The organism is Spongiibacter sp. (assembly GCF_984394615.1).
In genome coordinates, this window is record NZ_CFHTQA010000010.1 from 1 (window position 1) to 89,912 (window position 89,912).

An 89,912-nucleotide genomic window follows, 5' to 3' on the forward strand; every position below is an offset into this window, starting at 1 on the left:
CGGTGGCTGAAGGCCTGTCTCTGCAAGAGAGGAGGCGCATTATAGAGACCCAACATAGAGAGTCAACAGTGTTTTTACAGTTTTTTGAATTTTTCTTTAAACGCCTGAAAAACATACAAAAACTGATCAAACACCGCGCAATCTGCTCAGACAATCACCAGAAGCTGATACCTCTTCTTACCCAGCCGGACAACATAGTACTTACCAGCCATCGCAAACGCTTTAGAGAACACCTCCGGCGCACTCATATTCTGATCAATTCCCACCGCCTGTGCATTTACCCATACGGCGTTTCGGCCCAACGCATCTTTAACCTGCTTGCCCGCACCCATTCCCACATCTGCAAGCAACTGGGTAACCGGCTTCTCCGCCAACTCTTCTCGCGCCAACTCGGCCGATGGCAGGCCATCCAAACGCAATTGTTCCAAATCATCGACGGACAGCTCACTCAACTCCCCCGAGAACAGCGCATCCGTAATTCGCTTCGCAGCCGCCAAACCGTCGTCACCATGAATCAACGCTGTCATTTCTTCAGCCAGCACCTGCTGCGCCTGCGGCCGCCCCTGCGCCGCCTCATCTTCCGCTTCTATCTCAGCAATACGATCGAGACCAAGGAAGGTGAAGTAACGCAGGAATTTGTAAACATCGGCGTCTGCCGTGCTCAACCAGAACTGATAAAAGGCATAAGGAGAGGTTTTGGCCGCATCCAGCCAAATGGTTCCTGATTCCGTTTTGCCGAACTTCGTGCCATCCGCCTTGGTCACCAATGGCATGGTGAGACCGTGCACTGCCGATCCGTTCATACGGCGGGCCAAATCGATACCCGCCGTAATATTGCCCCACTGGTCAGAACCACCCAGTTGCAGGGTACAGCCGTGACGTTTATTCAACTCCGCGAAATCCAGCGCCTGAAGCAGGGAGTAGCTGAACTCTGTAAATGAAATCCCTGAGCCTTCGCGATCAATCCGCTGCTTCACCGACTCCTTGGCGATCATACTATTCACGGAGAAGTGCTTACCCACGTCGCGCAGAAACTCCAGCGCAGTCATCGGGCCAAACCAATCCAGATTATTGGCCATCTCGGCGGCGTTATCACCCGATTCAAAATCGACGAAACGGGAGATTTGCGACTTGAGACGCTCCACCCAGCCTGCAACCACATCAGGCGTATTCAACTGACGCTCCTGCGCTTTGAAGCTGGGATCACCAATCAATCCTGTCGCGCCGCCCACCAAGGCAATCGGCTTGTGGCCCGCCTCCTGAAAACGCTTGAGGGCCAGCAACGGCACCAAATGACCGATGTGCAAACTGTCTGCGGTGGGATCGAATCCACAATACAGAGTACGCGGCGCCTCGGAGAGGTAGTCTGACAGGCCGTTTTCGCCTGTCATTTGCGCAACGAGTCCGCGCGCCTCCAGTTCGGCCAGTAACCCGGTATTGAGCCTCGTCATTTCAGAACCTTCTATATATACAGTTGTCTTTAGATCGCCGACGGACATTCAGCTCGGCGCGCATGGCAGGGACCGCCAAGGGCTGAGCAAGATACAACAAGCCCCATCAAAAGGAAACGCGACGCGGCTGACAGACCGGGCGCTAAAAGCTAGAATCTACATGAAGTTTCGGCAAATACGACTTTTGCCACTTTGCGCCTTTGTTATAATGCACAAAATTTCGCCAGCGTCACATTAACCGGATTCAAGATGTTCAACCGCAGTCTAAAACGTCATGCCGAGCCGAAGGACAGCGTCCGCTTTCCGCGTCGACATCTCGCTATTGCCGCTTCAACACTGATTGCGCTGGGCGTTTCATTGCTAATGCTTCCCGGGGAAAATGCCGAAGCCAAGCGCACTGCCATCCCGCTCAATCTGGACCTGACACCGCGCGCGCCTATCGAGTCCCCCGCAGAAGAGACCTACGCGTTCACAGAGCCTGAACAGGAATGGCTGGAAATGGAAGTTCGCCCCGGCGATTCACTATCCAGCATTTTCAGCCGGGCCAAGCTGACACCTCAGGACCTGCATGAGCTGATCAGCACCGCGAAAAAAACAAAGGCGCTTAACACCATACGCCCCGGCCAAAAGCTAGGCTTCCAGGTTGACGACAACGGCAAGCTCAGCGCCATGAGCTTGCAGATCGACAAGCTGAACAGCTTGGTTTATGAACGCGGCGTGACGGGCTTTACGACTACCGAAGTCAGCGAGACTCCGGAAGTGCGCCAGCGCGTCGCCAGCGCTACCATCACCAGCTCACTGTACAAAGCGGCGCAAGATGCCGGGGTCAACCAGAGCATCATTATGGAGCTGGCCAACATCTTCGGCGGGGTACTGGACTTCGTCTACGATGTGCGCAAGAACGATTATTTTATCGTGATCTACGAAGAGCTCTACCTTAATGGCGAGCACCTCGGCAGCGGCCAGATACTTGCGGCACAGTACTTTAACCAGGGCGATTCGTTTGAGGCCTATCGCTACATCAATAAAGAGGGCGATGTGGATTACTTCTCCGAACGTGGAGAAAGCATGCGCAAGGCGTTCCTGAGAGCACCACTGGATTTCACCCGCATCAGCTCACGCTTTGACCCCAAACGCCTGCACCCGGTTTTCAAAACTGTCCGCCCACATCGAGGCATTGATTACGCAGCCTCCCGCGGGACACCGGTCTATGCCGCCGGTGACGGCCGCGTACAGGAAGCCGGCTATTCAAAGGCCAACGGCAACTACGTGTTTATCAAGCATGGCGAAGCTTACGTAACCAAGTACCTCCACCTGCACAAACGCGCGGTGTCCAAAGGCGAGCGTGTTCGACAGCGGGAAACGATTGGCTGGGTCGGCTCAACCGGCTACGCAACGGGACCACACTTGCATTACGAGTTTCTGATGAACGGCGTTCACAGGAACCCGGCAACGATTGTCGACAAGCTCCCGCCGCCCACCAAAGTGAGCCAGGCAGCGATGCCAGACTTCTTGAGCCAGATCAGCGGCCTGCAATTACAACTGCGCACCTACGCAGCACAACGTAACTACGGCAGCGAAGGCTAGTGCCCTCCTCTCAGTATATTGGCCTGATGTGTGGCACCAGCCTCGACGCTATTGATGTCGCACTGATAGAAACCACTCCCGAGATTACACTGCTGGCAGCACAGGATTACCCCTTTCCTCCAGCATTGCGCAGCGATCTGTTAGCGCTGTGCCAGCCCGGCAACGACGAAATAGAAAGGATGGGGCGAGCTGACCGCCAACTCGGCCAGACACTTGCCAAAGCGGTTATCCAGTTCCTTAACGAGCAGTCTATCGAGACCTCTGCGATTGCCGCCATTGGCAGCCATGGCCAGACGATTCGCCACCGGCCAGGCAACGCAAAGCAAGCGTTCGACGACGCCTTCACACTTCAGATTGGCGACCCGAATACCCTCGCGGAAATAACCGGCATCAATGTCGTTGCCGATTTCAGGCGGCGCGATATCTCGGCCGGCGGCCAAGGCGCCCCCCTGGTCCCGGCTTTCCACAAGGCGGCGTTTGGCGACGCATCGCGCGACCGGGTGATCGCCAACATTGGCGGCATGGCTAATATCAGCGTACTGCGTAAAAGCGGTGACGTCAGCGGCTTTGACACTGGTCCGGGAAATATTCTGCTGGACAGCTGGATACAACACTGTAAAAACCGGCACTACGATCGCGATGGCGAATGGGCCTCAACAGGACGTGTTAACAACGCCTTGCTGAAAGGCCTTCTCGACACCCCCTATTACCAACTAGCAGGACCGAAAAGCACGGGCAGAGAAGACTACAACCTTGCAATGATCCAAGCGCAATTATCAGCGCTGGAGGAAATACCCCAAGAAGATGTTCAAGCCACACTGCTTGAACTGACAGCAGTAACTCTCGTTGATGCTATCAGTAAAGAGCATTTATCCGAGCCTGAACTGTATCTATGCGGTGGCGGCGCCCACAATACGGCATTGAGACAGCGAATCGCCGAACTTATGCCGGGAAGCCGAGTTGAAGACACCTCAACGCTGGATATACATCCCAATTGGGTTGAGGCCGCTGCCTTCGCATGGCTCGCCCACGCAACGATGAATGGCATTCACGGAAATGTCCCATGCGTAACGGGCGCCAGGGGCGCCCGTCTATTGGGGGCAATCTACCCCGCCTAAGCACTTTGCATAGCTTAGAATTTATAGCCTACGCTCAGGGTGTACACCATGGGATCTACCTCAATATCCGTAGTCAGCTTATCGCCACTAGAGAACTGAATTTTGGCTTCGGTATCGATATCGATCCAACGTACGGATGCATTGACTAACCAGTGTTCATCAACGTGGTAGTCCACCCCCGCCTGAAGGGCAACACCAATCGAGTCATCCAGTTTCATTTTGCCGTTATTCAGCCCAAGGCTGGCAAATGTCGCTTCCGCCTCGGGGGTCAACTCTTCATCGTAAATGAAGGTGTAGTTAATCCCCGCGCCAACATATGGCTGAAGAGCGCCCAATGGCGAGAAGTGATAGACCGCGCTCAGCGTGGGAGGAAGGTGTTTGAAGTCGGCAACATCCAAGCCTTGGATGTAACCTTTGCCCGATGCGGTATGCTCGAAGGGCTTAGCAGCCAACAGCTCCACACCCCAGTTTTCAGTGAGCATATACTCAACCGTTAAGCCGAGCTGAGTATCGCTATTAATACCAACGGACGAACTTTGCCCTGGCGTCAACAAACCGCCCCCCAGCATCAGCACACTGCCATTCAGCTTAATATCATCACTGTCTTCGCGCGGCTCGACCTGTGTCGCACCAGCACGCACCACCCATTGTCCAGGCTTATAACCCAAGCTATCTGCGAATACCGAGGGGGCAGCAACGGCTGCCGCTAGTGACATCGCTACACTGAGTTTTTTCATTTTGACGTCTCCACGCATGAAATTGTGTGGAAACCATTACAGCGGACGGGAAGTGCAGGGAGATTGATTTAAGTCAGGAAATCGCAGCACGCGCCGAACCAATAGAGAAAATACTGATCCAGCGCAATTTTTTGACGTTTACACAGCGAAAGACGAACCGCAGCCACAGGTGGTTGTCGCATTGGGATTGCTGACAACAAAGCGCGAACCTTCCAGCCCCTCGGTATAGTCAAGCTGGGCGCCCTCAATATACTGATAGCTGAGCGGGTCAACCAGCACAACGACACCGTCTTTTTCTACCAGCGTATCGTCTTCATCAGCCAACTCGTCAAAGGTGAAGCCATACTGAAAGCCGGAGCAGCCACCACCGGTGACAAACACGCGAAGCTTCAGCTCGTCATTGGCTTCGTCTTCCATCAGGTGCCGGACTTTGGCCACGGCCCTGTCGGTTAACTGCAGTACCGACGGCGTAAATTCTTCAACTGCTGACATGTTTCACCTCTTACCTTCGCACGATGCGTGCCCGACAATTATCCTCTTATCCTAGTAAAACAGTCAAGAATTGTCAGGCAGCCCTCACCTCAGGGCAGGAGCGAAATACTGCCCAGCCCCGCTGTCTCTGGCAGACCGAACATCAAATTCATGCACTGAATAGCCTGACCGGAAGCGCCTTTCACCAGATTATCAATCACCGACAGCACCACGACTGTGTTGCGGTTCTGCGGGCGGTGCAGTGCAATACGACAGGTGTTACCGCCGCGCACCGTGCGCGTTTGTGGCAGGCTTCCCAGCGGCATGACATCGACAAAAGGCGCGTCGGCGTAGCGTTTTTCAAACAGGAATTGCAATTCATCCAGACCGACATTCGGGTCGAGCTGTTCGGAGAACAGCGTCGCGTGGATGCCGCGGACCTGCGGCAGCAGGTGGGGAGTAAATGTCAGGTTTACCGCCTCATTCGCCGCAATCGACAGCTCCTGCTCAATCTCGGGTAAATGGCGATGACCGGAAACACCGTAGGCTTTAAAGCTGCCATCCATTTCAGCGAAGAGGTTATCGACCTTGGCCTGACGGCCCGCCCCACTCACACCGGACGCAGCACTCGCGATCAGCCGCTGACTGTCCACCAGCTTCTGCTCCAGCAGCGGAAGAAAACCCAGCTCTACCGCTGTCGGATAGCAGCCAGGGCAGGCGATAAGGCGCGCCGATTTGATCGCCTCGGCATTGGTTTCTGGCAGTCCGTAAACGGCTTCGTCCAGCAATTCCGGGCAAAGATGCTCTTCGTTGTACCACTTGGACCACAGCGCCGCGTCGCGAATTCGAAAATCGGCAGACAGGTCTATCACCCGCGTGCCGGCCGCCAGCAACTCGGGCACCAGCTTCATAGCAACATTGTGGGGCGTGGCGAAGAACACCACATCACAACTGGAGAGAGCCGTCACATCAGGCACGGAAAAACGCAGGTCGCACACACCACGCAGGCTGGGAAACAGTTCATCGACCGCGACACCATCCTCGGCACGGGAGGTGATCATCGCCACTTCCGCATCGGGGTGCCCTGCGATCAAGCGAAGCAACTCAGCGCCTGTGTAGCCTGTTCCGCCTACAATTCCTACCTTTACCACGCGACCTCCTATGACTTGTTTGTGGGCAATGAGTCAGCGTCCTCGCTGTCATTGCGCTTCTCTTTCAACAGATGTTCCCAGCTTCGCACCAGGTCTTTCGCCAGCACATGATAGACCGGCTCGGGCATCACCAATTTGGAAACCACTGTCGCCGCCAACGCACTCACCATCAGTACCGGTAGTATATCGTGATTGTTCCCGGTTAACTCCAGCACGATAACAAATGCGGTGATAGGCCGCTGTACCACACCGGCAAAATAACTGGCCATCCCCACCAGAATTAGAGATACCGGCGGCACAGAGGGAAACAGCGAACTCATCGACGCCCCAAACTCGGCGCCTGCCGCCAGGCTTGGCGAAAAAATACCACCGGGAATACCACTGAAATACGTGATCATGGTGGCAATAACGCGACCGAATGCGGTCCACCAACTGCCTTCTGCCTCCATCGCCAGCAGGGCTTTTGCCTCGACATAACCGCTGCCCATGGTCGCGCCATCTGAGAGCAGCCCCATCACCGCCAGCAACAAGCCAATCACCATGGCGACGACCAGAGGCTGCTTCAGCACCAGCGGCCCGACAGCCCGACTGCCCTCCACTAGGAAGAAACTGAACAAGCCACCCAACAAACCGCAGATCAGACTGGCCACGATAATAAACGGATAATCCTGAAGCGGCAGCGCCGTAATATCGGGTACGCCAAAGTAGCTGTAGTGGCCAGCAAACATCAGCACCACGATCCCCGACAGGATAATTGCCATAATCAGCGTGCCTGTGGTCCGCGCCTCCATGGACTGTTGCAGCTCTTCAATGGCAAAGACGATCCCGGCCAACGGCGCATTAAAAGCTGCCGACACCCCCGCCGCCCCTCCCGCAACAATCAAGCTGCTTTCAATTTGCTTTTGCTTGAGTCGCGCCCAGCACCCAAAGCGGTACATCAACGCCGCTCCGACATGAACACTCGGCCCCTCCCGCCCCACCGTCGCGCCAACAAGCAGCGCTGCGCAAGTAAGCAGCACCTTCAATGTGGCTACCGGCAACGACAAAAATGGACCGCGCAACCAGTGATAACTCTGCTTGTGGACCAACAGCACCTGCGGAATACCGCTGCCCCTAGATGCCTTGCCCATGCGATTCATCAACCAGACAATGGCCATCATGCCGAGCGGGGTAATCACCAAAAAGGCATAGGGATATTGCTGATGTGCGTGCTCAAATAGACTGAAACTCTCTTCCGACAGCCAGGCAAAACCCTGAATAACCAGACCGACCGTCAGCGCACCCAACCAAAATACCGCTCGGGTTTTCCAATCCTCCAGGGTCCCCAATTGGCGGCGGGTATGTCGGCGATTCAACAGCCACCACAGGCGCAAGCGGCGGCGCATTGATCCAGTGTGGCGGTATTTCATAACGGCAAAGCCCGAGAAGAATCGAGGAGTCTGAAGACGGTGGCCCGACGTACATGATGTACTGGGCCATCCCAGTTAGATGCCAACTATTGTATGCTAAACCCTCGCATCTACCCAATACACCTGGCTTAACGGAAGTACCTCACCCATGCTCTGGCTCAAGGCTTTTCACATCATTGCCGTCGTTTGCTGGTTTGCCGCCCTGTTCTATCTTCCTCGACTGTTCGTCTATCACGCGATGTCTGAAGACACCGCAAGCAGAGAACGCTTCAAAATCATGGAGCGTAAACTCGCCAGAGGTATCGCAACGCCCTCCGCTATTGCCACCGTTCTGCTCGGCGGCTGGCTGTTTACATTGAATCCCGACTATTACCTATCCGCCGGTTGGTTCCATGCCAAGATGAGCCTTATCGCAGCGCTGATTGTGTACCACGTGATATGCCTTCGCATGGTCAAGCAATTTGCCAACGACGCAAACACCCGGGGGCACGTCTTCTATCGCTGGTTTAACGAAGCTCCCGTGCTCGTTCTGGTAGGCGTCGTTATCCTGGCAGTCGTCAAACCTTTCTGAACTCTTACACCCAACCAAAACCACAAAGAGGCAAGCCCTATCGTTAATCACGCTCCCCATTCTGCGGTCAAAGGCATTTACCATGACGGCCATTGAGAACCTGGCGAATCAATTTGCCAACACAATGTGGGGAACACCGATGCTGCTCTTGCTGGTGGGCGGCGGACTGTTTCTGACCCTTTACTCACGGCTGCAATGTTTCCGGTTTTTACCGCATGCCATCGCGATTCTTCGCGGCAGGTATGACGACCCTCAAGCACCCGGCCAAATCAACCACGCGCAAGCGCTATCGACCGCCTTATCCGGCACACTGGGCCTTGGCAATATCGCCGGCGTTGCGATTGCTATCAGCACCGGTGGCCCCGGCGCCATTTTCTGGATGTGGGTGACGGCAATTGTCGGCGTCTCAACCAAATTCTACACTGCATCATTGGCCGTGATGTTCCGAGGCCAAGACGACAATGGCTTGCAGCGGGGCGGTCCCATGTACGTTATCCGCGAGGGCCTTGGGAGAAAGTGGCAACCGCTGGCAGTGATATTTGCGATAGCCGGCATGCTGGGAACACTGCCGCTATTTCAAGCCAACCAGCTACTCAGCCTGCTGGAAACAGCTATCACCGCAGGCAATCCCCTCAGCGATCAACAGTCCACATTCCTGCGGCTCACCAGCAGCATCGTGCTCGCTGTGCTGGTTGCACTCGTCGTCGCGGGCAAAATAACCCGCATAGGCGCACTCACCGTTCGTCTTGTTCCCAGCATGGTCGCTCTCTACTTGGGGGTCACGGTTATCGCCATTGCTGAACACGCTGACCGACTGCCCGGAATATTCGCACTGATTTTATCCGATGCGTTTTCCGGCAACGCTATCGCCGGAGGCACACTCGGAAGCATGATCATGATCGGCGTCAGGCGCGGCGCCTTCTCCAACGAGGCGGGCATCGGCACAGAATCGATGGCACATGGCGAAGCGAAAACCCATGAACCTGTTCGGGAGGGGCTCGTTGCGATGGTTGGCCCGCTCATTGACACCTTACTGGTCTGCACCTGCACGGCACTGCTGATTCTATTGACCGGGGTATGGCAGCAGGCAGAGGGCATTACCGGGGTCAATATGACCGCTGCCGCGATGGCGACGCTCTTCCCAAGTACCGGTCAAGGGCTGCTGCTTATAATGGTGGCATTACTGAGTTTCAGTACGATGGTATCGTTCTGGTTCTACGGCGCCAAATGTGCAGATTTTCTATTCGGCAGTGACAAGCAGCGCTACTACACGATCTTTTATATCAGCCTTATCGTGGTTGGCAGCCTGGCGTCGCTGAACGTAATCAATGCTTTTTTAATCGGCGTATATGCCGTCATGGCCTTTCCAACCATGATCTCTACGCTTGCGCTCGCGCCACGGGTCAACGCGGCAGCCAGAGACTATTTTAAGCGCCTGCGCCAAAACCGCTGACAACGGGATGGCCTGTCGGCGCCAATGCCGAGATAATAGGCGACAGACAGATTTAGGAGTTCTCATGTCAACGACTCAAACCTCGTTAAACGACACGCTTTTCCAGGCGGCCCAGCAGCACATTCCAGGCGGGGTAAACAGCCCGGTTCGCGCCTTCAAAGCCGTCGGCGGTACCCCCCGGTTTATTGATCGCGCGGAAGGCGCCTATATTTTCGATGTCGACGGCAAGCGCTACATCGACTATGTGCTGTCCTGGGGCCCTATGCTGCTGGGACACGCCTATGCTCCAGTGGTGAACGCAGTAACCGAGCAGATTAAGAAAGGGCTGAGTTTTGGCGCTCCGACGGAGATCGAAACCCGGCTAGCCGACAAACTCTGCGATATCGTGCCCGGTATGGACATGGTACGCATGGTCAACTCCGGTACCGAAGCCACGATGAGTGCGATTCGCCTCGCCCGGGGCGCGACAGGTCGAGACAAAATCATCAAGTTCGAGGGCTGCTACCACGGCCACTCAGACTCCCTGCTAATCAAAGCTGGCTCCGGTGCTCTGACTTTCGGCGTGCCCAGCTCCCCCGGCGTGCCTGCCGCACTGGCGGAACATACCGTCACACTCAGCTATAACGACATTGACGGTGTAAAAGCGGCCTTCGAACAGTTCGGTAACGAGGTGGCCTGTGTCATTGTTGAGCCCGTCGCGGGCAACATGAACTGCGTCCCGCCGCTCCCAGGCTTCCTCGAATGCCTGCGCCAGTGCTGCGACGACTACCAAAGTGTCCTGATTATTGACGAGGTCATGACCGGCTTCCGCCTCGGCCTGACCGGAGCACAAGGCCACTATGGCGTGACTGCCGACATTACCTGTCTGGGCAAAGTCATTGGCGGAGGCATGCCGGTCGCCGCCTTTGGCGGTCGCCGGGATATTATGGAACAGCTGGCGCCCAGCGGTCCGGTCTATCAAGCCGGCACACTGTCGGGAAACCCGGCGGCGATGGCAGCGGGCCTGGCAATGATCGACGCAATTTCTCAACCCGGCTTTTACGAGCAACCCTTTGCCCGCACTCAACAACTGATTGACGGTCTGCACGAGCGGGCTGCCGCCGCCAATATTCCGCTCAGCAGCAATCATGTGGGCACCATGTTCGGCATCTTCTTTACGGACGAAGCGAAAATCACCAATTATCAACAGGTAATGGCCTGCAATACCGAGCGCTTCAATCGCTTCTTCCACGGTATGCTCGATGGCGGCGTGTATCTTGCCCCGGCCTCTTACGAAGCCGGCTTCCTGTCAGCCGCGCACACGGAAGCCGATATCCAGCAGACCCTGGATGTAGCCGAGCAGGTTTTCGCCAACCTCGACTGATCAGACATTCGCACAGGATTCAAAAGCATGAGCATTTCACTTCACCGCGGCCCCTTCCCCGGCACACGCATGCGGCGCCTGCGCGCCAACGACTTCAGTCGCCGCCTCAGCCGCGAGAACAGCCTCAGCGTCAATGACCTGATCTATCCGATGTTTGTTCATGAAGGACAGAACACCAGGGAAAAGGTTGCCTCCATGCCCGGCGTCGAGCGTCTGAGCATCGACCTGCTGGCGAAAGAAGCGAAAGAACTCGCCGAGCTTGGCATCCCCGCCATCGCCCTGTTCCCCGTTGTCGGCGACAACGGGAAATCGCTGATGGCAGAAGAAGCCTACAACCCAGACGGTCTGGCCCAGCGCGCGATCAAGGCCATTAAAGATGCCGCCCCGGAGATTGGCGTTATTACCGATGTGGCTCTCGATCCCTACACCACCCACGGGCAGGACGGCATCATCGATGACAAGGGCTATGTACTGAACGACGTCACCAAAGACGTGCTCTGCCAGCAGGCCCTCGCACAGGCCGATGCGGGCGCCGATGTTGTCGCCCCGTCCGACATGATGGATGGTCGTATTGGCGCGATTCGCGAGGTGCTGGAACAGGCCGGCCATGTGAATACCTGCATCCTCAGCTATGCGGCCAAATATGCATCGAGCTATTACGGCCCGTTCCGCGACGCAGTGGGTTCTTCAGGCAATCTCGGCAGTGGTAACAAATACAGCTACCAGATGGACCCCGGTAACAGCGACGAAGCCTTACATGAATGCGCCTTAGATCTCGCCGAGGGCGCCGACATGATCATGGTCAAACCCGGCATGCCCTATCTCGACGTGGTCCGCCGCGTAAAAGATGAACTGGCTGTGCCGACCTATGCGTATCAAGTCAGCGGCGAATACGCCATGCACTGCGCCGCCTTTGAAAATGGCTGGCTGAGCCGCGAAGCGGTGATCCTGGAGTCTCTGCTGTCGTTCAAGCGTGCGGGCGCCGATGGCATTTTGACCTATTTTGCGAAAGAAGCGGCAATATTACTCAAGCGATGACCTTTACCCTGTCACAGTGAAGACTTATTGTTCAGACAGAATCACGACAAAATGACTTCACGGGGGAGAACAACATGAAAAAACAACTTCTGGCGATGGCCGTATTGGCTGGCGCGGCCAGCGTCACCCAGGCTGATATCATCGGCGCTTCAGCAGGCGCCTACTACTGGAAGCAAAGCTGGGACGGCGATGTACAATCCGGCCCCGACTCCATCGACACCAAGAAAGACCTGGGCTACGACGAAGACAACGGCAACAGCATTTACGTTGCGCTCGAGCACCCGGTCCCGGTGCTGCCAAATATCCGCCTGCAGCGTACCGACATCGAGATTTCCGAGAGCAATCAGCTGTCACGCAACTTCACCTTCGAAGGTGACACTTACACCGTAGCCGACACCGTCGATTCAACTACCGACCTGACCCACACCGACGCCACCTTCTACTACGAGCTGCTCGACAACTGGGTCAACCTGGACCTCGGCCTGACCGTGCGTATGTTTGACGGCGAAGTTCGACTGGCGACCACTGGCCGCGAAGGCAGTATCGAGCTGGATGCGCCTGTTCCCATGCTCTACGCCAACGCGCGCTTTAACCTGCCGCTGACCGGCCTGTACGCTCAAGCAGTGGGCAACGTCATCAGCGTCAGCGATAACAGCGTGACCGATCTGGCCGTCGGCATCGGCTACGAAGTGGCCGTTGTATCACTGGAAGCCGGTTATCGCAGCTTCGACGTGTCACTGGAAGACGACGATGAAGAAGCTGGCATCACCGTTGACGGCGTCTATTTCGGCATTAACATCGATATTTAATCGATGTCCGGGCGGCCCGAGCCAGAGGCTCGGCGCTGCCCAAGAACTTGAATCCCCACCCCGCGCACCGTACATTGACATCACCGTTTTCGCCTAGATGTCACCATGCGCCTACTCGCTTTTCTCTCGTTTTTCAGTCTCAGTCTTCCCGCTGCAGCGGCCTGTAGCTGTCTCTGGCAGGGCCCCTTTGCCGAGGTGTATGCCGACAGCGACCTGCTCGCGCAAGTCAGCGTGGTCAGCCAGCAGGGAAATAGCGCAGACTTACAGATCGACACACTGATCGCGGGCAAGGAGTACCAGCCCCAGATCCGACTGTGGGGGGACACTGGTGAACTCTGCCGCCCGGAAATCAGCGACTTCCCCGTTGGCAGCCAGTGGATTGTCGCCTTGCAGCGCATTGATGAGGTTCCCGACGACGGCTTCAATCCCTTCAAGCCAAATATCAGTTATGGAAGAAAGGGAGACTACTCACTGTCGAGCTGCGGGGTCTATTGGCTACCGGTCAAAGGCGGGCGGGTATCCGGCAATATTCTCAGCGCAACGCGCTGGCAGTACCTCGACCCCAAAAAAACGCCCGTTATTCTGTCGCTCTTCATGGACTGGCTGAACGGTGAAGCAGACGATCAAACGCTGGCGGAAGCGGTGCGCCCACAGTCACAATCACGACAACTGCTGAACAACACCAAAATGTTTTTATGGCAGCTTGAGCGGGACGAGGCCCAATAACTCATCAAGCATCGCCAGCGACATGCCCCAAATACGTCGCCCACCATAGAAATAGCAAGGCAAATCCAACGCCAAACGCCCGCGCCGCCACTCCATACGCTCTCGGTTTGAGTGGTCAGCAATAAAACTCAGCGGCACCCACAGGGCTTCCGCCACTTCATCATGCTTTGGCTCGGGCGTTACCGGCGTGTGCAAATGGAAAACATAGGGCGAGACCACCATTGGGCGCTTTCCGGAATGAGGCCGACTGACCAGGTCGGAAAGACGACCAATACAGTGCCCGGCCTTCTCGACATCAATGTTCAATTCTTCCAGAGTCTCGCGGTAGGCGGTGCGAATGCCGGTAAGATCGTCGGCATCCATACGCCCTCCGGGGAAAGCCATATGCCCTGACCAAGGATCACCGTCCCTCTCGGCTCGCTTGATCATCAGCACCTCGAGCTGGTCATCGCGCTCACGCAGCACCAGCGCCACCGCTGAGCGCTTGACCCAACGTCGCCACCACCGGCGCTTCATCCGCGAGGACTTCAGCGCATCAACAAGTTCACCAAGCGTTATACGCGGCGCTGTATCGCTCAACTTACTTCCCACGTGCCCTAACCATATAATACCCGCAGACGCTCAACAGCCTTCTCCAACTGGGCCATACCGGTTGTATAGGCAAATCGCACATGCTGCTCTGCGCGATGGCGCCCGAAATCCGCCCCCGGTGTGATGGCAATGCCATGTTCCTCCAGCAACTCCAGGCAAAATTGCTGACTGTTGTTGGAGAACCTGTCGATCCCCGCATATAAATAGAACGCCCCGGCCGGGCAGTGCGGAATGGAGAAGCCCAGCTCACAGAGCGCGGGATAGAGGAAATCCCGGCGACGGGCAAACTCGTCCCGCCGCGCATTCAAAATAGCCCGGCACTCCGGCGTAAACGCTGCCAACGCGCCGTACTGAGACATGGTGGACATGGAAATAAAGAGGTTTTGCGCCAATTTCTCCAGATGCGGCACCGCCCACTCGGGCGCCACCAGCCAACCCAGCCGCCAGCCCGTCATACCGAAATATTTAGAGAAGCTGTTGATCACAAACGCCTCATCCGTCAGCGACAGAATACTCGGCGCGTCTTCACCAAAACTGAGACCGTGGTAAATTTCGTCGACAATCAGGTGGCCCTGCCGCTGCTGGCATAAGTCAAACAATCCCTGCAACTGCGCGCGGCTGAGAATTTCGCCGCTGGGGTTGGCGGGCGACGCCACCATTACGCCCTTGGTATTCGACTGCCAATGCGCCGCAGCAAGCTCGGCATCCAACTGATAGCGCTGCTCTGGCCCCACTGGCACCAACTGCCCCTCGCCTTCTACCAAGCGCAAGAAATGCCGATTACAGGGGTAACCGGGATCGGTCATCAACATGCCGTCACCGGGGTTAATCAGCAGGCCAGCCAGCAACAGCAGTGCGCCGCTGGCACCAGGGGTGATCATGATTTGCGAGGGCGAGATATCCAGACCGTAATCACTGCGGTAGTAATCAGATAACGCCTGCCGCAGCTGGGGAATTCCCGCTGCCGGGCTGTACTGGGTTTCACCGCGCTCAAGCGCCTGCTGAGCCGCGCGAATAATGGGCTCTGCGGTGCTGAAGTCCGGCTCACCCGCCGCCATATGAATAATGTCTCGTCCCTGCTGCTCAAGCTGCTTGGCGCGGGTCAGCACCTCAACAACCCTGAAGGGCTCAATATCGGCAAGGCGCTCGGCAATGACTGGTGCCACTCTATGCATCCTCCAAACTGGCAAGCTGGCTAGTGTACCAGCGCCACTGCGGTACAGGCAGTCGTCCAAACACGTTTTTCTGTAGCGTCTACACTACTTATCTGGTAGTTTTGCCGGTTTCGCGGCACGCGGTTGGTGTCGCGCGCATCCGCAGTCTGCGGTAAACGGCTTGTTAATAAATGAGGGCCAAGCATGCCTGCAAAGGACACAGCACAAGAAAGCCTTAAAACCTTTACTCCCTACGTCCCCAAAAAGGGCGAGGAGTATATGAATGAGGCGCAAAAAGACCACTTCCGCAAGATTCTGTACAACTGGAAGTCCGAGTTGATGGAAGAGGTTGACCGCACCGTAACCCATATGAAGGACGAGGCTGCCAACTTTCCTGACCCGGCGGACCGCGCCACACAGGAAGAAGAGTTCAGCCTGGAGCTGCGCACCCGCGACCGCGAGCGCAAACTGATCAAGAAGATTGACGCCACGCTCGACCTGATCGACGAAGACGACTACGGCTTCTGCGAAACTTGCGGCGTTGAAATCGGCATTAAACGACTGGAAGCGCGCCCTACAGCGACCTTGTGCATCGACTGCAAAACACTGGACGAAATCAAAGAGCGCCAAGAGCGCGGTTGATTCACGGGCGGCGAAAGCCGCCCGCCTTCGTTACATGTCAGTCATTCCCAAGACCGACTATATTGGTCGCTTTGCTCCCTCTCCCACCGGCCCGTTGCATTTGGGCTCTTTGTGCACCGCGCTCGCCAGCTACCTCGACGCCCGCGCCCATCGCGGCCAATGGTTGCTGCGCATTGAAAACCTTGACCCCCCGCGGGAACAGGAAGGCGCCGACAAACTCATCATCGACGCCCTTCAGGCCCACGGCCTCCACTGGGACGGCGGCATTCTCTGGCAAAGCAATCGGCACGCTGCGTACGCCGATGCTCTGGAGCAGCTGCTGGACCAGGGAGATGCCTTTTATTGCAGTTGCTCCCGCGCACAACTGGCTGAACATGACGGCATTCACCGCGGAGATTGTATTGCCGAACTGAACCCCAATGATGCCGCCGTGCGGTTACGGGCCAACAGCCGCCGCTACGACATACCCGACCGCCACCTGGGAGCCCAGCACTGCTGCCCAGCCGATGGTGGTGATGTTGTCCTGCGGCGCCGGGATGGCTTGTTCGCCTATCAACTCGCTGTTGTGGTCGATGACGCCTTCAGCGGCATTACCGACATCGTACGCGGCAGCGACCTGCTGGATTCAACCGCCTGGCAATGGCAACTGCAATCCTGCCTAGACTTTCCTCACCCACGCTATCTGCACTTGCCACTGCTGGTTGACGCTCAGGGCGACAAGCTCAGCAAGCGCAGCTATGCCCCCGCTCTGGACAACGATCAGGCAGAACAAAACCTGCGGCTCGCGCTCCGCTACCTCGGCCAGCCGGCTCCGCCCGACCAAACCTCGCTGGACGCCCTGCTGCGCTGGAGTACAGAGCACTGGCAAGTCGAGCAACTCCCCAAGGCGGCGATTATCGCCGACTGACGCAGCAGCCTTTGCAGTTTGGGCAGGCCGCAGTGATAATTCCCTCACCGATTACCGCAAAGCCCTGATCATGCGCCTGCTATCACCACCACTATTACTGCTGCTCTGCTTCTTACTCGTCTTTATGCCAACGCTGAACCATTGGCTGTACGAAAGTGGCAACGCCTGGTACCGCCTGCACCTGCTATGGCTGGCGGTAATCGTATTCGTATTCATTAACCAGCACCGGAGTCGCAAGCGGGATGTTTGATGTCAATGTGCTGCTGCTCGCGGCCCTGGCTTACCTGCTGGCGCTATTTGCCATCGCTTACGCCGGAGAGCGCGGCCTGCTGCCACGCAGCCTGACGCAACACCCCATAGTCTATGTGCTCTCCCTGGGCGTGTACGCCAGCGCTTTCGCCTTCTATGGCGTTACCGGTCTTGCCCAAAGCTATGGACTGGGCTATCTCAATTACTATCTCGGCCTGTCGGCAGCCCTGTTCTTGCTGCCAGTCATCATTGCGCCGCTGCACCACATCTGCAAAACCTATCAACTCAACTCCCTGGCCGACCTGCTGAGCTTCCGCTTTCGCAGCCAGTGGGTCGGCTCACTCACAACCGCCTTCTGCAGTATTGCGATGTGGCCACTGCTCGCGATGCAGATCCAAACGGTGTCAGATGCCATCGCCATGCTTACCCCTGAAAACGGGCAGAACAGCATGCGCCCTGTTTCTGCGCTGCTTTTCTGCCTCATTATCAGCCTGTTCACCATTCTGTTTGGCTCCCGCAACCTGTCGTCGCGAGATACCCACCGCGGCCTCGTTACAGCATTGGCCTTTGAGTCACTGATCAAGCTGATTGCTTTTCTGGTATTGGGGGCGGCTGCCGTACTGGGCATTTTCGGCGGATGGGATGATATGCAGAACTGGCTGAACACGCAGGGCGGCGTCATTCAGCAGCTACAACAAAGCAGCAAAGACGACTATTCCCGCATGATGCTGGTACTGTTCTTTGCCGCCGCACTGTGCATGCCGCACGTGTTCCATATGCTGTTTGCTGAAAACCCCAGCCGCAAGAAACTGTTTACCGCGAGCTGGGGGCTGCCGCTGTACCTGCTGCTGCTCAGTCTGCCGGTATTACCAATGTTGTGGGCCAGCCAGGCGATCGGCAACGACGGCAGTGGCGACTACGCCGCCCTCGCGCTGCTTCAGTATTTCAATGACCCAGCCCTGTCATTACTGGTATTTATCGGCGGGATTTCAGCCGCCAGCGGCGCCATCATTGTGGCCACACTGGCCATTGCCTCCATGAGTCTCAACCATATCATCCTGCCGCTTCACAGCCCCCGCCGCAAAGACATCGACATCTATAGCTGGCTACTCTGGACCCGCAAGATCCTGATTTTCGCGACCATTTTATTGGGCTACCTGCTTTATATCCTGATCCCCGAGCGTCACACCCTCAGCGCACTGGCGGTCATTGCGGTTGCCGGCTGCGCGCAGTTCCTGCCGGGGCTATTGGCCGTCATGTACTGGCCCGATGCCAATCGCAAAGGCTTCATCGGCGGATTGCTGGCTGGCTTTGCGCTGTGGGTATGCGGGCTGCTCGCTCCCGCACTGGGCATTGATACCCCGGCATTCATCCTTGCGCTACCGGGCGTGGAAGGCTCTCAAAGTGAGCGCTGGCTCGCGATCTCTACACTGTCCCTCGGTGCCAATATGCTGGTGCTGATCGTCGTATCACTGCTCACCGAAACCTCGAAAGAAGAAAGGAGCACCGCCGAAGCCTGTGCACTGGACGACCTGAACCGTCCGGGACGACAAGCACTCAACTTAAGTAGCGCGCGAGAAATGCGCAGCCGTTTGGCGGAAATATTGGGCCGCGCGGCCGCCGATAAAGAGTTCAACCGCGCACTGACCGAACTGCAGCTGGATGACAATGAAACCCGCCCCTATGCACTGCGACGCATCCGCGATCGCATTGAGGTCAACCTGTCCGCCCTGCTCGGCCCGTCGATTGCACGCCGGGTAATCGACCGCAGCCTGCCCTACGCGGCCAGCCTGATGGGCGAGGGCGAAGATATTAACTACATCGAAGACCGACTGGAGCACTATCAGACTCACCTGACTGGTCTGGCCGCCGACCTTGACGGCCTGCGCCGCTATCACCGCCAGACCCTGGAGAATCTTCCTACCGGCGTCTGCGCATTGGCCAGCGACCGGGAAATTCTGCTATGGAATAAAAGCATGACGGCCATTACCGGCATTCCCGGCAGCGCCATCATCGGCTCAAGTACAGACGGCCTCCCCCCGATGTGGCGCCGCCTTCTCGATGACTTTATCCGCAGCGAGGATGAGCACTGGAGCAAAGCGGGCATTGAATTGGAAGCCCAGCATCATTGGCTCAACCTGCACAAAACCGCCTCCCAGATGCCCGGCCGCGATGAGCTGATTATCGTCGTGGAAGACATTACCGAAACCCAACTACTGGAGAAGGAACTGGCACACCAGGAACGCTTGGCCTCAATTGGCCGCCTAGCTGCCGGCGTAGCCCACGAAATCGGCAATCCAGTTACCGGCATTGCCAGCCTTGCACAAAACCTGCGCTACGAGACTGACGACCCGTTCCTGCTGGAGAGTGCCGAGCAGATTGTTAAACAGACTCAGCGCATTACCAGCATTGTGCAAAGCTTGGTCAACTTCGCACATAGCGGGCGGGAAGAACCAACACGCGCCAAAGAGGCCGTTTGCATAAAACAGTGTATTGATGAAGCCATTGCCCTGTTGCAGCTAGACCGCGAAGCCGACCAAGTGATCTTCCTCAACCACAGTCCCGCCGAGCTATTCGTCGCGGGCGACCAGCAGCGACTGATGCAGGTATTTATCAACCTACTGACCAACGCCCGCGACGCCAGCCCACCGGGCGCCAGCATTCGCATCGAAGGTGCGCCAATCGATGAGCAACGCGCTCACATTCGGGTAATAGACCAGGGCAGCGGCATTGACCAAAACCTGATTGAACAAATCTTCGAGCCGTTTTTTACCACCAAGGAACCCGGCAAGGGAACCGGCCTGGGATTGGCGCTGGTCTACCGTATTATCGACGACCTGGGTGGTGATATCAGCGTTGAAAGCCCGGTCGACGTAGGCCCACACCCCGGCAGCTGTTTCCATATCCACCTGCCGCTCGCCTGCCAGATCGGCACCGGGCAGCAGCACTGAGTCCCCACACGCTGTATGGAATTATCGCGCCGGACGCGTTATGTTGTTCGGCTGTATAGCTGGCCTGAAACTGAGGGAGTTCCCAATGCCCCGCATTCTGATCGTTGAAGATGAAGACGTTATCCGTATGGCGCTGCGGCGCCTGCTGGAGCGCAACGATTACGAAGTGGATGAAGCGGGCTCCGTGCAGGAAGCGGTTGAGCAGTTCGATCTTGACAGCTACCAGCTGCTAATCAGCGACCTGAGACTCCCCGGCGCGCCTGGCACAGAGCTTATCAGCCAAACGGAGAGCCCTGTACTGATTATGACCAGCTACGCCAGTCTGAAGTCAGCGGTTGACTCGATGAAAAAAGGCGCGATTGACTACATCGCGAAACCTTTCGACCACGATGAGATGATTGATACCGTCGCGAGAATTATCAGCGACACCGAAAGTGGACCGGCCACAAGCACGGCAAAGCGCGCTGGCAATAACGCCAGCAGCATGGGCATGATCGGCAACTGCAAACCTATGCAGAAGCTCTATGAGCACATTCGCCGTGTCGCCCCGACCGACACCACCGTGCTGGTTCACGGCGAAACCGGCACCGGTAAAGAACTGGTCGCCCGCGCCATCCACAGTCAGAGCAAGCGCGCCAGTAAAGCGATTGTTTGCGTGAACTGCGCAGCGATCCCAGAGACCCTGATCGAATCCGAGTTGTTCGGCTACGAGAAAGGCGCCTTCACCGGCGCTAACGCCAACCGCATTGGCCTGATAGAAGCCGCCGATGGCGGAACACTGTTTCTGGACGAAATCGGCGAATTGCCCCTGGAAGCCCAGGCCCGCCTGCTGCGCTTTATTCAAGAAGACGAAATCCGCCGTATCGGCGCGGTGGAATCGAGCAAGGTGGATGTACGACTGATCTGCGCCACCCACCGTGACCTTAAAGAGATGGCCCACAACGGCCGCTTTCGGGAAGACCTCTACTACCGCATCAACGTCATGAAACTCGAGCTGCCCCCGCTTCGCGAGCGCGGCAAGGACATTCTTGAGATTGCAGAGACCCTGCTGAAGCAACGCTGCGAGGCCCTCGGTCGCCCGTTGCTTAAGTTCAGTCCCAAGGCGATCCAAGCGATTACCACCTATGTGTGGCCGGGCAACATCCGCGAGCTGGAAAACGCCGTCGAGCGCGCCGTTATCCTCTGCGAAGGTGAGGAGATCGATAATGAGCTGCTGGATATCGACCTCGAGCTGGTCGATATCAGCCAGATTCGCGGCCGCAAACCGGAGCGAAGCCGCAGCAGCGCCGTCGAGCGAAAAGAGAACCGCGCCAGCCGTGTGCGCAGCTCCGACCCGATTGAAGATCTCTCACTGGAGGACTATTTCCAGCGCTTTGTACTTGAGCACCAGGACAGCATGAGCGAAACAGAACTGGCCCAGAAACTTGGGGTCAGCCGCAAGTGCCTGTGGGAACGCCGTCAGCGACTGGGCATCCCCCGGAAAAAAAGCGCACGCTCAGGAAACAACTGACACAGCCGTTACCGGGACCCAGCCAACGTAACAACTTGCGTTTAGTACGGTAACAAAGCCCTATAAAAGCACCAACACACAGAACCCCAAAAAACAGCTAAGCTACTGAAAAATAAAGAAATACCAAAGTTGGCACGCAGAATGCTTATATAGCGATCAAAGAAGAATAAAAACCAAAAATAAAAATAACAAAACGCGAACAATAACAATAATAGACGAAGCAAAGAGACCTGGGTGGGGAAGACATTGTTTTCCCCTTCTTCATTTTAGGACTCTGAAAAAACCCCACCTCCTCCACCCCCAGCAGCTTGTGCTAGAATGCCCGCTTTGCCGATCAGGCCAAATCAGGACCAACGAGCGCAATACCGTGTCAGGACTCTGGAAAAAACTCACCAGCAAGTTAGGTCGCTCCAATCAGGCTCCTCACGGACCCACGGTGATTCCCCGCGATGAGCACTGTGTTTCCCGCCGCCTGATCAGCGACAGTGCCCTTAAAGTCATTCACCGCCTCAACCAGGCCGACCATGAAGCCTATCTCGTCGGCGGCGGAGTCAGAGACCTGTTACTGGGCGGCGAGCCCAAGGACTTCGACGTTGCGACCGACGCCACCCCCGAGGAAGTTCGAGCGCTGTTCCGCAACAGCCGCATTATCGGTCGGCGTTTCCGTATTGTTCACGTGCGCTTCGGACGCGAAGTCATCGAAGTGACGACTTTCCGAGGCAATCACGACGCCCCCCAGACAAACAGCAAGGCCAAAGCCAAGCACTCTGCACGCAACGAGTCCGGCATGCTGCTGCGCGACAACGTGTACGGCAGCATGGATGAAGACGCACTGCGGCGCGACCTCAGTATCAATGCGCTGTACTACTCGAGTCGGGATTTTGCCGTCTATGATTTTGTCGGCGGGCTGGACGATCTGAACAATCGGCTGGTTCGCATTATTGGCGACCCGGAAACCCGCTATCGAGAAGATCCCGTGCGCATGCTGCGCGTGGTGAGATTTGCCGCCAAGCTGGACTTCGATATCGAGGCAAACACCGAGGCACCGCTCACCAAACTCGCTCCTCTCCTCGAAGACATTGCGGCGGCGCGGATGTTCGATGAAGTGCTGAAGCTGTTTATGAATGGTCGCGCACTGCAAACCTATGCATTAATGCAGCGCTATGGGCTCTTTGCGCCACTGTTTCCGGCAACCCAGCGACTGCTGGACACGCAGTCGCCGGCGACGACAGAACTGATTCATCAGGGGCTGGCCAATACCGACGCCCGCATTCAGGAAGGCAAACCCGTCACCCCCGCCTTCCTGTACGCCATCCTGCTGTGGCCGGTTGTGAAACAATTGCATCAAGAGCTACTGGATGACGGCGTGCCCCCCATTCCTGCTCTGCATCAGGCGGCAGAGCGCTGCCTTCACAAACAACAGCAACGCGTTGCAATTCCCAAGCGCTTCTCACTCCCGATGCGCGACATCTGGGAGCTCCAGCTGCGCTTCGAAAAGCAGTCAGGCAAACGTGCAGCCCAGCTGGTTGAGAATCGCTATTTCCGAGCCGGTTATGACTTTCTACTACTTCGGGAACAGGCCGGCGAAGTGGAAGGCCAGCTAAGTCAATGGTGGCAGGCGTTTTATGAGGCCCAACCCGACACCCGGCAAGGCATGCAGCAGCATGCGCAGGACGACAGTGATCGCGAGCGTCGTCCGCGTCCACGCCGCCGTCGACGCAGACCCCGTAAAGACACATGATACGCAGTTATATTGCCTTAGGCAGTAATCAGGGAGCCCCTCTGGCGCAGATTTACGGCGCACTGAATGCCCTGAAGCGCCTGCCGGGGAGTCGGCTGACCGCATACTCCCGCCTCTATGGCAGCCGGGCCATCGGCCCTGGGCAGCAAGATTCCTACATCAATGCTGTGGCAGCGATCGACACAGCACTGAGCCCCGATGAACTGCTTACCGCACTTCAAGCGATCGAGGCCCAGCACGGGCGACAGCGGGACATACGCTGGGGACCGCGAACTCTGGACCTGGACATACTCAGCTACGGCGACCGGGAGATTAACAACGAACGCCTGAATATCCCGCACCCGCGCGCAGGGGAGCGGCGCTTCGTCCTGCTGCCGCTGGCAGAGCTGGACACGGCGTTGGCCGCAACGCTGTGCCAGAGCGCGGAACACCTGCTCCCACCCGGCGATGACGATCTTTGGCTAATAGAAGATAGCGAGCAGAACCGACATGCTGAATGAGCCGCTATTCAAATCGGCGAACCCGCCGCGCTATATTGCGATAGAGGGGCCGATCGGGGTTGGCAAGACAACCCTGATGCAGCGCCTGTCGGCATCACTGGAATACTCTCCAGTACCGGAGGGCGCTGAAGAAAATCCTTTCCTCGAACGGTTTTACGACAACCGTCGTCACGGCGCGCTGGCCGCGCAGCTGTTTTTCCTGTTCCAACGCAGCCAGCAGCTTGGCGAACTGCATCAGAACGAACTATTCGGGCAGGGATACATCGCTGACTATCTGTTCCAGAAGGACCCGCTGTTCGCCCGCCTGACGCTGGACAACAATGAGCTGGAACTGTATCAGAAGGTCTATCAGCAGATCGCTGTGGACGTTCCGACCCCGGATCTGGTGATATACCTGCAAGCACCAGCCAAGGTATTGAAGGAGCGAGTCCAGCAACGAGGCATTGCCTTTGAGCGCAACATCGACCTTCGCTATCTGGAACAGGTTAACGAAGCCTACAGCGAGTTCTTTTTCGACTACCAGGCGTCTCCACTGCTGATCGTTAACGCTGAAGAGATCGATTTCGCCCACAATGACCGCGACTATCAGCAATTACTCGACTACTTGCTGGAAATTCGCAGCGGACGCCATTATTTTAACCCGACTTTTTTCTGAGTCTCCGCGAGGCCAAGCATGAGCAAGACCAGTATCCCAAGCCTGATACAGAAAAAGCAGCAGGGCGAGAAATTCGCCGTTGTCACCTGCTATGACGCCAGTTTTGCGCAACTGGTCGAGAACGCGGGCATCGAAGCCATTCTGGTTGGCGATTCGCTGGGCATGGTACTTCAGGGGCACGACTCTACTCTGCCGGTCAGCGTTGACGACATGGTCTATCATACCGCGAGCGTAGCCAGGGGTTGCCGCGCGCCACTGATCATCAGCGATCTGCCGTTTGGGAGTTACCACAGCCAGCAGCAATGCCTGGACAACGCCAGCACGCTGATGCGCGCCGGTGCACAGCTCGTGAAACTGGAAGGCGGCGCCTGGCTTACCGACAGCATCGAGCTGCTTAGCCGGGCCGGCATCCCTGTCTGTGGCCATCTCGGCTTAACGCCCCAGTCGGTCAATGTGCTCGGCGGCTACCGCGTGCAAGGCCGAAACGACGACCAGGCCAAGCACATTCTCGATGACGCCCTGGCACTGGAAGCCGCAGGCGCCGCTATGCTGGTACTCGAATGCGTCCCGCAGACACTGGCGGCCGAGATCACCCAGGCACTCCGTATTCCGGTTATCGGCATTGGCGCCGGACCGCAGACAGACGCTCAAGTACTGGTACTCCACGACCTGCTTGGCATCACAGCCAAGACCGCCCGCTTTGTACGCAACTTCGCCGATGGCAGCAGCAGCATTGAAGATGCCCTGTGCCGCTACCGCAACGCCGTCCTCGATGGCAGCTTCCCAGCAGCTGAGCACTGCTTTGACTAAGGCACAAAATCGTCGGAAACTGTTACTCTGAGAAACAAAAATTCGGGGTAACAAATCCATGAATTTTTTGTTACCAAGGCATTGAACGGCCATAATGATTGGGGCATACTTGCCCGCCACCGTGAAACTGGTCAGTTTATAACCAGTGTAATCAGCGAAAACACGCGCTCGGTGGAACAGGTCGCCAGCCCGCGGAATGCGCGGACTGACTTCACAGCAAACTGCCTCTGCCTACATTGCAGAGATCGAGATTGGGAAGTTAGGTGGTATGAAAACATACAGCTCAGCCGCAGCGCTCCGAACCGCCATTCACAGCGCGCGCCGCGCCGGTAAAACTGTTGCCTTCGTTCCCACTATGGGGAATCTGCACGAGGGTCATATCTCTTTGGTTCGCAGGGCCTCCCGCGAAGCCGATATTGTGGTGGTCAGCATTTTTGTGAATCCACTGCAATTTTCCGCCAGCGAGGACCTCAGCACATACCCGCGCACCTTGGCGGCCGACAAGGAAAAGCTGTTCGCCGAAGGCGTCCAGTTTTTGTTCCTGCCCACGGTAGAAGAGATCTATCCCGAGGGCATGGACCAGCACAGCAAGGTTTCAGTTCCCGTCGTATCAGAAGGACACTGCGGAGCCAATCGACCCGGGCATTTCACCGGCGTATCAACGATTGTGACCAAGCTGTTCAATATTGTGCAGCCCGACACTGCCGTATTTGGAGAGAAAGACTTTCAACAACTCAGCGTCATCCGCAAGATGGTCAGCGACCTGTGCATGCCCATCAATATTATTGGTGTGGCAACGGCGCGCGCTGAAGATGGCCTGGCGCTGAGCTCACGCAACGGTTACCTCAGCGACATACAACGCCAGCAGGCGCCGGAACTCCACCGGGTATTGCAGGAACTGCGCGAAGCCATTGCTTGTGGCTACGACAGCTATGTTGAGCTGGAGAGTCATGCTCGCCTTGCACTGCTTGAAGCGGGCTTTGAACCGGATTACGTGAATATTTGCGACGCTCGCAGCCTCGCTGAAGTTCGCCCCGAAACGGAAGAAGTTGTTATACTAGCCGCCGCCAAGTTGGGCTCGACTCGGCTTATCGACAACGTCACCCTGACCCTGAATCCCAGTACTGACTGGGGCATGCTGGCCGCCAACTAAACTAGCCGCCAGTCAGACTGAAGAGAAAGGAACAGCGTTATGCAGTCCGTTATGCTGAAAGCCAAACTCCACAAAGCGCGCGTGACCCACGCCGTCTTGGATTATGAGGGTTCCTGCGCCATCGATGGCAAACTGCTCGACATGGCAGGCATCCGCGAGTTTGAGCAAATCCAGATATACAATGTCACCAATGGCAATCGCTTCACCACTTACGCGATTCGCGGTGAGGAAAACACAGGCATCATTTCTATCAATGGTGCTGCCGCGCACAAAGCCGGTGTTCATGACACAATCATCATTTGCGCTTATGCCAGCTACACTGAAGCGGAGCTGATTAATTTCAAGCCCCGCCTGATTTACATGAATCCAGACAATAGCGTCAGCCACTCAAGCAACGCGATTCCCATTCAGGTCGCCTGATTCCCATAAAGCCGCCCATCCGAGGCGGCTTTTTTATTTCCCCTCTACCCCTTCCGCAGCGCTTCGACTTTAGTCTAGTTGGGCTTCAATGCCCCTGCAGCAGGGAGTATCCTCTGTTACATACCCGCGCCGCCTCGACGCGCTGCCGCCATAATAATTGTAACGAAGGATGCATCATGACGACGTTTACCCCGCACCCCGTACCGGAAGAATTCGCGCGCAATGCCCACATCAACCGCGAGCGCTACGATGAAATGTATGAGCGTTCCATCAATGACGCCGATGCATTCTGGTCAGAACAGGCTGAAGAGTTTCTCACCTGGGACGCCCCCTGGAACAGCGTCTGCGAGTACGACTTCCCCAAGGGCGAAGCCCGTTGGTTTGATGGCGGCAAACTCAATGTCAGCGCCAACTGCATAGATCGACATCTCGCTACCCGCGCAGACCAGACGGCAATCATCTGGGAGGGCGACGACCCTGCCGACAGCCGCCACATCACATACGCCGAACTGCACAGCGAAGTCTGCAAACTGGCGAATGTGCTGAAAGACCGCGGCGTATCCGCGGGTGACCGAGTTTGCATTTACATGCCGATGATCCCGGAAGCGGCGTATGCCATGCTCGCCTGCACCCGCATCGGGGCCGTTCACTCCATCGTGTTCGGTGGCTTCTCGCCCGAGGCGCTGAAAGACCGCATTCAAAATGCCAAGTGCAAAGCACTGATTACCGCCGACGAGGGCGTGCGCGGCGGCCGCAAGGTTCCGCTGAAAGAAAATGCGGACAAAGCACTTAAAGACTGCCCCAGCGTCGATACTTGTATTGTCGTCAAACGCACTGGCGGCAAGGTAAACTGGGAAGAAGGCCGCGACGTCTGTTACACAGAAGCCACTGCCGCCGCCAGCGCTGACTGCCCGGCGGTTCCCATGGATAGTGAAGCCCCCCTGTTTATTCTTTATACCTCTGGCTCCACCGGCAAACCCAAAGGCGTACTCCACACAACAGCGGGCTACCTGCTGCAATCGGCAATGACCTTCAAGTATGTCTTCGACTATAAAGATGGTGAGATTTACTGGTGTACCGCTGACATTGGCTGGGTAACCGGTCACAGCTACATGGTCTACGGACCGCTCGCAAACGGCGCCACCACTTTGCTGTTTGAAGGCGTTCCCACCTACCCCGACGCTTCACGCGCTTGGCAGGTGGTCGATAAGCACGACGTGAATATTTTCTATACCGCGCCGACGGCCATTCGCGCCCTGATGGGTGAGGGTGATGAATATGTCGACCGCTGTTCGCGCAGCAGTCTTCGCCTGTTAGGTACAGTAGGTGAACCCATCAACCCGGAAGCCTGGGAGTGGTACTACCGAGTAGTCGGCGACAAACGCTGCCCCATTGTCGACACCTGGTGGCAAACCGAAACCGGCGCCCATATGCTCACGCCCCTGCCGGGCGCGATCCCGATGAAGCCCGGCTCGGCTACCAAACCCTTCTTTGGCGTTGAACCCGCTCTACTCGATAACGACGGTCACGAAATTGAGGGGCCCGGTGAAGGCCTGCTGGTTATCAAGCGCTCCTGGCCCAGCCAGATTCGAAGCGTATACGGCGATCACCAACGCATGATCGACACCTATTTCAGCACGCATCCCGGCTACTACTTCACGGGGGATGGCGCGCGCCGCGATGCTGACGGCGATTACTGGATTACCGGTCGCGTCGACGACGTACTGAATATTTCCGGCCACCGCATGGGCACCGCTGAAGTGGAAAGTGCACTGGTATTACACGAGAAGGTTGCTGAAGCGGCGGTGGTTGGCTACCCCCACGACGTTAAAGGGCAGGGCATCTACGCCTATGTCACATTGATGCACGACGAAGTCGGCGACGAATCGCTGATCAAGGAGTTGACCGCACTCTGTGTTCAGGAAATTGGCCCTATCGCCAAACCCGATGTCATTCAGTGGGCCCCTGGCCTGCCGAAAACCCGCTCCGGCAAAATCATGCGTCGCATCCTGCGCAAGATCGCCTCGAATGAGCTGGAGAACCTCGGCGACACCTCAACACTGGCAGATCCAGCGGTCGTCGACGAACTGATTGAACACCGGCACAACAAATAGTCACTCATAAAAAACGGAGCCAAAAGGCTCCGTTTTTGCTCACGAACATTCCGCGACTAGGTTCAGTACGTCAGCTCGTCCTCAGCAACATCCATCAAAGCGTCTGCACCGGCCAGCATTGCCTGCTTGTGACTGGCGGTTCTCGGCAGCAGCCGCTGGAAGTAGAAGCGTGCCGTTTTGATTTTCCCTCTGTAGAGCGGGTCGTCGTTACCATCGGCCAACTGACGCTGGGCAACTTCCGCCATCTGGGCCCAGATGTAAGCAAAAGCGATATAGCCGGAGTACATCAGATAATCCACCGATGCCGCGCCAACCTCATCGGCGTTATTCATGGCTTTTTCACCCACAGCCATTGTCACTTCGCCCCACTCTTTGTTCAGCACAGCCAGCGGCTCAACAAACTCCGCCATCGCGGCATTCTCTTTGTGGGCCTCACAGTATTTGTGAATCAGCTTGGTAAAGTTGCGCAGCACCGCGCCGCCGCTTCCCATCACTTTCCGGCCCAACAGGTCCAGCGATTGAATTCCGGTCGTCCCTTCATATACTGTGGAAATACGGTTATCGCGGGCAATCCGCTCCATACCGTGCTCCCAGATATAGCCGTGGCCACCGAACACCTGCATTCCGAGATACGTCACTTCCTGAGCCGTTTCCGTGCAGAAGGCCTTGGCGATTGGCGTCAGCAGCTCAAGCAACTGCGTTGCGCTTTCCTGCTGCTCTTCACTTCCGTGGCGAGTCAAGTCCACTTGCTGCGCCAGCCAGTAAATAAACGCCCTCTGGCCTTCAATAAAGGCTTTTTGAGTCAGTAGCATACGGCGAACATCCGGATGCACCAGAATCGGATCGGCGGGGCCATCCGAGTTCTTCGGACCGGTGAGAGAACGCATTTGCAGGCGCTCACGGGCATAGTCCATCGCCCCCTGATAGGCGACCTCCCCCATCGCCAGCCCCTGCAAAGCGGTACCCAGTCGTGCAGCGTTCATCAACTTGAACATGATTTCCAGGCCGCGATTCTCCTCACCGAGCAGTACCGCACGCGCGCCATCGTAATTCATCACACAGGTTGCAGAAGCCTTGAGCCCCATCTTCTTCTCGATAGCGCCACAACTGATATTGTTGAAATCCCCCATCGAACCGTCTTCATTCACCCAGTATTTGGGTGCGATAAACAGCGAGATACCCTTAGTCCCCTCCGGCGCTCCGTCCACTCTCGCCAGAATGGCGTGAATGATATTGTCGGTCATGTCCTGCTCACCGCCGGAGATAAATATCTTGGTGCCCTGCAAGGTGTAGGTGCCATCGTCGTTGCGGGTCGCTTTCGTGCGCAGCAGACCAACATCCGAACCACAGTGGGCCTCGGTCAGGCACATGGTGCCCGCCCATTCTCCACTGAGCAGCTTGGGCAAATAACGCTGTTTCTGCTCCTCTGTACCGCCATTCAGCAAGCACGTCACCGGCGCCAGCGCCAAACCGCCATACATGCTGAATGCCCAGCTCGGCGAACCGACCATTTCGCCGATCACCGTACCAATTGACGACGGCAAGCCCTGACCGCCTTCTTCCACTGGAATACTCAGCGACTGCCAGCCACCCTCACCCCACTGACGGAAGGCTTCCTTAAAGCCGTCCGGTGTAGTGACCTTGCCGCCGTCAAACTTACAACCCTGTTCATCGCCATTGGCCGCTATCGGGCCGACGACGTTCTCGGCAAACTTGGCGCCTTCACCAATCACCGCATCGACGACGTCCATATCCGGCCGCTCACAACCTTGCAGCGAAGCATAGTGTTGTTCGCTGTTCAGAAACTCTTTCAGAACGAAATTAATATCGCGCAGGGGCGCTTTATAGTCGGCCATGGCAAACCTCAACTTGCTGTATCAGATACGGGAAACCGCCGCAGCTTAGCAGATATGCATCGAGGGATAAGTAACATTGGAGGTCAACAGGCGAACAGATCGTGCGCCTGCGGGTGGCAACGGCTAGCAGGCAAGCCAGCAATAACCGTAAGCAGGTAGCAGCAGACTTCCCTGTTCGGCAACGATCTCGGCACCGCTTAACAGCTCGAACCAGCGCCTGTCGGTATCGAGGTTCAGCTCAGCCAGTGGCAGTGTTTGCTTCTCTGCGCTGAAGTTGTAAATCGCCAACAGGGTTTGCGGCGCTCCCTCGCTGCGACTTTCCCGCCTCAAGCCAAACAGCTTGTCCCCGAGATGGAGCGGGAACTGGGCAGCGTTGGGATGAAACGCGGGCTGTTCAGCCCGCTTGCTGATCATCGTTTTCAGCGCATCAAAGACACGGCGATGGTGGCTGTTGCTACCATGTTCCAGTGCGGCCTCCAGCTCGTCAGCTTGCCATTGGTGGCGATTGATCGAGCGGTTGTGATTGCTGTGAGCCACGCGGTTCAAATCATTTCCCGTCGCCAACAGACTGTGAATATAGAATGCGGGAATACCCTGCAAAGACAGCATTACAGCATGGGCACACAGGAAACGTGCTTCCTGATAACCATCTTCACCGGCGCCGTGACGGCGACGCATGGCATCAAACAGACTGATATTAATTTCATAGGGGCGATTCTCGCCATTACCCAGCGCCCGCCACGACACAAGCCCCCCACTCTCCTCCATCAACCCCACCAGCCGATTAATCTCATCGTCATCCAGCAAGCCCTCTGCAGGCCGCAGGCCGATACCATCATGCGAGGCGATAAAGTTGAAGTACGTCGTGCCATCCTGTGCCGCAGGCATCCCCATCATCCAGCGATTGAGCGCCGAACTGTCGCCACTGACCAGAGCGCTCAGCAGCAGCGGCGGCAAAGAGAAGTTGTAAACCAGATGCGCTTCGTTGGCGTTGCCGAAATACGCTAGGTTCTCGCGCAGAGGAATATTGGTCTCAGTAATCAGAATGGCATCGGGGGCCGCATGCTCTATCAGACTGCGCAGCAGGCGTACCATTTCATGCGTTTGATTCAGATTCAGGCAATTCGTCCCCGGCTCCTTCCAGAGAAAGGCAACCGCATCCAGCCGGAAGATGCGCACCCCCTGATCGAGGTAATGGCGAACAATTCGCACAAATTCCAACAGCACTTCAGGGTTGGCAAAATTGAGATCGACCTGATCGTGACTGAATGTACACCAGACGTGTCGCTTGCCATCGAGCGTCTGCACCTCGGCAAGTAACGGGCTTGTTCTAGGCCGCACCACCGCCGAAAGATCCCACTCGGGGTCCGCTTCGACAAAATAATCCTTGCCGGGGTCGCGGCGCTGCTTGAAGTTTTCAAACCACTGACTGCGGCTTGAGCAGTGATTGATAACCAGATCGGCCATGACATCGAAGTCACGGGAAATCGCATTAATGTCCTGCCATTCCCCCAACGACGGATTCACCTCAACGTAGTTGATCACCGCAAAACCGTCGTCGGAACTCCAGGGGTAAAACGGCAAGATATGCACACCGGAAATAACCCCGCGGCACTCTCGACGCAAAAAGTCGTGAAGCGTGTGCAGCGGCCACTCGCCCTCTCGCTGAAGACTGTCGCCGTAGGCGATCATCAAACAGTCCCGCTCGTCCCAGAGATTTTTATGCGCCTCCGGCATAAAGCAGCGCTGATCCAGCTCCATCAACTCGATCAGCAACTCCACCAGCCGCGACAGCTCCCGCTGGGGATAGATCTGCTCAAGATGCGCGTAGAGTTTATCGCGCAAATGCGACTGGGGGTTGCTATCCGTCATGCACCAAACTCGTCCAAATCAGCGGCAACGGCGTCATAAAGCGCCGTCAACAATTCCGGCTCCGCACTGCACACCCGATTCCAACTCGGGATGAAAGGTGTTTCCATAGGGTTATCCAGGAAGGCATTCCCCGCCTTAACCAGATTGGCGGCAAACAACTCCACGGCTTCTTCTTCGCGATGCAAATCCAGGTCCAAGCCGTTCATTACCGCATCATTTCGGTAGCTCTCCACAAAATCGAGCGCCACCCTGAAGTAGGTCGCCTTGATGGAACGGAAGGTTTCGCTGTTAAACACAACACCATTCGTGGCCAACTTGCGGAAAATCGCCTTGGAGATATCGATCGACATTTTCGACAAGCCACCAGTATCGTTATCCGCTGACAGCGATTGGTGCTTGTGATCATAGCTGTCCGCAATGTCTACCTGGCACAGCCGGTTGGTAGAGTAGTTGCGATACATTTCCGACAGCACGCCAATCTCCAGGCCCCAATCACTGGGAATACGCAGGTCGTTCAACACATCCCGGCGCATCGAGAACTCACCGGAAAGCGGATAGCGGTAACTGTCCAGATAGTCGAGGTAGTCGAGATCGCCCAGCACTTTTTTCAGCGAGCGGATCAGTGGCGTCACCAGCAGGCGACTGACACGACCGTTCATGCGCCCATCCGCGACACGGGCGTAAAAGCCTTTGCAGAATTCGTAGTTAAAGCCGGGATTGGCCACTGGATAAAACAACTGAGCAAGCAGCCGACGGTCGTAGGTGAGAATGTCGCAGTCGTGCAGCGCAATCGCCTCGCTCTGCCCCGACGCCAGCACATAACCGAGGCAATACCAGACATTCCGCCCCTTGCCCGGTTCTTGCGGCGATAATCCTCGCGCCTGGAGACGCTCATCAATGGCGCGCAGCCGTGGGCCATCGTTCCACAGCACACGGTGCGGTTGAGGCAAGCGGCTGAAAAATTTCAGCGCATGTCGATACTGCGCTTCGTCAGCCTGATCGAGGCCGATAATAATCTCATTGATGTAGGGCACCTTGGCGATCTCATCAATGATGTGACCAAGAGCCGGCCCCTCCAGCTCAGAAAACAACGATGGTAATACCAACGCCATCGGACGGTGCCGTGCGAAGCCACTCAGCTCGGCTTCCAGTGCCTCGATGGGCCGGTCAACAAGATTATGAAGTGTGGTAATGATGCCGTTCTGATAAAAATCAGCCATGGTACTGCATTCCCCTTATTGTTGTGTCTGACAGGACCGCCCGGCATTGGCCACCCTATCATTCCGCAAGCCTCGTTCGCGATCCGGGGCCTGCGCAGTATTAAGGCATTTTCCGTGCCGCCTGCCCCTATAGCTTATAACAAGGCCAACAAACTGCTATTCCACCCCGCCGGACCACATTCGTCGGTAATGTGTATCCGCCCTGAGGGAGCCGGCACGAGTGGCGGCTCATGGTGGGCAGAGCGGATAATCACCCCTTCGTCCGCCAGTGCAAGCATGGCGACATCGTTCTCCCCGTCCCCCAGTGCAATACAGCGTGGCGCAGTACACCCGGGAATTAATCTGGGCGCCAGCCAGCGCATGGCGCGCCCCTTATCGCAGTCACCAATGATGTGAGTAAACCGCCCGCCACGAAGTGCCTGCAAGCCTTCAGCGGCAAGCATGTCAGAAAATGCCTGCCAGTTGGCATCACTTCCCTGCCATACAATCGGCTCAGAATACTCGCGCTGCAGTGCCAACACCGCCCCCTCCGGGGGCAAGCCGGTCAGCTCGCACACTTTCGGTGCATCCATATCGGAAAATCCGGTGAAAACCGGGCCATGTTCCTCACGCCAGTCTCGAATCACACGCAGAATATGCTGACGCCCGGGAGCCAGCGCTTTGACTTTCCCCCAAGGCGATGACTCCAGGCCCTCAGGCTCCGCCACCACGGCGTTCTCTGGAAAAACCACCGCAGCGCCATTTTCAACAATATACGGGTAGGGATTATTCAGATGCTGGCGCAGCTCTGCCAGCTCAGCGGCCGTTTTGCTGGTATTAAGTATCCAGGGAATTTGCTGGTCATCCAGCGTTGCAAGGGCCTCTGCCGCAGGGGCAAAGGAATAGTTATCATGATCGAGAAGGCTGCCATCAAGGTCGGTAAAAACGGCGGTGTTTGCGGTCACCCAGGACTCCCTTTGTAGCTCAACGAAACAATACTGCGGCGCTCATCCATCGTCATCACCGCATCGGCTCGCGCAGGTAATACGCTTAATGCATGTCGGGTCAGGCGTTCATAATGACTGACAAAGCGGAGAATTTCAGCCGAACTCATAAAGTGAGCGCTGTCATCATCGGCACGCCGGGCCGCCATTTTCTGCTCCTGTTCTTCCCGCCAGCTCGCAACACAGTCGAAGCTTGGCGCTTTTAACATCAGCAAGCAGTCAAGCTCTGCAAACAGCTGTTGATAGCTCCCGGCAAGCTGATCATTGACCCAGCGCCGCCAGCGGCCATCGCTATCTTCCTCGGCTTCCAGTGCATTAATCGGATCGGCGAGCTCTGATTCCGCCTGCGGCGGCACCCCGAGGCACCAACCCTCCAAAATAATGACATCCACAGCGCCAACACGCGGCCAGTCAACGACTTCACAGCGATCGTCCCGCGCTTTATCGAACCGCGGCAGTGCCGTGGGGCGACCCGCGCGCAAGTCCTCCAGTGTTCCCAACGCGAGCGGCAGGTCATGCGTGCCCGGCACACCGCGTGTAGCCAACAGCGGATGCTGATGACTACCAAGACGCAGGCGCTCACCGCGCGGCAGATAAAAATCGTCCAGCGAGAGGCAGGCAACTCGCTTGCCGCAATGACGCCGCAAATACCACTGATAAAAGGCAGCAAGGGTAGACTTACCGCTGCCCTGTGCCCCGTGGATACCCAGCACTTTCGGCGCCGACAACTCGACAGCCAACCAGCGCTGAATAAAGGGTAGAAAATACTGGTCGACCTGCTGGCAATAGCTGGCTGGCAACGATTCGCTGCGCAGAAACTCATCAATTCCGGTCAAATCCGACATGGCTTGTCCCTCCCGGTCGCTCAGTCCGCCGACACTCAGGCACAGCGTAACCGATCTTTTTGACAGTGCGATGCACTGAGATGGGAAGACGTTAAGCAGATTTCTTGCCAGTGCGGCAAAAAGGGGGGGAAGGCAGCCGGACAGGAAGCACTCCAGTCCGGCAAACGATTAATGCACGTGGCCGTGCTCAATCTCTTCTGCAGATGCTTCGCGAACGTCGGCGATATTGACATCAAAATGCAGTGTTTGACCCGCCAGAGGATGATTGGCATCAACGGTAACATTTTCGTCGTCCACCGCTTTTACTACGACCAACTGTACTTGGCCACCCGCACCCTGGGCTTGGAACTGCATGCCAACTTCGATCTGGTCCACACCCTGGAAAGCGTCGCGAGGAACAGCTTGAACCAGCTCTGGGTTCACTTCGCCGTAGGCATCAGCAGGCTGAACTGTCACTTTCAGTGCATCGCCGGCAACTTTGCCTTCCAGTTCGCGCTCCAGCCCGGGGATGATACCACCGTGACCGTGCAGGTATGCGAGCGGCTCACCGCCCTGAGATGAATCCAGCTCTACCCCGTTGTCGTCGGTGAGCGTGTAGTGAAATGCCACCACGCAATCGTTGGCAATGTTCATGGGAACCTCCCGTTAAAATGAGGCGGCAAGCATGACAGCTTTACCCGCCGAGGTCACCCCGCGGGCCCGCTGAGAGCCGACTTTCCGGGACTTTTGCCAAGCTCATCCGTGCTCGATCATCTCCTGCCCCATATCAACAATGCGGCGGCGCAGCCAGATATGGCCTGGGTCGTGTTGCAACAGCGGGCTCCACGCCAACTTCAACTCGATGGGAATGATCATAAACGGCGGTTTACGCACTGCCAGGCGAGAGTCATCCGCATACAACTTGGCAACCTGAGTAGGCAGCGTCGCAATGAGATCAGGATGGCGAGCCAAGAGCGCGGCAACTTGATAGTGGCGGGTAAACACGCGAATCTGCCGCTCGTGCCCCACTTCAGCCAAGGCCTCGTCGACCCAGCCCAAACGCTGACTGTCGCGATGACTCATACCACGCCCCACACCCATGCCGGTTTTACTCACCCAGATGTGTGGCGCGGCCAGAAAAGCCTCCATATCAAAATTTTCCAAGGCTTTGTTTTCGCTGCTCATCAGGCAGGAGAAGCTGTCTCGCCATACCGTCGCCTGGTGAAATGACTGCGGCAGGCGATCAAAGCGGTTTACCGCCATATCAATCTTGCCCTGCTCCAGATCCTGAAAGGTCACGTCGGAGGGCGTGAGGATATCCAAAGTGATATTCGGTGCCTCATCCCGGAGCTTGAACAGCAAACGCGTAAGCAGCGTAGACTCGGCATAATCGCTGGCCATCACCCTGAACACCCGATTGCTGCGAGTCACCTCAAAGTCGGAAACCGGCAGCACCGCCTGCTCCACCGAAGCCAGAATATTTCGCACCTGCGGCTGAAGCTCCAGCGCTCGCTCGGTGGGCGTCATGCCCTCACTGGTACGCACTAGCAGCGGATCGTTGAACAGATCACGCAGGCGGCGCAGGCCATTACTCAATGCAGGCTGAGTAATGCCCAATTGCTCAGCCGCGCGCGTCACATTCTTTTCCCGCAGCAACACATCCAGATACACCAGCAGGTTGAGATCGATACGCGATAAATTCATGATAGGAATAGCTCCGAAGGGCTGCATAACACAGGATGATTATGCTCATTTTATCGCCAGCTCGCCAGCATTGCTGACGCGCCTGCGACACTCGTGGCCGAATATCAGACAAAAAAAGGCCCGGAAGAACCGGGCCAAGCCTCACTGACAGGAAAAAGTGGCGGCGGCGCTTAGGCGCCGTGCTTCGCCTTGAACTCAATACGACGGCGGTGGAGAACCGGCTCGGTGTAGCCGTTGGGCTGTTTGCAGCCCTCGAAGACCAGCTCGCAGGCGGCCTGGAAGGCCACACTGTCGTCAAAATTGGGAGCCATGTTGAGGTAAGCCGCATCACCGGCGTTCTGACGGTCAACGACGGCCGCCATACGCTTCATGGTCTCCATCACTTGCTCTTCCGTGCAGATGCCATGGCGCAGCCAGTTGGCAATGTGCTGGCTCGAGATACGCAGTGTTGCGCGGTCTTCCATCAGGCCTACATCGTTAATATCCGGCACTTTCGAACAGCCAACACCCTGGTCGATCCAGCGAACCACGTAGCCCAGAATCCCCTGTGCATTGTTGTCCAGTTCGTTCTGAATTTCCTCGGCGGACCAGTTGGTCTCAGCCGCAACCGGGAAGGTCAGAATATCGTCCAGTGATGCGCGTTGACGCTTAGCAATCTCTTCTTGCTGGCTGCGCACATTCACGTCGTGATAGTGCATCACATGCAGCGTCGCCGCGGTGGGTGATGGTACCCAGGCACAGTTGGCACCGGCTTTCGGGTGACCGATTTTGGCCTCCATCATTGCCGCCATTTCATCGGGCATCGCCCACATGCCCTTACCGATCTGCGCACGACCACTCAAGCCACAAGCCAGACCGATATCCACGTTCCAGTCTTCGTAGGCGCTGATCCACGCCTGCTGCTTCATGTCGGCTTTGCGCACGAAGGCGCCCGCTTCCATGCTGGTGTGAATTTCGTCGCCGGTGCGATCCAGGAAGCCAGTATTGATGAAGATCACGCGCTCTTTGGCTGCGGCAATACAGGCCTTAAGATTAACCGTAGTGCGGCGCTCTTCATCCATAATGCCGATTTTCAGGGTGTTGCGAGCCAGTCCGAGAGCATCTTCTACGCGGCTGAACAGTTCGGCAGCGAAAGCCACTTCCTCGGGGCCGTGCATTTTCGGCTTAACGATGTACACGCTGCCTTTACGCGAGTTGCGAACACGACCGTTACCCTGCAAGTCGTGCATGGAAGCCAGCACTGTAACCATGGCATCCATAATGCCTTCCGGCACTTCATTGCCATCGGCATCCAGAATGGCTTCGTTCGTCATCAGGTGGCCAACGTTGCGCACGAGCAGCAGCGAGCGGCCGTGCAAGGTTTTCTCACTGCCGTCAGGCGCGGTGAATACACGGTCTTCCACCATGCGGCGGGTCAGGGTTTTACCGCCCTTTTCGAAACGCTCTTCCAGGTCACCCTTCATCAGACCCAGCCAGTTGCGATAGACCACAACCTTGTCGTCAGCATCGACGGCAGCCACGGAGTCTTCACAGTCCTGAATGGTGGTCAGTGCTGCCTCCAGGCAAACATCCTTCACGCGTGCCGCGTCGGTCTTGCCAATAGGGTGCTCGCCATCAATTTGAATATCGATGTGCAGACCATTGTTAATCAGCAGCACATTGCTGGGCGCTTCAGCACTGCCCATATAGCCGGTAAATTTCTCAGGGCTTTGCAGGCCTGTTGTCGAACCGTCTTTCAGCGTTACCCGCAGACTGCCGTTGTCGATGCAATACGCGGTGGCGTCGGCATGACTGCCCGCCGCAAGCGGAACGTGCTTATTCAGAAAAGCTTTAGCGTAGGCAATGACTTTGTCGCCACGCACCGGATTGTAAGCTTTGCCCTTCTCTGCGCCACCTTCTTCGGAAATAACATCAGTGCCGTATAATGCATCGTAGAGGCTACCCCAGCGCGCGTTGGCGGCATTGAGTCCGAAACGAGCGTTCATTACCGGTACAACCAGCTGAGGGCCAGCCAGGGTGGCAATCTCGTCGTCTACGTTTTCCGTAGCAATGCTAAAATCAGCGGGTTCGGGAAGCAGGTAGCCAATGTCGCTCAGGAACTGCTTGTAAGCGGCCGCATCGAAGTTAGCGGCATTGTCGTGGTGCCACTGGTCGATCTGAGCCTGAATAGCGTCGCGCTTGGCAAGCAGTTCGCGGTTGCGGGGCGCCAGGTCACGGATAATGTCTGCAAAAGCCGTCCAGTACGCATCGGTGTCCACGCCGGTGCCCGGAGCAATCTCCTCATTGACCAAGCGATAAAGCAGCTCGGCAATTTGTAAACCACTATGCTGAACCCGGTTGGTCGACGCAGACATGGGAACTCCTTAAAACTGGTTAGCGACGCTCATTGGAAAACGGTGAAATGGGTAATCCCTCACCTAATGTAGCCCACATCCTAGCCAGCGGGGGATAATTCTACAAATTTATCCATATTATTATTGTTATTTCACAAATGAATGAAGCGACTTCAAGTCGATCCCTATAGAAAGGAAGCAGCACCTCGCATCCAGCCATTTTGTTATAACAGATAGAATCATGATCACCAGAATTTATTATTCTCAATAAAAATAACGATCATAAAAACTATAAATTAGGTAAATCTTAAAATTCCTCCTACACTTCCCTCCGTCACTATCACTTGTCCTCACTTTAGGAAGGGATCGACCATGTCACAGTATCAAAAAGACATCGAGGCTATCGCTAGCCTGCGCGAAGCAATGGGAAGCGGCTGGAGAGACATCACTCCCGAGTACGCGGCTCGTATGAAAACCCAGAACCGTTTCAAAACGCACCTGGACATCGCCAAATACACTGCCGGCATCATGCGCAAAGACATGGCCGACTACGATGCTGACACTGCCAAGTACACTCAATCTCTGGGCTGCTGGCACGGCTTCATCGGTCAGCAAAAGCTGATCTCTATCAAAAAGCACTTCGGCCACACTGACAAGCGTTACCTGTACCTGTCTGGCTGGATGGTTGCTGCACTGCGTAGCGAGTTCGGCCCTCTGCCCGACCAGTCTATGCACGAGAAAACCACCGTTGCTGACCTGATCCGCGAGCTGTACACCTTCCTGAAACAAGCCGACGCTTGGGAACTGAACCACCTGTTCCGCGATCTGGATGCCGCGCGCGACGCTGGCGACAGCGCAAAAGAAGCTGAGATCATCAGCAAGATCGACAACTACGAAACTCACGTTGTGCCCATCATTGCTGATATCGACGCTGGCTTCGGTAACGCAGAAGCGACTTACCTGATGGCCAAGCAAATGATCGAAGCGGGTGCTTGCTGTATCCAAATCGAAAACCAGGTTTCTGACGAGAAGCAGTGTGGCCACCAGGACGGTAAAGTTACTGTTCCTCACGCCGACTTCCTGGCGAAAATCCGCGCGGTACGCTACGCGTTCCTGGAGCTGGGTATCGACGACGGTGTAATCGTTGCTCGTACTGACTCTCTGGGTGCTGGCCTGACCAAGCAAATCGCGGTTACCAACGAGCCGGGCGACTTGGGCGACCAATACAACGCTTTCCTCGATGGCGATTACATCACTAGCGCTGACGAAATCCAAAACGGCGACGTGGTTGTTAAATCTAACGGCAAACTGCTCAAGCCCAAGCGTCTGCAAAGCGGCCTGTTCTGCTTCAAAGAAGGCTCCGGTGAAGACCGCGTTGTTCTGGACTGTATCACCAGCCTGCAGAACGGCGCCGACCTGCTGTGGATCGAAACCGAGAAACCTCACGTTGGCCAAATCGGCGGCATGGTAAACCGCATTCGCGAAGTGGTACCCAATGCGAAGCTGGTTTACAACAACAGCCCATCGTTCAACTGGACCCTGAACTTCCGTCAGCAAATCTTTGACGCGTGGTCAGCTGAGGGCAAAGACGTTTCTGCCTACGATCGTGCTCGCTTGATGAGCGCCGACTACGACGCCACAGATCTGGCGGCAGCCGCTGACGAGAAGATCCGCACCTTCCAGGCCGACGCATCTCGTGAAGCCGGTATTTTCCACCACTTGATCACTCTGCCGACTTACCACACTGCGGCACTGTCTACTGATCAACTGGCGAAAGGCTACTTCGGTGACCAAGGCATGCTGGCTTATGCTGGCGGCGTACAGCGCAAAGAAATCCGCGAAGGCATCGCGACCGTTAAGCACCAGGATATGGCTGGTTCTAACATCGGTGACGATCACAAAGAGTACTTTGCTGGTGACGCTGCGCTGAAAGCTGGCGGTAAAGACAACACCATGGGCCAGTTCGAGAACATCTAATCGGCAATTGGTGTATAAAAAGGGGCGGCAGCGATGTCGCCCCTTTTTTTGTATCTACTCACCAGCGCCAAAACCACCGCAACACAGGGAGTTTGCAATGACCATATCCACCCCCGACCTCTGCGACGAACACGGCGACGACGTTCGCGTACTGGAACTGTCACTGAAACACTACGGCGCCATCCATCACTTTGGCGGCGAAGTGGTCACTATCAAATGCTTTGAAGATAATTCGCTGGTAGCCGAACAGGTCAAACAACCCGGTGATGGCCGCGTGCTGGTCGTTGATGGCGGCGCGTCCCCACGTCGCTCATTATTGGGCGATAACCTGGCGGGCGCGGCGGTGAAAAACGGCTGGTCCGGCATTATTATCTACGGCTATTTGCGCGACGTAGAAGAAATTGCCCCCATGTCACTGGGTGTCCTGGCACTGGGGAGCGTACCGCGCAAAACTGACAAGCGTAACGAGGGGCAACTGAATGTCCCGCTGCACTTTGGCGGCATTACCATCGCCCCTGGCGACTTTGCCTACGCTGACGAAACCGGTGTTATCTTCGCCGAAAAAGCGCTGGTAAGCTAAACCAACTGCGGGGGAGCGACACTCCCACCCCGCGACAATGACGTCACAATAACAGGATGCACACCATGAAACTGGGACTACTACTGGGATACTCGGGCGCTAAATTGAAATTGCCCATGGACGATATCAAACACGCGGAATCATTGGGCTTCGACTCAGTGTGGACAGCAGAAGCCTACGGCTCTGACGCCGTCACTCCCGCCGCCTGGATTCTGGCTCAGACCGACAAAATTAAAGTCGGCACCGCCATCATGCAAATGCCAGCACGTTCTCCGGCGATGGCAGCCATGACCGCCATGAGCCTGGACCACCTTTCCGATGGTCGCTTTATTGTCGGTCTCGGCGCCTCCGGCCCACAGGTCGTCGAAGGCTGGCACGGCGTGCCTTACGGCAAGCCAGTCACCCGCACCCGCGAATACATCCAGATCATGAAGCAGATCTTTGAGCGCAAAGGCCCAGTGGAATTCGACGGCAAAATGTATCAGATGCCAAACAAAGGGGAAGGCACTACCGGCCTGGGCAAGCCACTGAAATCCATCTTGCACGGCGACCCCAGCATCCCTATTTACACCGCTTCGATTACTCCGGCAGGCGTCGCAGCCTCTGCTGAAGTGGCCGACGGTGTGTTCCCGGTGTGGATGAGCCCGGAGAAGTATTCCGTACTGGAGCCCAGCATCAATAAAGGCCTGGAAAAAAGCGGGCGCACGAAAGCCGACTTCGATGTCGCCCCCTTTGTCGGCGTCATCATGGATGACAATCTCGATGGCTGCCGCTACTTCATCAAGGACTTCCTGGCTCTTTACATAGGCGGCATGGGCGCCAAGGGTAAAAACTTCTATACCGACTACGCCACGCGCATGGGTTACGGCGACGCGGCTGAAAAAGTACAGGATCTGTACCTGGCCGGTAAAAAAGACGAAGCCCGCGATGCCATTCCCAATGATTTGGTAGATGAAATTGCCATGGTTGGCCCTGAAGCCCGCATTCGCGAGCGCGCCAAAGACTGGAAAGCGGCCGAGCAACGCGGCGAAGTCGGCACCATGATCCTCAACTGCCAGCAAGCAGAAGCACGGGAAGTGATGGCCGACTGCTTCCTGTAAAACACGTCGCCCGGCCGATGACCGGGCTTCGTTTTTCCATAAAAGTCGGGCAGACTGCACGCAGACCAACGGCCCACAGGACAGACCCTCGCAATGACTGCTGTTACCCGTCGCCTCGCCATGGCCATTCTGAATGGCTTTGATGCGTTTTTTGCCGAATTCAAAAACATCACGCTGGGTGCGCAGGCGCGATTCGAAGCCGCTGACTGGCACGCCTCCCAAGCGGCAATGCAGGCGCGATTGAACCTCTGGAAGCAAAAGCGGGTTATTGTGGCGGAAGCTGCCTACACCATTACCGGCGGCAGCGTAGAAAACCGCGATCACTGGGAAATCGCCAAGCAGGAATACGCTGAGCTGATTCAAAATCACGACAATTTCGAGATCGCCCAGTCTTTCTTTAACTCGATTTACTGCTACGTGTTCAAGCACGAAAAAATACGCGACCAGCACACCTTTGCCACCACCTCCGTCGGCCACCGAGGACCGATGGACAGCGACTCGATCCTGCGCCGCTATCACTTCAACGGTGAAAATGGCTCGTCGATTATCCGCCAGATGCTCGATGACTGTGAGTTCAATACGCCCTGGGAAGACCAGGAGCGCGACATCAACTTTATGATGAATGTCGTCAACGACGAATTGATCCCACGCATTCCCCGCGGCACGGGCGACATCTGGGTGGAAACCCTGGAATCGCTGTTCTTCCGCAACAAGGCCGCCTATCTCGTGGGCCGCGTTTACAGCGGCAGTTTCAGCCTGCCCTTTGTGCTGCCGATCCTGCACTCGGAAGAGGGCCCACTGTATGTGGATACCCTGCTCTACGACCCCGACGACATCTCGATTCTGTTCAGCTTCAGCCGCAGCTATTTTATGGTCGACGCCTCCATTCCCTCGGAGTATGTCGCCTTTTTGAAACGGCTGATGCCCCACAAGGAAACCTTCGAGCTGTATAACGCCATCGGCATGCAGAAACACGGCAAGAGCGAATTCTTCCGTTTCGCTGTGGCCGACACGCTGGAAAGTGACGCTCCTTATGTCATCGCGCCGGGCATCAAAGGTATGGTCATGCTCGTGTTCACCCGCCCGGATTTTGGCTATGTATACAAGGTGATTAAAGACCGATTTACACCGCCCAAGGAAATGACACGAGAACATGTTAAAAAGTGTTATAGCCTGGTTAAACGCTGGGATCGCGGTGGTCGCATGGCCGACACCCAAGAGTTCAACAACCTTGCCTTTGATCGCCGCCGCTTCTCTGACGAGTTGATTGAAGAGCTCTACAAGGAAGCGCCCTCGTTGGTTGAGGAAAATGGTAACGTGCTGATCCTCAAACACGTGTACATCGAGCGCAAAATGACACCGCTCAACCTGTACCTGAAAGACTGCGATGAGCAACAGCTTTACAGCATCATGGACGAGTACGGCACCGCGATTAAGCAACTTGCCGCCGGTAATATTTTCCCCGGCGATATGTTGCTGAAAAACTTCGGGGTCACCCGTCACGGTCGAGTCGTATTCTATGACTACGATGAAATCTGCCCGCTGACAGATTGCAACTTCCGCAAACTCCCCGAGCCGAAAACTGAGGAGCAGGCGATGGCCACCCAGCCCTGGTACGAGGTGAAGCCCGAGGACGTTTTCCCGGAGGAATTCCGCCTGTTCTTTTCCGGGAACCAGCGCGCCAAAAAAGTCTTCGACGAGCTGCACAGCGACCTGTATGACCCAGGGTACTGGCAAAGTCTGCAACAAAAAATCCGCGACGGCTTTGTGGCAGATGTGTTCCCCTATCGGAAGAAGCAGCGATTCCAGCAACGCGTCGAAGGCTACAACAGCCAGAGTGACTAGGCAGCTTCGCGCAGACATAAAAACGGCGCCTGCAAGGCGCCGTTTTTATGTGCAACGTTTATACAGGATTAAAACTGTACGCGGCCGCTGATACCAATAGAGTCGGTATCCAGATCGCCGACAAAGCTGCGTCGGAAGTCGGCTGCCACAGAAATCTGGGGAGCGACATAAAGGCGAATGCCCGCACCGAGAATCGCACCGCTGTCATCGCCGCGATCGTAGTCAGCATAGGCAAAACCGCCATAGAGGTTACCTTCGACATTATTGGTCAACCAGGTACGCGACATGGCGCTCGCCGTCAGCGTATCGCTATCACCGCTCCCGCGATCGGGATCAAGATAGCTGTAGTCCACCGCCAGCACCAGATCACTGCGCTGGGAAATCGACATGGGGTGACCAACCCCCAGACTGATGACATCGGCCTCACCTGGCTCAAAATCCAGTGAGCCAAGCGAGCCGCGAATGAAAACATCACTATTCAGTGAAAGCGAACCCCCGCCGTAGATATAGTCGCCATCGTTATCGTCCACTTCCACATCAGCCACACCCAATTCGGCATAGTTGTAGCTGAATTCCTTGGCGAGCAGCGGGCTGCTAAAACCAATACCCAGCAGCGCCAATGGCAGGGTGATTTTCAATGTTTGTCGATTCATGAGCTCTCTCCTTTTGGGATGAAGATGCCCTTTAGACGCGAACAGAGAACAGCGTTCCCCGACAGAGATGACTTTGTGACGCAGGATTCGAAATCAGGAAAAAACAGACAAAACAGGGAACTACAGCCACCTCCACGAGTCTGCCTGAACTATTGTTCAAGCAGAAAGCTTACCGGGCCGTCGTTGACGAGACTCACCTGCATATCCGCCCCGAACTGCCCGCACGCGACGGTCTCGTGGCGCGCTCGCAACCAGGCCAGCCCCTGCTCATATAAGGCCTCGGCATCCGCCGGAGCCGCTGCAGTAGAAAAGCCAGGACGGCGCCCTTTGCTGGTCTCCGCCGCCAGCGTGAACTGGGAAACCAGTAGAATGCCGCCACCGATATCTCGCAGCGATAAATTCATCCGGCCATCTTCGTCGGCAAACACCCGATAGTTGAGAATACGCTCAAGCAGCTTCTCCAGCCGACCGGCATCATCTCCCCGCTCCACACCGAGAAACACCAGCAGCCCCTGCTGAATTTCTCCCACACACTGCGCATTCACATCCACACGGGCCTGACGCACACGCTGTAATAAGGCTTTCATCGTACTCCTGACGGGTTGGCTAAATACTCAGGCACCTTCGCCGTTAAACTGCCTCGCCAGCAATACGGCAATTTCCTCGGTAGCTTTTATGAGTGCATCGGTAATGCCGGGCTCGAAGGCAGAATGCCCCGCCTCGCGTACGACCAACAGCTCTGAAGCCGGCCAGCGCTCGTGAAGATACTGGGCATTATCGAGCGGACAAATCATATCGTAGCGGCCGTGGACGATCACGCCGGGAATCTCCGCAATGGCGTCGAGGTTTTCCAGTTGCCGCTGCGCCAGCAGGAAAGCGTCGTTGAGGAAGAAATGATTTTCGATGTGCGACATCGCCACCGCACTGTGGGTGTCCATAATCTGGGCCTCCAGATCATGGCTGGGGCGTAGCGTCGAACAACGTGCCTCCCAGTGACACCAAGCTTTGGCTGCCGACATGCGGGCCAACTCATTATCACCGTGCAGTTGCCGATGATAGGCTTCCATCCAATTTTCATCGCCTTGGCGGTGTGCGGCTTCGTCAAATTCCTGCCAGTAATCGGGGAATAAACGACTGGCCCCGCCCTCTGAATAAAACCACTGCAGGTCCTGCGGGCGGCAGAGAAAAATTCCCCGGAGTATCATCGCCAGCACCCGCTTCGGGTAGCGCTGGGCGTATACCAGACTCAGCGTGGAACCCCAGGAACCGCCGAACAGCATCCATTGGTGAACGCCCAAATGCTCGCGGATGGCCTCCATGTCCTCGACCAGCGCCAAGGTATGATTCTCGTCCAGACAGGCATGGGGGGTTGAGCGACCACAGCCGCGCTGGTCAAACAGGATGATGCGATACACATCGGGGTCGAAAAAGCAGCGACCTTTGGGACTGCAACCCCCGCCCGGCCCACCGTGCACGAACAGCACCGGAATGCCATCCGGGTTGCCGGACTCTTCAATATAAAGCTGATGAGGGGGCTGCACCGACAGGTGCTGCGTTTTATAAGGTTTGATATCGGGATATAGAGCCAGCATAACCACGCCTGAGCAGACAACAACAAGGTTGCCTGTCAGTGTAGCGCAGTCGGGCGGCGTCTGCCGCACCGACTGCCTTGGCGTTTACTTGGCGGCGCGTTTGCGCTCGTTTTCGGTCAGCAGCTTCTTGCGCAGACGAATGCTCTTGGGTGTCACCTCGACCAGCTCGTCGTCCTCGATGAACTCCAGCGCCTGCTCAAGTGTGTGACGGACTGGCGGCGTCAGCGTCAGCGCATCGTCGGTACCGGACGCTCGCACGTTGGTCAGCTGCTTGGCCTTGGTCGGGTTTACCACCAGGTCATTGCTGCGGCTGTGCAGACCAATAATCTGGCCTTCGTAGATCTCTTCGGCATGACCGAGAAACAGACGACCGCGATCCTGAAGATTAAACAGGCCGTAGGCCAGTGTCTTACCTTTCACCATAGAGACCAGGACGCCGTTCTGGCGACCGGCCATTTCGCCGCCCTTCACCTCACCGTAGTGATCGAAGACGGTGGTCATAATGCCGCTGCCAGAAGTCAGCGTCAGGAACTGGCCACGGAAACCAATCAGGCCGCGAGCCGGCGCAATAAACTCCAGCTTCACGCGACCTTTGCCATCGGGCTCCATGTTGGTCAGCTCAGCACGACGCAGGCCCAACTCTTCCATTACGGCGCCTTGATGCTGCTCTTCAACATCAATCACGACCTGCTCGTAAGGTTCTTGCAGTACACCGTCGATTTCTTTCTGAACCACTTCCGGACGCGAAACCCCCAGCTCAAAACCTTCGCGGCGCATGGTTTCGATCAGTACCGAAAGGTGCAGCTCACCACGACCTGACACTTTGAACTTATCGGGGCTGTCGCCCTGCTCAACACGCAGCGCCACATTGTGGATCAGCTCCTGATCCAGACGATCTTTGATATTGCGCGAGGTGACAAACTTTCCTTCTTTACCCGCAAACGGCGAGTCGTTGACCTGAAAGGTCATGCTGACCGTAGGCTCATCCACACTCAGTGGCGGCAACGCTTCAGGGGTCGACGGCGCACACAGCGTGTCGGAAATATTCAGGCCTTCAATACCGGTGATACAGACAATATCGCCCGCTTGAGCGCGCTCAACTTCCACGCGCTCCAGCCCGTGGTAACCCATAATGGTCAACACGCGCCCTTTGCGCTGTTTGCCGTCAGCACCAACCACCACAACCTGCTCGTTGGGCTTCATGCTACCGCGAGTAATACGGCCCACACCGATAACACCGACATAGCTGTTGTAGTCCAGCGCCGAAATCTGCATTTGCAGCGGGCCGTCAATATCGACTTCAGGCACGGGGACTTTATCCACGATCATTTCAAACAGCGGCGTCATGTCATCCGCCAGTTGATCCGGTTCCATGCCCGCCACACCGTTCAGTGCCGACGCATACACAATGGGGAAGTCCAACTGCTCATCGGTGGCGCCGAGGCGGTCAAACAGATCAAAGACCTGATCGATTACCCAGTCCGGACGCGAACCGGGGCGGTCAACCTTGTTAACGACCACAATCGGCTTCAGGCCACGCTCGAAAGCTTTCTGGGTCACAAAGCGGGTTTGCGGCATGGGGCCGTCTACCGCGTCGACCAGCAGCAATACCGAGTCCACCATCGACATCACGCGCTCGACCTCACCACCGAAGTCGGCGTGTCCAGGGGTATCCACGATGTTAATACGATAGTCGTTCCAGCGAATCGCCGTATTCTTGGCCAGGATGGTGATACCGCGCTCTTTTTCCTGGTCGTTGGAGTCCATGATGCGCTCGGCATCCTGGTTGCGGCGATCAAGCGTACCGGACTGGCTCAACAGCTTGTCCACCAGTGTGGTTTTGCCGTGGTCAACGTGGGCGATGATCGCGATATTGCGCAACGCGGAAATAGAATCTGACATACAGGGTCGCTCGGAAGATGGACGAATTGAATCTGTCACCTTCTTCATGGCGAGCAGATATTAGAAAGCCCGCGATTATACCTGCCTTTGAGGCAATCGAACATGCATTTGCGGCGATCTCCCAGCGTAAATAGTGATCATCAACTACACTGGCTGCGACCCATAAAAATGACATAACAGGGATTCTGCGCTTATGGAAAATACCCATCTGGTCGTGGGCGCCAACGGCTTTCTGGGATCGCACGTCGTGCGCCAGCTGCTGGAGGCCGGGAACACCGTGCGGGCAGGCGCGCGAGCCACCGCCGATCTGCGCGCACTGCAGGGCCTCGACTGCGAAGTTGCCCACATTGACCTCGATCACCCCGAGAGCCTCCACACCGCGCTGCAAGGTGTCTCACATGTGTATTACTGCATTGTCGATACCCGAGCCTGGCTGCTCGACCCTGCCCCGCTGTTTGAAACCAATGTACAGCGCCTGAAACAGGCGCTCGCCGTCTTCTGCCAGCACCCGCTGGAACGATTTGTGTTTACCAGCACGATAGGCACCATTGGCCGCGTCGACAGCGGACTGGCTGACGAGAAGCTGGCCTGCAACTGGCAGGACCAGGGTGGCGGTTATATCAAAAGCCGGGTTGAAGCCGAGAATGCGGTACTGGAATACGCAAAAAACGACCAGCTCAACGCCATTGTTCTCTGCGTTGCGAACACCTACGGCGCTCAAGATTGGCAGCCCACACCCCACGGCGATCTGGTGAGAAAAGCCGCTCAGGGCAAACTGCCAGCCGTGATTGCCGGCACCAAAGCGGAAGTCGTAGCGATAGAAGATGCCGCCTCGGCGCTTGTCCAGGCAGGCAAACACGGCCGCATCGGGGAGAGATACATTATTTCAGAGCGCTATGCCGACATGGCTGAGCTATATCGCCACGCGGCACGCTATGCGGGCCAAAAGCCACCGGCGGTAGCGCTGCCCTTGCCGTTGATGTACGGCATTGCGACCATGGGAGATATTGCCCGCCGCCTGACCGGCAAAGACCTGAAACTGTGTCGGCAGTCACTGCGGCTCATGCATATCATGAGCCCGATGAGCCATGACAAAGCCATGCGCGAACTGCACTGGCAGCCGCGCCCCATTCACGAAGCGATCCATCGTGCCGTCGACTTTTTCTGTAAGCCACCAGCCGCATAAGCCCAAAAAAGGCGCCGCCCTGCGGCGCCAATTCCCTTAGGGCAGTTCTTTCAACAGACGACCGTTGGCCTCAGACAGCGCACGCAATACGCCCTGCTTGTAATAGGCGGGAGTCGCTTTCACCGAAATTTCCTTGCTGGAGGTGGTCTTGCCGCTAAAGAAGCCCAATGTTGAACTCAAGGCATTCACCGCTTTCGTCGCGCCACTGGTGGTGTCTTCGTTCACACCGTAGGCACCGGCGACCACCACCGGATCTTTCAAGGAGACATAGCCGCTTTTACTGAACGTGCCGCCCTGATCCAGCGTAAACACCACCGCCGCCCCCGGAATGACCTGAATGCCCTGCCCCATCGTCGTCTCTGCCGACATTTCCCGCTCATTGGTGAGGTAGTTCATCGTCACATCGGACTCACCACCGAACCAGGCAAAGTGCACAGTGTAGTGAGCACTCACCAGCGGCTTACCCACTTCCTCAGAAGCAACACCATACTGGTAGGGGAACATCATAGTACTGGAGGCTTTAACCATCTCCATTGAACTGGGCGCAAAAGTGATTGTGTCGACATTACCTACGCCCAGCACCCCTTTCATCAGCTTCGACGAGGTACTGTTGTCAAAGGCCTTTGCGTAGGGAGGATTGGGGCTCTCTTCCTTACTCACCTTATTCCAGGCCTTGCTCGCCTCCAGACCGGAACGGTTCAGCACCGTATAACCGCTGGCCGCGAGCCGCTGACGAAAGTCTTCATAGGCCTGGTCAGTAATCTGCTGGAACACGTCCTCGGAAACCCCGGTCAGACGCGCACTCATAAAGGACTTCGCGTAATCGCCTTTGTCGGCCCGGCGATCAAACATGGAGTTTTTCGCCGTGGTACCGTCCTTGTCCCGAAGGATAAATGACACGCGAAAATCCCCGATATAAACCTGCTTTTTGTCAGCGATATTCTGGGTGTTTTTGCTGTCTACACGACCGCGCTTGCTGGCTTCCGCCCCCGTCGGGTCGCCGGGACTGGCGCAAGCGGTCACCAGCGCCAAGGTAAACAGAAGCGTAATCCAGTTTTTCATGGGTATTCCCTTGCAGTGATTTTTTACCACAGGCTAGCCAGCATCACAGCAAGGGAAAAGACCGGGTTCAGGGGGGTGGCTTACGCTGACTGGCAGTCGAGAACAATCTTGCCGGTCACCTGCGCCGCATCAATACGACGGTGAGCTTCCGCGGCGTCGCGCAACGGCATCACACAGTCGATCGCTGGCGACAGCTTGCCCTCGGCAAGCAAGGCGAACAACGCAGCGACATCGGCCTTAAATTCATCGGGCTTGGCCTCGCGGCGGCTTTGGATATTGTAAAAACAGGAGGATTTGCCATCAGGAATCAGCTTCCAGCCAAGCAGCAGTTTGAAAAACCCCCAAAGCAAGCTTGGCACACGCTCCTCACCGGTGGTGAGCTGGAGCGCACCAAATCCCACTAACAGGCCGCCGCGCTTGAGGCAGCGATAGGAACGCGACCAATTTTTACCACCGATGGTGTCAAATACCACATCGACACCCTTCCCTCCGGTCCGGCGCCCCACTTCCTCAACAAAATCCTGATGCCGATAATCGATGGGAATGCCCCCAAAACGGCGCAGCAATGCATGCTTGCCTGACGACGCCGTACCGATCATGTTCAACCCCATCAACTGCCCCAGTTCCATCAACGCAGAGCCGACAGCACCACCAGCGGCATGCACCAGACAGTGACTTCCTGCAGGAATCTCTCGATAGCGAGTCAGCATCTGGTAGGCCGTCGTGTACGACAGCAACATCGCCACCGCCGCCGCAGGATCAAGCCCATCGGGGGCGGGCACCAACTGCTCGGCATCCACACACAGGTATTGGGTATACCCCCCGATCACCGACAGGTCAGCCACAGCCTGCCCGATCCGAAGTGCGGAGACGCCCTCGCCCAGCTTGTCGACAAGGCCGAACCAGTCATAGCCCAGCGTGAACGGCGGCTTATCCTTGACCTGCACATACTGCCCCTGGCGAATAATAGTGTCGGTAAAGCCGGCTCCCGCCGTGAGTATCTTGACGCGAACCTGCCCCGGCCCCGGCTCCGGCAACTGCGCGTCCTCCACGACGTCCAGACACTCCGGCCCACCAAACTCCCGCACATCAACATGTATGTATGACATCAACCGTAGCGCTCCGCCTGTCTATCCAATGCATCGAGAATCCCCGCGTGCCGCATAGCGAGAATGTCGCGGTATTCAGGGTGTGTAATGATGTAGAAGTCACCGTCGATCACGGCATCGATCACCCGTCGTCCCAGCTCCTGCGGCGACATGCCGGTCTCTACCGCCGGGGCGACCACATCGTGTTTGCGCCCGTGCTGCAAGGCAGATGGACGCAGTCGGGCAGAACTTTCAATCAAGGCCGTATTCACCAACCCCGGACACAGCACCGACACACCCACTCCCTTATCAGCCACTTCCAGCAACAGTGATTCCGACAAACCGACAATGGCAAACTTGGTGGTGCAGTACAGCCCCTCCGGTGGCCCGGATAACAAGCCACCCATCGAAGCCGTGTTGACAATATGCCCCTCGCCACTGGCCAGCATGTCAGGCAAAAACACCTTCACCCCGTGGATTGCGCCATAAAGATTGACGTCAATCAGGTAGCGCCAATCGCGGATATCCGCGTCAGCCATCTGCGCCCCAACCCACACTCCAGCGTTATTACAAAGCAGGTGCACTGCCGAAAAGGCATCGATGGCCGTCTGTCTGAGCGCTTCTACCGAGGCCAGGTTGCTGACATCGACCTGCGCAGCAATGGCTTGGGCGCCACTGGCGCTCAACTCGCCTGCCACGCGCTCGGCAGCCGCCTCATCAATATCCGCCACGACCACCGACATGCCCCGAGCCGCCGCCTCGCGGGCGATAGCTTCACCAATTCCCGAGCCGGCCCCGGTAACCACAGCGACCTTATTCTTGACTGTCTCCATACTCATCCCCTCACGCCATGGGAAACGCCACAGGACCGGCGCTACCCGGCTCGAGACCTTTCAAAATGTCATCCATCCGCTGTGCAACCTGCTCCCGCGACCCCTGCGCGTGAGTCAGCACATAAAATTGCCGCTGCCGAATCGCGTCGAAAAGCTGCTCGGCCACCGCGGCTGGCGACTGCGCGGTTTCAAAGAATGCCGCCGCCAAGGCTTCCATGTCGCGCTGCTCCCGCTGGTAATCTGGATCATTGCGCAAGGTCTCCGGCAGTGGCCGGTTACGCGCCGCCGCGTAAATCTTGGTGTCGACAAACGACGGGCACAGCACACTCACCCCCAAGGCTGACCCGGCGTTTTTCAGATCGCCAAGCAAGACCTCAGACAAGGCGACAACCGCGTGTTTGCTCACGGTATACGGCGCAGTACCCGGCGCAGACATCAAGCCGGCCACCGACGCGGTATTGATGATATGGCCGCTGCCTTGAGCCATCATCCGGCTGGTAAAGGAACGAATACCGTGGATAACCCCCCAAAGATTCGCACCCAGCACCCACTGCCAGTAGTCCTCATCCAGCTCCCAGACATTCCCGCCACCCCCAACGCCGGCGTTATTGAACAGCAAGTCCACCTGCCCGCAGCTATCAAACGCCGCGTCGGCCAGGGCCTGCACTGATGCCGCCTTGCTCACGTCAACCTGCCTGCAAAGGAGTCGTCGCTCGCTTTTTAAATTCAGCGATTTCGCCGCCTCAACCAACGCCAGCTCATCAATATCCGCCAGCACCAGATGCATCCCCAACTCCGCCGCATGGCGGGCAATAGCCAGACCTATACCACTGGCCGCGCCGGTAATAACCGCAACGCGATCGTCAAATTGCTGCATAGCACACCCCTTTTTTATTATTGGTCAGTAGCCACTCAACATGGCGTACAGCACTTGTTTTAGCCGCCGGATATGGCGCGCAAGGTAATCGGGCTCCACGTCGAACACATCTTGAATACTGAGCCCCTGCAACGCAGAGTGCACAAAAATCAGCGCATCAAGCACCTGATCGTCGGCCAGCGTACAGTCGGCAAAAATCTCACGCATACTCGCCGTACAGCTCTCGCTGATTCCCAGCGAGGCCAGCTTGGCCTGCTGCTGGGTACGCGGCTCGCGCCGCAATGCCAGCAGAATTTCCAGCGATGCCCAGCCAATGTCTTTGCTGTGATGCTGCCAAAGGGTATCGACAAAGCTGCTGATACGTTTATCCAGGCCTCCCTCCCGGAGTGAGGGAGCCGCCAGACTGGCATTCAGCGTATCGAATGAGCGCTGAATAACCTGCAGCAGCAAACGCTCCTTGCTGCCGAACTGGTGCTGAACCGCCCCCCAGCTCACGCCGGCACGCTCGGCAATCTGGCTCGAGGTGGCAGCCGCATATCCCCCCTCACAGATCAGCGAGACCACCGCCGACAGAATGTTTTCCTGCGTTTGCTGGGTTTTCTGTGCCTGCCTGCCGAGTGGCTGTGGCTGCGTCACTGCTCGTCAGCCTCGCCGAGTACCTTCAGTGAATAGTCGATCGCAAAACCGCCCTCAACCATACTGCCGTCGCCGGTGGCCAGCGACATGCGCGCCAACATCACCGAGATCCGCATCCCGGCAAAAACCAGGTAATAATGCAGTTCATCGGCGCTCAGCCCGGTCTTCTCACGCCACCGCTGCACACTCTGCTCCCGTCCCGGAATGCCTTCCAGCGGCGGAACACCCAGGCCATGGCTGAACATTTCGTCCATAAAAATCCACCAGGCAAGGTCCTGCACGGGATCGCCCATACAGAGCATTTCCCAGTCCAACAACGCCGCGACGCGGGTTTTATCTTCACTGAAAATCACATTCGCCATGCGCGAGTCCCCCCAACACAGGCGACGCGTCTGTTCTGCCGGCTGATGTCCCTCCAGCCATGTCAGCAGAGTTTCACAAGCTGGACTGCGGCGATCACCCAACGCCCAGTTCAGGTAGTGACGCCAGTACGCAAGCTGCTCGGCCAGACTCTTGGGAAACGTATGTTCATCAATGAACGCTTTCAGCGGCGGCCGATCAACAGGCACGTTGTGCAGCGCAGCCATCATATCCACCCCGGCGTTCCAGACCTGCCTGCGTTCAGCGGGCGTAGACTCACAGAGCCAGCCATCCATGTGGTAAGGAGGAATATCCGGAGGAATCAAACCGGGTGTTTTTGCCATGATGTAAAACGGCATACCCAGCACCTGCCCAGTGCTTTCCAGTGCAACCAGCGCAGGTGCCGCAATGCCGGGCACCCCACCGAGCATATCCATCACCGCATATTGCAGTGGCAAGTCGTAGTCGGGAAACACCAGCGCATCACCCTGGGCCTGCAAGCGCCCCACCATGTCTCGGCGCTCTCCACCATCAACTTCACAGCTCAGCATCACCGTAATATTCGACATACCGTTGTTTTCCGGAATCTCGAAGTCACAGATACGCACCGCCGAGCCGGGATACACCGTCTCCGCCAGCCAGCTCTCCAGCCGCTGACGTACCTCTTCGGGGTTACTGAGTTTTGGGGTGGGACGCATATCGTCGGTCACGGCTAATCACCTCTATTGCTGGGCAAAATGACGAGGGACTGGTCGTTCAACACAGCAGGGCAGCATCGCCACACCGTCATTTATTATTGGATTGTGGATATTCACGTTGTGCTGCCTGACACACAGTGTGTAACAAAAAACCATTCTTGAGAAATGTTTTTATGTGATACTGAATAGAGAATCCGGCCCAAACCAATAACAACACCGGGACACACCATGAGCACAACGCAGAAAACCACCTTCTGCCGCATCTGCGAAAATCAGTGCGGTCTGCGCGTCAGCCTCGACGGCGAACGCATCACGCATATTGAGCCCGATACTGAACATGTCGCCTCGCGAGGCTATGCCTGTATCAAGGGACTGAGCTTCCAGAACATGCGCGACAACCCCGACCGCATCACCACGCCGATGAAGCGCGACGGGGAACGCTGGCACGCCATCAGCTGGCAGCAGGCGTTTCAGGAAATCGGCCGGAAAGTCCGCCAACTGCGCGGTGATCACGGAGACGACAGCCTCGGCCTGTACTTTGGCAACCCCATCAGTTTCAGCCCCCTGATGCCAATTTTCTTTACCGGCTTTGCCCAGGGGCTTGGCACCCGAAAGCTCTTCACTACCGGCAGTCTGGACTGCAATAACAAGTTTCTGGTGAGCCAGCACATGTACGGCTCACCAATGGCACTGACCTTCCCCGACATCGATCATCTCGACTGCCTGATCATGCTGGGCAGCAATCCCTCGGTGTCGAAAATGAGTTTCATCAATCTGCCCGACCCGGTCCGTCGCCTGAAAGCCATAGAGGCGCGCGGTGGCAGCGTGATTCATATCAACCCGCGACGCACGGAAACCGCAAAAGCATTAGGTGAGCAATGTTTTATTCGCCCGGATACCGATGTATTTTTTCTGGCCGCCTTCCTGCGCGAACTGTTTGAACAGGGCGCCGTCGATCGCAAGCGCGCAAGCCAATTCATGGAAGGGCTGGAAGAACTGGAGGCCCTCGTCTCACCGTGGACCGCCGAGCGCCAGGCCGCCGTTACCGGCATCAGCGCGGATAGCCTTCGCAAACTGGTACAGCGTTACGGCAGCGCGAAGGGCGCCGCCCTCTATGGCTCGACCGGCATCAATCAGGGCAGCAATGGCAGCGTCGCCTTCTGGTTGCTGGAGTGCATCAATGCCGTCAGTGGCAATCTGGACAAACGCGGCGGCAGCCTGATGGGAAGGGGGATATTCGACTACGCCAAGGCCACCACCGGCGCCGATGATCAGGTATTTCACTCGCGCATCGGTCATACCCGCAGCTTTCTCGGCACCCTGCCCACGCCGTTGCTCGCTGACGAAATTCTCGAAGAGGGTCAGGACCGCATTCGCGGCCTGTTCGTGATCGCCGGCAACCCGCTGCTGACCAGCACCAACAGCCGCAAAACCGCCAAAGCGCTCGCCAGCCTCGAACTGCTGGTCGCCGTCGATATTCTGCGCAATGAAACCGCCGAATACGCGCACTACTTCCTGCCCGGTACGCATTTTAGCGAGCGCCCGGACATTCCCTTCACCTTCTTCAGCTTCTCCGGTCTGATGCCGGAACCGTGGTTTCAATATACCGATGCCCTGCTGCCGCCACCCGGCGACTGCCGCGACGAGAGCTGGATAATTCGCCAGCTAGCCAAGCACTGCCGCGCGCCGCTGTTTGGCTCCCGACTGCTGCAGGGCAGCATGAACATCGGCGAGAAACTGGGGCAGCTACCGGGACTCGGGGCGCGACTCACGCCGATGCCCGAGCGACTATTGGGACTCATCAGCCGCGCCGGCAAACTGGGTGGACTGGGCGCGCTGCGCAAGCACCCCCATGGCATTGCGCTGCCCGCCATTGACGGCAACAGCTACTTGGGCAAACGCGTTCTGGCCCGCAACGGCAAGGTTCAGCTCGCTCCGGCGCTACTGGTGAACCTCGCCAACGAGCGACTCGCCGACAGGTATGAACAAGCCCGCCAATCCGGCGACGGCTTTAAGCTGATCACCAAACGCGAACGCTTCAGCCACAATAGCTGGACCCACAACGATCCCGCTTACATCAAAGGCAAACGCCGACAAAACTACCTGTATATCCACCCTGACGACGCCCAAAAACTCGGCGCAAATGACGGCGAAGAGGTGGAGGTCAGCAATGAGATTGGCGCAGTGATTGCTTGCCTTGCGGTCAGCGACGATCTGATGCCCGGTACTGTCGCGCTGCCCCACGGCTGGGGCCACGAAAGCGCGAGCGGGCTGAGCGTTGCCCGTAAAACTTGCGGCGTCAACGCCAATATTCTCGCCGCCGACGGCCCCGATGCCATCGAACCCGTGTCGGGCATGGCGAAGTTTAACGGTATCGCCGTCAATATTCGGTCGACCCGGACAGCTACTGCACAGAAACTTGGGCAGTAGCAGGCTTTATGTCTACAATTCGAGTCTTTTAACCACAATAAACAAGGCAACGATTATGGCCACAGGCTCTACGCCAACATCGACCTCCGTCACCTGGGGCTCGCGGTGGACATTCATTCTGGCTGCCACAGGTTCCGCAGTCGGCCTGGGTAATATCTGGAAGTTTCCCTACATTACCGGCGAGTACGGCGGCGGCGCCTTTGTTCTGGTTTATCTGGCCTGCATTCTGGCCATCGGCATTCCGGTGATGATCGCCGAGGTGATGATCGGTCGGGCCGGCCGCACCGACCCCGCCGACGCCATGACGAAGCTTGCCCGCGAGAGTAATGCACCGCGCCAATGGGGGCTGCTGGGGGCCGTGGGCATGATCGCCGGACTGATGATCATGATGTTTTACAGCGTGGTCGCCGGCTGGGCACTGGAGTACGTTTCGCAGAGCGTGACCGGCGCCTACAGCCACCTCGACGCCACGGCAATCGAGAGCAATTTCAGCTCACTGCTGGCAAGCAGCGATCGTCAGCTGCTGTGGCATAGCGTGTTCAGTCTGGTGACGGCAAGCGTTGTGGCCGCGGGGGTCACCGGCGGCATCGGCAAGGCAGTCGATATTCTGATGCCATTACTGTTTGGCTTTCTGCTGCTACTGGTCGGCTACAGTGCCGTTAACGGCGATTTCTCTGCTGGCCTGCACTTCATGTTCGACACCGACTTCAGTCGTTTGACCAGCGAAGCCGTGCTTGTCGCGATGGGTCATGCCTTTTTCACACTCAGCCTCGGCATGGGCGCCATCATGGCCTACGGCGCCTACTTCCCCGGCCACTCCTCCATCGGCACCACCGTGCTGACCATCGCCGCCCTCGACACCATTATTGCTCTGCTCGCCGGCATGGCAATGTTTCCACTGGTATTCGCCAACGATCTCGTCCCCGGCCAGGGACCCGGCCTGATGTTTGTCACGCTGCCTATCGCCTTCTCCAATATGAGCGGCGGCATGTTCTTTGGCAGCCTGTTTTTTGCGCTGGTCAGTATCGCCGCCCTCAGTTCCTCGATCTCCCTGATCGAACCCGGCGTTGCCTGGCTGGAAAAACACGGCATCAAACGCCCGATATCCACCTTCAGCCTGGCGGGTATCGCCTGGCTTGGCGGCATCGCGTCAATCCACTCAGGAACCATTTTCAACATCCTCGACAAGCTCACCACCAACATCATGCTGCCATTGGGCGGGCTGCTGATTGCCATCTTCGCCGGCTGGATCATGCAACGCGACCGAGTGCAGGATGAAACCGGCATCAGCCACCCGCGAATATTCGCCGTATGGCGATTCGCCTTGCGTTATATTGCGCCGCTTGGAATCATCGCTATCTTTTTGCATAGCCTGGGCCTGATGGGCTGGGTAATGCACTGAGCAGCGCTTTCGAGGAGCACGCGTGAAAAACACGGCATTACGGGTATTTATTGTGGCTGGTCTGGTCCTGTTTGGCAGCCTCTATTACTACAGCGGCGAAGTGGAAGAGCACTACGAAGACAACGCCCGACGCTATCTGAGCAACGCCTTGCAACGCATCTCCAGCTGGGAGACAGATGCCCTGAAAGAAGAGCTGAGCCAGGCAACACTCAGCCATGTGAGCGACGAACAACTGGCGGCACTGGCAGAACAATACCGCTCGCTGGGGGCCTTCGACCGCATGGATGAATTGCACTTTTCCAGACTGAGCGGCGCCCTGTCACTCTTCGCCGAATCCCCCCGACTGAGCTACAGCGGTAAAATCTATTTCGAGCAGGGTGCAGCTGTCATGACCGCAACGCTGACCCTTCAGAATCAGCGATTCAAACTCTACAACTTCAACCTCAGCCGCGCCGACTAAGCACTGACATCAAGCGCCGACATCCAGCAGCGACGCCTGCAGAATATCGCGGATACTGCCCTCAATGGGCGTCGCACGATGCTGCGCATCCACATGTACCAGGGTCGCGTCACCTTCCACCACAAGCTCGCTGCCATCGTCGGTAAACAAGGCCTGGCGAAGCTGAAAGCTGCTGTTACCCAGCTTTAACAACCACGCCCGGGCGCGCAGCGGGCGACCGTGGTGCCACTCGCGTCGAAAGTTGAGACCGATCGCGGCCAGCACCAACAGAAACGGCTCGTCGCCCCAAAGTCCGTCAGCCTCCAGCCAGCGCACTCGGGCCTCTTCCAAATAGCTGAAGTAATTGACGTGATTAATATGACCGAGGCTGTCTTGATCGCCCCAACGGGGCTCGACCAAAACATCGAACAATGGCGGGACACACTGGTAGCGTTCCATATCAACCTGACTCATGACGGACGATACACCTTCACGTTGGTAAATCCCTGATCCATCAGGTGGGCAGCGTGCAAACGACTCATCACGCCCTTATCGCAATAGAGCTGATATACCCGCTTCGGATCCAGCTCCTCGGCGCGGCGATGCAGCTCGTAAAACGGCAGACATTGCACCGTGTTGCGATCGAGTTTCAGCGGCTGACGCTCCACTTCATCGGGATGACGCACATCCAGAATCACCGCCTCGGCAAGGGGAATCGGCAACACTTCCACGTCGTGACTCACCGCCTCTTCGTCGGCCAGCGCATCGATATTGACGTACTTGGCGTTGGCAATCGCCCTCTCAAGCACCCCCATATCCATCCGGGCTTCCTGCTCGGCAATGCGCTCCGGACGGGCCTTGATCGTGGGCCGCACAGAAATCACCCCGCAATACTCAGGCATATTCGCCGCAAAAGCTTCGGTACCGATTTTTGCAGCCGTGTTGATGATATCCAGCTTGTCAGCCGTAATCAGCGGCCGCAGTACCAGCGTGTCGGTAGCCTTGTCGATAATCGACAGATTGGCCAATGTCTGACTGCTCACCTGAGCCACCGCCTCACCGGTAACAAGCGCAGGCGACCCCAGCTCAGCAGCGACCTGCGACGCAGCCCTCATCATCATGCGCTTGAGGATCACGCCCATCTGAGAATTTTCGACGTTCTTGAGAATCTCGGCGACTACGTCTTCAAAGGGAACAGTGATGAATTTCACCCGGTGCGAAGCGCCGAACTTCTGCCACAGATACAGCGACACTTCTTTCACACCGATTTCATGTTCGCGCCCACCGAGGTTGAAGAAACAGAAGTGAGTGCGCATGCCACGCTTCATCACCATGTAGCTCGACACCGTGGAATCGAAGCCACCGGAGATCAGGCTCACTACCGAATCTACCGCGCCAATCGGAAACCCTCCCAGCCCTTCGTGACGCTGCTTGACGACATACAAGCGGTCTTTGCGAATTTCCAGGCGCACGACTTCGTCGGGATTCTTTAACTTCACGCCGCCCGAGGGAACATGCTGATTCAGGCCACCGCCCACATAGCGCTCAACATCGCCGGAATTGAAATCGTGCTCACCGGTCCGCTTGCAGCGCACGGCGAAGGTCTTACCTGCCAGACTGTTGCCTACTGCGTCGCGGGTCTTCTCGTAAATATCGTGCATATCCACCAGCGGATACTCGGCGACTTCGATAATGTGGGCAATTCCCGGTGTATTGACCATCACCTCCAGCAGCGACGCCAACACCGCTTCGTCATCGCTGCCGGTTTCCAGAGTAATCCGGTCCCACTCACGACCGATCTGCAGCTCGGGATCAATCGGCAGCAGCAGCTTGCGCAAATTATCACGAAGCTGCTTGATGAATTTCTTGCGGACAGGCTTGCTCTTGATGATGATTTCAGGGAAGAGCTTGACGATAAACTTCATGACGGCACCGCGGCGGAAAAGCTGCGCATTATAGCCACTCCGGGGCGAGGCTTCAGCCTCTGCCGACAACCGCAGCGCAGTGCCCACAGACATGGCGCACCAAATTAGATCACACCAGCCCAACATTGGTGCACAATTTGGGTGCGCGCGCACACTTATCTCGCAAACCGACGGTTTCTCACCGCTTTTGCATAAAATTTCGGCACAAAAATATGGCACACATATTGCTGCCTTGAGTGCGAACATGAACTGTAGAGATTTCCTCTGCTCGAAAATGCAGCTTTACAGCAGTTCACAGCCGCTGTCGCTATGCGGCACAATGCAATGAACTTATAATCGCAAAGCTTCGGCCCCTTGCCGAATCGACTAAGAAGACTCTGTTGGAGGATGTCAGTAATGTCAGAGAAGACTCTGAAGTTAATCGCCGATAATGACGTGAAGTGGGCCGACCTGCGCTTCACCGACACTAAAGGTAAAGAGCAACACGTCACTATGCCTGTAGGCGAAATCGACGCCGGCTTCTTTGAAGACGGAAAAATGTTCGATGGTTCATCTATTGCGGGCTGGAAAGGCATTAACGAGTCAGACATGATTCTCATGCCAGACGACGAAGCTTCCGTTCTGGACCCATTCACCGACGAGCCTACCATCATCGTCCGCTGCGGCATCGTTGAGCCTTCAACCATGCAGGGTTACAACCGCGATCCTCGCTCCATTGCTCAGCGCGCTGAAGATTACATGCGCTCTGCCGGCATCGCCGACAGCGCCCTGTTTGGCCCCGAGCCCGAATTCTTCGTGTTTGACGACGTGAAGTGGAAAGTGGCTATGGAAGGCGCAAGCTACGCCATCTCTTCTGACGAAGCGGCCTGGGTTTCCGGCAACAGCTTCGAAGAAGGCAACACGGGTCACCGTCCCGGCGTTAAAGGCGGCTACTTCCCCGTACCGCCGGTCGACAGCCTGCACGACCTGCGTGCCGCCATGTGTAACGCCATGACCGACATGGGTCTGGAAGTTGAAGTACACCACCACGAAGTCGGCACCGCCGGTCAGTGTGAAATCGGTGTCGGCCCGAACTCTGCCGTTAAGAAAGCTGACGAAGTACAGGTACTGAAGTACTGTGTACACAACGTGGCCCACGCCTACGGCAAAACTGCCACCTTCATGCCCAAGCCTGTTGTCGGCGACAACGGTAGCGGCATGCACGTACACATGTCTCTGAGCAAAGACGGCCAGAACCTGTTCACCGGCGACACTTACGGCGGCCTGTCTGAAACTGCGCTGTACTACATCGGCGGTGTTATCAAGCACGCTCGCGCTATCAACGCCTTCACCAATGCTTCTACTAACTCGTACAAGCGTCTGGTTCCCGGCTTCGAAGCGCCCGTTATGCTGGCCTACTCTGCCCGTAACCGCTCTGCCTCTATCCGTATTCCGTTCATCAGCAACCCGAAAGCGCGCCGTATCGAAGTTCGCTTCCCGGATCCCTCTGCGAACCCCTACCTGGCTTTCGCAGCCCTGCTGATGGCTGGCCTGGACGGCATCCAGAACAAGATCCACCCCGGCGATGCTGCTGACAAAGATCTGTACGACCTGCCTGCAGAAGAAGCCGCGGAAATCCCAACTGTTGCCTCTAGCCTGGAGCAAGCGCTGCAAGCTCTGGACGCAGACCGCGCCTTCCTGACCGCTGGCGGCGTCTTCGACGACGACATGATCGACGCTTACATCGAGCTGAAATCACAAGAGATCGAGCGCCTGAACATGACCACTCACCCTGTTGAGTTCGACATGTACTACAGCGTATAAGGCCTGGGCCTGATCGCAGAAAGCCCGCTTCGGCGGGCTTTTTTTATGCCTGCGGCAAAGACTTGCCAGCGGCGCGTTGGCATCGCACACTGAACGGAAATACCGGGACAGATGACCATGCGCCACGCTCCTACGCTGCTATTTCTATTCCTGTCACTGCTGGCTACAGCAGTTTATGGTGAGATCTACCGCAGCACTGACGAACAGGGACAAGCGGTATTCAGCGACGCGCCAAAGCCGGGCTCTACCCCTGTGGAGCTAGCCCCCACTAACACCACTCCTGCGGTGTCACCCAGCACCCAGCCACACTCATTCCCAAAAGTACTCGGCCCCGCACCTAACACACTGAACATTCAGCAGCCCGGCAATGGCCAGGTTCTGCCCAATGGCCGCACTCCCACGCCTGTCGCCGTGCGCCTTGCCCAGCCGCTCAAAGACGGGCAGCGCATCCGCATTCGCGTTGACGGCAAGGTGTTGAGTGAGGGCGCAACCACCTCCACCAGCATCCCCTTCCTACACCGCGGCGAGCACCAAATCAGCGCAGAATTAGTGGATCACAATGGCCGTATCGTCAGTCGCGACCAGGTCACGGTCATCAGTCGCTGGCCGAATAATTAACCTCGGCGAAAAAACACCAAATAAACGCGCCTCCCTTCACGCGCCAAGCACCATCTTGGTGCATACTGTTTTTCTACAACACTCATCGCGACCCAATTACGGGCGGCGAATAATCGCCCGACCCAGCGCAGGGCAAGGCCTTCCGCAGCCTGCCATGCCATGTGCTGGATTGTGACCCCGATTTAGGGCGCTGGCCTGGATATTGCTTTCTTATGCCCCATAACGAAGACAGCCGCGACGCTATGCCCCCAAACAATCTGCACCACCACATACTCGACAACCTGAAGACAGCAATCTTGCTGGTCGAGCCCAATCTGACCGTCAGCTATATCAATCCGGCGGCGGAGTCTCTGCTTGCGGTGTCAGATCAGCGTATCCACGGGGAAGCCATCACCACACTGTTTCACGAGGAAGAAGACACCGTCGTGAAACTTCTGGATGCCATCAATAACCGCGAGGCTTACACCAAGCGCGAGACCGTACTCACATTGCGCTCCGGCGAGGAAATCACGGTCGATTACGCGGTAACTCCGATTGTTGATACCCGCCGCACATCACTGATCATCGAACTGCAGCCGTTGGACCGACTGCTGCGCATCAGCCGGGAAGAAGGGCTGCTGACCTCACAGCAAAGCAGTAAGGCTCTGCTTCGCGGCATCGCCCACGAAATCAAAAACCCGCTCGGCGGTCTCCGCGGTGCGGCGCAGCTACTGGCCAGAGAACTGGATGACCCGCGCCTGCACGACTACACCAACATCATCATTGAAGAGGCCGACCGCCTGCGCAATCTGGTGGACAATATGCTCGGCCCCAACAAGGTACCCGATCAAAAGCCCACCAACATCCACGAGGTACTGGAGCGCGTGCGGCAGTTGATTGAGGTCGAAAGCAGCGGCAATGTGCGCATTATTCGCGATTACGACCCCAGCATCCCCGACATCACCGGTGATAGGGAGCAGCTTATCCAGGCCGTGCTGAATATCATGCGCAATGCCCTGCAGGCGCTGAACCAGTCGCCACCGGAACACGAAACGCCCAGCATTACCCTGCGCACGCGCACGCTGCGACAGTTCACCATCGGATCGCACCGCCACCGCCTCGTCTGCCGTGTGGACATTATCGACAATGGGCCGGGCATCCCTCCCGATATCGCGCAATCCATCTTCCTGCCTATGATCAGTGGCCGCGCCGACGGCTCAGGACTCGGGCTTTCCATCTCCCAGTCCATCCTCAACCACCACCAAGGCCTTATAGAGTGCCGCAGCGAACCCGGTCGAACGGAGTTCTCGCTGTTTATTCCCGTGGAGCATGAGCAATGACACAGAACAGCACCGTATGGGTTGCCGACGATGACAAGTCCATCCGCTGGGTATTGGAGAAAGCCCTTACCCAGGCGGGTATCGACACTCGTAGTTTCGAGACCGGCGATGCACTGCTCGCCCACCTGGAAACCGGCGCCCCCGATGCGGTGATCAGCGATATCCGCATGCCCGGCATGGACGGCTTGAAGCTGCTGTCACGTATTGGCGACATTCACCCTGGCCTGCCAGTCATTATCACCACCGCTCACTCCGACCTCGATAGCGCGGTCGCCTCCTATCAGGGCGGCGCGTTTGAGTATCTGCCCAAGCCCTTCGACGTGGATGAAGTCGTCGCCACCACCCAGCGCGCCCTTCAGCACGCGGAGAAAAACAAAGCGACCCTGCCGGAAGAACAACCGCTGGAAAGCACCGAAATTATTGGTGAAGCCCCGGCCATGCAGGAAGTATTTCGCGCCATCGGTCGGCTATCGCAGTCCAACATCACGGTGTTGATTAACGGTGAATCCGGTACCGGTAAAGAACTTGTCGCACAGGCCCTGCATCGCCACAGCCCCCGCGCGAGCAAGCCTTTTATTGCGCTGAACATGGCCGCCATTCCCAAAGACCTGATGGAGTCGGAACTGTTCGGCCACGAGAAAGGCGCCTTTACCGGCGCCACCGCTCAACGTCGTGGACGTTTTGAACAGGCCAACGGCGGCACTCTGTTTCTGGACGAGATCGGCGATATGCCCGCCGAAACCCAGACCCGCCTGTTGCGGGTGCTGGCCGACAGTGAGTTCTACCGTGTTGGCGGTCACACGCCGGTGAAAGTGGATGTGCGCATCATCGCCGCCACCCACCAAAACCTTGAAAAACTGGTGCAGAACAACAGCTTTCGGGAAGACCTTTTTCACCGCCTCAACGTGATTCGCATTCATCTGCCGAAACTGGCAGAGCGCCGCGAAGACATTCCCAAACTGATGCAGCACTTTTTCACCAAAGCCGGCAGCGAATTGAACGTTGAACCCAAACGCCTGCTGCCAGATACCGAGGAATACCTCAGCCAGCTGGACTGGCCGGGCAACGTCCGCCAACTGGAAAATACCTGCCGCTGGCTGACGGTGATGGCCTCAGGCCGGGAAGTCCATATCGACGACCTCCCGCCCGAGCTGCTGCAGCGCAGTGAAAGCGGAGAGACCGGCACCCCGGCCTCAAACTGGCAGGAGAATCTGCGTCGCTGGGCCGATCAGGAATTACTGCTGGGCCGCGACAAGCTGCTGGATCGCGCGGTGCCCGAGTTTGAGAAAGTGATGATTGAGGTCGCGCTGAAACACACTCACGGCCGCCGCCGCGATGCAGCCAACCTGCTGGGCTGGGGCCGCAACACCCTCACCCGCAAAATCAAAGAGCTGAATATGGGTGGCGACGAAGACGACGAATAAGTCGTCTACAACGCGCCCTCAAACCCCTGCTGCCGCCAGGCCTCGTAGCTGACCAGTGCCACGGTGTTGGATAAATTGAGGCTGCGTGCGTCTGCCATCATCGGCACTCTCAGGCAGTGATCCGGACCCAGCGACTCGCGGATATCGGCGGGCAAACCTGCCGTTTCCGAACCAAATAACAACACGTCTCCGGGCTGGTAGCTCACATCGGCATAGCTGCGTTTGCCCTTGGTGGTCAGCGCAAAAATTCGTCGTCCAGCAACGGACTGCAGAAACGCCGCGTAATCCGCGTGACGTGTCACTCTCGCCAAGTCGCGATAGTCCAGCCCTGCACGGCGCAGCTTCTTCTCTTCCAGATCAAAACCCAGCGGCTCAATCAGGTGTAGATGGCAGCCATTATTTGCCACCAGCCGAATAATATTGCCGGTATTGGGAGCGATCTTCGGCTCGTGAAGAGCAATGTGAAACACGAGGGGAATGGCCGGGGCTCACACCCCGGCAGTCATCGACTAGTGAGTCGTGGCACTGTCGCCAGCTTCGGCCGCTTTCTGCTCGGCCTGTTGCTTGGCTTGGCGATAGAGCGCTTCAAAGTTGACGGGCTGCAGTGCCAGCGCTGGGAAGCCACCTTTTACAGCCAGGGCATCAACCGCTTCGCGTACATAGGGGAACAGCATATTCGGGCAGGCGATGCCCAGCAGTTGCGTCAATGCCTCACCTTCAATGCCTTCGGCAATGAACAGACCGGCTTGCTGGACTTCCACCAGAAACGCCGTTTCGTCTTCTTCCAGCTTGGCGGTCACTGTTACTGTCAGCGTCACTTCATACACGTTCTCTGCAGCAGGCTGACTGCGAGTATTCAGGTCGACGTGCATTTTCGGCTTCCAGACCTTGGAAAAAACGGCTGGGCTGGACGGCGACTCAAAAGATGAATCTTTTACGTACAGACGCTGCAAAGCAAATTTGGGGGCGGTTTGTTGGGCTTGGGCGTTGTCTTGTTCAGCCATTGTCGAGTCTCAACTCCTGAAAAGGTTTATCGTTTTATTAGCCGTCGGCCAGCATGGCGTCCAGCTTGCCTGCGCGCTCCAGCGCAAACAGTTCATCACAGCCACCGACATGGGTGTCGCCCACCCATATCTGCGGCACAGTTCGCTGCCCGGTGCGCTGCAGCAAATCCTGGCGCAGGTCACTGCGGCCATCGACGGGAATATCCTTGAACGCCACTTGCTTGTGCGTCAGCAACTGTTTGGCACGCACGCAGTAGGGGCAGAAGCGGGTGGTATAAATGGTTACATCACGCATCGCGGTATCCGACTCAGCTTTTTACCAATGGCATTTGCATTGCCTGCCATTCGCCGACACCACCTTTAAGGCGGTAAACCTGACTGTAACCCATAGCGGCCAGTTTCTTCCCGGCCGCACTGGAATGCTGACCAAGCTTGCAGATCAGCACGACCGGTTTGGATTTATCACTGGCAACACGCTCAATCTCTCCGTCGAGCTTGGCATAAGGCAAGTTCACCGAGTCGATGATGTGGCCTTTGTTGTAATCGCCCTTATCACGCAAATCCAGCAGCACAGGGCTTTCCTGATTCACCAGCGACACTACTTGATGCGGGGTAAGCTGCTTCCCGGCGCGGCGCGACTCGTGGAAGCTCAGCAACATCACACAGGACAGCAGACCGCCAACCAGCATCCACTGTTCTGCAACAAACAAGATCAGTTTTTCCATGAATTCTCTCTGAATGAGACCCGACGACCGGGCGCCAGACCGATACCGCAGCACCGGAAAGGCAGCTCCCGCGCGCGAAAAGGCCTGAGTATACACGGCTAGTCGGGAATTCTCACCAAGCCGGGCGTGGTCGCTTCCCACAGGAAAAGTTACAATGGGGCATTTACTGTTCGCGGCCCTGCCCACACCTTTCATGCAAGGCCTCCACGACTGAAAACGGATTCCCGCACTATGGCTGACACACAGGCAAAAACTCCGGTGGTACTGATTATTCTCGATGGCTTTGGCTACCGCGAAGCCCCCGAGGACAACGCCATTTACCACGCCAACACGCCCACCTGGGATACCCTGTGGAAAAACCAGCCTCACACCCTGATCTCCGGCTCCGGTCTCGACGTGGGCCTGCCCGACGGCCAAATGGGTAACTCAGAAGTCGGTCACATGAGCCTGGGCGCCGGTCGCATCATTTATCAGAACATCACCCGGATCGACAAAGAGATTGAAGACGGCAGCTTCTTCGACAACGCGGTATATAAAGAGAATATCGATAAAGCCGTAGCCGCCGACAAGGCGGTGCATATTCTCGGCCTGTTGTCTCCCGGCGGCGTTCACAGCCATGAGAACCACCTTTTCGCCATGATGGAAATGGCTGCCAAACGGGGTGCCAAGAAAATCTATCTCCACGCCTTCCTCGACGGCCGCGACACACCGCCCCGCAGCGCCAAAGCCTCGCTGGAACGAGCCGACGCCAAATTCGCCGAACTGGGCTGTGGCCGCACTGCGTCAGTGGTCGGTCGCTATTACGCCATGGACCGAGATAACCGCTGGGACCGCGTAGAAAAAGCCTACCGCCTGCTGACCGAAGCGGAAGGCGAGCACCGTTACGACAGTGCCACTGAGGCACTGGCCGCCGCCTACGAGCGCGACGAGAACGACGAATTTGTCGCCGCCTCGATTATTCAGGCCGACGGCCAGCCCAGCGGCGCGATTAACGACGGTGACACGGTTATCTTTATGAACTTCCGCGCCGACCGCGCCCGGGAAATTACCCGCGCCTTTGTCGACAGCGACTTCGATGGTTTCACCCGCCGCAAGCAACCTGCACTCGCCGGTTTTGTCATGACCACCGAGTACGCCGACAGCATCGACGCGCTCGTGGCCTATCCGCCGGAAACCCTGCACAACAGCCTGGGCGAGCTGCTGGCCAACAACGGCAAAACCCAGTTGCGCATTGCCGAAACCGAAAAATACGCCCACGTGACCTTTTTCTTCAGCGGTGGCCGCGAAGCCCTGTTTGAGGGCGAAGATCGCACCCTGATCAACTCTCCCGATGTCGCCACCTACGACCTCAAGCCGGAAATGAGCGCACCAGAGGTCACCGAGGCACTGGTCGCCGCCATCCGCAGCGGCAACTATGACGCCATTATCTGCAATTACGCCAACGGCGACATGGTCGGCCACACCGGCGTGTTCGAGGCTGCCGTCAAGGCGGTGGAAGCACTGGATGATTGCCTCAAGCAGGTTACCGACGCGGTCAAAGAGGTTGGCGGCCACTGCCTGATTACCGCCGACCACGGCAACTGCGAGCAGATGGTCGACTACGATGCAGAGCAGCCCCACACCCAGCACACTACCGAGCTGGTGCCCCTGGTCTATGTGGGCAGCAAAGCCGATGTCAGCCTGAAACCGGTCGGCGGTCGCCTTGCCGATATCGCCCCTACCATGGTGGCCCTGCTTGGCCTTGATCAGCCCTCAGAAATGACCGGCGTCAACCTGATTAATCCGGCCTGAGGACGACACCATCGCGCCGAGCACCGTCATGCGCCATTGCCTGATTCTGCTGCTCGGCGGCCTGCTCGCCTGTGCCGCCATGGCGGAAGATTCTGCCGACACCCGCCGCCAGCTCGACGCGTTGAACAAGCAGATCGGCGTTTTGAAGCAGAATATCGGCCAGACCCAAAAAGCCAAAAGCCGGGCAGCCCGAGAACTACAGGAGGTTGAAACAGAAATCGGCAAACTGGCTGCCAAACTGCACCGCACCCGGCAAGAACGCGACAAGCGCCAGCAACGTTTGGGCACACTGGAACGCCAGCAGGGGGAACTGCGCAACAAGCAGGGACGCCAGAAAGCCCTGATCGCCGAACAGATTCGCAGCGCCTATGTACAGGGTCGCGAAGGCCAGCTGAAAATGCTGCTCAACCAAGAAGACCCACAATCCCTCAGCCGCCTGATCAGCTACTACGACTATGTGAACAAGGCGCGCAGTCAGCAGCTCCGCGAATACCAGAGCACACTGACGGCACTGAGCGAACTGATCCCCGAAATTGCCGAGGAAACCGAAGCCCTGAGTGATACTGAAAAGCGCCTCGCCCAGCAGCAGGAGCAACTCAAGGTGCAGCAGCAACAGCGCGAACGCAGCCTCGCCAAGCTTGATCGAGAACTCAGCGGCCAGCAGCTCGATCTCGGCGCCCTCGACAAAGAACGCAAGAACCTGGAAGGCGTGCTTGAAGCGATTGAGCGGGAAATTACCAATATCGCCATTCCCGACAACTACCGTCCCTTCAAACAGATGCGCGGCGCCATGCCCTGGCCGGTGGCCGGCAAACGTCTCAACCGCTTTGGCGCGCCCCGCCAGGGCAGCGCCATTCGCTGGCAAGGCATTCAAATTGCCGGGACTGAAGGCGACGCGGTACGCGCCATTCACAATGGCCGTGTAGTCTACGCCGACTGGCTGCGCGGAGCCGGCCTGCTGATTATTGTCGACCACGGCAACGACTACCTCAGCCTCTACGCCCACAACCAGAGCCTGCTTCGCAGTGAAGGTGACTGGGTGCGCGGCGGTGAAGCCATCGCCACCCTTGGCAACAGTGGCGGCCTGCGTCAGAACGGTCTCTACTTTGAAATCCGCTACAAGGGTCGCCCCACCAACCCTGCCTCGTGGTGCCGCTAGGCGACAAGCCACGGCCAAGCCCGCTACAATGAATCCATTCAACCGGCCGCGCCCTGCGCCGCCCTGTGTAAAGCCGTATTGGAAACCTGAAATGCCGCGTCGACTTCGCCAGATACTCGCCCTTCAATTTGTGCTGCTCGCCCCGCTGGGATTCGCCGACACCGACAGCAGCGATGCCGAGCAACAGGGCGCCTTACCACTGCAATCCCTGCGCAACTTCGCCGACGTGTTCAATCAGATTCGCCGCGCCTACGTGGAAGAGGTCGACGACGAAACCCTGCTGGAAAATGCCATTCGCGGTATGCTCAGCGGCCTCGACCCCCACTCCGACTATCTCGATCCGGACTCCTTCGACACTCTGCAAAGCCACACCACCGGCGAATTCGGCGGACTGGGCATTGAGGTCGGTATGGAAAACGGCTTTATCAAGGTCGTCGCCCCTATCGACGACACCCCTGCCCAGAAAGCGGGGATCCAGCCCGGCGACCTGATTATTCAAATCGACAAACAACCCATCAAAGGCCTCAGTCTTCAGGAAGCCGTGGCCCTGATGCGCGGCCCGAAGGGCAGCAGCGTGCGTCTGCATATTCTTCGCGAAGGCGTGAAAGCGCCGATTGAACTGGACCTGAAGCGCGACATCATTACGGTGGCCAGCGTGCGCGGCGAAATGCTGCAACCCGGCTACGGCTATCTGCGCATCTCTCAATTCCAGAGCCGCACCGGCGAGGACCTGCGCAAAGAGCTGAAAAAGCTCAAGGCCAGCCGCAGCGGTTTACAGGGCTTGGTACTCGACCTGCGCAACAACCCGGGCGGCCTGCTGCAAGCCTCGGTGCAGGTAGTGGACACCTTCATCGATGAAGGTTTGATTGTGTACACCGAAGGGCGCCTGCCCAATGCCTTCAGCCGCTATATGGCCAGCCAGAGCAGCCCGGCTGACACGACACCGCTGGTCGTACTGATTAACGGCGGCTCTGCCTCGGCCTCCGAGATTGTTGCAGGCGCCCTGCAAGACCACCGCCGCGCCATCATCCTCGGCACGCAAAGCTTCGGCAAAGGCTCCGTACAAACGGTGTTACCGCTGTCGGAGGAAAGCGCAATCAAACTGACCACCGCCCGCTACTACACTCCCGGCGGACGCTCCATTCAGGCACAGGGAATCATCCCCGACATCGTGGTCGATCGCGCCCGCATTGAATCACTGGGCGAAGAAGATCGAGTAACCGAAGCCGACCTGGCCCGCCACCTCGGCAACGAAGACGGCAAGGAGAGCAACGGCGACAACCGTATGATCGACAGCGCCGCCAGCGAACTCGCCGCGACCGACAACCAGCTCTACGAAGCCCTGAACCTGCTCAAGGGGCTGAACATCATGTCGGCCAACAGCCAGCAACTGGCCAAGCGCCGACTGCAAGACTCGCAGCCGCAACAGACGGAAGAGTAAAGAGAGAGGACAGATGACGAGCGTATCTGCTCTCTATAAAAAGATGCTCCAAAAAGGAGAGAAGTAAAATGAGTGAGCTCTTTAACTTTGGTCAGCAGATTCTAGCCAGCCAACCCTTCAGCGCATTACTGGGAACAGAGCTCACGACCTTTGAGCCTGGCAAAGCGGTACTGTCACTGACCGTGCGCGATGAGCTCAAGCAGCAACACGGCTTCGTACACGGCGGCGTACTAAGTTACCTTGCCGACAACGCCCTGACCTACGCGGGTGGATCAATGCTTGGCGATTCCGTTACCTCCGAGTACAAAATCAACTATCTGCGCCCGGCGATTGGCGACCGTCTCATTGCAACCGCTACCGTTATTTCGTCGGGGAAAACCCAGGCGGTTTGCCAGTGCATTGTCTCCATCATTGGCGAACAGGGTGAGCGCGACGTCGCGGTTGCACAGGGCACCATCACCAAAGCAGCGCCCAAGGCCTGAGCTTACAGGGATGGCGCGCTGATGAGTGATTTCTCCAGCGCATTGACCACACCCTGGCCCAGCGGCAGCAGGAAGATATCGCCGTCGCTGACGCCATCCATCGATACACCCAGCAGATAGCGCTCGCTCACTACGTATTCTTTTTCCGACTTATAACTCACCGACGTATTCCAGAAGCGCTCATCCGCCTCGTTTACCCCGACAACCTGCAAAGCCAGCTTGGGCGTCACCCTGACCACCAGTTGCTCCAGCACGCCGATCCCCGCACGGGTAATATCACTGGAGGGGTAGGACAGATAACCGTAGAGGTTCATATAAGCCCGCCCTTCAACCACCGGGTACTCAAAGCGAATCGCCGTCAGCTCATTGTCTTTGCCATACACCATAACCAGCTCCGATTCCCCCGCCTGCATTAGCGGTATTCCCGACGCTTCCCTTACACCGCCGACCACAATGCGCTCAAACTGACGCAACTGGGCATCAATCGCTGCCGATGCCTCCTCGTCCAGCGCACGGCTTACCGCCTGAAAAATTCGCTGCACTTCGTTGATGCGTCGCTGATCCTTGTCGTCCGACTCGGTCAGCTCATTCAGCGACTGAAAATCCACCGTCAGGCTGCGCATCTGCACATCCCCCTGGTAATTGTGGGTCAACGGTTGATTGGCACAGGCCGCCAGCAACAGCGTGGCGAATGCGAGTAAGGCTCGCAGCATGGTGGTTTCCTCAGGAGGGTGGTCACGCCGGGGTGGCGCGGATATGCGGAAATAATAACGCAGTGGCGATATTTGGGAAGTAGCTGGGAGTCGATAAAACTAGTGTTTTAACGACTCCCAGCCTGTCAGCAAGAGAAAGGACGTTGAGCAACTCACTCCCCGCGATCGATCTCCATTTCCGAATCGGAAAACTCCACGCTGTGACTGAGGCGCATTCTGACGATCATATTGCTGCTGGAATCCGCGGAGTCGATGGCGGTGTCTTTGGAAATTTTGCCGTCTTTAAACAGCGTGAACAGAGCATCATCGAAGGTCATCATGCCCGCATCTTTACTCTGCTCCATGGCGCTTTTTATGCCATCGACATCGCCCTCTTCGATCAGTTGGGAAATAAAGGGCGACTGCAGCATCACTTCAACGGCGGGAACGCGTTTGGCGTCAACACCCGGCACTAATCGCATGGCGACCACGCCTTTAAGGTTTAACGCCAAGTCGGCGAGCAATTGTCGATGAGCGGTATCAGGGAAGAAGTTGATGATGCGATTCAGCGCCTGGTTGGCGTTATTGGCGTGCAGCGTGGCCAGACATAAGTGTCCGGTTTCGGCATAGGCGATCGCATGCTGCATGGTTTCCCGGTCACGAATTTCGCCGATCAATATCACGTCGGGCGCTTCACGCATGGCATTGCTCAACGCCGCCGAGAAACTTTCAGTATCCAGCCCGACTTCACGCTGATCGACAATGGATTGCTGGTGGGAATGCAGGAATTCGATGGGGTCCTCAATACAGAGAATATGGCCTGACTGTCGGCGATTGCGGTAGTCGATCATCGACGCCAATGTGGTGGACTTACCAGAACCCGCCGCGCCCACGACCAGCACCAGACCACGATTAAGGCCGATCAGCTTTTTCATAATCGGCGGCAGTGACAGGGCATCCAAACTGGGGATGATGCTTTTGATATAGCGCACCACCATCGATACTTCACCGCGCTGCCGATAGAGGTTGAAGCGAAAGCGGCCAATGTCATCAAAGCTCAGAGCGAAGTTGAGCTCCATAGTGCGCTCGAAGGTTTTTTTCTGGTCGTCAGTGAGAATCGAGTAGGCCAGCTCTTTGGCCTGACTGGGAGCCAGTGGCGACTTGCCTACCGGGTAACTGACGCCTTCAATTTTTATATTCGGCGGCGCGCCGGTACTGAAGAACATGTCCGAGGCATCTTTCGACACCATCAGCAGCAGATAATCCACCAATCCCTGAGTCATGCACCCCTCCAGTTCTATAACGGCCTGGCACTCGCTATGCCGCGACAAAAAAGATCGTCGCAAAAATTGCTATCAGACTCGTCCATTAGAAACACAGCGGCATGCAGACATCAATCCGTAGAGGCCGGTGAACAGGAAGAGGATATTGTGCCGCCGCGAGATGGCGGCACGGACTCACAGACGAACTTCGACGCCACGCTCCGCCATATAGGCTTTCGCTTCGGGAACGGTGTGTTCGCCAAAATGGAAGATACTGGCCGCCAGCACCGCATCCGCGCCACCTTCGGTCACGCCTTCTACCAGATGATCGAGGGTGCCAACACCGCCTGAGGCAATCACCGGCACCGGCACGGCGTCGGCAATAGCGCGGGTCAGCGCCAGATCGTAACCGGCTTTGGTCCCGTCACCATCCATGCTGGTGAGCAGCACTTCACCGGCACCGAGTTCCACCATTTTGACCGCCCATTCCACGGCATTAATGCCAGTGGGTTTGCGGCCACCATGGGTAAAGATTTCCCAGCGCGGGCTGCCGTCGGCGTTGTCGTCGACGCGTTTGGCGTCGATGGCAATAACAATACACTGCGAGCCAAAACGCTCGGCAGCTTCGCGGACGAACTCGGGGTTATGAATGGCCGCCGAGTTGATGGCGACCTTGTCGGCACCGGCATTAAGCATGGCGCGAATATCTTTGATCTCTCGAATGCCCCCGCCGACAGTCAGCGGAATAAACACCTCGGCGGCAATCTGTTCCACGGTGTGCACGGTAGTGTCGCGCTCTTCGTGGGTGGCGGTAATGTCGAGAAAGGTAATCTCGTCGGCGCCCTGCTCGTTGTAGCGCTTGGCGACTTCCACCGGATCACCGGCGTCGCGAATCCCGACAAAATTCACGCCTTTCACCACGCGGCCTTTGTCCACATCCAGACAGGGAATAATGCGTTTTGCCAGAGCCATCTGCCTTACCCTCGATTACTGACCGTCGCAGAAGCGCTGCGCTTCCGCCAAATCCAGCTCGCCTTCGTAAATCGCGCGCCCGGTGATGGCACCGAGAATGCCCGCCTCGGCAACTTTTTGCAGCGCACGAATGTCGTCCATATTGGTCACCCCGCCCGAGGCGATGACCGGCAAGCTGGAGGCCTGAGCCATGGCAACGGTGGCGTCGACATTCACCCCCTGCATCATGCCGTCGCGGCTGATGTCGGTGTAGACGATGGAAGACACACCGTCCTGCTCAAAGCGCTTGGCCAGTTCGGTGGCCTGAATATTGGACACTTCCGCCCAGCCGTCGGTGGCCACCAGGCCGTCTTTAGCATCCAGCCCCACAATCACTGCGTCGGGAAATTCTTTACAGGCTTCGGTAACAAAATCAGGCTCTTTCACCGCCTTGGTGCCGATGATTACGTAGTTCACACCCGCCGCCAGATACTGTTCGATGGTATGCAGTGAACGGATGCCACCGCCGATTTGAATGGGCAGATCGGGGTAGGCTTTGGCAATCGCCATCACCGCTTCGCCGTTAACGGGCTTGCCGTCGAAGGCACCGTTCAGGTCGACCAGATGCAGGCGACGCGCACCCTGTTCCACCCAGCGGGCCGCCATTTCTACCGGGTCGCTGCCGTACACCGTGGCGTCGCCCATTTCACCCTGGCGCAGGCGCACACACTGGCCGTCTTTCAGATCGATAGCGGGGATAATCAACATAATTCAGAAACCTTGAAATACTTAGGAGACGGGCCGGAACACGGGCTGGCCGCCATCCCAACGCAGGAAATTGCTCAGCAGACGCAAACCGGTATCACCGCTTTTTTCCGGGTGAAACTGTACGGCGAAGACGTTCTCACAACTCAGCGCAGCGTGAATCTCTACGCCGTAGTCGGCAGTCGCGGCCACGTAATCGTCGGCGTGAATATAGTAGCTGTGCACAAAATAGAAACGGCTGTTGTCCTCGATGCCGTCCCACAGCGGGTGGTCGATGGTCTGCTTCACCGTATTCCAGCCCATGTGTGGCACTTTCAGCCGCTGGCCGTTGGCGTCTTTCAGATCATTGCCAAAAAACTTCACGGTACCGGGCAGCACATCTAGGCAGTCGACGCCGCCGTTTTCTTCGCTGCGCTCCATCAACGCCTGCATGCCCACGCAAATACCCAGCATGGGTTTAGAAGCCGCGACTTCCTGCACCAGCTCGTCGAGGCCGCGATTTTTCAGCTCAGCCATACAATCGCGAATCGCGCCCACGCCGGGGAAAATCACCCGATCAGCGGCCAGAATAGTCTCGGGGCAGTCGGTAACCTGCACCTCAACGCCATCGCCTACTTTGTGCAGAGCGCTGGCAACAGAGTGCAGGTTGCCCATGCCATAGTCGATGACGGCAACAGTCGATTTACTCATGCGTGATTCTCGCTCTTACAGACAGCCCTTGGTCGACGGGGTGATGCCCGCCATGCGCTCATCCACCGACAGCGCCATGCGCAGCGCACGGCCGAAGGCTTTGAATACCGTCTCCGCCTGGTGGTGAGTGTTAGTGCCGCGCAGATTGTCGATGTGCAGCGTCACCTTGGCGTGGTTGACGAAGCCGTGGAAGAACTCGGAGAACAGATCCACGTCGAAACCGCCCACGCTGGCGCGGGTATAGGGCACGTGGTACTCGAGACCGGGACGGCCGGAGAAGTCGATCACCACCCGCGACAGGGCTTCGTCCAGCGGCACATAGGCGTGGCCGTAACGGGTAATGCCTTTCTTGTCGCCCACGGCTTCGGCAAAGGCCTGCCCCAAAGTAATACCGATATCTTCCACGGTGTGGTGATCGTCGATGTGCAGGTCGCCCTTGGCGTTCACGGCCAGATCGATTAGGCCGTGGCGGGCGATCTGATCCATCATGTGATCCAGAAACGGCACGCCGGTCTCAAAGCTGGACTGGCCAGTGCCATCCAGATTGATGCTCACGGTAATTTGCGTTTCGAGGGTGTTTCGGCTGATTGTCGCCTTGCGCTGATTCATCGACGTCTCTACAGAAGATTGCGTACAATGGCGCATTATAGAAAATTCCCCCCCTGTATGACAGCCAACTGAGTGCGGATAAATGCCCGTATATTCTGAATACCTCCGCGAGCCCACGCAGCAGGATCAAGACGCCCTGGCGAAGCTCTACCCCAACGATGCCGAGGCCCTGATTGACGCCGCGAAAAAGGGCCGCCTGCTACTGATCGGCGGACGCTTCAACGGCAGCCTGATCTCAGCGCTGACGCTCACCCCGATTCACGGCGGTGATTACGAACTGGCGCGCCTCACGGTGCGCGACATCACCCGCCGACGCGGCACCGCGCGACAATTGCTTATTCAGTGCATGAAAGACCTGCCCGATGACTTGCGCAGTATGTCTGCCGACATCAGCAAAGCCCCTGAACTGAGCAGCCTGCTCACCGAGCTGGGCTTTGAAAACCTCGGCCACTGCTGGCAATGGCAGCGCCCGCAATCGTGAGTAACAGCTTCAGCCTGCGTCTGTTGCGCTGGTTCGACCAGCACGGACGCAAAGACCTGCCCTGGCAGCAAGACATCACCCCCTACCGGGTGTGGGTGTCGGAAATCATGCTCCAGCAAACCCAGGTCGCGACCGTCATTCCCTACTACCAGCGCTTTATGGCGCGCTTCCCCGATGTGGAGTCGCTGGCCGCTGCCGATATCGACGAGGTATTGGCCCTGTGGACCGGACTGGGCTACTACGCCCGTGCCCGCAATCTGCATCGCGCCGCACAGGCGGTCATGAGCGACTGGAGTGGAGAATTCCCGCACCATCAGGACGATATACAAACCCTGCCCGGCATCGGCCGCTCCACCGCCGCCGCCATTACCAGCATCGCCTGCGGTGGCAGCGCCGCCATCCTCGACGGAAATGTAAAGCGCGTACTCAGCCGCCACGCCGCCATCGATGGCTGGCCCGGCAAGCGCGAGGTCGAACAGCAACTGTGGACGCTGGCGGAACAGCACACCCCGAGCAAGCGCACCGCCGACTACACCCAGGCGATCATGGACCTCGGCGCCACCCTCTGCCGCCGCAGCAAGCCAGACTGTGAGCGCTGCCCGGTGGCCGACGACTGCAAAGCCAAAGCTATGCAGCGCCAAAGCGACTACCCGGGCAAAAAACCGCGCAAAACCCTGCCAGTAAAACGCACACATATGCTGCTGATTGAAAATACCGCCGGAGAAATCCTGCTGGAAAAACGCCCTGCCAGCGGTATCTGGGGCGGCCTGTGGAGCCTGCCGGAAGTGGAAGACGATGGCGATATCACGGATGCGTTGGAACGATTAATCGGCTTCGAGGCGCTGCCGCAGGCCCTCGGCGAACTGCGCCATACCTTCAGCCACTACCACCTCGACATCCAGCCCCAGCACATCCGCCTCAGCCGCGAACCGGCCCGCATCATGGAAGCCAACCGCCAGCTTTGGTATAAGGGTGCCCAACATCAGCCATTGGGGCTCGCCGCCCCGGTGAAAAAGCTGCTCGACAGCCTGCTGCAAAACGATTTATTTACGGACTGATCACCATGACCCGCACCGTCTTTTGCAAAAAATACCAGCAAGAACTCGAAGGCCTCGACAAGCCCCCCTACCCCGGCGCCAAAGGCCAGGACATCTTCGAGAACGTCTCCAAGAAGGCCTGGGAAGAGTGGCAGGCCCACCAGACCATGATCATCAACGAGAAACAACTCAGCATGGTCGACCCCAGCGCCCGCAAATTTCTGCAGGGAGAGATGGAGAAATTCTTCGCCGGCGAGGATTTCGAAAAGGCCGAAGGCTACGTGCCACCCAGCGAGTAAGTCACTGTTTTGAGGGGCTTGACTCCCCGAAACGGAACAGGTTTAATACGCGCCTCTTGCGACGCTCATCAGTAGTGACGCCTATGCCCAGATAGCTCAGTCGGTAGAGCAGTGGATTGAAAATCCTCGTGTCGGTGGTTCGATTCCGCCTCTGGGCACCACTCTTACTTCAAGCTTTTTTCCCATTTCTAGCCAAAGCTTTTTCAGCTCCGGGGTCTTCGCCGCTTCTGCGTGTTGATCTGCAATAATTGCCGCTGCAGGAAGCCCGAGTATTTCTGCTACTTTGATGCACTGCTCATCGTTTAGGGTTTTGCATCGTCCCGTCTTATGGTTGCTCACTGCTGATCGGGTTATCCCTATTTTTGCTGCCGCTTGGTTATCGCTCGGCAGTTCCAGTTTAGTTTTTACTGCTTGAATGAAATAGTAGCTTTCCATTGGTGCCTCCTTTTCTATGTTCATTATCGCTTGACATATTCTAAATCTGCAATGTACATTCGCAATCGACACTGTTCACTGGCGATGTACAAGCTATGGAAAGCAGCAAATCTTATATCAGATCGATTGATTTCATTTTATACGACGCCTTCTTCCTGATCGTCTGCCCGTTTTTCCTCTGGCTCTCCCTGTCTCTGACCGCCCTCGGCTTGCCCCACATCGTTACCGCCGCAATGACTGCTCTTTGGGTCGTGCTCCGTGGTCTCTACTTGCTGGGGCGTTTTTTACGCTGGCGGGGTGCTCATCATGCCTGATCTGTCTTTTGTGTTTACTCACGACTTCTACGCCTTTTGTTTTTTCTTTGCATTTGGCTGGGCGTGCTTTTCGCTGGGGAGTAGGTAATGCCTGAGCAGCTCCCGCTATTTGACCAGGTAGTTTTGCCAGCCCCTCCGGTACTCGATCTGCTGCCACGCCCAACACTGCTATGCGCATCCTGCGGCTTCCACTGGGACTGGCTCGACCATAACGGCAAGTGCGCCGCCTGCTCGATGGATGACGTTAAATGCTGAGGATCCCGATCTGGCAGGAGCCTGATGGCTCTACTCGCAAACATGCCCCCTACTGGGTGTATGAGCTTTTGGCACAGTGGGCAAGGGCAGAGCATCACGCCCACGTTGATATTTACCACCGCTTGCAGGGACGCGAGCGCTTTATTGCCTATCAAGCCGAGCTTGCACACCACGGATCACGTCGCGACGCGCTCACTTGTCTCCGAGGCGGTGGCTGTATCGCTCGCACTGATATTTTCCGCCGTGAATACCTCGCAGAGCTTGCCGAACTCGCCGAGCTGGCAGGGGCGGTCCCTGTAACACCGCCCCTTTGTCCCATGGGTGGGACTCACCATCGCAAATCGCTCAAAAATTACGCAGATCACTGGCGCCAAAATAATGCTTATTGACTGGGTAACTGTCCGTGTAAATCTCGAGCATTGCAGCGATCAAGTGCGCGCCGCAGCCCTTGCACTTGGTGACCGTATTTGCCGCTACTGCCCGACCTCTGGCGAAATACGCTATGAGTCTCAAGCATGGGACTCCATCCGCTCAGACAGCCATCAGGTATCTATCCGCTGTACAGGTGATCTCTGGATACAGGGTAGTCCCGCTCGCCTCATGGGGGACGGTTGCGCTGTCTTCGGTTCTGGCGCATCCCGCGCCCTTGATCTTGTCGGTTGCGTCAACCGCATGACCCAGTTTGTTCAGGACTATCTCGGCGCGGGTCAATTACCCGCTATCGATCTCTGGAAGGTCACTCGTGTTGACGTCACCGGCAATCTGAAGCTCAAGGACTTGGGCGCTGTCCGGGAAGCCCTATCTATCTTGCGCAATTGTGAGGGCGGCCGGTACCGGGTTAGCCAGCAGAAGGGCGATACCGTCTATTGGTCTCACAGCTCGAAGCACCGTAGCGGCAAAGCTTACGCCAAAGGCCCGCACCTCGCGCACATGATGAAAAAGCCCGACTACACCGGGCGATCTTACACACCACAGGAAATATCAGACGCCAGTCAGTTGCTGCGTCTTGAGCTGTCGTTGAAACGCGAATTTTTCGCCCGTTGTGATGATTGGAAAGCGTTGACCCCAGCCGATTTGAAGGCCGAGTGGGACTCATATTTTGAGCGAATGATAGGGGGTGCCGAAGTGGGTACTGAGCACGATCTCAAGAAACGAATTTTAGAAGCCGCCCCCACAGAGGGCCAAGGCCGGGCCGCGTGGGGCCTGTGGTGCATCATCAAGGCGCAAGGCTGGGATTCTGCCCGTGAATGTAATTCTAAAACCACATGGTATCGAAATTTAAAGATTCTGCGTGCTGCCGGACTCGGTGACGCGGACATCAGCGCGGGTAATGTCGTCGCGCTTCGCAAACGGATCATCGATGCACAGATGGTCAATGACTGGTCGCAAATCGCGGCGTAATTACTGGAGAAAATACCATGTTGAAAATTTCTATCGTCAAAGGCTTTGATCAGCCTGTCTCTCGCAACACTCAGAACGGCACCCGCTGGCATCAGATCGCGTATGCCCATTTTGGCGGCGCTTATCCCGCTGAGATTCGCATCCCTCTGGCTGATCCCAATGGTGCTTACCTCGTCGGCGATTACGTGCTGGACAATTCGTCTTTTCGGGTTGGTAAGTACGGTGATCTGGAGATCAATCCTTTCCAGCTTAAGCTTGTTCAGCCCGCGCGTGCTGCTGTTGCTCAAGCGCCACAACAGGCTAAGGCCTCCTAATGGCACAAGTCGTCGCAGTCTGTGATGGCAACTGGGTGACCTCCGGGGCTCTGACCGGCAATCACCTCATTTGTGACGGCACGCTGACACAGGCGGCGTGGCCGCCTCCCTCATTGCTTCCGCCTCTGTCTATCGCAGAGGCGGGAACAATTCTCACATCAGCCGCTGTGCTCTGGGCGCTGGCGTGGGCGTTTACCAAGATCAGAGCAGTAATGTAACCCCAACTCAACCTGAAGGAGTGTCCATTATGGATATGACCGCTGTAACTGACTTTATCACCGGCGACGCAACTACTGCTGTTGCAACCGTTGGCGGTGCCGCTCTGGTGCTAATCATCGGCCTTAAAGTCTGGCGCTACCTGCGCAGCGCAGCCTAAAAACTGCGATCCACTGGCGGGGCTTCGGCCCCGTTTTTTATCAAGGTGAAACATGGAAACAGGAATGGAAGGATGGCTAGTGCTCGGTATCGTTGGCCCTGCCTTGTGGCTGCTCTTTTCGCGGCTCTAGCTAACGGCGCTTACGCTGCGAATTCTGAATACACAAAGGTCCAGACCGCTTTTAAAGACCCTTCGGGCGGTCGCACCGTTTATGGCTCATTCATCGCTAAGACCAAAGTCAATACGCTCCCTGCTGTTTACAATAACGTCAATTTGCCCGCGTCTGCCCGTACTGTCGGCAAAATGGCAAGGGGTGCGCTCGGCGGGCCTATTGGCGCTGCATTGACTGCCGCTGCTTTGCTAGATGACCTTATTGCACAAAAGAACCCTCAGACCGGCGATTGGGAACTGGTGAAACCACCGGAGCCATTTAGTGACTGTCCGGCTGGCACGGGGGGGTACAGTTACTGCCAAGCTGTTCCTCAAGGCCTCCGCGATGTTGCGCATACGTGTGTCTCAACATCAACTCAGGGCGTCCAAACAGTATGGGGCAGCGCCCCGGTGCCTTATGGCTCGTCATATACTAGTGTTGCACCGGCTGGCGCTGACTGGGTTGGTAACTGTGGGGCGTATGCTATTTATAGAATGCCTGCTGGGTTATCGGAACCAACGACAACGCCTGCCACCGATTCCGAAATCTATGATGCGCTGTCCGATCACATGAATATGCAGGACTGGCGCGACCTTATGGAATGGTTTGCTCTTAACCGCAAGCAGGACTATCTCAACGATAATTTGTCGGAGCTGAAGCAGGCTCTGGACCAGATCGCCAATGCTCATCAGCAGGCGGCTGACAATAATCTCACCCTGGACACAGATATTGAGATCGTTACTAATTCATCGACTGAGAACATAAATAATTACAATACTGAGTTGACCGAGATACAGAAGTTGCTGAATCAGATCGTCAACAATACCACTAATATTACCGTTGAGATGGACGCATCTAAAATCGATATTCCGACCGACTGCGATTTCCACCCTACTATCTGCGCATTTATTGACTGGTTCAAAACTACTGAACCGTTACCTGAGCACCCCGATCTGCCCGTTGAAGATATCGGCCCTGAGACATTTAATAGTGGCTTAGGCTCTGGCAGTTGTCCCGCGCCTGTGCAATTCAGTTTTCACGGTCAATCGATGGAATATAGTTATCAACCGGCCTGCGACGCTGCACCGTGGTTTAAGGCGATACTAATTACCATCGCCGGTATCGCTGCCGCCTATATCCTGCTGGGGGTGCGCCAGAATGCTTAAATTCCTGATTGGCCTCGTTACTTGGATGTTGTCCGGCCTAATTGCTCGCGTCCTTATCGGGGCGGGCCTCACCGTCATTACATCTGTCACACTCGGCGCGCTTGTTGAATCTGCTATGCAGGACGCTATCGCAGGCCTGTCGGGTATCGCGTCAGCCGCTTTTCAGCTCGCCTTGCTCGGCGGGGTTGCGGACTTCTTTTCTATTATCGGATCAGCATTGCTCACCCGCGCTGCGATACGCGCTGCAATGGCGGGCCTAGGCCTTAAAACGGGATCAAGCTCATGATTATTCTGGTCACCGGCGTCCCCGGCTCAGGCAAAACGCTTTACAGCATCGGCCTGATACTTGACTGGCTAAAGCAGGGCAGGGACGTATACGCCGACATTGACGGCCTTAATATCGACGGCGTACAGCCTGCCCCTGATGATTGGCGGGATACTCCTGACGGTTCAGTCGTGGTCTATGACGAGTGTCAGCAACGCTACGGCCCTGACGGTCAGCAAGGCCGATCTAAGCGCGACGATATCGCTGCAATGGAAGTCCATCGCCACACCGGTCACGACATATTGCTTATCACTCAGCATCCCAGCTTGCTGCACAATCATGTTCGGCGCTTGGTCGGCAAACACCACCATGTGTCCAGGGTGCTCGGTGGCAACGTGGCTAAAATCTACACTCAGGACAAGGTCATTAAGGTAGACAGTCGGACCGACCTCAACGCATCGGATTTGCAGACATGGCCGTACCCGAAGAAACATTTTGAACTCTACCAGTCTGCCACCGTCCATACGCACAAATTCAGGATGCCGAACAAAGTAAAATACGGCCTTGCCGCGATGGCTCTACTCGTCGTTGGCGCTGTCTATATGTACCAGACAAGCACGTTCTTCCATCCGGACCTAAAGGAGGAGGGGCCTCCCGAAGGTTCCACCATGCTTGCAAGCCTCGACACTTCACCCGCGCCTATCGCTGTCTCTGAGCAACTACCCACCCATGAGGTCCCCCTTGCTGGGTGCATCAGTTCGTATCGAGGCTGTCACTGTTATGACGAGAGCATGACGCCAATCGCGATGGATGAAGTCCAGTGTCTCAACACACTGGCAAAGCCACTGCCACGGCGGATTGCGGCTGTGAACGGGCGCACGTCAGGAGCACCGTCACAGCCGCAACCGCAAAGGCAAGCAGCCCCTAAGCGAGAGACAGTGCAGCTCAGAATCCCGGATTACGTCGATTAATCAATGAAGCGGTGGATCTTCCTCACCTTCGCATAAACCATTTCTGGTGTGCTCATCGTATCTATCGTCACTTGCTCAACGATGAACGTTTGTGCATCAGGTGCTGGTAAAATGATGACATCGTTCAGCATAGGTCTTATTTCAAGCGACAACTCCCATCTAATTCCATATTCCTTTTCGATAAATGTCACTTGCATTTCTGAATGATCCTTTTCAGTTTTTCGCTATTTCAGCGCCTGCGGTATCTCCCCGTCAAGGGGTTGGTGCGGCCCGCAGCGCAGCGAGGACACGGCCCCTTGATCGGCACTCCGTTAATCACGCTTAGCAAGGGGGTGCTGGTGTCTTTTCGCCAGCATCCCTGCCGCGCGGCGAGCGTTCCCAAAGGGCCCCCGGAGGGCCTGCGGAGCATACCCCGCAGGTTATGCGCCGAGGATCTGCACACCAGGTTAAGCCCATTCGCAACCTATTGTTTTTAATGTGATTTTATGGCTCTATTTTTATGTCATTGCCGTTATGGATGATCACGTGTGAATAGCTCTGCTGATATTGAGCAGGTTTTAAGGGACTATGGCTTAAGGCGTGTGCAGTCTCGATCTTGGGATGAGGCAGCCGATCGGTGGGTGATGACCACCTCTCATAAAGCTGATCACCACCGTGATATTGCTAAGCTTCAGTGGTTGGCGCCCTACTTCTCGGGGCTTCGTTTGTCCGACATAGACGAGGATTTACTTTTTCAGGTTTCCCATATCAAAAAGCAGGAAGCTTCACCGTCAACTGCGAACCGTCATTTGGCACTGATCAGATCGATACTTCGGGCAGCCCGTGATGATTGGCACTGGATACACTGGGTGCCTCGAATACGCTTCTTTCCAGAGCCTGAGCACCGCGTACGCTGGTTAAGGCCGTTAGAAGCTCGAAATCTGATATACCAGCTCCCTCCCCACTTGTCTGCAATGGCTCGCTTTACCCTTGCAACAGGACTTCGCCAGAGCAATGTCAGCTACCTGCGGTGGGATCAAATAGATATGCGGCGCTCTTTGGCGTGGGTTAATGCAGCAGATAGCAAATCTCGGCGATCTTTTTCTGTGCCTCTCAATCGCGCTGCTCAATCAGTCCTTACTGAGTGGTCCGGCACCCATCCCAACTATGTATTTGTTTACCAGGGTAATCCTGTCTCGCGCTGCTCAACGGCCGCATGGACAAAAGCCAAAAAGCGAGCAGGCATCCAGGATTTTCGCTGGCACGATCTCCGGCACACATGGGCCAGTTGGCATGTTCAGAACGGAACGAGTCTCTACGAATTACAGGAATTGGGGGGATGGAAAACGCTCGATATGGTCTTGCGGTACGCGCACTTATGCGGTGATCAGTTGGTCGCTGCTGCTCAGAGAGTTGACAAGAATTGCGCCGAAGTCTTTGATTTTTAAGCAGAGGATTGAAAATCCTCGTGTCGGTGGTTCGATTCCGCCTCTGGGCACCACTTAATTCTCTGATATTACTAGACTTTTAAAAACTCCCAACATAATTGCGATGTGGCAATGCCGTTATTGTCGAGCAACCGGACAAATACATGGGCCCTCTAAAGCTAATCGCTTCGCCCAGCAGATAAGAATCAGCCAAGGCACATGCCACACCTCAGATAAACTCTCGGCAGAAGCAGCTAACCGCATTTTCGGGGCTGGCAGACGGGCGAATTTGCCCAACACAACGCGCGACTAGTCGTGCTGAGCACTCGCCCTTTGAATAAGTGAAAACAGCAGATCCACAACCCCCTTGGCTACATGTTCGTCAGCTAAGAACTGTGTCGCCAACTCTTTATGCGCCACCATTGAGCTAATCACCGCATTTTGAACAGCAGAGGGGAACTCTCCCAGCATCGCCTGCTCTTTGCTGTTGTTGCGAACCTGGTCCATTACCCCCGAATTTTCATTCACCTTGCTGGCCAAGGAATTGAGCCAGTTGACTTTGTCGTCATCCGTCAGGTCTTCACCAACAAATAATTCGTTGAGACGCGCGATAATTTGGGACAGTTTTTCGTAATCCTGTTCTCGAGGGTTGTGGCCACCGATTGCCGTTACACCAGTGACGTACCCCACTTTATTGGGCTCCAACACAATACGCTGCTGACGAACTTCATTGAGCTTATAGTGAGTCATCACCACTTCACTGAGGTCGATATCCTCCTTGATTTGCTCTTCGCGCAGGAGCGGCAGTAAGTGCGTCGCGTAGACCGCCAGCCGTTCCAGGTCCTCATCGCTGAAATCCACCACTTGAGAGATAAACTCGTAGTACCGACTGAAAGACCTCAGGTTCTTTTTGAAGGTATCAAGAACGTCCTTTGTCTCCTTAGCCAGACTGAGAGCATGCTCAGCCCGCTTTATTGCCACCTTGTTATTTTCGGCCTCGGCTTGATTAAGCGCGCTCTGAGCCTCCTTAACCGCCTCCATTACAGCGCTATATCTCGCTCCATAGCGCTCCACAGCAGGTCTACAGGCAGCCACAAGCGCGGGCTGCTTCGCCTTCGGATTGAAGTAGGCCTCAGCGAACTGCTCGACCTCTGCCCATTGAAAGATTCGCTCGTCCTTCAAGCTCTCCATCAGGTCGTAAACCAGGTTGGGGTCTGACACTGCTGCAATCTCAGCGGTCTGGTAATACTTCTGGAATTCGTCGAGGATGTCCTGCGGGTCGTTCACGAAGTCGAGAATGAAAGTCCGGTCCTTGCCGGGATAGATTCGATTCAATCGCGACAGGGTCTGAATGCAGTCCACCCCCGCCAACTTCTTGTCCACATACATTGCCACCAGCTTGGGTTGGTCGAAGCCGGTCTGGAACTTGTTGGCGACTATCATGACCTGATAGTCCGGGGTATCAAAGGCTTCCCGCATGTCTCGACCTTTCAGACCTGGGTTCATGTTGCGCTCGGTAAAGGGCTCGGGGCCTGACTCCGGGTCATTCACATCACCCGAGAAGGCCACCATTGCGCTGATACCGGTATACCCTGTAGTGGTCAAGTAAAACTGGCCACGGGTTTATAAGTTTTCCAGTACATACTTT

86 protein-coding genes and 1 tRNA gene are annotated in these 89,912 nt (G+C 56.7%); 48 read left to right on the plus strand and 39 right to left on the minus strand.

Annotated features, from left to right (window positions below; translation table 11 throughout):
• Positions 1-146: 146 nt before the first annotated feature.
• On the minus strand, positions 147-1,451 hold the full coding sequence (gene tyrS / locus AC5DB9_RS05745; protein WP_272991532.1) for a tyrosine--tRNA ligase: 1,305 nt from the start codon (positions 1,449-1,451) through the stop codon (positions 147-149).
• Positions 1,452-1,700: 249 nt separating this feature from the next.
• Here tyrS and AC5DB9_RS05750 point away from each other — a divergent pair, with 249 nt between their 5' ends.
• Together AC5DB9_RS05750 and AC5DB9_RS05755 are read left to right on the plus strand one after the other, a co-directional pair.
• Complete coding sequence (locus AC5DB9_RS05750; protein ID WP_272991533.1) at positions 1,701-3,038, plus strand: peptidoglycan DD-metalloendopeptidase family protein; 1,338 nt, start codon at positions 1,701-1,703, stop codon at positions 3,036-3,038.
• The gene (locus tag AC5DB9_RS05755; RefSeq protein ID WP_272991534.1) at positions 3,038-4,156 is read left to right on the plus strand and encodes an anhydro-N-acetylmuramic acid kinase; all 1,119 of its coding nucleotides are present in this window, start codon (positions 3,038-3,040) and stop codon (positions 4,154-4,156) included. The genes AC5DB9_RS05750 and AC5DB9_RS05755 overlap by 1 nt, the downstream gene beginning before the upstream one ends.
• Before the next feature lie 14 nt (positions 4,157-4,170).
• On the opposite strand, the gene AC5DB9_RS05760 is transcribed toward AC5DB9_RS05755, so the two are convergent.
• The 4 genes from AC5DB9_RS05760 to AC5DB9_RS05775 all read right to left on the minus strand — a co-directional run bounded on the left by AC5DB9_RS05760 (position 4,171) and on the right by AC5DB9_RS05775 (position 7,924).
• Positions 4,171-4,893 (minus strand): OmpW/AlkL family protein, encoded by a 723-nt coding sequence (locus tag AC5DB9_RS05760; protein ID WP_272991535.1) that lies wholly within the window; start codon positions 4,891-4,893, stop codon positions 4,171-4,173.
• Positions 4,894-5,031: 138 nt separating this feature from the next.
• Entirely contained in the window at positions 5,032-5,385 is a 354-nt protein-coding gene (gene erpA, locus AC5DB9_RS05765; protein ID WP_022959387.1) for an iron-sulfur cluster insertion protein ErpA, read from the minus strand.
• A gap of 89 nt (positions 5,386-5,474) precedes the next feature.
• Positions 5,475-6,515 (minus strand): N-acetyl-gamma-glutamyl-phosphate reductase, encoded by a 1,041-nt coding sequence (gene argC / locus AC5DB9_RS05770; RefSeq protein ID WP_272991537.1) that lies wholly within the window; start codon positions 6,513-6,515, stop codon positions 5,475-5,477.
• Between the two features lie 8 nt (positions 6,516-6,523).
• Positions 6,524-7,924: a chloride channel protein gene (locus AC5DB9_RS05775; RefSeq protein ID WP_272991538.1), complete on the minus strand. Its 1,401-nt coding sequence runs from the start codon at positions 7,922-7,924 to the stop codon at positions 6,524-6,526.
• Positions 7,925-8,072: 148 nt separating this feature from the next.
• Between AC5DB9_RS05775 and hemJ the strand changes: the two genes are divergently transcribed.
• The 6 genes from hemJ to AC5DB9_RS05805 all read left to right on the plus strand — a co-directional run bounded on the left by hemJ (position 8,073) and on the right by AC5DB9_RS05805 (position 13,884).
• Complete coding sequence (gene hemJ / locus AC5DB9_RS05780; protein ID WP_022959384.1) at positions 8,073-8,495, plus strand: protoporphyrinogen oxidase HemJ; 423 nt, start codon at positions 8,073-8,075, stop codon at positions 8,493-8,495.
• An 82-nt stretch (positions 8,496-8,577) separates the two neighbouring features.
• A complete protein-coding gene (locus tag AC5DB9_RS05785; RefSeq protein WP_272991539.1) occupies positions 8,578-9,948 on the plus strand; it encodes an alanine/glycine:cation symporter family protein in 1,371 nt (456 codons plus the stop codon).
• Between the two features lie 64 nt (positions 9,949-10,012).
• A complete protein-coding gene (hemL, locus tag AC5DB9_RS05790; RefSeq protein ID WP_022959382.1) occupies positions 10,013-11,311 on the plus strand; it encodes a glutamate-1-semialdehyde 2,1-aminomutase in 1,299 nt (432 codons plus the stop codon).
• A 27-nt stretch (positions 11,312-11,338) separates the two neighbouring features.
• Entirely contained in the window at positions 11,339-12,349 is a 1,011-nt protein-coding gene (gene hemB / locus AC5DB9_RS05795) for a porphobilinogen synthase (protein WP_272991540.1), read from the plus strand.
• Positions 12,350-12,423: 74 nt separating this feature from the next.
• The gene (locus AC5DB9_RS05800) at positions 12,424-13,158 is read left to right on the plus strand and encodes a TIGR04219 family outer membrane beta-barrel protein (RefSeq protein ID WP_272991542.1); all 735 of its coding nucleotides are present in this window, start codon (positions 12,424-12,426) and stop codon (positions 13,156-13,158) included.
• A gap of 105 nt (positions 13,159-13,263) precedes the next feature.
• Positions 13,264-13,884 (plus strand): hypothetical protein, encoded by a 621-nt coding sequence (locus AC5DB9_RS05805; RefSeq protein ID WP_272991543.1) that lies wholly within the window; start codon positions 13,264-13,266, stop codon positions 13,882-13,884.
• Here the strand turns inward: AC5DB9_RS05805 and AC5DB9_RS05810 are convergent.
• Positions 13,852-14,463, minus strand: coding sequence for an NUDIX hydrolase (locus AC5DB9_RS05810; protein ID WP_051151272.1), 612 nt, complete (start codon positions 14,461-14,463; stop codon positions 13,852-13,854). The two genes, AC5DB9_RS05805 and AC5DB9_RS05810, sit on opposite strands and share 33 nt — an antisense overlap.
• Before the next feature lie 17 nt (positions 14,464-14,480).
• Positions 14,481-15,641 (minus strand): pyridoxal phosphate-dependent aminotransferase, encoded by a 1,161-nt coding sequence (locus tag AC5DB9_RS05815; RefSeq protein ID WP_272991544.1) that lies wholly within the window; start codon positions 15,639-15,641, stop codon positions 14,481-14,483.
• 192 nt (positions 15,642-15,833) lie between these two features.
• Here AC5DB9_RS05815 and dksA point away from each other — a divergent pair, with 192 nt between their 5' ends.
• The 12 genes from dksA to acs all read left to right on the plus strand — a co-directional run bounded on the left by dksA (position 15,834) and on the right by acs (position 29,281).
• Positions 15,834-16,271 carry an RNA polymerase-binding protein DksA gene (dksA, locus tag AC5DB9_RS05820; RefSeq protein WP_022959376.1) on the plus strand — a complete coding sequence of 146 codons (438 nt, stop codon included), beginning with the start codon at positions 15,834-15,836 and terminating at the stop codon, positions 16,269-16,271.
• Between the two features lie 34 nt (positions 16,272-16,305).
• A complete protein-coding gene (gene gluQRS / locus AC5DB9_RS05825) occupies positions 16,306-17,178 on the plus strand; it encodes a tRNA glutamyl-Q(34) synthetase GluQRS (protein ID WP_272991545.1) in 873 nt (290 codons plus the stop codon).
• A gap of 70 nt (positions 17,179-17,248) precedes the next feature.
• The gene (locus AC5DB9_RS05830) at positions 17,249-17,428 is read left to right on the plus strand and encodes a hypothetical protein (RefSeq protein WP_022959374.1); all 180 of its coding nucleotides are present in this window, start codon (positions 17,249-17,251) and stop codon (positions 17,426-17,428) included.
• Positions 17,421-20,378: an ATP-binding protein gene (locus AC5DB9_RS05835; RefSeq protein ID WP_272991547.1), complete on the plus strand. Its 2,958-nt coding sequence runs from the start codon at positions 17,421-17,423 to the stop codon at positions 20,376-20,378. The genes AC5DB9_RS05830 and AC5DB9_RS05835 overlap by 8 nt, the downstream gene beginning before the upstream one ends.
• A gap of 85 nt (positions 20,379-20,463) precedes the next feature.
• Entirely contained in the window at positions 20,464-21,888 is a 1,425-nt protein-coding gene (locus tag AC5DB9_RS05840) for a sigma-54-dependent transcriptional regulator (RefSeq protein WP_022959372.1), read from the plus strand.
• 367 nt (positions 21,889-22,255) lie between these two features.
• Entirely contained in the window at positions 22,256-23,629 is a 1,374-nt protein-coding gene (pcnB, locus tag AC5DB9_RS05845; RefSeq protein WP_037508484.1) for a polynucleotide adenylyltransferase PcnB, read from the plus strand.
• Complete coding sequence (folK, locus tag AC5DB9_RS05850; RefSeq protein WP_272991548.1) at positions 23,626-24,129, plus strand: 2-amino-4-hydroxy-6-hydroxymethyldihydropteridine diphosphokinase; 504 nt, start codon at positions 23,626-23,628, stop codon at positions 24,127-24,129. Before pcnB ends, folK begins: the two co-directional genes overlap by 4 nt.
• Positions 24,119-24,784 carry a deoxynucleoside kinase gene (locus AC5DB9_RS05855; RefSeq protein ID WP_022959369.1) on the plus strand — a complete coding sequence of 222 codons (666 nt, stop codon included), beginning with the start codon at positions 24,119-24,121 and terminating at the stop codon, positions 24,782-24,784. Before folK ends, AC5DB9_RS05855 begins: the two co-directional genes overlap by 11 nt.
• A gap of 18 nt (positions 24,785-24,802) precedes the next feature.
• The gene (gene panB, locus AC5DB9_RS05860; protein WP_022959368.1) at positions 24,803-25,594 is read left to right on the plus strand and encodes a 3-methyl-2-oxobutanoate hydroxymethyltransferase; all 792 of its coding nucleotides are present in this window, start codon (positions 24,803-24,805) and stop codon (positions 25,592-25,594) included.
• 268 nt (positions 25,595-25,862) lie between these two features.
• Positions 25,863-26,747, plus strand: a complete 885-nt coding sequence (panC, locus tag AC5DB9_RS05865; protein ID WP_028968369.1) for a pantoate--beta-alanine ligase — start codon at positions 25,863-25,865, stop codon at positions 26,745-26,747.
• A 39-nt stretch (positions 26,748-26,786) separates the two neighbouring features.
• Entirely contained in the window at positions 26,787-27,167 is a 381-nt protein-coding gene (gene panD, locus AC5DB9_RS05870; protein WP_272991549.1) for an aspartate 1-decarboxylase, read from the plus strand.
• A gap of 176 nt (positions 27,168-27,343) precedes the next feature.
• Complete coding sequence (gene acs, locus AC5DB9_RS05875; protein WP_272991552.1) at positions 27,344-29,281, plus strand: acetate--CoA ligase; 1,938 nt, start codon at positions 27,344-27,346, stop codon at positions 29,279-29,281.
• A gap of 62 nt (positions 29,282-29,343) precedes the next feature.
• On the opposite strand, the gene AC5DB9_RS05880 is transcribed toward acs, so the two are convergent.
• The 8 genes from AC5DB9_RS05880 to AC5DB9_RS05915 all read right to left on the minus strand — a co-directional run bounded on the left by AC5DB9_RS05880 (position 29,344) and on the right by AC5DB9_RS05915 (position 40,094).
• Positions 29,344-31,137: an acyl-CoA dehydrogenase C-terminal domain-containing protein gene (locus tag AC5DB9_RS05880; RefSeq protein WP_272991553.1), complete on the minus strand. Its 1,794-nt coding sequence runs from the start codon at positions 31,135-31,137 to the stop codon at positions 29,344-29,346.
• Between the two features lie 123 nt (positions 31,138-31,260).
• The gene (locus AC5DB9_RS05885; protein ID WP_272991555.1) at positions 31,261-33,009 is read right to left on the minus strand and encodes an alpha-amylase family glycosyl hydrolase; all 1,749 of its coding nucleotides are present in this window, start codon (positions 33,007-33,009) and stop codon (positions 31,261-31,263) included.
• A complete protein-coding gene (locus AC5DB9_RS05890) occupies positions 33,006-34,229 on the minus strand; it encodes a glycosyltransferase family protein (RefSeq protein ID WP_022959362.1) in 1,224 nt (407 codons plus the stop codon). The genes AC5DB9_RS05885 and AC5DB9_RS05890 overlap by 4 nt, the downstream gene beginning before the upstream one ends.
• Before the next feature lie 134 nt (positions 34,230-34,363).
• Positions 34,364-35,173, minus strand: a complete 810-nt coding sequence (locus tag AC5DB9_RS05895; protein WP_272991558.1) for an HAD-IIB family hydrolase — start codon at positions 35,171-35,173, stop codon at positions 34,364-34,366.
• Positions 35,170-36,057: a hypothetical protein gene (locus AC5DB9_RS05900; RefSeq protein ID WP_272991559.1), complete on the minus strand. Its 888-nt coding sequence runs from the start codon at positions 36,055-36,057 to the stop codon at positions 35,170-35,172. Before AC5DB9_RS05900 ends, AC5DB9_RS05895 begins: the two co-directional genes overlap by 4 nt.
• Positions 36,058-36,225: 168 nt before the next feature.
• Positions 36,226-36,690 carry an FKBP-type peptidyl-prolyl cis-trans isomerase gene (locus AC5DB9_RS05905; protein WP_022959359.1) on the minus strand — a complete coding sequence of 155 codons (465 nt, stop codon included), beginning with the start codon at positions 36,688-36,690 and terminating at the stop codon, positions 36,226-36,228.
• 102 nt (positions 36,691-36,792) lie between these two features.
• Entirely contained in the window at positions 36,793-37,740 is a 948-nt protein-coding gene (locus AC5DB9_RS05910; RefSeq protein WP_028968368.1) for a LysR family transcriptional regulator, read from the minus strand.
• 170 nt (positions 37,741-37,910) lie between these two features.
• Entirely contained in the window at positions 37,911-40,094 is a 2,184-nt protein-coding gene (locus AC5DB9_RS05915) for a malate synthase G (RefSeq protein WP_272991562.1), read from the minus strand.
• A gap of 351 nt (positions 40,095-40,445) precedes the next feature.
• Between AC5DB9_RS05915 and AC5DB9_RS05920 the strand changes: the two genes are divergently transcribed.
• The 4 genes from AC5DB9_RS05920 to aceK all read left to right on the plus strand — a co-directional run bounded on the left by AC5DB9_RS05920 (position 40,446) and on the right by aceK (position 45,575).
• Positions 40,446-42,050 carry an isocitrate lyase gene (locus tag AC5DB9_RS05920; RefSeq protein WP_022959356.1) on the plus strand — a complete coding sequence of 535 codons (1,605 nt, stop codon included), beginning with the start codon at positions 40,446-40,448 and terminating at the stop codon, positions 42,048-42,050.
• A gap of 97 nt (positions 42,051-42,147) precedes the next feature.
• Positions 42,148-42,630, plus strand: a complete 483-nt coding sequence (gene rraA, locus AC5DB9_RS05925; RefSeq protein WP_022959355.1) for a ribonuclease E activity regulator RraA — start codon at positions 42,148-42,150, stop codon at positions 42,628-42,630.
• 65 nt (positions 42,631-42,695) lie between these two features.
• On the plus strand, positions 42,696-43,730 hold the full coding sequence (locus AC5DB9_RS05930; protein WP_022959354.1) for an LLM class F420-dependent oxidoreductase: 1,035 nt from the start codon (positions 42,696-42,698) through the stop codon (positions 43,728-43,730).
• A 93-nt stretch (positions 43,731-43,823) separates the two neighbouring features.
• Positions 43,824-45,575, plus strand: a complete 1,752-nt coding sequence (aceK, locus tag AC5DB9_RS05935) for a bifunctional isocitrate dehydrogenase kinase/phosphatase (RefSeq protein WP_022959353.1) — start codon at positions 43,824-43,826, stop codon at positions 45,573-45,575.
• 68 nt (positions 45,576-45,643) lie between these two features.
• Here the strand turns inward: aceK and AC5DB9_RS05940 are convergent, their stop codons facing one another.
• From AC5DB9_RS05940 to typA, 4 genes are all read right to left on the minus strand, one after another.
• Positions 45,644-46,228, minus strand: coding sequence for a hypothetical protein (locus AC5DB9_RS05940; RefSeq protein WP_272991565.1), 585 nt, complete (start codon positions 46,226-46,228; stop codon positions 45,644-45,646).
• 149 nt (positions 46,229-46,377) lie between these two features.
• Positions 46,378-46,815, minus strand: a complete 438-nt coding sequence (gene dtd / locus AC5DB9_RS05945; protein ID WP_272991567.1) for a D-aminoacyl-tRNA deacylase — start codon at positions 46,813-46,815, stop codon at positions 46,378-46,380.
• 27 nt (positions 46,816-46,842) lie between these two features.
• Positions 46,843-47,820 carry a prolyl aminopeptidase gene (gene pip / locus AC5DB9_RS05950; protein ID WP_272991569.1) on the minus strand — a complete coding sequence of 326 codons (978 nt, stop codon included), beginning with the start codon at positions 47,818-47,820 and terminating at the stop codon, positions 46,843-46,845.
• A gap of 84 nt (positions 47,821-47,904) precedes the next feature.
• Positions 47,905-49,722, minus strand: coding sequence for a translational GTPase TypA (typA, locus tag AC5DB9_RS05955; RefSeq protein WP_022959349.1), 1,818 nt, complete (start codon positions 49,720-49,722; stop codon positions 47,905-47,907).
• Between the two features lie 193 nt (positions 49,723-49,915).
• Here typA and AC5DB9_RS05960 point away from each other — a divergent pair, with 193 nt between their 5' ends.
• Entirely contained in the window at positions 49,916-50,908 is a 993-nt protein-coding gene (locus AC5DB9_RS05960) for an NAD-dependent epimerase/dehydratase family protein (RefSeq protein ID WP_491732031.1), read from the plus strand.
• A gap of 36 nt (positions 50,909-50,944) precedes the next feature.
• Here AC5DB9_RS05960 and AC5DB9_RS05965 read toward each other — a convergent pair whose 3' ends face one another.
• From AC5DB9_RS05965 to AC5DB9_RS05990, 6 genes are all read right to left on the minus strand, one after another.
• The gene (locus AC5DB9_RS05965) at positions 50,945-51,970 is read right to left on the minus strand and encodes a hypothetical protein (protein ID WP_272991574.1); all 1,026 of its coding nucleotides are present in this window, start codon (positions 51,968-51,970) and stop codon (positions 50,945-50,947) included.
• 80 nt (positions 51,971-52,050) lie between these two features.
• Positions 52,051-53,079 (minus strand): medium chain dehydrogenase/reductase family protein, encoded by a 1,029-nt coding sequence (locus AC5DB9_RS05970; protein ID WP_272991576.1) that lies wholly within the window; start codon positions 53,077-53,079, stop codon positions 52,051-52,053.
• Positions 53,079-53,891, minus strand: coding sequence for an SDR family NAD(P)-dependent oxidoreductase (locus tag AC5DB9_RS05975; RefSeq protein WP_272991578.1), 813 nt, complete (start codon positions 53,889-53,891; stop codon positions 53,079-53,081). Before AC5DB9_RS05975 ends, AC5DB9_RS05970 begins: the two co-directional genes overlap by 1 nt.
• A gap of 10 nt (positions 53,892-53,901) precedes the next feature.
• Entirely contained in the window at positions 53,902-54,768 is an 867-nt protein-coding gene (locus AC5DB9_RS05980; protein WP_272991580.1) for an SDR family NAD(P)-dependent oxidoreductase, read from the minus strand.
• A gap of 24 nt (positions 54,769-54,792) precedes the next feature.
• Positions 54,793-55,404, minus strand: coding sequence for a TetR/AcrR family transcriptional regulator (locus AC5DB9_RS05985; RefSeq protein WP_022959343.1), 612 nt, complete (start codon positions 55,402-55,404; stop codon positions 54,793-54,795).
• Positions 55,401-56,474 carry a phosphotransferase family protein gene (locus tag AC5DB9_RS05990; protein ID WP_272991582.1) on the minus strand — a complete coding sequence of 358 codons (1,074 nt, stop codon included), beginning with the start codon at positions 56,472-56,474 and terminating at the stop codon, positions 55,401-55,403. Before AC5DB9_RS05990 ends, AC5DB9_RS05985 begins: the two co-directional genes overlap by 4 nt.
• 216 nt (positions 56,475-56,690) lie before the next feature.
• On the opposite strand from AC5DB9_RS05990, the gene AC5DB9_RS05995 reads away from it, so the two are divergent.
• Genes AC5DB9_RS05995 through AC5DB9_RS06005 form a run of 3 tightly spaced genes read left to right on the plus strand, consistent with a single transcriptional unit; the run spans position 56,691 to position 60,754 of the window.
• Entirely contained in the window at positions 56,691-58,892 is a 2,202-nt protein-coding gene (locus AC5DB9_RS05995) for a molybdopterin-containing oxidoreductase family protein (RefSeq protein ID WP_272991584.1), read from the plus strand.
• 55 nt (positions 58,893-58,947) lie between these two features.
• On the plus strand, positions 58,948-60,294 hold the full coding sequence (locus AC5DB9_RS06000; RefSeq protein WP_272991585.1) for a sodium-dependent transporter: 1,347 nt from the start codon (positions 58,948-58,950) through the stop codon (positions 60,292-60,294).
• Positions 60,295-60,316: 22 nt separating this feature from the next.
• Entirely contained in the window at positions 60,317-60,754 is a 438-nt protein-coding gene (locus AC5DB9_RS06005; protein WP_272991587.1) for a hypothetical protein, read from the plus strand.
• Positions 60,755-60,763: 9 nt separating this feature from the next.
• On the opposite strand, the gene AC5DB9_RS06010 is transcribed toward AC5DB9_RS06005, so the two are convergent.
• Entirely contained in the window at positions 60,764-61,207 is a 444-nt protein-coding gene (locus tag AC5DB9_RS06010; protein WP_272991589.1) for an acyl-CoA thioesterase, read from the minus strand.
• Complete coding sequence (thiI, locus tag AC5DB9_RS06015; RefSeq protein ID WP_272991591.1) at positions 61,204-62,658, minus strand: tRNA uracil 4-sulfurtransferase ThiI; 1,455 nt, start codon at positions 62,656-62,658, stop codon at positions 61,204-61,206. The genes AC5DB9_RS06010 and thiI overlap by 4 nt, the downstream gene beginning before the upstream one ends.
• Positions 62,659-63,054: 396 nt before the next feature.
• Here thiI and glnA point away from each other — a divergent pair, with 396 nt between their 5' ends.
• The 4 genes from glnA to ntrC all read left to right on the plus strand — a co-directional run bounded on the left by glnA (position 63,055) and on the right by ntrC (position 67,822).
• Positions 63,055-64,461, plus strand: coding sequence for a glutamate--ammonia ligase (gene glnA / locus AC5DB9_RS06020; protein ID WP_022959336.1), 1,407 nt, complete (start codon positions 63,055-63,057; stop codon positions 64,459-64,461).
• Positions 64,462-64,578: 117 nt separating this feature from the next.
• Complete coding sequence (locus AC5DB9_RS06025; RefSeq protein WP_272991593.1) at positions 64,579-65,079, plus strand: DUF4124 domain-containing protein; 501 nt, start codon at positions 64,579-64,581, stop codon at positions 65,077-65,079.
• A gap of 242 nt (positions 65,080-65,321) precedes the next feature.
• Positions 65,322-66,398 (plus strand): nitrogen regulation protein NR(II), encoded by a 1,077-nt coding sequence (gene glnL, locus AC5DB9_RS06030; RefSeq protein WP_028968366.1) that lies wholly within the window; start codon positions 65,322-65,324, stop codon positions 66,396-66,398.
• Complete coding sequence (ntrC, locus tag AC5DB9_RS06035; RefSeq protein ID WP_273033419.1) at positions 66,395-67,822, plus strand: nitrogen regulation protein NR(I); 1,428 nt, start codon at positions 66,395-66,397, stop codon at positions 67,820-67,822. Before glnL ends, ntrC begins: the two co-directional genes overlap by 4 nt.
• A gap of 5 nt (positions 67,823-67,827) precedes the next feature.
• Here the strand turns inward: ntrC and AC5DB9_RS06040 are convergent, their stop codons facing one another.
• From AC5DB9_RS06040 to AC5DB9_RS06055, 4 genes are read right to left on the minus strand one after another with little or no spacing between them, the layout of a single operon-like run.
• Positions 67,828-68,292: a tRNA (cytidine(34)-2'-O)-methyltransferase gene (locus tag AC5DB9_RS06040; RefSeq protein ID WP_022959332.1), complete on the minus strand. Its 465-nt coding sequence runs from the start codon at positions 68,290-68,292 to the stop codon at positions 67,828-67,830.
• 39 nt (positions 68,293-68,331) lie between these two features.
• Positions 68,332-68,826, minus strand: a complete 495-nt coding sequence (secB, locus tag AC5DB9_RS06045; RefSeq protein ID WP_272989291.1) for a protein-export chaperone SecB — start codon at positions 68,824-68,826, stop codon at positions 68,332-68,334.
• A 37-nt stretch (positions 68,827-68,863) separates the two neighbouring features.
• Positions 68,864-69,121 carry a glutaredoxin 3 gene (gene grxC, locus AC5DB9_RS06050; protein WP_022959330.1) on the minus strand — a complete coding sequence of 86 codons (258 nt, stop codon included), beginning with the start codon at positions 69,119-69,121 and terminating at the stop codon, positions 68,864-68,866.
• A gap of 13 nt (positions 69,122-69,134) precedes the next feature.
• The gene (locus tag AC5DB9_RS06055; RefSeq protein WP_022959329.1) at positions 69,135-69,551 is read right to left on the minus strand and encodes a rhodanese-like domain-containing protein; all 417 of its coding nucleotides are present in this window, start codon (positions 69,549-69,551) and stop codon (positions 69,135-69,137) included.
• 231 nt (positions 69,552-69,782) lie between these two features.
• Between AC5DB9_RS06055 and gpmM the strand changes: the two genes are divergently transcribed.
• The 4 genes from gpmM to AC5DB9_RS06075 all read left to right on the plus strand — a co-directional run bounded on the left by gpmM (position 69,783) and on the right by AC5DB9_RS06075 (position 74,424).
• Positions 69,783-71,342 (plus strand): 2,3-bisphosphoglycerate-independent phosphoglycerate mutase, encoded by a 1,560-nt coding sequence (gpmM, locus tag AC5DB9_RS06060; protein WP_272989297.1) that lies wholly within the window; start codon positions 69,783-69,785, stop codon positions 71,340-71,342.
• 28 nt (positions 71,343-71,370) lie between these two features.
• Positions 71,371-72,501 carry a murein hydrolase activator EnvC family protein gene (locus AC5DB9_RS06065; RefSeq protein WP_272989300.1) on the plus strand — a complete coding sequence of 377 codons (1,131 nt, stop codon included), beginning with the start codon at positions 71,371-71,373 and terminating at the stop codon, positions 72,499-72,501.
• 91 nt (positions 72,502-72,592) lie between these two features.
• A complete protein-coding gene (locus AC5DB9_RS06070) occupies positions 72,593-73,942 on the plus strand; it encodes a S41 family peptidase (protein WP_272989301.1) in 1,350 nt (449 codons plus the stop codon).
• A gap of 68 nt (positions 73,943-74,010) precedes the next feature.
• Complete coding sequence (locus tag AC5DB9_RS06075) at positions 74,011-74,424, plus strand: PaaI family thioesterase (RefSeq protein WP_272989304.1); 414 nt, start codon at positions 74,011-74,013, stop codon at positions 74,422-74,424.
• A 2-nt stretch (positions 74,425-74,426) separates the two neighbouring features.
• On the opposite strand, the gene AC5DB9_RS06080 is transcribed toward AC5DB9_RS06075, so the two are convergent.
• From AC5DB9_RS06080 to hisB, 6 genes are all read right to left on the minus strand, one after another.
• Positions 74,427-75,137 carry a hypothetical protein gene (locus AC5DB9_RS06080; RefSeq protein WP_022959323.1) on the minus strand — a complete coding sequence of 237 codons (711 nt, stop codon included), beginning with the start codon at positions 75,135-75,137 and terminating at the stop codon, positions 74,427-74,429.
• A gap of 152 nt (positions 75,138-75,289) precedes the next feature.
• On the minus strand, positions 75,290-76,399 hold the full coding sequence (locus AC5DB9_RS06085; protein ID WP_272989308.1) for a PilT/PilU family type 4a pilus ATPase: 1,110 nt from the start codon (positions 76,397-76,399) through the stop codon (positions 75,290-75,292).
• A 174-nt stretch (positions 76,400-76,573) separates the two neighbouring features.
• Positions 76,574-77,350, minus strand: coding sequence for an imidazole glycerol phosphate synthase subunit HisF (hisF, locus tag AC5DB9_RS06090; protein ID WP_272989311.1), 777 nt, complete (start codon positions 77,348-77,350; stop codon positions 76,574-76,576).
• A 15-nt stretch (positions 77,351-77,365) separates the two neighbouring features.
• A complete protein-coding gene (gene hisA / locus AC5DB9_RS06095) occupies positions 77,366-78,097 on the minus strand; it encodes a 1-(5-phosphoribosyl)-5-[(5-phosphoribosylamino)methylideneamino]imidazole-4-carboxamide isomerase (protein WP_022959320.1) in 732 nt (243 codons plus the stop codon).
• 21 nt (positions 78,098-78,118) lie between these two features.
• Positions 78,119-78,784, minus strand: coding sequence for an imidazole glycerol phosphate synthase subunit HisH (gene hisH / locus AC5DB9_RS06100; protein WP_272989316.1), 666 nt, complete (start codon positions 78,782-78,784; stop codon positions 78,119-78,121).
• A gap of 15 nt (positions 78,785-78,799) precedes the next feature.
• Positions 78,800-79,393: an imidazoleglycerol-phosphate dehydratase HisB gene (gene hisB / locus AC5DB9_RS06105; protein WP_022959318.1), complete on the minus strand. Its 594-nt coding sequence runs from the start codon at positions 79,391-79,393 to the stop codon at positions 78,800-78,802.
• A gap of 82 nt (positions 79,394-79,475) precedes the next feature.
• On the opposite strand from hisB, the gene AC5DB9_RS06110 reads away from it, so the two are divergent.
• From AC5DB9_RS06110 to AC5DB9_RS06160, 11 genes are all read left to right on the plus strand, one after another.
• On the plus strand, positions 79,476-79,874 hold the full coding sequence (locus tag AC5DB9_RS06110; RefSeq protein WP_272989323.1) for an acetyl-CoA sensor PanZ family protein: 399 nt from the start codon (positions 79,476-79,478) through the stop codon (positions 79,872-79,874).
• Positions 79,871-80,932 (plus strand): A/G-specific adenine glycosylase, encoded by a 1,062-nt coding sequence (gene mutY / locus AC5DB9_RS06115; protein ID WP_273033426.1) that lies wholly within the window; start codon positions 79,871-79,873, stop codon positions 80,930-80,932. The genes AC5DB9_RS06110 and mutY overlap by 4 nt, the downstream gene beginning before the upstream one ends.
• 5 nt (positions 80,933-80,937) lie before the next feature.
• A complete protein-coding gene (locus AC5DB9_RS06120; protein ID WP_022959315.1) occupies positions 80,938-81,210 on the plus strand; it encodes an oxidative damage protection protein in 273 nt (90 codons plus the stop codon).
• Positions 81,211-81,295: 85 nt separating this feature from the next.
• Positions 81,296-81,371 (plus strand) — tRNA-Phe (locus AC5DB9_RS06125).
• A 369-nt stretch (positions 81,372-81,740) separates the two neighbouring features.
• The gene (locus AC5DB9_RS06130) at positions 81,741-81,959 is read left to right on the plus strand and encodes a hypothetical protein (protein WP_272989330.1); all 219 of its coding nucleotides are present in this window, start codon (positions 81,741-81,743) and stop codon (positions 81,957-81,959) included.
• 633 nt (positions 81,960-82,592) lie between these two features.
• Positions 82,593-83,615, plus strand: coding sequence for a phage/plasmid replication protein, II/X family (locus tag AC5DB9_RS06135; protein ID WP_272989333.1), 1,023 nt, complete (start codon positions 82,593-82,595; stop codon positions 83,613-83,615).
• Positions 83,616-83,632: 17 nt separating this feature from the next.
• Complete coding sequence (locus tag AC5DB9_RS06140; RefSeq protein WP_272989336.1) at positions 83,633-83,929, plus strand: single-stranded DNA-binding protein; 297 nt, start codon at positions 83,633-83,635, stop codon at positions 83,927-83,929.
• A gap of 247 nt (positions 83,930-84,176) precedes the next feature.
• Complete coding sequence (locus AC5DB9_RS06145) at positions 84,177-84,305, plus strand: major capsid protein (RefSeq protein ID WP_272989339.1); 129 nt, start codon at positions 84,177-84,179, stop codon at positions 84,303-84,305.
• A gap of 72 nt (positions 84,306-84,377) precedes the next feature.
• Positions 84,378-85,622: a virulence factor TspB C-terminal domain-related protein gene (locus AC5DB9_RS06150; RefSeq protein WP_272989343.1), complete on the plus strand. Its 1,245-nt coding sequence runs from the start codon at positions 84,378-84,380 to the stop codon at positions 85,620-85,622.
• Positions 85,615-85,908 carry a DUF2523 family protein gene (locus AC5DB9_RS06155; protein ID WP_272989346.1) on the plus strand — a complete coding sequence of 98 codons (294 nt, stop codon included), beginning with the start codon at positions 85,615-85,617 and terminating at the stop codon, positions 85,906-85,908. The genes AC5DB9_RS06150 and AC5DB9_RS06155 overlap by 8 nt, the downstream gene beginning before the upstream one ends.
• Entirely contained in the window at positions 85,905-86,858 is a 954-nt protein-coding gene (locus tag AC5DB9_RS06160) for a zonular occludens toxin domain-containing protein (protein ID WP_272989349.1), read from the plus strand. The genes AC5DB9_RS06155 and AC5DB9_RS06160 overlap by 4 nt, the downstream gene beginning before the upstream one ends.
• Here AC5DB9_RS06160 and AC5DB9_RS06165 read toward each other — a convergent pair.
• A complete protein-coding gene (locus AC5DB9_RS06165) occupies positions 86,855-87,049 on the minus strand; it encodes a hypothetical protein (protein WP_483263649.1) in 195 nt (64 codons plus the stop codon). The two genes, AC5DB9_RS06160 and AC5DB9_RS06165, sit on opposite strands and share 4 nt — an antisense overlap.
• Before the next feature lie 336 nt (positions 87,050-87,385).
• Here AC5DB9_RS06165 and AC5DB9_RS06170 point away from each other — a divergent pair, with 336 nt between their 5' ends.
• Positions 87,386-88,285 carry a tyrosine-type recombinase/integrase gene (locus AC5DB9_RS06170; RefSeq protein WP_273009017.1) on the plus strand — a complete coding sequence of 300 codons (900 nt, stop codon included), beginning with the start codon at positions 87,386-87,388 and terminating at the stop codon, positions 88,283-88,285.
• A gap of 288 nt (positions 88,286-88,573) precedes the next feature.
• Here the strand turns inward: AC5DB9_RS06170 and AC5DB9_RS06175 are convergent, their stop codons facing one another.
• Positions 88,574-89,869, minus strand: coding sequence for a type I restriction enzyme subunit R domain-containing protein (locus AC5DB9_RS06175; protein WP_286855295.1), 1,296 nt, complete (start codon positions 89,867-89,869; stop codon positions 88,574-88,576).
• Positions 89,870-89,912: the final 43 nt, after the last annotated feature.

Bases quoted from the DNA above. Each gene is read 5' to 3' on its own strand.
- tyrS (WP_272991532.1), bottom strand. From the start codon at position 1,451: ATGACGAGGCTCAATACCGGGTTACTGGCCGAACTGGAGGCGCGCGGA.
- AC5DB9_RS05750 (WP_272991533.1), top strand. From the start codon at position 1,701: ATGTTCAACCGCAGTCTAAAACGTCATGCCGAGCCGAAGGACAGCGTC.
- AC5DB9_RS05760 (WP_272991535.1), bottom strand. From the start codon at position 4,893: ATGAAAAAACTCAGTGTAGCGATGTCACTAGCGGCAGCCGTTGCTGCC.
- erpA (WP_022959387.1), bottom strand. From the start codon at position 5,385: ATGTCAGCAGTTGAAGAATTTACGCCGTCGGTACTGCAGTTAACCGAC.
- AC5DB9_RS05775 (WP_272991538.1), bottom strand. From the start codon at position 7,924: ATGAAATACCGCCACACTGGATCAATGCGCCGCCGCTTGCGCCTGTGG.
- hemJ (WP_022959384.1), top strand. From the start codon at position 8,073: ATGCTCTGGCTCAAGGCTTTTCACATCATTGCCGTCGTTTGCTGGTTT.
- AC5DB9_RS05785 (WP_272991539.1), top strand. From the start codon at position 8,578: ATGACGGCCATTGAGAACCTGGCGAATCAATTTGCCAACACAATGTGG.
- hemL (WP_022959382.1), top strand. From the start codon at position 10,013: ATGTCAACGACTCAAACCTCGTTAAACGACACGCTTTTCCAGGCGGCC.
- hemB (WP_272991540.1), top strand. From the start codon at position 11,339: ATGAGCATTTCACTTCACCGCGGCCCCTTCCCCGGCACACGCATGCGG.
- AC5DB9_RS05800 (WP_272991542.1), top strand. From the start codon at position 12,424: ATGAAAAAACAACTTCTGGCGATGGCCGTATTGGCTGGCGCGGCCAGC.
- AC5DB9_RS05805 (WP_272991543.1), top strand. From the start codon at position 13,264: ATGCGCCTACTCGCTTTTCTCTCGTTTTTCAGTCTCAGTCTTCCCGCT.
- dksA (WP_022959376.1), top strand. From the start codon at position 15,834: ATGCCTGCAAAGGACACAGCACAAGAAAGCCTTAAAACCTTTACTCCC.
- gluQRS (WP_272991545.1), top strand. From the start codon at position 16,306: ATGTCAGTCATTCCCAAGACCGACTATATTGGTCGCTTTGCTCCCTCT.
- AC5DB9_RS05830 (WP_022959374.1), top strand. From the start codon at position 17,249: ATGCGCCTGCTATCACCACCACTATTACTGCTGCTCTGCTTCTTACTC.
- AC5DB9_RS05835 (WP_272991547.1), top strand. From the start codon at position 17,421: ATGTTTGATGTCAATGTGCTGCTGCTCGCGGCCCTGGCTTACCTGCTG.
- AC5DB9_RS05840 (WP_022959372.1), top strand. From the start codon at position 20,464: ATGCCCCGCATTCTGATCGTTGAAGATGAAGACGTTATCCGTATGGCG.
- folK (WP_272991548.1), top strand. From the start codon at position 23,626: ATGATACGCAGTTATATTGCCTTAGGCAGTAATCAGGGAGCCCCTCTG.
- AC5DB9_RS05855 (WP_022959369.1), top strand. From the start codon at position 24,119: ATGCTGAATGAGCCGCTATTCAAATCGGCGAACCCGCCGCGCTATATT.
- panB (WP_022959368.1), top strand. From the start codon at position 24,803: ATGAGCAAGACCAGTATCCCAAGCCTGATACAGAAAAAGCAGCAGGGC.
- panC (WP_028968369.1), top strand. From the start codon at position 25,863: ATGAAAACATACAGCTCAGCCGCAGCGCTCCGAACCGCCATTCACAGC.
- panD (WP_272991549.1), top strand. From the start codon at position 26,787: ATGCAGTCCGTTATGCTGAAAGCCAAACTCCACAAAGCGCGCGTGACC.
- acs (WP_272991552.1), top strand. From the start codon at position 27,344: ATGACGACGTTTACCCCGCACCCCGTACCGGAAGAATTCGCGCGCAAT.
- AC5DB9_RS05880 (WP_272991553.1), bottom strand. From the start codon at position 31,137: ATGGCCGACTATAAAGCGCCCCTGCGCGATATTAATTTCGTTCTGAAA.
- AC5DB9_RS05885 (WP_272991555.1), bottom strand. From the start codon at position 33,009: ATGACGGATAGCAACCCCCAGTCGCATTTGCGCGATAAACTCTACGCG.
- AC5DB9_RS05890 (WP_022959362.1), bottom strand. From the start codon at position 34,229: ATGGCTGATTTTTATCAGAACGGCATCATTACCACACTTCATAATCTT.
- AC5DB9_RS05900 (WP_272991559.1), bottom strand. From the start codon at position 36,057: ATGTCGGATTTGACCGGAATTGATGAGTTTCTGCGCAGCGAATCGTTG.
- AC5DB9_RS05905 (WP_022959359.1), bottom strand. From the start codon at position 36,690: ATGAACATTGCCAACGATTGCGTGGTGGCATTTCACTACACGCTCACC.
- AC5DB9_RS05910 (WP_028968368.1), bottom strand. From the start codon at position 37,740: ATGAATTTATCGCGTATCGATCTCAACCTGCTGGTGTATCTGGATGTG.
- AC5DB9_RS05915 (WP_272991562.1), bottom strand. From the start codon at position 40,094: ATGTCTGCGTCGACCAACCGGGTTCAGCATAGTGGTTTACAAATTGCC.
- AC5DB9_RS05920 (WP_022959356.1), top strand. From the start codon at position 40,446: ATGTCACAGTATCAAAAAGACATCGAGGCTATCGCTAGCCTGCGCGAA.
- rraA (WP_022959355.1), top strand. From the start codon at position 42,148: ATGACCATATCCACCCCCGACCTCTGCGACGAACACGGCGACGACGTT.
- AC5DB9_RS05930 (WP_022959354.1), top strand. From the start codon at position 42,696: ATGAAACTGGGACTACTACTGGGATACTCGGGCGCTAAATTGAAATTG.
- aceK (WP_022959353.1), top strand. From the start codon at position 43,824: ATGACTGCTGTTACCCGTCGCCTCGCCATGGCCATTCTGAATGGCTTT.
- AC5DB9_RS05940 (WP_272991565.1), bottom strand. From the start codon at position 46,228: ATGAATCGACAAACATTGAAAATCACCCTGCCATTGGCGCTGCTGGGT.
- dtd (WP_272991567.1), bottom strand. From the start codon at position 46,815: ATGAAAGCCTTATTACAGCGTGTGCGTCAGGCCCGTGTGGATGTGAAT.
- pip (WP_272991569.1), bottom strand. From the start codon at position 47,820: ATGCTGGCTCTATATCCCGATATCAAACCTTATAAAACGCAGCACCTG.
- typA (WP_022959349.1), bottom strand. From the start codon at position 49,722: ATGTCAGATTCTATTTCCGCGTTGCGCAATATCGCGATCATCGCCCAC.
- AC5DB9_RS05960 (WP_491732031.1), top strand. From the start codon at position 49,916: ATGGAAAATACCCATCTGGTCGTGGGCGCCAACGGCTTTCTGGGATCG.
- AC5DB9_RS05965 (WP_272991574.1), bottom strand. From the start codon at position 51,970: ATGAAAAACTGGATTACGCTTCTGTTTACCTTGGCGCTGGTGACCGCT.
- AC5DB9_RS05970 (WP_272991576.1), bottom strand. From the start codon at position 53,079: ATGTCATACATACATGTTGATGTGCGGGAGTTTGGTGGGCCGGAGTGT.
- AC5DB9_RS05975 (WP_272991578.1), bottom strand. From the start codon at position 53,891: ATGGAGACAGTCAAGAATAAGGTCGCTGTGGTTACCGGGGCCGGCTCG.
- AC5DB9_RS05980 (WP_272991580.1), bottom strand. From the start codon at position 54,768: ATGCAGCAATTTGACGATCGCGTTGCGGTTATTACCGGCGCGGCCAGT.
- AC5DB9_RS05995 (WP_272991584.1), top strand. From the start codon at position 56,691: ATGAGCACAACGCAGAAAACCACCTTCTGCCGCATCTGCGAAAATCAG.
- AC5DB9_RS06000 (WP_272991585.1), top strand. From the start codon at position 58,948: ATGGCCACAGGCTCTACGCCAACATCGACCTCCGTCACCTGGGGCTCG.
- AC5DB9_RS06010 (WP_272991589.1), bottom strand. From the start codon at position 61,207: ATGAGTCAGGTTGATATGGAACGCTACCAGTGTGTCCCGCCATTGTTC.
- thiI (WP_272991591.1), bottom strand. From the start codon at position 62,658: ATGAAGTTTATCGTCAAGCTCTTCCCTGAAATCATCATCAAGAGCAAG.
- glnA (WP_022959336.1), top strand. From the start codon at position 63,055: ATGTCAGAGAAGACTCTGAAGTTAATCGCCGATAATGACGTGAAGTGG.
- AC5DB9_RS06025 (WP_272991593.1), top strand. From the start codon at position 64,579: ATGCGCCACGCTCCTACGCTGCTATTTCTATTCCTGTCACTGCTGGCT.
- glnL (WP_028968366.1), top strand. From the start codon at position 65,322: ATGCCCCCAAACAATCTGCACCACCACATACTCGACAACCTGAAGACA.
- ntrC (WP_273033419.1), top strand. From the start codon at position 66,395: ATGACACAGAACAGCACCGTATGGGTTGCCGACGATGACAAGTCCATC.
- secB (WP_272989291.1), bottom strand. From the start codon at position 68,826: ATGGCTGAACAAGACAACGCCCAAGCCCAACAAACCGCCCCCAAATTT.
- grxC (WP_022959330.1), bottom strand. From the start codon at position 69,121: ATGCGTGATGTAACCATTTATACCACCCGCTTCTGCCCCTACTGCGTG.
- AC5DB9_RS06055 (WP_022959329.1), bottom strand. From the start codon at position 69,551: ATGGAAAAACTGATCTTGTTTGTTGCAGAACAGTGGATGCTGGTTGGC.
- gpmM (WP_272989297.1), top strand. From the start codon at position 69,783: ATGGCTGACACACAGGCAAAAACTCCGGTGGTACTGATTATTCTCGAT.
- AC5DB9_RS06065 (WP_272989300.1), top strand. From the start codon at position 71,371: ATGCGCCATTGCCTGATTCTGCTGCTCGGCGGCCTGCTCGCCTGTGCC.
- AC5DB9_RS06070 (WP_272989301.1), top strand. From the start codon at position 72,593: ATGCCGCGTCGACTTCGCCAGATACTCGCCCTTCAATTTGTGCTGCTC.
- AC5DB9_RS06075 (WP_272989304.1), top strand. From the start codon at position 74,011: ATGAGTGAGCTCTTTAACTTTGGTCAGCAGATTCTAGCCAGCCAACCC.
- AC5DB9_RS06080 (WP_022959323.1), bottom strand. From the start codon at position 75,137: ATGCTGCGAGCCTTACTCGCATTCGCCACGCTGTTGCTGGCGGCCTGT.
- AC5DB9_RS06085 (WP_272989308.1), bottom strand. From the start codon at position 76,399: ATGACTCAGGGATTGGTGGATTATCTGCTGCTGATGGTGTCGAAAGAT.
- hisF (WP_272989311.1), bottom strand. From the start codon at position 77,350: ATGGCTCTGGCAAAACGCATTATTCCCTGTCTGGATGTGGACAAAGGC.
- hisA (WP_022959320.1), bottom strand. From the start codon at position 78,097: ATGTTGATTATCCCCGCTATCGATCTGAAAGACGGCCAGTGTGTGCGC.
- hisH (WP_272989316.1), bottom strand. From the start codon at position 78,784: ATGAGTAAATCGACTGTTGCCGTCATCGACTATGGCATGGGCAACCTG.
- hisB (WP_022959318.1), bottom strand. From the start codon at position 79,393: ATGAATCAGCGCAAGGCGACAATCAGCCGAAACACCCTCGAAACGCAA.
- AC5DB9_RS06110 (WP_272989323.1), top strand. From the start codon at position 79,476: ATGCCCGTATATTCTGAATACCTCCGCGAGCCCACGCAGCAGGATCAA.
- AC5DB9_RS06120 (WP_022959315.1), top strand. From the start codon at position 80,938: ATGACCCGCACCGTCTTTTGCAAAAAATACCAGCAAGAACTCGAAGGC.
- AC5DB9_RS06130 (WP_272989330.1), top strand. From the start codon at position 81,741: ATGGAAAGCAGCAAATCTTATATCAGATCGATTGATTTCATTTTATAC.
- AC5DB9_RS06135 (WP_272989333.1), top strand. From the start codon at position 82,593: ATGCTTATTGACTGGGTAACTGTCCGTGTAAATCTCGAGCATTGCAGC.
- AC5DB9_RS06140 (WP_272989336.1), top strand. From the start codon at position 83,633: ATGTTGAAAATTTCTATCGTCAAAGGCTTTGATCAGCCTGTCTCTCGC.
- AC5DB9_RS06145 (WP_272989339.1), top strand. From the start codon at position 84,177: ATGGATATGACCGCTGTAACTGACTTTATCACCGGCGACGCAACTACT.
- AC5DB9_RS06150 (WP_272989343.1), top strand. From the start codon at position 84,378: ATGGCTAGTGCTCGGTATCGTTGGCCCTGCCTTGTGGCTGCTCTTTTC.
- AC5DB9_RS06155 (WP_272989346.1), top strand. From the start codon at position 85,615: ATGCTTAAATTCCTGATTGGCCTCGTTACTTGGATGTTGTCCGGCCTA.
- AC5DB9_RS06160 (WP_272989349.1), top strand. From the start codon at position 85,905: ATGATTATTCTGGTCACCGGCGTCCCCGGCTCAGGCAAAACGCTTTAC.